Annotated in this window: 87 protein-coding genes (2 of these 87 only partly in view); 8 read left to right on the top strand and 79 right to left on the bottom strand. The window is 39.6% G+C overall.

The window, feature by feature from the left end:
• The 3 genes in view from T543_RS08635 to T543_RS08625 are tightly spaced (each overlapping or abutting the next) and all read left to right on the top strand, a layout consistent with a single transcriptional unit that may run on beyond the window.
• Positions 1–706, top strand: the 3' portion of a protein-coding gene (locus tag T543_RS08635; RefSeq protein WP_035767615.1) for a site-specific integrase. Its footprint begins 512 nt before the window's first position; the window shows 706 of its 1,218 coding nt (coding positions 513–1,218); its start codon lies beyond the left edge, outside the window; its stop codon occupies positions 704–706.
• Positions 703–1,701 (top strand): tyrosine-type recombinase/integrase, encoded by a 999-nt coding sequence (locus T543_RS08630; protein ID WP_051638647.1) that lies wholly within the window; start codon positions 703–705, stop codon positions 1,699–1,701. The genes T543_RS08635 and T543_RS08630 overlap by 4 nt, the downstream gene beginning before the upstream one ends.
• Positions 1,691–2,707, top strand: coding sequence for a tyrosine-type recombinase/integrase (locus T543_RS08625; RefSeq protein ID WP_035767614.1), 1,017 nt, complete (start codon positions 1,691–1,693; stop codon positions 2,705–2,707). Before T543_RS08630 ends, T543_RS08625 begins: the two co-directional genes overlap by 11 nt.
• Before the next feature lie 95 nt (positions 2,708–2,802).
• Here the strand turns inward: T543_RS08625 and T543_RS08620 are convergent, their stop codons facing one another.
• The 40 genes from T543_RS08620 to T543_RS08420 form a co-directional block, all read right to left on the bottom strand.
• On the bottom strand, positions 2,803–3,066 hold the full coding sequence (locus tag T543_RS08620) for a hypothetical protein (RefSeq protein ID WP_035767613.1): 264 nt from the start codon (positions 3,064–3,066) through the stop codon (positions 2,803–2,805).
• A gap of 340 nt (positions 3,067–3,406) precedes the next feature.
• Positions 3,407–4,483 carry a radical SAM/SPASM domain-containing protein gene (locus tag T543_RS08615; RefSeq protein WP_035767612.1) on the bottom strand — a complete coding sequence of 359 codons (1,077 nt, stop codon included), beginning with the start codon at positions 4,481–4,483 and terminating at the stop codon, positions 3,407–3,409.
• Between the two features lie 16 nt (positions 4,484–4,499).
• Entirely contained in the window at positions 4,500–5,420 is a 921-nt protein-coding gene (locus T543_RS08610) for an NAD-dependent epimerase/dehydratase family protein (RefSeq protein ID WP_035767611.1), read from the bottom strand.
• A gap of 12 nt (positions 5,421–5,432) precedes the next feature.
• Positions 5,433–6,458, bottom strand: a complete 1,026-nt coding sequence (locus T543_RS08605) for a radical SAM/SPASM domain-containing protein (RefSeq protein ID WP_035767610.1) — start codon at positions 6,456–6,458, stop codon at positions 5,433–5,435.
• A 28-nt stretch (positions 6,459–6,486) separates the two neighbouring features.
• Positions 6,487–7,494 (bottom strand): radical SAM/SPASM domain-containing protein, encoded by a 1,008-nt coding sequence (locus T543_RS08600; RefSeq protein WP_035767608.1) that lies wholly within the window; start codon positions 7,492–7,494, stop codon positions 6,487–6,489.
• A gap of 63 nt (positions 7,495–7,557) precedes the next feature.
• On the bottom strand, positions 7,558–9,078 hold the full coding sequence (locus T543_RS08595) for an N-acetylneuraminate synthase family protein (protein ID WP_197023949.1): 1,521 nt from the start codon (positions 9,076–9,078) through the stop codon (positions 7,558–7,560).
• 49 nt (positions 9,079–9,127) lie between these two features.
• A complete protein-coding gene (locus T543_RS08590; protein ID WP_035767607.1) occupies positions 9,128–10,876 on the bottom strand; it encodes a glycosyltransferase in 1,749 nt (582 codons plus the stop codon).
• Positions 10,877–10,976: 100 nt separating this feature from the next.
• Entirely contained in the window at positions 10,977–13,052 is a 2,076-nt protein-coding gene (locus T543_RS08585; protein WP_035767606.1) for a glycosyltransferase family protein, read from the bottom strand.
• A 3-nt stretch (positions 13,053–13,055) separates the two neighbouring features.
• Entirely contained in the window at positions 13,056–13,628 is a 573-nt protein-coding gene (locus tag T543_RS08580; protein ID WP_035767604.1) for a D-sedoheptulose-7-phosphate isomerase, read from the bottom strand.
• A 26-nt stretch (positions 13,629–13,654) separates the two neighbouring features.
• Positions 13,655–15,211, bottom strand: a complete 1,557-nt coding sequence (locus T543_RS08575) for a PfkB family carbohydrate kinase (protein WP_035767603.1) — start codon at positions 15,209–15,211, stop codon at positions 13,655–13,657.
• Between the two features lie 42 nt (positions 15,212–15,253).
• Positions 15,254–16,249, bottom strand: coding sequence for an SDR family oxidoreductase (locus T543_RS08570; RefSeq protein WP_035767601.1), 996 nt, complete (start codon positions 16,247–16,249; stop codon positions 15,254–15,256).
• 31 nt (positions 16,250–16,280) lie between these two features.
• A complete protein-coding gene (locus T543_RS08565; protein ID WP_035767600.1) occupies positions 16,281–16,826 on the bottom strand; it encodes a D-glycero-alpha-D-manno-heptose-1,7-bisphosphate 7-phosphatase in 546 nt (181 codons plus the stop codon).
• Entirely contained in the window at positions 16,826–17,743 is a 918-nt protein-coding gene (locus T543_RS08560) for a transketolase family protein (RefSeq protein ID WP_035767599.1), read from the bottom strand. The genes T543_RS08565 and T543_RS08560 overlap by 1 nt, the downstream gene beginning before the upstream one ends.
• A gap of 47 nt (positions 17,744–17,790) precedes the next feature.
• The gene (locus T543_RS08555) at positions 17,791–18,672 is read right to left on the bottom strand and encodes a transketolase (RefSeq protein WP_051638646.1); all 882 of its coding nucleotides are present in this window, start codon (positions 18,670–18,672) and stop codon (positions 17,791–17,793) included.
• Positions 18,673–18,730: 58 nt separating this feature from the next.
• Positions 18,731–19,846, bottom strand: coding sequence for a radical SAM/SPASM domain-containing protein (locus T543_RS08550; protein WP_035767597.1), 1,116 nt, complete (start codon positions 19,844–19,846; stop codon positions 18,731–18,733).
• Between the two features lie 62 nt (positions 19,847–19,908).
• A complete protein-coding gene (locus T543_RS08545; protein ID WP_035767595.1) occupies positions 19,909–20,970 on the bottom strand; it encodes a radical SAM protein in 1,062 nt (353 codons plus the stop codon).
• Between the two features lie 72 nt (positions 20,971–21,042).
• Positions 21,043–22,827, bottom strand: a complete 1,785-nt coding sequence (locus T543_RS08540; protein WP_035767594.1) for a motility associated factor glycosyltransferase family protein — start codon at positions 22,825–22,827, stop codon at positions 21,043–21,045.
• Positions 22,828–22,831: 4 nt separating this feature from the next.
• Complete coding sequence (locus tag T543_RS08535) at positions 22,832–24,685, bottom strand: motility associated factor glycosyltransferase family protein (protein WP_035767591.1); 1,854 nt, start codon at positions 24,683–24,685, stop codon at positions 22,832–22,834.
• Between the two features lie 67 nt (positions 24,686–24,752).
• Positions 24,753–26,570: a motility associated factor glycosyltransferase family protein gene (locus T543_RS08530; protein WP_035767590.1), complete on the bottom strand. Its 1,818-nt coding sequence runs from the start codon at positions 26,568–26,570 to the stop codon at positions 24,753–24,755.
• 18 nt (positions 26,571–26,588) lie between these two features.
• The gene (locus T543_RS08525; protein WP_035767589.1) at positions 26,589–26,894 is read right to left on the bottom strand and encodes a hypothetical protein; all 306 of its coding nucleotides are present in this window, start codon (positions 26,892–26,894) and stop codon (positions 26,589–26,591) included.
• Between the two features lie 147 nt (positions 26,895–27,041).
• Positions 27,042–28,439, bottom strand: a complete 1,398-nt coding sequence (locus T543_RS08520) for a flagellin N-terminal helical domain-containing protein (protein ID WP_035767588.1) — start codon at positions 28,437–28,439, stop codon at positions 27,042–27,044.
• A gap of 283 nt (positions 28,440–28,722) precedes the next feature.
• A complete protein-coding gene (locus T543_RS08515; protein WP_035767586.1) occupies positions 28,723–30,297 on the bottom strand; it encodes an AAA family ATPase in 1,575 nt (524 codons plus the stop codon).
• Positions 30,298–30,322: 25 nt separating this feature from the next.
• Positions 30,323–30,688, bottom strand: a complete 366-nt coding sequence (locus T543_RS15235; RefSeq protein WP_051638645.1) for a helix-turn-helix transcriptional regulator — start codon at positions 30,686–30,688, stop codon at positions 30,323–30,325.
• 205 nt (positions 30,689–30,893) lie between these two features.
• Positions 30,894–31,349: a flagellar assembly protein FliW gene (gene fliW / locus T543_RS08505; RefSeq protein WP_035767584.1), complete on the bottom strand. Its 456-nt coding sequence runs from the start codon at positions 31,347–31,349 to the stop codon at positions 30,894–30,896.
• 63 nt (positions 31,350–31,412) lie between these two features.
• Complete coding sequence (locus T543_RS08500) at positions 31,413–32,411, bottom strand: hypothetical protein (protein WP_035767582.1); 999 nt, start codon at positions 32,409–32,411, stop codon at positions 31,413–31,415.
• A gap of 69 nt (positions 32,412–32,480) precedes the next feature.
• Complete coding sequence (locus T543_RS08495; protein ID WP_035767581.1) at positions 32,481–32,960, bottom strand: hypothetical protein; 480 nt, start codon at positions 32,958–32,960, stop codon at positions 32,481–32,483.
• Positions 32,961–32,990: 30 nt separating this feature from the next.
• Complete coding sequence (gene fliS, locus T543_RS08490) at positions 32,991–33,422, bottom strand: flagellar export chaperone FliS (protein ID WP_242839494.1); 432 nt, start codon at positions 33,420–33,422, stop codon at positions 32,991–32,993.
• A 53-nt stretch (positions 33,423–33,475) separates the two neighbouring features.
• On the bottom strand, positions 33,476–35,122 hold the full coding sequence (gene fliD / locus T543_RS08485) for a flagellar filament capping protein FliD (RefSeq protein ID WP_035767579.1): 1,647 nt from the start codon (positions 35,120–35,122) through the stop codon (positions 33,476–33,478).
• 173 nt (positions 35,123–35,295) lie between these two features.
• Positions 35,296–35,763: a flagellar protein FlaG gene (locus T543_RS08480; RefSeq protein WP_051638644.1), complete on the bottom strand. Its 468-nt coding sequence runs from the start codon at positions 35,761–35,763 to the stop codon at positions 35,296–35,298.
• 178 nt (positions 35,764–35,941) lie between these two features.
• Positions 35,942–38,539 (bottom strand): flagellin N-terminal helical domain-containing protein, encoded by a 2,598-nt coding sequence (locus T543_RS16465; RefSeq protein WP_051638643.1) that lies wholly within the window; start codon positions 38,537–38,539, stop codon positions 35,942–35,944.
• Positions 38,540–38,700: 161 nt separating this feature from the next.
• Positions 38,701–38,919 carry a carbon storage regulator CsrA gene (gene csrA / locus T543_RS08465; RefSeq protein ID WP_026497347.1) on the bottom strand — a complete coding sequence of 73 codons (219 nt, stop codon included), beginning with the start codon at positions 38,917–38,919 and terminating at the stop codon, positions 38,701–38,703.
• Positions 38,920–38,940: 21 nt separating this feature from the next.
• The gene (fliW, locus tag T543_RS08460; protein ID WP_035767577.1) at positions 38,941–39,405 is read right to left on the bottom strand and encodes a flagellar assembly protein FliW; all 465 of its coding nucleotides are present in this window, start codon (positions 39,403–39,405) and stop codon (positions 38,941–38,943) included.
• Between the two features lie 109 nt (positions 39,406–39,514).
• Positions 39,515–41,620: a flagellin N-terminal helical domain-containing protein gene (locus T543_RS15225; protein WP_051638642.1), complete on the bottom strand. Its 2,106-nt coding sequence runs from the start codon at positions 41,618–41,620 to the stop codon at positions 39,515–39,517.
• Between the two features lie 104 nt (positions 41,621–41,724).
• Entirely contained in the window at positions 41,725–43,581 is a 1,857-nt protein-coding gene (gene flgK, locus T543_RS15220) for a flagellar hook-associated protein FlgK (protein WP_051638641.1), read from the bottom strand.
• A 112-nt stretch (positions 43,582–43,693) separates the two neighbouring features.
• The gene (flgK, locus tag T543_RS08445) at positions 43,694–45,394 is read right to left on the bottom strand and encodes a flagellar hook-associated protein FlgK (RefSeq protein ID WP_035767576.1); all 1,701 of its coding nucleotides are present in this window, start codon (positions 45,392–45,394) and stop codon (positions 43,694–43,696) included.
• A gap of 65 nt (positions 45,395–45,459) precedes the next feature.
• Entirely contained in the window at positions 45,460–45,981 is a 522-nt protein-coding gene (locus T543_RS08440; RefSeq protein ID WP_035767575.1) for a flagellar protein FlgN, read from the bottom strand.
• A gap of 128 nt (positions 45,982–46,109) precedes the next feature.
• On the bottom strand, positions 46,110–46,391 hold the full coding sequence (gene flgM / locus T543_RS08435; RefSeq protein WP_035767574.1) for a flagellar biosynthesis anti-sigma factor FlgM: 282 nt from the start codon (positions 46,389–46,391) through the stop codon (positions 46,110–46,112).
• A 355-nt stretch (positions 46,392–46,746) separates the two neighbouring features.
• The gene (locus T543_RS08430; RefSeq protein ID WP_035767572.1) at positions 46,747–47,295 is read right to left on the bottom strand and encodes an ANTAR domain-containing response regulator; all 549 of its coding nucleotides are present in this window, start codon (positions 47,293–47,295) and stop codon (positions 46,747–46,749) included.
• Positions 47,296–47,316: 21 nt separating this feature from the next.
• On the bottom strand, positions 47,317–48,669 hold the full coding sequence (gene glnA / locus T543_RS08425) for a type I glutamate--ammonia ligase (protein WP_035767571.1): 1,353 nt from the start codon (positions 48,667–48,669) through the stop codon (positions 47,317–47,319).
• A 198-nt stretch (positions 48,670–48,867) separates the two neighbouring features.
• Positions 48,868–51,663 carry a hypothetical protein gene (locus T543_RS08420; protein ID WP_035767570.1) on the bottom strand — a complete coding sequence of 932 codons (2,796 nt, stop codon included), beginning with the start codon at positions 51,661–51,663 and terminating at the stop codon, positions 48,868–48,870.
• A gap of 162 nt (positions 51,664–51,825) precedes the next feature.
• Between T543_RS08420 and T543_RS08415 the strand changes: the two genes are divergently transcribed.
• Positions 51,826–52,332, top strand: coding sequence for a QueT transporter family protein (locus T543_RS08415; RefSeq protein ID WP_035767569.1), 507 nt, complete (start codon positions 51,826–51,828; stop codon positions 52,330–52,332).
• A gap of 102 nt (positions 52,333–52,434) precedes the next feature.
• On the opposite strand, the gene T543_RS08410 is transcribed toward T543_RS08415, so the two are convergent.
• The 10 genes from T543_RS08410 to T543_RS15215 all read right to left on the bottom strand — a co-directional run bounded on the left by T543_RS08410 (position 52,435) and on the right by T543_RS15215 (position 65,553).
• Entirely contained in the window at positions 52,435–53,115 is a 681-nt protein-coding gene (locus tag T543_RS08410; RefSeq protein ID WP_035767568.1) for an acylneuraminate cytidylyltransferase family protein, read from the bottom strand.
• A gap of 13 nt (positions 53,116–53,128) precedes the next feature.
• The gene (gene neuC / locus T543_RS08405; RefSeq protein WP_330369981.1) at positions 53,129–54,319 is read right to left on the bottom strand and encodes a UDP-N-acetylglucosamine 2-epimerase; all 1,191 of its coding nucleotides are present in this window, start codon (positions 54,317–54,319) and stop codon (positions 53,129–53,131) included.
• Positions 54,319–55,326 (bottom strand): N-acetylneuraminate synthase, encoded by a 1,008-nt coding sequence (neuB, locus tag T543_RS08400; protein WP_035767566.1) that lies wholly within the window; start codon positions 55,324–55,326, stop codon positions 54,319–54,321. The genes neuC and neuB overlap by 1 nt, the downstream gene beginning before the upstream one ends.
• 26 nt (positions 55,327–55,352) lie before the next feature.
• Entirely contained in the window at positions 55,353–55,997 is a 645-nt protein-coding gene (locus T543_RS08395) for an acetyltransferase (protein ID WP_051638640.1), read from the bottom strand.
• Entirely contained in the window at positions 55,997–57,076 is a 1,080-nt protein-coding gene (locus T543_RS08390; RefSeq protein WP_051638639.1) for a nucleotidyltransferase family protein, read from the bottom strand. The genes T543_RS08395 and T543_RS08390 overlap by 1 nt, the downstream gene beginning before the upstream one ends.
• Positions 57,066–58,727, bottom strand: coding sequence for a PP2C family protein-serine/threonine phosphatase (locus T543_RS08385; RefSeq protein WP_051638638.1), 1,662 nt, complete (start codon positions 58,725–58,727; stop codon positions 57,066–57,068). The genes T543_RS08390 and T543_RS08385 overlap by 11 nt, the downstream gene beginning before the upstream one ends.
• Positions 58,728–58,729: 2 nt before the next feature.
• Positions 58,730–62,164, bottom strand: coding sequence for an MFS transporter (locus tag T543_RS08380; protein ID WP_035767564.1), 3,435 nt, complete (start codon positions 62,162–62,164; stop codon positions 58,730–58,732).
• Position 62,165: 1 nt separating this feature from the next.
• Positions 62,166–63,170 (bottom strand): D-alanine--D-alanine ligase family protein, encoded by a 1,005-nt coding sequence (locus tag T543_RS08375; protein ID WP_035767562.1) that lies wholly within the window; start codon positions 63,168–63,170, stop codon positions 62,166–62,168.
• Between the two features lie 11 nt (positions 63,171–63,181).
• Entirely contained in the window at positions 63,182–64,225 is a 1,044-nt protein-coding gene (locus T543_RS08370) for a KamA family radical SAM protein (protein WP_051638637.1), read from the bottom strand.
• A 236-nt stretch (positions 64,226–64,461) separates the two neighbouring features.
• The gene (locus T543_RS15215) at positions 64,462–65,553 is read right to left on the bottom strand and encodes a hypothetical protein (RefSeq protein WP_051638636.1); all 1,092 of its coding nucleotides are present in this window, start codon (positions 65,551–65,553) and stop codon (positions 64,462–64,464) included.
• A 284-nt stretch (positions 65,554–65,837) separates the two neighbouring features.
• On the opposite strand from T543_RS15215, the gene T543_RS08360 reads away from it, so the two are divergent.
• Complete coding sequence (locus T543_RS08360; protein ID WP_035767560.1) at positions 65,838–67,058, top strand: PilZ domain-containing protein; 1,221 nt, start codon at positions 65,838–65,840, stop codon at positions 67,056–67,058.
• 1 nt (position 67,059) lies between these two features.
• Here T543_RS08360 and T543_RS08355 read toward each other — a convergent pair whose 3' ends face one another.
• On the bottom strand, positions 67,060–70,566 hold the full coding sequence (locus tag T543_RS08355; RefSeq protein ID WP_051638635.1) for a glycosyl hydrolase 115 family protein: 3,507 nt from the start codon (positions 70,564–70,566) through the stop codon (positions 67,060–67,062).
• 208 nt (positions 70,567–70,774) lie between these two features.
• Between T543_RS08355 and T543_RS08350 the strand changes: the two genes are divergently transcribed.
• A complete protein-coding gene (locus T543_RS08350) occupies positions 70,775–72,463 on the top strand; it encodes a GGDEF domain-containing phosphodiesterase (RefSeq protein WP_035767559.1) in 1,689 nt (562 codons plus the stop codon).
• A 2-nt stretch (positions 72,464–72,465) separates the two neighbouring features.
• Here T543_RS08350 and T543_RS08345 read toward each other — a convergent pair whose 3' ends face one another.
• The gene (locus tag T543_RS08345; protein WP_051638634.1) at positions 72,466–73,413 is read right to left on the bottom strand and encodes an MraY family glycosyltransferase; all 948 of its coding nucleotides are present in this window, start codon (positions 73,411–73,413) and stop codon (positions 72,466–72,468) included.
• Positions 73,414–73,541: 128 nt separating this feature from the next.
• Between T543_RS08345 and T543_RS08340 the strand changes: the two genes are divergently transcribed.
• Both T543_RS08340 and T543_RS08335 read left to right on the top strand, forming a co-directional pair.
• On the top strand, positions 73,542–74,621 hold the full coding sequence (locus T543_RS08340; RefSeq protein WP_035767557.1) for a GGDEF domain-containing protein: 1,080 nt from the start codon (positions 73,542–73,544) through the stop codon (positions 74,619–74,621).
• 77 nt (positions 74,622–74,698) lie between these two features.
• Positions 74,699–75,862 carry a DUF3048 domain-containing protein gene (locus tag T543_RS08335; RefSeq protein ID WP_155843217.1) on the top strand — a complete coding sequence of 388 codons (1,164 nt, stop codon included), beginning with the start codon at positions 74,699–74,701 and terminating at the stop codon, positions 75,860–75,862.
• A gap of 32 nt (positions 75,863–75,894) precedes the next feature.
• Here T543_RS08335 and T543_RS08330 read toward each other — a convergent pair whose 3' ends face one another.
• From T543_RS08330 to T543_RS08200, 27 genes are all read right to left on the bottom strand, one after another.
• The gene (locus T543_RS08330; RefSeq protein ID WP_035767556.1) at positions 75,895–77,790 is read right to left on the bottom strand and encodes a putative bifunctional diguanylate cyclase/phosphodiesterase; all 1,896 of its coding nucleotides are present in this window, start codon (positions 77,788–77,790) and stop codon (positions 75,895–75,897) included.
• 130 nt (positions 77,791–77,920) lie between these two features.
• Positions 77,921–78,559: a zinc-ribbon domain-containing protein gene (locus T543_RS08325; RefSeq protein ID WP_035767554.1), complete on the bottom strand. Its 639-nt coding sequence runs from the start codon at positions 78,557–78,559 to the stop codon at positions 77,921–77,923.
• A gap of 29 nt (positions 78,560–78,588) precedes the next feature.
• Entirely contained in the window at positions 78,589–79,563 is a 975-nt protein-coding gene (locus T543_RS08320; protein WP_035767553.1) for an ABC transporter ATP-binding protein, read from the bottom strand.
• Complete coding sequence (locus T543_RS08315; protein ID WP_035767551.1) at positions 79,563–80,717, bottom strand: ABC transporter ATP-binding protein; 1,155 nt, start codon at positions 80,715–80,717, stop codon at positions 79,563–79,565. Before T543_RS08315 ends, T543_RS08320 begins: the two co-directional genes overlap by 1 nt.
• A 13-nt stretch (positions 80,718–80,730) precedes the next feature.
• The gene (locus T543_RS15625) at positions 80,731–82,416 is read right to left on the bottom strand and encodes an ABC transporter permease (protein WP_035767550.1); all 1,686 of its coding nucleotides are present in this window, start codon (positions 82,414–82,416) and stop codon (positions 80,731–80,733) included.
• A 17-nt stretch (positions 82,417–82,433) separates the two neighbouring features.
• Positions 82,434–83,420: an ABC transporter permease gene (locus T543_RS08305; protein WP_035767549.1), complete on the bottom strand. Its 987-nt coding sequence runs from the start codon at positions 83,418–83,420 to the stop codon at positions 82,434–82,436.
• A gap of 241 nt (positions 83,421–83,661) precedes the next feature.
• Positions 83,662–86,100: an ABC transporter substrate-binding protein gene (locus T543_RS08300; protein ID WP_035768255.1), complete on the bottom strand. Its 2,439-nt coding sequence runs from the start codon at positions 86,098–86,100 to the stop codon at positions 83,662–83,664.
• A gap of 180 nt (positions 86,101–86,280) precedes the next feature.
• Entirely contained in the window at positions 86,281–86,841 is a 561-nt protein-coding gene (locus T543_RS08295) for a hypothetical protein (RefSeq protein ID WP_035767548.1), read from the bottom strand.
• 233 nt (positions 86,842–87,074) lie between these two features.
• Positions 87,075–88,640 (bottom strand): WecB/TagA/CpsF family glycosyltransferase, encoded by a 1,566-nt coding sequence (locus T543_RS16240; protein ID WP_242839493.1) that lies wholly within the window; start codon positions 88,638–88,640, stop codon positions 87,075–87,077.
• 41 nt (positions 88,641–88,681) lie between these two features.
• Positions 88,682–90,550 (bottom strand): glutamine--fructose-6-phosphate transaminase (isomerizing), encoded by a 1,869-nt coding sequence (glmS, locus tag T543_RS08285; RefSeq protein ID WP_035767546.1) that lies wholly within the window; start codon positions 90,548–90,550, stop codon positions 88,682–88,684.
• 22 nt (positions 90,551–90,572) lie between these two features.
• Positions 90,573–91,895 carry a DegT/DnrJ/EryC1/StrS family aminotransferase gene (locus tag T543_RS08280; RefSeq protein ID WP_242839492.1) on the bottom strand — a complete coding sequence of 441 codons (1,323 nt, stop codon included), beginning with the start codon at positions 91,893–91,895 and terminating at the stop codon, positions 90,573–90,575.
• Between the two features lie 11 nt (positions 91,896–91,906).
• On the bottom strand, positions 91,907–93,853 hold the full coding sequence (locus T543_RS08275) for a polysaccharide biosynthesis protein (RefSeq protein WP_035767545.1): 1,947 nt from the start codon (positions 93,851–93,853) through the stop codon (positions 91,907–91,909).
• 23 nt (positions 93,854–93,876) lie between these two features.
• Positions 93,877–96,549 (bottom strand): O-antigen ligase family protein, encoded by a 2,673-nt coding sequence (locus T543_RS08270; protein ID WP_035767544.1) that lies wholly within the window; start codon positions 96,547–96,549, stop codon positions 93,877–93,879.
• On the bottom strand, positions 96,546–98,192 hold the full coding sequence (locus T543_RS08265) for a DUF6020 family protein (protein WP_035767543.1): 1,647 nt from the start codon (positions 98,190–98,192) through the stop codon (positions 96,546–96,548). The genes T543_RS08270 and T543_RS08265 overlap by 4 nt, the downstream gene beginning before the upstream one ends.
• Positions 98,167–99,123 (bottom strand): glycosyltransferase family 2 protein, encoded by a 957-nt coding sequence (locus T543_RS08260; protein WP_035767542.1) that lies wholly within the window; start codon positions 99,121–99,123, stop codon positions 98,167–98,169. Before T543_RS08260 ends, T543_RS08265 begins: the two co-directional genes overlap by 26 nt.
• A 16-nt stretch (positions 99,124–99,139) precedes the next feature.
• Positions 99,140–99,658 carry a GNAT family N-acetyltransferase gene (locus tag T543_RS08255; protein ID WP_035767541.1) on the bottom strand — a complete coding sequence of 173 codons (519 nt, stop codon included), beginning with the start codon at positions 99,656–99,658 and terminating at the stop codon, positions 99,140–99,142.
• Positions 99,645–101,453: a TgpA N-terminal domain-containing protein gene (locus tag T543_RS08250; protein WP_035767540.1), complete on the bottom strand. Its 1,809-nt coding sequence runs from the start codon at positions 101,451–101,453 to the stop codon at positions 99,645–99,647. Before T543_RS08250 ends, T543_RS08255 begins: the two co-directional genes overlap by 14 nt.
• Positions 101,454–101,460: 7 nt before the next feature.
• On the bottom strand, positions 101,461–102,597 hold the full coding sequence (rffA, locus tag T543_RS08245) for a dTDP-4-amino-4,6-dideoxygalactose transaminase (protein WP_035767539.1): 1,137 nt from the start codon (positions 102,595–102,597) through the stop codon (positions 101,461–101,463).
• Positions 102,598–102,648: 51 nt separating this feature from the next.
• Positions 102,649–103,116, bottom strand: a complete 468-nt coding sequence (locus T543_RS08240) for a GtrA family protein (protein ID WP_035767538.1) — start codon at positions 103,114–103,116, stop codon at positions 102,649–102,651.
• Between the two features lie 26 nt (positions 103,117–103,142).
• Positions 103,143–104,900: a hypothetical protein gene (locus T543_RS08235; protein WP_035767537.1), complete on the bottom strand. Its 1,758-nt coding sequence runs from the start codon at positions 104,898–104,900 to the stop codon at positions 103,143–103,145.
• A 40-nt stretch (positions 104,901–104,940) separates the two neighbouring features.
• Complete coding sequence (locus T543_RS08230) at positions 104,941–106,692, bottom strand: ABC transporter ATP-binding protein (protein ID WP_035767536.1); 1,752 nt, start codon at positions 106,690–106,692, stop codon at positions 104,941–104,943.
• 15 nt (positions 106,693–106,707) lie between these two features.
• A complete protein-coding gene (locus T543_RS08225; protein ID WP_035767535.1) occupies positions 106,708–107,832 on the bottom strand; it encodes a glycosyltransferase family 52 in 1,125 nt (374 codons plus the stop codon).
• A gap of 25 nt (positions 107,833–107,857) precedes the next feature.
• Positions 107,858–108,976, bottom strand: coding sequence for a glycosyltransferase family 2 protein (locus T543_RS08220; protein ID WP_035767534.1), 1,119 nt, complete (start codon positions 108,974–108,976; stop codon positions 107,858–107,860).
• Between the two features lie 21 nt (positions 108,977–108,997).
• Entirely contained in the window at positions 108,998–110,182 is a 1,185-nt protein-coding gene (locus T543_RS08215; RefSeq protein ID WP_035767533.1) for a PLP-dependent aminotransferase family protein, read from the bottom strand.
• Positions 110,183–110,357: 175 nt separating this feature from the next.
• Complete coding sequence (locus T543_RS08210) at positions 110,358–111,086, bottom strand: hypothetical protein (RefSeq protein WP_035767532.1); 729 nt, start codon at positions 111,084–111,086, stop codon at positions 110,358–110,360.
• A 19-nt stretch (positions 111,087–111,105) separates the two neighbouring features.
• Complete coding sequence (locus tag T543_RS08205) at positions 111,106–114,675, bottom strand: hypothetical protein (RefSeq protein WP_035767531.1); 3,570 nt, start codon at positions 114,673–114,675, stop codon at positions 111,106–111,108.
• Positions 114,672–115,343, bottom strand: the 3' end of a protein-coding gene (locus tag T543_RS08200) for an MMPL family transporter (RefSeq protein ID WP_035767530.1). The gene runs 1,794 nt beyond the window's last position; the window shows 672 of its 2,466 coding nt (coding positions 1,795–2,466); its start codon lies off the right edge, out of view; the stop codon is at positions 114,672–114,674. The genes T543_RS08205 and T543_RS08200 overlap by 4 nt, the downstream gene beginning before the upstream one ends.

Raw genomic sequence — 115,343 nt, 5'->3', positions numbered from 1 at the left:
TTCAAAGAAAAGTGCTGCCGCATCTATGTACGCATTAAAGGTATTTATAGATTTTCTAGCACAATCAGGCATAAACAACACTTTATCAAAAGAAGGCCTTCCAAAGGTGCACTTTGTTAACAGAAGATACCTTCCAAAGATATGGAGCGAGGATGAATGCCGCAGAGTTCTTGAATCGGTGAATCGAGATACTCCCGCTGGAAAGCGTGATTTTGCTATTCTTTTGCTCGTAATCAATAACGGAATGCGAACAAGTGATGTTTTAGGCTTATTACTTTCAGACATAGATTGGCATTCTAAAGAGATTCATTTCATACAAAAAAAGACCGGTAATGCCTGTACAGTAGCTTTTGATGAAGCGACAGGATGGGCAATCATAGACTATCTAAAAAATGGTCGTCCAAATATAAAGCAGTATCCAAATGTCTTTCTCCAGGCCAGGCCACCATTTATTCCTATGAACAGCTTTAATGTTTGTCTTCAGAAATATGTTGAACGCGCAGGAATCCATTATAAGAATAATCAATTGCATGGCATGCACTCGCTTAGACATTCTCTTGCAACCAGAATGCTTAATAATGGCACGTCTGCCGAAACAATCTCTGAAGTACTCGGTCACATAAACATCAACTCTACTGTTGATTATCTACAGGTCAACATGGCTCAACTTCGTCGTTGTTCATTAGAAACGGAGGTGACAGAATGATCATTTCTTTAGAATCATCCAAAGCATTTAAAAGTTGTTACGCTCAAGAACTTGATGAATATCTAAGTCTTAGGAAGCTTGAATTGTCTGAATCTGGCAGTATAAGAGAGGAACAATTTTTAAGGAGATTAGATACGTATATATATAATCACACCAAAGGGCGCATGGCTCTGACGAATGAATTCTGGCAAGAATGGATTTCTCGTAAATCGTATGAAAAGGCCAACACACAAGCTAAACGCGTGAATGCAACAAAGAAAGTAATCTCTTTTCTCCAAAAGCGCGGAGTTCAAGCTGAAAGTCTTCGCATTGAACTTTCTCATACACAGTCTGATTATGTCCCCTACATTTTTTCTGATCAGGAAATTTTAGCTATATTCAGGGCAGCTGATAATTATAAATCAACATCAGCGTCTCCATTCCTACACCTGTCCGTCCCCATTACATTCAGAATTCTTTATGGATGCGGTTTACGCGTTTCAGAACTACTACATCTAAAGCTTGAAGATGTGGATATGCAAAGCAGAACCTTATACATCGAGAATTCGAAGTTTAACAAATCTCGATATGTGCCTTTTTCAACCTCTCTTTCGACACATATAGAGCAATATATGAAAGCAAGACATAATAGCAGTAATTCTGATAGTATCTTTATTTCCAAAAGCGAAAATCGTCCTTATAACTCCGTGGCAGTTCACTACTGGCTCATGAATATCTTGTATGATGCTGGAATACATCATCATGGAAAAGGATACGGACCACGCGTCCATGATTTCAGGCATACTTTCGCAGTTCACAGTCTCCGCCGGTTTGTCATGCATGGAGAAGACATAACATCCGTGTTACCTGTATTATCAGCATATTTAGGGCATAAGGACTTAAGAGGAACTCAGTCATACTTAAGACTAACCACGGAATTATACCCTTATGTTACATCTGCACTTGTAAAAAAGTATGGAAATCTTATTGAAGGAGGTAAATATAATGCAGACTGATTTTGCGGTGCAACTATCGAAATTTCTGGCACATTACCTTCCAGATGTCAAAGGTGCCAGTATAAATACTATAACTTCATATCGGGATGCCTTTCGGCTTTTTCTTGAATTCTGCAGTACATGTGAGGGAATGTCTCCTGATAAAATACAGTTTTCTGATATTGATGAAGACTTGGTAAAAAAATTTCTATCTTGGCTCGAAAACATACGAGGGTGCGCAGCATCTACCAGAAATCAGCGCATGGCAGCGTTGAACTCTTTTCTTCGATATTCTCAGATATGCTCGCCAGAGTGTATTTGTGAAATTCAGAGAATTCTTGCAATACCTGCGAAAAAAGTTTCTCAACCAGCTCTTTGTTATATACAGTTTGATGATATGAAACGCATTTTAGAAATGCCAGATATATCAGTTCCAAAAGGACGCAGGGATAGGTTAATCATGTGCCTTCTTTATGATACTGGTGCAAGGGTTAGTGAGTTGCTGAATATAAGATTCAGAGATATTCGTATTGATGCCCCTGCAAGAGTTATACTAAACGGAAAAGGGTCAAAGCAAAGGGGAGTCCCGCTTATGGACGATACAGTCAGTTGCCTAAAGCAATACCTGCAAGAAACGGAAAAGACTCGTGACACTTCGGGAACAGGTTATTTGTTCTGCTCTAATCGGGATGAAAAATTTACACGGGCCGGGATATCATATATTCTCAAGAAATATGTTGATATGGCACGTCCTAAATGTAATGATCTTCCAGCAAAAGTAACACCACATACATTACGCCATAGCAAGGCAATGCATCTGTTGCAGGCCGGTGTAAGTATAGTTTATATAAAAGATATCCTTGGGCATAAAGACATAACGACAACTCAAATATATGCAAGAGCAGATCTGAATGCACAAAAAGAGGCATTAAGCAAGGCAAAGATTCACATAGAATCGCCGGCTATGAGTCTTGAATGGAGTTCTGATACAGATTTAATGAATTGGCTTGATAATCTCTGCAAGTAGAACGTAGATTATTATGTAAAAATGAAGTGTGGGAACCACTACAAAAAACAAGATAAATGTACTAAACTTTACATAAGTGGTTCCTACACATAACATCAGTTATGTAAAGCTTTACATAATTGGTGTTCAAAAACGCATAGAAATTCCTGAATTATGAAAGATACGTCATTCTTCATTCCCAGATACAGAGCATCTTCAAGTGTATTAAACTCAATCGTATTCACGTCAGTATAAGAAGAGTTATTTATTGCATTATAAAGGCTAAGTGTCCACTCCGGATGCTCCTTGCTTCCAAATAGCCTGTAAAACAACCTGTCCTTATACTTAGGGTTAATTGTTACATGTAATTCTTTTGACAATATTATGTCCTCCTTAATCATTCTGTTCAAAAAACGATTAAGGAAAAAGAAAAGCAGAAATAATCAAAATAGATTTATTATACATTACGTAAGCAATCCTAAGGTTTTTATTCTGTTCCAAAATAATAATTGAAAAAAGTGGGCGATACTCCCTGATTTTCCTTAATTCGAAATTTGAATATATAACATATTAACCACTAGATAATCCTATGTCAAATAAAAAATCTCAATTAATACCCACAGATAAAATCATAAAAAGTTCGATTATCACAAAACTCCCGATGCCATATACTCATAATAAATATATTGCATCGGGAAAAATAAGCAAGCCCAAATCATATTAGAGCAACGTCCAATAAGGATTTTTTGTCCAGTCATCTTCAGAAAACACTTCCTCAAAAGGAACTGGTACCGGCTTTCCATATATTTTTGCTGCAACATATTTTTTTACCCACTCAACATCCTGGGCAAGGAAACATTCATCATAATGCTCCCCAAAGTACTTAATCTTTAATCCATTTTGAATGATATCCTTCAATGGCGTGTCAAATACGTTTCCTATAGAGCAATGAAAATACGGGCAGGGCTGTACATCACCATACTGCGTGACTGATATAAAATCCTTAACACCGATGCACCCCATGTTAAGCCCATATCCCGGTGTCAAATGAGTACAAAGTTTATATTTCTTCTCCAGTTCACGTTCATATTGCAGATCTTTCTCATCAATCATACTGTCAAACTGACCTTCATATGCACCTACCGGCTTTGCAAATGTAATAAAAACTGTTATTCCCTTATTATTAAAAAACTCTACAAAATCAATAAATTCAGTAGAATGCAGTCTCTGTCTGGTTACTACCGTCTGTATGAATAAAGGCATTCCTATCTTAAGGCATTCTTCCATACCTTCCATAGCATGCTGCCATGCTCCTGGCTTCTTCCTAAAGCTATCGTGTTCTTCTGGATTCAAGCTGTCAATTGATAGTTGGATTCTGTCTATTCCAATGTCTTTCATATGTTGAACTTTTTCGGCAAGTAGATATCCGTTAGTATCAGAATTAATGTAGAATCTGTCAGGTCCTATTGCCTCAACTAATTCATCCAAATCCGGAAAAGTTGTAGGTTCTCCTCCACTAATAACAAATCTTGCAAGTCCCATTTCATCCGCTTGATCCGCAAGTTTTTTTACATCATTTGGAGTAAGGCTCTTCTTACCTTTTGCATTTTTCTGATATGCTTCGATTGAACAGTGTTCACACAGCATATTGCAGCCATACCTATACTGCAGTTGTATCAATGCTATACTCTCACCTTTTTTATATTTTTCCGTAAACCGAGACACTTTTTCAAATACTTTCGGCTTTCTTTCCTTCAAATAGTTCCTTGATGCTTGTTCCTTACCAGTTAATGCCATAACTTATACCTCCACCTCAAAAAGAATACTCTCCTTTATACCATCGATATAATCTTTTTATACCCTCTTCGAAATCTATTTGGGGATAGAATCCCACATCATGTTTTATTTTAGTGATGTCTGCCTCAAGATGCATACTTTGTCTTGTACCATAAGGTATATTTCCAAAAGGCAATTCGTAACCCGGTCTTACAATATCTCTTATGGCTTCAACATATTTTTTGACACTTCTCGGATTACTACCGCCTAAGCAATATACTCCATCAGCATTTTTATCTGTAGCAAGCAAAATCAAAGCATTCACAGCATCTTCAATATACAAATAATCCCACACTTGCATTCCTTGCGTTAAATTTGGAACATTCTCTTCCATTAAAGTTCTGATCAAATAAGAGATAAATGTATATTCATTCTCAAAAGGACCATAAGTTGAAAAAATCCTTACCCAACATGCCCTCATGCCATAATTATGCAAATGGTTTAATATTAACTGACCACTTGCAAGTTTTGCCATTCCGTATGCTTCCCAAGGATTTACTGGCGTTTCTTCCGATGCTATCCCATTCAATATTCCATACTCTGATTGAGACCCCGCACCAACAAAAACCTCGCAACCTATTTTCCTTGCAAATTCTGCAACAGACAAAGATAGTTCTATGTTTTTAACCTGTAAGAGAGAATTTTTCCTATCCTCTCCCTTCGTGTGTGTCCATGCTAAATGAATGATCGCATCATACTTATCCTTAGCTTCTTTTTCGAGACTGAATATATTTTCTATTCCACAATCCCGCACCTGTACTAATGAATTCTGTGGAATGTTCTTGACCCTCGGAGAATGCTTTCTTACAATTGCAAGCACTTCTATTTTTCTCTTTATACATTCATAAATGAGAGGAACACCTATAGGACCACTAGCACCAGTCACAATTATTCTCATGTCCAGCTCCGTTTATTTCAACTCTTCATATTTGCGTTTAAGTTCATCAGCATACTCATCAAGACTATCCTCTGGAAATATCCGAAAATCATTGATTTTGCACTCTTTGCAAAACTTGCAAACATTAGCTCTCCCGTCTAACATTTCCATACGAAATTTCATATATTCTTCGCCATTCCAGATATCTTCAAGACTTCTATTGTTACAATCCCCAAGTATTCTGGGATAATAAACGGCATAGCATCCTACTATTTTCCCATCAGGATTAATCTGCATAGTATAAAATGGCTGAGGACACACATTCATCTTCTTCATAGGAAGACCAAATTGTGTTTTTACTCTCGACTCTGTATTCAAAACATTATTGAACTCAACATCCGGAAAAATCGGAACTGCATTTTCTATTCCTATTGTGTCACAGATATCTCCAAATATCTTAAAAAATCTCTCTCTGTCATCATCACCATCAAGTGCAACATCAACAATCTTCAAATATATTTCCATATCCATTTTTTTATTGAAAAGATACCCTATATTGCTGACAAAAGTATCAAAATCAATATCTACACCACAAACCTTTTTATATTTCTCCGCACTTGTACCTTGCAGTGAAATAACAAGTCTATCAAGTCCAGCACTAATAAGTGCATCCGACATATCATGTGACAACAATGATCCGTTTGATATAAGTTCTACCCTATTGGATACTTTTTTATCTTTTGCATATTTTATCATTTTAATAATGTCTTTATGAAGCAAGGGTTCTCCCATTCCTACAAATCTCAAAGTTCTTACTTTTTCAGGAAAACCAGCCAATTCATCTATACATTTTTCATATAATGAGTACTCCATAACCGGCCATTCAGTAACAAACTCGCGGTTATTCTTTGGTATTGAATGATGACAATATTCACAAGTAAAATTGCATGCATATATCGGAAAAAACTGTACTACATATGGTGTAGAAAGCGGCAAACTTTGTACCAAATTGTCTCGCTTTCCCCCAGGTGCTTCCGCATTTAATAATCTTGCTTTCATTTAACCCCCTCATTTAAACATTTACTTTTTAAAAAGTCATTCGCTTTAGTATTTCTTCCCTATAGTCATCTACCGCGTCTATATCACAATAATCATTTCCATAGCACGTATTGCATGGTTCAAACGTGTCTTTTTGTAACATAAGATGTTTATATATAAGCTTACGAAGTTCGGATCCATTCCATATTTCCTTAATTGATTTTTCTCTCACATTTCCCAGGTAATTAAGCCTTTCCCAATCAAAACAACAAGGAACAACATCGCCGTTCGCATAAATCTGCAATGATTTAAATATTTGCGCACACACTTTTTTTCTTACAACACCCTCACCAACATGATATCTAAAGCTCCTATCTGTATCTACAAGTTTTGTTTCATATCCCGGCCACATATCTGTAAGGTTTTCTATCGAAAGCAAATCCGCTTTATCTTCAAACAGCAATTCAAATTTCTTCTTATCATGTTCACTTTTTATAGAATTACCTTGAATTTTGACCACTATTTCACAATTTCCTTTATTTGCATAAATATTGACTATGCCTTCTAAAAAAGCTTCATAATCTATAGCTGTCCCAGTTACACTTTGGTATTCTTCTGAATTAAGGCCCTCAACGCTTATTACTATTCTATCTACCGATTCACATAACATTTTCGCATTGATCTTATTAAATAGACTTCCATTAGTTATCAATTCAAGGCACTCAACATTAAGATTCCCTCTTCTGACAACATCTCTTAAATAACTCATCATATCTACTGCATTTGGGTTAATAAGCATTTCACCCATTCCACAATACCTGATTTTAGCAATATGGGCTTGATCTCGATCTAATTCCTCTACAATTTTTTTGAACAGTTTAAAATCCATATTGTTCTTTACCAGATTATCATTCTCTGTTCCATGCGGGCAAAATTTGCATTCAAAATTGCAGTAACCAGATAACTCAACAAGTAATAGTAACGGCCATTCCAAAGGAATAGCTTGTCCTAGATTAATTCTATTTAAATTTATATTATTACCAAATTTATTATCCATAGATAAATCCGATCAAATTCCAAAGTAAACATAGTCAACAAGTGATCACTTATAAAGCAAGTGCTATTCCCTATTTATCTGCTTCATCATTTCATTTGTAAAATGTACCTTAGTTTTTCTTGGTCTGACGAAGCTGTCTCTTTCATCATAGAAAGAATCATTTGCATAATGTGTCGAAGATATTTCTTCAAATACACATCCATTTTCCGATGCAAAACTATGCTTTACCTTTCTCTCAACAGTCATAAGATCTCCCTTATGGAGCACTTTCTTTTCGCCATCAAGTACGATTTCCAGATCACCATGCAGTACTACAAATGTTTCTTCTTTCTGTACATGATAATGTGTTGGATGTGACTGTCCGGGCAGTACAGCCAATATTTTTTTGCAATACTCCCTGTTAACGCAATCTATCATTGCAACACCTGTCTCATGAAACTTTTCAATTCCGTAGTGATGAGATATCTCACATTCGCTTCCAACCGGAACTACAACATTACTATCTGAAAGTAACTGTGTAAGTTCCTTCAATATGCCATATAATTCCTCTGTATTATTCTTTTCCAGGATATCCGTTTTCATAATTGGAGCATTGTGAACAATATTATTCTTAATTGATATACTATTGTATTTAGACAGATCACTTGCAACAAGTTGTCCTTCACAACACGGAAAAGCAAGAAAGTAATCTTTAGGTTCAAGAGGCTTTCCCGGAATTAAATTATTCCTTGCAAATACACCTCGTCTCAAAGCCGCTAGGTCCGCCTGTTCCTTTTCCGTTGATGGATATCTTTCGCCCTCTATACCGCAAATTTCATAAGCTTCTCTGGCTGCCAATAACCACTCTCTTATCTGTTGTGGATTCGCCGAATATCCATTAAGCGTGATAGTATCAGTCGGTACTCCAACATGCTTTTCAAATATTCGTGCTCCCTTTGCCACTGCAAGACGTATCGGCATTGTATTGTCCGGTGCTTCATGTGTTGAAAATCCAATCCTGATGCTAGGAAAAGATTTTTTATAATAATCTATCTGATTAAGTTGCAAATGCGCATTAGTCGTAGGATATTCAGCCACACAATGCATCAGTGAAAAATCAATATTTCGATTAGTAAAAAAATTAACCACCCTACATACGTCATCCATACTACTTCCTGCTCCGGAAGCTATTACAGGTTTGTTCTTAGACGCTATTTTTTCAAGTAGGGGCCAATCTGTAAATGAACAGCTGGCAATTTTAATGTAATCATATCCTTGCTCTGCAACCCTATCTACCGATATTTCATCAAAAGGTGTGCATATTGCCTTAAAACCACAGCTGCGGAGTTCATTTAACAATTCTGCAAACTGTTCCTGAGTGAGCTTTGTTTCCTGAAATCTTTTTATATTTTTTACATCAAATCTATCTTTATAATCCGGATGTATAAAGGTATCCAGATCTCTGTACTGAAATTTGAATCCATAATCAAACTCCGGAAAATCATTGCACACTTCTTTTATCTCTCTAATAATTCGTTTTCCGTGTTCAACACTTCCCTGATGGTTGTTTGCCATCTCAAAAACAAATAATGGTCTGTCAATCATATCCCCCTCCAAGTCCTGACTAATTACATTATTATAGCCATAATAATCACTAATTTTTTAATACATAAGATTTATCCGCTTTTTCTTTCAAATAGCGTTCTTCTATTTGTTCATCTATCTGTTTTCTATAATAATCTCTGCCAACATGTTGCATGACTTTTTCATTATTGATAATATCCAGCTGTTCTTTGTAAACATAATCACAAGTGTCATCCCAGCTATGTTTTTTGATCATTTCTTCAAAATAAAACTGATAACCAATTCTTAATAATCTATATACATCCAAAAAAGCATTTAATAAACATGAAGTAAAATCCCATGAATACAATTCCAAATCCATCAGTATAGCTATCTCATTTCGTATCCTTTTCATCCTGCTTTCAGGAAAGATATATTGTAATCTAAATTCACCATTATCAAAATATAAGCTTTCCGGTTCAGCTTCATCTGTAAATAAAAGCATTGCAGAAAAAGCATATGCACTATTTTTCACTAAATATGCTGCAAACACACAATGTGTATAATCGTTATACATTAGATTATCTTCATTGTGATATTTATTTATCAGCTTTTCGCATAAATCATTTTCACGTATTGCCTCCATATTGAAGCATAATCCAGTAAGGTAATTCGAGCCACAAGCGTGGTATATTTTTTCAAATGTATCAGCATAAATTGTACTTTTTTCACGATCATAATAGATTGTTTTACTTATCGTTGATTTTGTTTCAAAGGATATCAAACCTAGTTCACAATTATCGTAGATATACTGAAGTGCATTGTCTAACTTCTCAATAATCATATGATCCTGATCAGTAGACAAAAGAGCATGCTTACCAGTAGGAAGCCCAATAACGTTCTCAAAGCTGTCCCTATAACATCGTGATTGCATTTCCTTATAAATTATGCGCTTATCCTGTCCCGATAATTCGCGGATTTTTTCATAATATTCAACGCCTTTTGTTGAACTGTTATTACACAATATTATTTCTATCTCTTCATCATACATAAGTTGTTGAAGATTTTTGACCGTCTCCAACGCTTCTTTTCCACGATTGAAAGAAGGAATACAGATTGATAAAAAAACATTGTCTCCTTTTCTATTTTCTCTTATTCTCTCCGCATGTATTTCCGACATCATTTGAGTATACTCATCTAAGTCATCACTTTTTATTTGCCGTGGAATATATGCTCCGCTACTTATCAAATATTCTTTGAAAGTTTGCTTATCTTCAAATATGTCTACATTTAGTTCTAAGAGCTTTTCTGCCATTCCCGGAATAATAAAATACGAAAATAGCTGTCGAACTAATCGATCATTTCCTAGAACCAGATAGACTCTCATATTTCGCGACTGCTCTCCATTATGAATGATACCCCGTATATCAGAATAACCATCAATCAAGATTGGTGAAAACATCCTTGTTTTGACATCTTGAAGATTTTCTTCGACAATTACCGGCTGCTTACCTTCGAATCTTTTTTCTTCATCATTCCAGACATAAAATCTTGAATCGGAAACAGGGATCATTTTTAAAGATAATTCCTCATATTTGGGGATACTAACTAAATGTAATTTCTCATTTTCACGAAGCAATTTGCAGTTTTCTTCATAAGCCTTCCTAAACTCTCCCTCGTTTGGAGCAATGAAGTTTTCATTTACAACCTGAAAAATGTCATTTTTCATCTGCTTATCAGAACTTGCCTGATGAGCTGCCATAAATGCCAATATCGCCTCGTCATATTCGTTATTATCAAATTTATCAAATCCATATCTAAGAATATCTTCTACAGCCATAATCCCCTCTTTTACATGTTGACCATACGGTTTTGCAACTCATCAACCGTTTCAATAAATCTGTTTGTGTATCATAAAAATTCCTAATTATCTTTTTTTATTAAATATACTCAGGCAAACGGTTTAATGCTTTTTCAATAAGAGCATCAAATGTCATACGTTTTAGAGCTTCCCGCCTTCCGATTTCTGCCATATTTTTTCTTTCCTCTTCATGCTCAAGATAGTAATGTATTTTCTCTATCAGTTCCTGCTTATTTTTGAAAAATACAACTGTGCCTTCAGGCATGATCAAATTTATATCCACCAAATCGTCACCCTTAGGTATATAATTTGACAAATAAAATGCACCACTAAGCATGCTTTCCCAGGTTCTGGAAGCAGCAGTAGTCATAATGTTATTTCCTATGACTATTTTTGATGCCTGATATATTTTTGATAAAGTCTCTCCATTTTGGGCTTCCCCCATAGCATATCTTTTGTATTTAGGACTCTCTTTCCATCCTTTTCCCCATAGTTTAATATTCTCAAAGCCAGCATCTATGATCCAATCCGCCAAAACTTGTCTGAAGATACGTTGATTTAACCACATATACATGTTTTCTGCCAAAAATTCCAAGTCATGTTCACTTATAGTGTAGTTTTCCCTCTGTAATTCCTTTTCTATATATTCTGAAAAATCTTTCTTGTTATATAAAAATCTGCCTTCCTTTCCATCCTCATAGTATTGATTAAAGATTTGTCTGATTATAGATTTTGAATCAGCATCAGGTACTCCATCATTCAGAAATTCATCTATCCAGCTCTCCACATCGCTTGCATGGCACACAAAGCATATGTCAGCCCCATAAAGTTCCATTTCCTCATCCGTTAAATCATATATTTTATAAATATCCTGATTGGAAGGAACCGGCGCATCTATAAGCTTTCCATGATATAGCTGCTTTAACCAGTCCCAGGATATTAAATGGTTTATAACCATATCTTTTTTTCCAAGTTTTTTATATGTATCAGGGTTGATTATATGATCCATTGGATCTTGTATCCAAGTAATCCAGATTATCTCTTCCGGAACGCAATCACCATATTCATATCTGAAATGATCCAATGTAAATATCACATCCGGCTTGAATTCCATAAGAATTTCTAATAACTTTAATTTGCTTGTTCTTTTAATGTTATCTGATTCAATCAGAAGTTCACATTCACATCCATGTTTTTTTGCTGCCTCCATTGTATTCTTTGCATGGTACTGCAATACTGTTGTAAACCTACTTGTCATAAATAGGATTTTCGGATTATGTTCATTTACTCTAATGGTCAATTCCTCTATATTCTTCCTGTATATATCTCCTAACTCTTTGATCAAAAATCTCATTTTGTCACTTTGCTTTTTAACTATTTCATTAAAGCAATCACGCAATGACAGAGCTCGTCCATTTAAACAATATCCTTTTTCCGGTATATTAAATCCAGAGTCCTCAAAGCATTGATTAATGCCTTCCTTACCAACAAGGTATACATATTTCCTATCATTTATTTGCTTTCCAATATCTATAGCCTGTAAATATGCTTCAAATTCCCACTTAGAAAACGCCAAATAAATAGCATTTTCACATCCAATTTTAAATCGCTCACTTTTGCATTTTTGTGCTATCTCTTCTATCTGTGATTCAAAAATCGGACCTTCCAAAAAGATTGAACTATCACCTGTCTTCGCCACATCCATTTTTGTTTTAATAAATCCTGCAAACGATTTTTTCTCTCCATTTAAAGTAACTACCAAATCATCATCACTATAGATGATAATACAATCCGGCTCTTCCGGAATATTTCCGAAAAAGTAATCATACTTCTCAACTATGTCTTTATTCTTTTTATACATATTAGTCATTTCTGCTTTTTTAGGAATAAAGAAATTTTCTTCGATAATCTCGTACGCATTATTATCTTGGAACTGTTCGTAAAGCTCTATAAGAATAAGTAAAGCGTTTTTATTATCTACGCACTTGTCATAAATCAAGACCTTCTGCCAAAGTAATTCCTGTTTCCTATTTGGATAAGCTTTTTCGAGTGCTTCTACCATTTGAAATGCTTCTTTAATATATCCTTTATCAGTAAAGATTTGGACAGAGTCTATAGATTGTTCAAAAAGGTCCTTTTCCTGATTATCGCTCACAGCCTATTCTTCCTCCATACTAGCTATCTCATCTACAATTTGCTGCATAATTAGTTGATGTATTGATTCAACCTTTCCATATTTGCTACTAGGTATATAGACATTAATGTCTCCCAATTTCCTGACCCTGTTTGTTGGCTCAAATCCTGTAAAAGTGATTACAGTCCCTCTAAGTTTTTTCACAACATCTATAGCATTTACTATATTTTGAGAATTACCGGAGCTACTTATTGCCACAAGCAGATCCCCCCGTTCTGCCATCATCTCAAGTTGCCTTGAAAAAACATATTCATAGCCGTAATCATTTCCCAGGCACGTAAGAACCGGACTATCATATAAACTAACCGTACGCATCTGAGCATTTTTCAGATAATCAGCTGTCATATGTTCTGCAATAGCTGCACTTCCACCATTTCCCGCAAAAAACAACTGTCTATGCGCTTGACGTGTTGCCTTTAAAGAATTTATCAGCCTTTCTATTCCTTCATTATAAGAAAGCTTTATATCTCCTTCTGTAATAACAACACTATCCAATAAATCCTTTATGTCTGAAATATACTTGTAATAATCTCTCATTTTATTCCCTTTTATTTAATGAACAGCTAAACATTAAGAACTGTGCTTACAAATTTCATTAAGTCCACTTTATGAACATAATCCTTATTACCTAATACGTTAGTTTTAAGTGCTGCTGCAGCATTAGCAATCATTGTTGATACATCTACCGGTATCTTAGATTCTGCGCAAAGCGCTGCTAAAGAGAAAAAAGCATCTCCTGCACCTACTGTATCTTTTACCATTAGTGTAAGAGCAGGGCATAGCGCCTTTTGTTTTTGAGAAGGTCTAAGTCCGATTGCTCCTTTGGCACCTATTGTTACCCATGCACAATCAGAATGCATTTTTTTGAGAAGCTTTGAAAGAAGTTGGTCCTTATCAGCTAAATGCTGTCCAAATGCCATCTTAAGCTCCCTTTCATCCACAACAAATGAATCTGCCCTGTCATATTTGGTTATGAGGTTCATACCCATGTTGGCGGAATTTGTCTGAACATTAAGTGCAAGATATTTTGACTTTTCCTGTATTATATCTCGGGCATTTTGATCAATCAGTCCATGCCCAAAGTCCCCTATAATAACCAGATCATAACCGGGTATTATTCTTTTTAACTTTTTGTAAAAAGCACTATAATCAAATTCTCTGATATCACTTCTTCTCATAAGTCTGTTTACTGAGAATAGCTTGTCATACTCCTGTCTTTGTTTGTTTGCCTTAACATATCTATGCTTTACAGGTGTAACAAATTGTTCGTCCTCTATTATTTCAAGCTTAATTCCCTTCATGGATTCATTAACAAACTCCATATATCCGGGTTCTTTCCCCATAATTGAACATAATGTCACTTTCCCTGCAAATTCAGAAAGATGTCTTGCTATAGCCAGTGATCCGCCGGCATATCTTTCCTTATCTTCATAAAAAGTTGAAAGACTACCATCCTTCATAGTTACCCCTTGCACATTGACAAAGGTGTATTCATCAAAAATAATATCTCCAATAACAAGAACCTTTTTATCTTTAAAGCCCTCAATATAATCTCTGATGCAATTTACTATATCGTCACCATATTTTCTTTTTAACGATAACGAGAAATCTATCACGTCTTTTGGAAGCGCAGAGAAAAAATTGTTAAGAAGCTTTGTTGAACTAAACACTTTTCCTTCTGTATAGTACACACTTCCGCCATACTCCCTGACTATTTCCTCTTCACTACCTATATTACCGGTAATATCATTTTGAGCTATCGCATACTCTTTTCCTTTGGCATAAACATCAGGCTGAACGCACCTGACTATCTCATGCACAGTTACAGCCTCACTTAAAAGGACATAGTCTATTATTTCAAGGTTGGCCAAAAATTTAAGCCTCTCAGCATCTCCAAAATAAGGTCTTCCCGGTCCTTTATTGACATATCTTGCCGCTGTACACGAAACAACGAGGACATCTCCTTGTCTTTTTGCGTCTTCAAAATGTTCCAGATGTCCCTGATGGATCAGATCAAATACTCCATGACAAAGAACAACTTTTTTTCCTTCTTTTCTAAGCTTCTCCCTTATCTTTGAAAAATTTTCCCTAGAAACTATTTTATCTTCCGGCCGTTTCATTTCTTCCCCCTCATCAGCTACCATATATAAGTTTTTAGAAAATTATTTTCCCAAGTACTTAAACCAGTCTGCTGTCGCATCTTTAATAGTCTCTGGTGTCCATACAGGTGCCTTTTTCCAATAATCTATATTATCCAATATATTCTGCACGCCCTGTTCTAAAGTTACCTGCGGATGCCAGCCCAGCATTCTGGAAATCTTGGATGTATCAGCATATGTACAATCCGGTTCTCCGGGCCGTTTAGGGATATGTACAGTTGTCTCCTCTGTTCCACCAAGTAATTCCACAAGTCTGTTTACCGAATAAGTGTGCTCACTTCCCACATTAAACCGTTCTCCTACAACGTCAGATTTTGCAGCGGTGTAAAATGCATCCACAATATCCGTAACATAGGTAAAATCTCTTGTCTGCTCGCCTGTACCCACAACCGTAAATGGTTTACCGGCTAGTTTTTGTCCCAAAAAGACTCCGAATACAGCACCATAAGTCCCCGAAGTACGCGAACGAGGCCCATATACATTAAAAAGACAAAGAGAAACTACCGGCAGCCCATAAACTTTTGCATAATGAAGTGCCAGCTCCTCCCCGAGTCTCTTTGTCAGTGCATAGGGATACTCCGGTCTTATATCCGCATTTTCATCAGTCGGAAATTTATCAGGAATACCATAACATGACGATGAGGCCGTATACATAAAGCGCTTTATGCCTGCCGCCTTAGCTGCCTGCAGAACCGAAAATGTTCCATCCACATTAGAGTGAAAGTATTCATCCGGATGTTGAATCGATGGAACTATATCTGCAAGCGCTGCAAAATGAAATACCCAGTCTATCCCTTCAAACAAGGGCATTATCTTATCCGTATTACAGATATCCTCTATAACTACCTTTAATGCAGGATTTCCCTTTTGATGTTCCAGATTTTCCAGTCTTCCTGTGCTGCAATTATCAATCACTGTTACCTCATGACCTTCAGCAAGTAATCTGTCCACCATATGTGAGCCAATAAATCCGCATCCGCCTGTTACTATAGTCTTCATGAAATATCCCCCTCATACGAACTACAATTAGTTAACTACATTTTTCCAAATAACCTGTAAAATCCCTCAAATCTCCCATAATAATGTCTGGGTTACATTCTTCCTCTAAACCCTTTACGCCATATCCGGAATTTAGCAAAACTGTCTTTATTCCCGCATTTTGACCTAATAATATATCGCAGGCCCGATCGCCGACCATGAATGATCTGCTAAGATCAATATCGTACTCACTGCAAGCCTTATCTATCATTCCAGTCCCCGGTTTACGGCAGCTACATACCTTTGAATAACCGGGTACTATTCCCTGCGGATGATGAGGGCAGTAATATAAAGCATCAACTCCGGTTTGCTTTAATACAGCCTGATTCATCTTTTTTAGTTCTTCCTCTGTATAAAGCCCCTTAGCCACAGCACTTTGATTGGTAACTATTATAGTCAAGTATCCAAGTGCTTTTATTTTTTCAACGCATTCTTCTGCATAAGAATATATCTCAAGCTCATCTATTGAAGAAATCGCATATCCCCTTTCTACAGTTATTACTCCATCTCTATCCAGAAAAACTGCCGGCTTTTTCATTATCCCCTTACCACCATTTTGCACGCATCAACTATGGCATCTATGCCTAGTCCATTATCTTTTTTTAACTCATCATGTTTTCCATATCCATGCACAAAATCATACAATCCTATTCCGGTAAACTTCACATATATATTATTCCTGGCAACCACTTCTGCCACCGCGCTACCTAGACCTCCAATAACACTATGTTCTTCTACAACGCACACATTACCTGTCTCAACGCAGGATCTGATAACAATATCTTCATCAAAAGGCTTAATTGTATGTATATTTATGACACAAGCTGAAATACCCTGTTTTTCCAGCTCATCAGCTGCTTTAAGAACATCATAGGCAATACTTCCGGTAGTGATTAGTGCTATGTCTGTGCCTTGCCTTAATTTAATTCCTTTTCCAACTGCAAAATCATAATCAGTATCATATATCTCCGGTTCACGATTTGTTCCAATCCTTATATAAACAGGTCCGTTTATTTTATATGCTGCCTGAACGCTCTTCTTTACTTCCATCGGACTTGCCGGAGATAGAATTGTAAGATTTGGTAGTGGTCTCAACACTGCCAAGTCAAATATAGTATGGTGTGATGCCCCGAGAAGACTATATGAGCACCCTTCTCCTATTCCAACCATTTTCACATTTTTATTCATCATACAAACATCATTCAAAATAAATTCGTATGCTCTGTAAGCAAGAAATGCACCTATCGTATATGCAAACGGTATTTTCCCTCTTTCCGCCATGCCGGCAGCCATTGCAACCATATTTGCTTCTGATATACCGGCATTTATAAATTGATCCGGAAAGTCCTGTCTGTATTTGTCATATACGATCGCCCCATTGTCAGAAATGATCGCATACACATTTTTATCTTTACCCGCCAGTTCATACAAGGTTTCAAGATAGGCGCTTCTCATTTTTCTTTACCCTCATCCTGCCAATAATCCATAAAAGGAAACATACTTCAAATAACATTTCTGTAACTAAGTCTCTCATAATCACCTAAATCTTCCTTAGTCATCTTCAATTCCTGTAATGCTATCTTAAGCTCATCATCATTAGGTATCCTGTAATGCCATATCGGAACATTTTCCATAAATGAAATGCCCTTTCCCTTAACTGTATGTGCAATGATAGCCTTAGGTTTATCAATAGGTTCCGGCGATATAAATGTATCTCCTAAAAGTGCACTTCTTATTTCTGCATAATCGTGCCCATCTATGTCTACTGCGTCAAATCCAAAGCTTCTAAATCTATCGGAAAAGTTCTCGATCGACATAATGTTTTTGATAGAATCCATCGCCTGTAGCTTATTGTAATCAACAATTACCGTAAGATTATTCAGCTTATTATGAGCTGCAAACATTACCGCTTCCCAAATAGAACCCTCTTCGCATTCACCATCTCCAAGAAGTACATATACCTTGTTTGTCAGATTATCCTTTTTTAGAGCCAGAGCTATTCCGCACGCATAAGATAGTCCATGTCCAAGTGATCCTGTAGATGCTTCTATCCCGGGAACAGAATTCGCCCTTGCAAGACTCCCCAGATCAGAACCTATTTTTCCAAAACTATATAGCTGCTCTTTAGAAAAAAAACCTGCTATGCTAAGAGCAACATACAATGCAAGAACCCCGTGTCCTTTACTTAAAATGAAATAATCCCTTCCATCCCATTTGGGGTTTGCAGCATCGTACTTTAGAACATTGTCAAAGTATAGTTCCGTCACTATATCCGTCATGGAATACGAAGGCGCAATATGTCCTCCTCCGGCTCCCATTGCCATCTTCAATATTTCCTGCCTTATTTTTAGTGCAATACTCTCTATAGGCATTTCTTTTATCATTTGTTCACCTGTCTGATTTATATATTCCCAAACACATTTTGCTAAATACAATAAACCATCAAATAAAATTTATATGCTGCGGCAAATGAGTATTATCTACCTCAGGTATCTTGCCTGCATTTTCCTGCAATATATTCCATATTACTTCGTTAGTCTTATGTTGCAGGCACAATGTTCCGCAATCTCTATTCGTGTCAAATGGAGGCTCGGATATTTTCTTCATAACCTCCCAATATCTATCGCTCTCCCAAATCTCTCTGAACCGTTTTTCCTTTATATTACCGATATGATATTCTTTATATTTGTCATTAAAAAACATTCCACAAGGAGCTACTAAGCCGGAGCCTGACATCTGAATTATAAAAGGTGCTCCATAACATAACTTATAACATTTATGTCCATGACTCTGAATCTTAGACCACTTAACACTTACCTGATAGTTATCCGTACTGTACGTCTCTGCTTCTTTCATAGTCTCAAGCATCTTATCGTAGGCAGTATAATCAACACCCAAAGTATGATCTTCATCATCACTACAATGCTTTATTACCAAATAATCAACGCCGAGTTCCCTGCCAAGTTTTGAAAGTGGTATGATCTGATCTTCAAATTCCGGCATGAGAACCATTTGTAATCCTATTGTCACCGGAAGATTTTTTCTATGCTTAATTTCAACTGCCTTTTTGATGTTACCTATAGTTCTTTCATATACCTGCTCATTAACACCATGAATGTACATATATCTATCTTTTTCGCCTGCAGATATATTGAATCTAAGATATGTAAGACAAGGCAATATTTTCTCAAGCGACTCCTCGGTAAGTAAGAATCCATTTGTTCCCAATGCCATATCAAGTCCTTTTTCTTTTCCATGAACAATTGCATCTGCATAGCAGGGATTACAAGTTGATTCACCATCACTTACAAAGCTTATTGCCTTTACACCTATATCTGCAGCATCATCCAAAAAATCCATTACTGTCTGCTTCTCAATACTGGGAAATTGGTTTATAAGCTGCATCTTTCCATAGCAATACACGCATCTGTATGTGCATTTTGTAGTAAGCGCACAGTCTATTGTAATAGGCGCAATCCTCTCTCCCCTTAAATATGCTTCAATCCTGTCCCTATGATATAAAACTTTACTTCCATCCAGAATTAGTTTTTCACTCATATTATTACCAGCCTCTTACCAATCAATCAGATGATTACCTTCCTGCAAATCATTTCAAGCATTTAAATGAAGTTCACATGTTCTCCCGGGTATCTAAGTTCATCCAAGTACTTATTCATTTCATCTAACCTGCAATTTTTCCGGCAGTTTTGTTTGATGAAATCACCGCAAAAGATACTTCTTATATTCCTTGCTCTATCTGATTCCCATATCTTGTCAAAATCCATTTTATTAATGTTTCCGTAAATATATTTATCCTGTCCCATGAACACAATGCATGGAAATACTTCACCTGCTGAATCCATATAAACCATGAAATTTAGTCCGCAGCAGTCACGATATGGCTTTTCCATCCCCAAATTTTCTATGGACTGAGATCTAAAATAAATCTTGAAATTCTCCGTTTGAAGAGTTCTAAGTTCACTACCTATCTCCTCAGCTTCTGAATAATCCACTTGAAGCTTAGCCTTACTTGAAGGATGCTGTGAAAACGGCTTAACCGTAAAATAGTCAAAACCAATCTCCTTCATCATCTTCCCAAGTGTAACAACTTCATCCTTATTCTCAGGAAGTAATAGAAGCTGCGCACCCAGTGTAGTAGAAAGATTTTGGTCTTTCTTTACCCTGACTGTATCTTCCATATTCTTCAATACTATCTGTAAATCACCTTTCTTACACTGATGAATATATTCATAAGTCTTATCTGTAGCTCCCGCTATGCTATATCTGACCCATGTAAGTGATTTTAAACAATCAGCTGCCTTATCCCCTGTAAATAATGCTCCATTTGTAGACATCGCAGCATCAATTCCATTTTTTTTCGTTGCATTTATTATTTCCGGAGCCTTAGGATGAGCCATAGGTTCTCCCTCGCCGGCATATATGATACTTTTGAGGCCTTTCTTTCCAAGTATTTCAAGATTTCTTATAAGCAGATCCTTATCAAGCATCCTTGGCTGATATTCCATGTAATCCAAGGCACAAAAAATGCAACGGTGATTACAAGCTCCACTAATTCCTATTTCCATTTCAATAGGATAAATGAGCTCTCCCCGCTGCCATGCCGCCACCCTCTCAGGGTGGTATATTAGTTTATGCGAATCCATTCTTATCTTGTCAGCCATTATTCTTCCCCTCATAAACTTCTTTCTGACATAATGAAAAAATATGCTAAATAATATATCGGCACATTTCCTTTATTTCTGCATTGTTTCTTTTAGACTCAACGCATCATTTATCAGATTGCCGTAGTATTCCTCTGCTTCTTCCAGAACTGTCTTTGCTTCGGAAGCATTTTGCATATACATTACTTTTGGCGGAATAGAATACATATCTTCTACCCAGAACTCCTCAAGCATATTATTCATTTCAAGTGAATATAAGCTTTTTCTTAAAGCATCCATTCTATCAAGTTCTTCGACCATTTCCTCAGAATTTGGATTCACTTTATATAGTCGAAGCAATGTCTTACAGCTTTTCTCCAATTTCCCGGACAAGTCAGAGATTTCTTCCAGATCGCTTATCCATCCACTAATTATATTTTTCGCTTTTTCTGCTAATTCATCGTTGATCCCAAAGTTTAACTGCTTATATACATCTTCAATTCGGAATTGTTTTTCCTTAAAAAGATTCGTAACCTCTGATAAAGCCATCACTTTACTTCCCTCTATGAATGCTCCACCTTCGGTAGCATCGATACATTCAATTTCAGGATTTTGTTTTATTTGCCTTACAAAAAAGTCCCTGTATTTGAGCCACATTTTTGTAGTTAGAACCTTTTTCCCATCTACACCTTCCACTTCTATGCTATCTTCTATTCCGTCCATGCCATCTTCAATACCATCAGCATGGTGTTTCCCGTCTTTATATGCCAGATCTTGTCCTGCAAAAATAATCTTTTTTACTCCAAGGAGCTTTAATACTACATAGGCTCCGCCTGCAACATTACCTCCCATATCTATCCCGGAACCAAGAGATGCTCTGTCCCCAAAAAGTTTCTTCTCGTAGCTGATGGCATCAAAATATATCAGATTACCCTTTGCTTTTCGTTGCGAATCGATATTTAGCTGATAAGAGCAAATAACAGGTATTTTATTGTCAAATGCATATTTCAAATAGTCAGCACTTTTTTCAGCGTCAACAGATATAACCGCATCCGGTAAGATTTCATGTTCTTTTAACGTACTTAAAGCTCTGTCTGTAGAAAGTAAAAAAGCATGACCTTTTAATTTCTTTAGTTCATCCACATTTCCGTTAAGCGATGGTCCTGCAGATATGATCACAGCTGGAATATCGTCAGGGAATACTTTTGCAAGATCAGATAAAAATAAACTCCCCTCTATGTGGTTCCAAGCATAAAGTCTGCATCTTAGTGCATTTCTTCCCCTTGTTTTTTTGAAGTTCCTAAGAGCTACACTTAATCTGCCTATCTGCTCGCAGGCATTGGAAAAGAACTCATCGTTTGAATAAAAAGGAGTGATGATACCAACCACTTCCGGTCTGTTGCAAATCACATCATTATGCACTATATCTATCATTCTGTTTTTTTGATCATCATAAATAAAAAGATAAATTCGCTTATTTAATATCAGATCAGAAATATCTATAGAGGAGCATATATATTCAAACAGTTTTTCATCCGGCTCAAATACATAAAAAGATGTATCTGCTCTAAATGTATTAAATAAGGCACGCAAATATACACCGGTAGAAAGCCCGCACAATATCACAGAAGTTCTCCGCTGCTGTTTCTCCCTGCCCTTTGCCCATTCCAAAGCTTCATACGAAGGGTTATATATACTATTTAGGCGGATTCTATGTGACGCATCTACATTTACATATAAAACAGGTTCTCCGTTTTTTGCTTCCTCAATGCTATACTTGCTGCGTCCTACGTCAATTTGAGGAACCAATATGCCATACCGTGCTTGAAATGCATCTCTATTCTTTTCATATATTTCATCTGAATAATTTATCTGCATCCTGTTATTCTATTGGTTCACCCTTCTTTTCTTTTTCCCAGTCAATCTTTCCCTGCTTCATGGCCTGTTGCAATTCTTCCTTTAAGCTCATGCAATCCTCAGGGAAATGTTCAAAGAACTTCATAGCACTTTCAAAGACCGGGATAGCTTCTTCATTGTTCCTGACCATAAATGTATAATCCGGTATGGAATATAGATCCTGTATCCAAAATTCTTCCATTAAAGAATTGATCCTGGTCATGTATATTTCCTGCCTAAGCTTGTCCATTTTAACCAGTTTCTTTTCTGCAGCTGGATCTCCTATATTCTGATATTTACTGATCCTGAGAAGCTGTTTACATAAAATGGCAAGTTCATCAGAATTATGCGCTATCATATCCAGGTCCTTTATCCACTGCTCTTCTACCTTAAGTGTTGCCTCGTATTCTTCGTCACTTTCTGCAAATGGCATATCGTCGAATATTGCCTTGAGATCATAATTATTTATGCATACCTTGTCGGCTACTTCTTGAAGTGTCATTATTTCGGTTCCTTCAATTCGAGCACCACCTTCTGTGGCATCAATGACTCTCATCTCAGGGTGGATCAGTATCTGCCTCTCAAAAAAGTTCTTAAAACCGATCCACATATCATTACTTTGAACCATATTTCCATCAATTCCAGGTATCTCTTTTACATCCAGCTGCGGAGCACCATCATTTCTTCCATCAGCATGGTGTCTTCCGTTAAGAAAGGCAAGATCTTGTCCGATCAGGATAACAGTTTTTATACCAAGAAAATCACATACTGTAAAAGCACCCCCTGCAACATTACCGCCCTGATCAAGTCCGTTTTGAGCTACAATCTTCTCTCCTATCAGATCATATTCGTATGACAATGCGTGGTAAAAAATCCTGCGATCATAATACAGTTTCTGTGTTTCAGCATTTAGCTGGTATGAACATATTACAGGTATGTTTTCCGCCACTTTGGCTCTCATAAAGTCAGGGCTTTTTTCAGCATCCAGAGATATTACTGCATCAGGAACAATCCCATGCTCATCGAGAACCAGAAGCGCTCTGTCAGTACATAAAATAAATGCATGCCCTTTGATTTTATTTAATACTTCAACATTTTTATGTAGTGATGGCCCTGCAGCGACAATTATGCAAGGAATATCATCCGGGATCCTCTCCCTTAAATCTGCCAGAAGATATGCGTTTCTTAAATGATTCCATGAAAACATCCTGCATCTTAGGGCATTTCTTCCCCTACTACGCTGATAGTTACTTGTAGAATCCATCATTATTGACATTTCATCACACATTTTATAAAAATAATCATTTCCCGAATAAAAAGGTGTAATTATTCCCTTTGCTTCAGGCCTGAACGTAGCCATATCATGGACTATATTATCCGACATCTGATTATATTGTTCTTCCGTGACATACAGTCGCACCCTCGGATGAGTAATTATAGGCTCCATATCTGCAAATGCGCATACATACGAAAACAAGCTCTCTTCCGGTTCATACACAAAAAATACTGTGTCAGGACGCAGCTTAGCCATGAGCGCACGCAAGTATACACTTGTAGAGATGCCCATCAAAAGGATTGTTGTTCGTCTGTTTAGCATCTCCTGTTTTTCAGCCCATCTCTTAGCCTCGTAAGAAGGATCATATATACTGTTAAGTCGCAGATCTCCGGAAGGTGATGCATTTTTTATATAGACTACGATTTCTCCATCCGAAGCTTCTTCCATTCTGTATTTGTCATCTTCATCAGGATCAATAGTCAGTTCTACTCCATACCTTTCCTTGAATAATTCAAAATTCTTTTTTCTTACATCCTCATCCTTTGTAAGTACCTTGCCATTCATAGCTTTTCCCACCATCTCTAAAAAATCACATCTATAATTCGTAATAAAAAAGTTCTTCTTTAAAAGCCTAAGACAATGACTTTATCATTTCATTCTTTAAGCTTTCACAATCATCAGGCAGATTTTTATAAAATTTTTCAGCTGATTCCAAAACAGGGATTGCCTCCTCATTTGTTCTAAGGAACAAAACCATATCGGGTATACTGTACAAATCCCTTATCCAAAAATCTTCCAAAAGTGAATACACCATTTTTTTATGTATCTGAAGTTTTAATTCTCCGAGCTTTCTCCTTTTCTTTGAGTATTTATCATCATTTATATCGTGATATTTAGCGGCTTTAAGTAGCTGCGAGCATATTATTTCCAATTCTTTTGAATTGCCGGATATGAAATCCAGGTCATCTGCCCACTCCTTTATCTTTTCTTTGGTTATCTTTTGCCCTTCCTGTGACTGTGCTTTTTTCATATCATTAAATACATTTGAAAAATCATATTCGCTGTCGCTGATTTCTTTTACCACATCGGAAAGCGCCATTATCCTTGTACCCTGTATTTTTGCGCCACCCTCTGTAGCATCTATTACATCTATTTCCGGGTGAAGGTTTATCTCTCTTTCATAAAAATCCCTGAAGGATATCCACATCTCGTTAGTTTCTACAGGATTACCATCAACACCTTCAACTATCATTCTGGTTATATCAGGATTTCCCTCTTCTTTATCATCTGCGTGGTGTTTCCCTCCTGTAAATGCAAGATCCTGGCCGATCAGGATAACTTTCTTTATTCCCAAGGTCTCGCATATGATAAAAGCTGCGCCTGCAACATTTCCACCATGATCCGGTATCTGTCTGCCAACATGTTCGCCTATAAGCTCTATTTCATACCTAAGGGCATGAAAATATATACACCTTCCTTCAAATAATTTTTGAGTTTCAATATTTGTCTGATAGGAACATAAAAGATATGCGTTCTTTGCCACCTTTACGTCAAGATAATCCGGGCTTTTCTCAGCATCCATAGATATCACCACATCAGGCACAATATCGTGTTTATCGAGTACACTTAATGCTCTGTCAGTACAGAAAATAAATGCATGCCCCTTAATCTTTTTTAGCTCCTCTACATTTTTGTTAAGAGATGGCCCCGCAGCTACGATAACAGCAGGCATCTTTTCATCCACATTTTTCTTAAGTTCAGTCAGCGTATACGCATTATTCATGTGATTCCAGGCATACATCCTGCATAATAGAGCTATTCTTCCACGCCCTTTTTGGAAATCATTCCCCGAAGCCATTGCCGACTCAAGTTCATGACAAATATGGGAAAACTCATTGCTATCTGAATAAAATGGTGTAAGAATTCCTCTTGTTTCCGGTCTGTATGTGGCTAGATCAGCCAGCATAGCAGACGACATCGTCTTTCTCTGATATTCAGTTACAAATAATCTGATTCTGATATGCGAAATAATATCTGTGATATCTGCAAATGCGCAGACATAAGAAAACAAAGCCTCATCCGGCTCAAAAATAAAGAAAACTGTATCCGGACGGAACCTGTCCATAAGTGCTCTAAGATAGACACCTGTCGAAAATCCCATAAGTGCAATAGAAGTCCGTCTTGTAGGAACCGACTGTTTTTCTGCCCATTTCATAGCTTCATAGATTGGAGAATATAAACTGTTAAGTCTAAGGTCTCCCGTAGGCAAGGCTCCATTAACATAAAGCACCGGCTCTCCGTCTTTAGCGGCAGCAATCCGGTACTTCTTATCTTCATATCTGTCAATCTCCGGTCTGATACCATATCTTTCTTCAAAGGCATCAAAATTCTTCTTACGGAGATTTTCATCCTTATACAATTCGTTTATTTCTCTCCCCTCAAAAGTCATAAACTACTTACCCTTAATTCACTTTTTAATCCATTCTTCAATTTCTCGATTTAGATCATGATGAAGAATATCAGCCACCAGAATATAATCCCCTTGCTGATTTGCCTCAGCAAGCCTGGAAAAATCTCTCTGCCACTCCTGCATCTGGCTTGCATGCTCAGCATCTGCTTTTCCGTATTGTACCAAAAGCTCCGTAAATGTAACCAATAACTTCATAACAGGTGCAACCATCTCCGGGCCGCCCGGTTTTCTTTGGTAGATGGTATCTGCTGCCTTTTCATTATTGGCAATGACTTGCCTGCCCATATCCTGTAACTGACCCATAAATCCCCCTGAAAGAACATGTCATAATTCAAATAATATTTTGATAATTATATCATGAAATACCGCTATTTGAAAAGAGCTCCCCCTTGCGGGAGAGCCCTTTCTATGGTTGTACTTAATGTACTATGTAGTATTTCGCTAACGTGATTAGCCGAGGAGTGAAAGAACACCCTGATTAGACTGGTTAGCCTGAGCAAGCATTGACTGACCTGCCTGAGCAAGAATATTATTCTTGCTGTAGGTAACCATCTCTTCAGCCATGTCTGTATCACGGATACGGGACTCAGCTGCTGTGGTATTCTCTACTACGTTATCAACGTTCTTGATTGTGTGCTCTAATCTGTTCTGAACAGCACCAAGTGCAGATCTCTGCTCGGATACAGTCTTGATAGCATCTTCAATGGCATCAATTGCATAAGTTGCAGCTGTACCAGATCCGTCAACTACGTTAAGACCCTGAATACCAAGGTTAGCAGCGCTCATTACCTGCACACCAACTGTGATCTTGTTTGTCATGTCAGCATCTGCACCAACGTGGAGCTGAAGTCCAAGATCCTTAGCAACATGTGCTGTCTGCTTAGTAATTGAGAATGTGAACATCTTTCCTGCACTAGTTGTATCTCTACCATTGTCAACCTGAACAGATACCTTGCTCTGCTTGTCAGCATCAACACCGATTCTGTTAGCCTGTGTAAGGGCATCCTTCATCTTATCTCTTGCTGTTGTAACTGTGATGTTCTTATCAAGCTTAGCATCTGTAGCTGTACGTGTTGTATTTCCGTTTACACGAACCTTAGCACCGTCAACTACCATTGCCTTGATCTGGTCTACAGAATACTCATCTTCACCATACTTAAATACTTTGGTTGATCCATCCTTTGTACTTGTTCCCTTAATATAGGTTGTACCATTGATGGTTACTGAATTTGCTCCATCGTTTCCGATAGAAGCCTGCAGTTTACCAATAGTATCTCTATCTTTATCGTAGATGTGATACTCTCTACCAGCGATAGTCTTGTCTGTATCAGAGTTGATATAAGCTGTGAATGTACCCTTCTGTCCAAGATCTGCAAGTGTTCCGTCAAGACCTGCGTCATGAGCAGCCATGTACTTGTCATGGTAGCCCTGACCACCCTTAAGAAGGTAAGTCTCGTTGAACTTTGTTGTCTCAGCAACACGGTCGATTTCTGTTGTCAGCTGATCGATCTCGTTCTGGATAGAAGTACGGTCTGTCTCACTGTTTGTTCCGTTAGCAGCCTGAACTGCAAGCTCATTCATTCTCTGCAGCATATCGTGTACTTCAGTAAGTGCACCTTCTGCTGTCTGAACTGCGCTTACACCATCGTCTGCGTTGGTGGATGCACGATCAAGACCTCTGATCTGTTTTCTCATTTTTTCGGAAATTGAAAGACCTGCTGCATCATCTGCTGCACGGTTAATCTGATAACCGGATGAGAGTTTCTCGGCTGACTTAGACTGTGAACCTGTTGTTACTCCGAGCATTCTGTTAGCGTTCATCGCTGTTAAATTGTGTTGTACTACCATAATATACCTCCTTGTTTGTGTACGCGGCAAATCCTTTTGCCGTAGTTATGGTTTTTAAATTGTTTCAGTTCGGATAACCGATGAGTGGAGTTCCCAGGCTGCTCTCTCCCTGCTATCCTACTATATCCTCATGTGCTCTTCTCTGCGTTCCGTGCCACAGAACAATAGCACTGTGAGTTCTCTACACTCATTATATCGGATGTGTAATCACAAAGTTAACCCCTTTTAGCAAAATAATTCTAAATTATTTATAAACATTATTTGCCTAAATATTCCTGCCCATCTACTTAACAAATGATTCTATAGTGCAGGTATGTGTTTTACTGTTTTCATCATAATTTATTCCTACAAAGAGCAAGTTCCCACTGTATTTACTAAGGCTGTCAAAATATTTCTTTTCCTTTATCTGATTGATAGCACTCTCAGCAGTTTTATTTTTTTTAAGTTCTATTATCATCGCAGGCATATTTGGTACATAAGGAATATAAACCACATCTGCAAAGCCTTTTCCGGTAGTCATTTCTTTTACTACTGTATATTTATTTAGTGCATACAAATATGCAAGATAAATCGCGCTCTGAAGGGCATCTTCGTTGTTGTAGCTCCTGTTTGACGTGACATGAATATGGCTTACATCAAGTGCTTTTTCAACAGCTTCACCATTTCCTTTTATAGTTTCATCAAGAAGTTGTCTGGAAGCCTTTATTATTTCATCAGTGGTTTTATAATCTTCATCAATTTCAATCGCGTTCATCCATTCCTGCCTTACTTCACCGTTAGGAATACGGCAGGTTTTTTCATCATAATCATAGGTAAGATATCCTAAATGAATAAGATATGTCATGATGTCACTTTTTGTTTCAAATGAATTCATTGTATTCATGAAACTCGTAACATTAACGTCTACGCTTTCTCCCGCAAGCATTCTGATAACATCATCTTTAATTCCGTAAGTATTGTGTCTTATTCTGTCTGAAATAACTTTGTAGGAAGATGTTTTTCCCCAGTAGCCTTCAAATCTCCCTCTTTTCGAAAGTTTTACTACCGATTCAGGATTAAATAATTCAAATCCATTTTGGTGATATCCATCATACCAACTGCAACATTCTTTATAATCTATGTTGTTTGTCTTGCATATTTCTTTTACTTCCTCTGCAGTAAAACCTATGTACTCAGAAAAATCCTCTGCATCTACAAATGTATATTCATGAAAATTGTTCAGCTTTGACTGAATCTTATCTCTTACAATTGGAAGAATTCCTGTAAGATACGCAAAAGCAATTGCAGGACGGAGAGTGTTGCTTTTAAATAGTCCATTCAGAAAACTCAAGTATGCATCTAACTGTTCCTGCGGCACATTTTCCCTAACATAGACATCATATTCATCTATCAGTAACACAAACTGCTCTTGGTATTTTGTAAATACTTCCTGCATGGATTCAGCAAGAGAATAGCCACTCTGAATATCAGCATCGGGAAATTCATCGATTATTTCTTCCTTGATCTTATCAGACATGATTTTTATCAGATTATCTTTATCTCCTATATTCTGATACTCACTATTTAGATCAATCTGAATAACATTATATTTATTGAGATTATCCCTATACTTTGGAGTACTTGCTATCTTTAAGCTGCTAAAAAGAGCATCGGAATCGCATCCCTTAGAATAGTATGCTGCAAGCATATTCCCTGCTATTGTCTTGCCAAAACGCCTTGGTCTTGACATGCATATATATTTATTATTCGTATTAATATAATCGCTAACTACATCAATCATCATGGTCTTATCCACATAGTTACCAGTATTGATTGCTTCTGTAAAATTGGAATTGCTAGGATTTAGATATATTCCCATTTCGTTCTCCCCTAAATTATAGTTTTTATAACAGTCTATTCTTATCCATCACCTGATCAATCAATGTATATTCCACGCTGTCTTCCAGACCGTGATTCCCATTCTTCTTTTTTCTAACCCTCTTCTTTTCAGCATGTCTCTCTCGCTCCAATAGCACTGACGACCCTTTTTCCATGTCAGGTATCGCATCATTGACATTATCGATAAGCCCCACTGCATAGATTATTTTTATAAAATTGGCAAAAGAGATTTCTTCTCCATTCTCAAATCTTTGTATTGACCTAAGCGACACCCCGGATTTATCTGCCAGTTCCTTTTGTGTCATCTCCAATTTAATTCTGCACTGTTTTATTTTTCTCTTTATTTCAGCAATATAGGAAGGTATATTCATCTAAGCCCCCTGCATTTATATTGTTTTTTGAATAAATTCTAATACCTATAAGAACAGTATAGATAATCCAAAAATAAAACGCAATATATTACGTTTTATTGAGTGGCCTTCCGCTAAACACGTCACATATTGCGTTTTATCTTAATTTACTTGGTGCATGTATATCTTTTTGATACAATATCAGTCCGTTCAGGTAATTTATCGTTCAATCCTGATTCTTTTTCAAATAATCATAGATGGGATACTTGGATGTGTATTCTTCCTTGCCCCAGACAATCTCTATCTGTGCAGCCTTTCCGGTATCAGTATTTATAAGTATTGGCGCATTCAGATTAACCCTCATCTGTGTGATGTCCTCCGGCACAGTAACCGTAACAAGAATGAGAAGGTTTTTATTTGTCAGTGGTTCCAAAAGTTCCACATCATCTTCACTTATCTGAGGATTATAATCATCTTTTATTGTAAGCGGATCGATAACCGGAAAAGCGATATCCGGCTCATCCATTGACTGAAGATACCAGATAGCCGCAACAGGTTTATCCTTGTCATGGAGTAGTGCAAACTTCTGTAGATCCGGAAGCCCCACCATTCCAAAGGGCATTGTGATTATCTTCTCGTCCTCAATATCAATTTCGCCAAAAATTCTGGTATTTGCTTTCATCTTATATTCTCCCTCGTAAATATATGATCATGGCGCCAGGCGCCTGTTACACAAATATCAAAATCATATCTGCTTTGTCTCACTGACCTTGAATCTGATCTGCCAGAATCTCTTTTCTTCAATCATCCTTCTGAAATTAAGAAGATTCTCTCTAACAACCTGCGGATCATCTGCCGTCGATATCTCATTGCCTGGAATAACAGGGACCATCTTGGCTGCAAGCGATGCCGTTATAGAATGGTCTCCGCAGCTTATTATATATTCCGGTCTGAGTTCTGAAATGGTTCCAAGGATCACGTTTAGCTCATCTTCAGATGGCATCTTGTCATCGCACTGAAAATACGGAACCGACAAACCTCTTACAAATACATTGTTGGCATTTGCAAGGTACTGCATATAGTTGTGACCTTCTATGCCAAACAGCGGAACTACATTGGCTACCGGCAATAGGTCGTTCGTGTTTATGATTATTGTATTCTGACACATGCTAACCAGTATTTCCTGAGCTATCAGGTTGATCATATGTGTCTCTTTATGAGTATCCGTAAGATACTGCTGAGTCAGGATAACAGTCTGATCACACTGCCTTCCGGCAAGCTTGATAAACTGCCTGTCATACTGAACCCTGCCTTCAAAATAGGCTTTAATCCTCATATATATCCTGTGAAAGATTCTTGCGGAATCATAAGTAACAATATGAGGTCTTGTATAAGTGATATATTTTGTCTGCATTAATAGGAAGAGTCTGTATTTTTCCTCTATCCTCATCCCTTCTATATAGGAAAGTAGTTCTATGAAAAAATCCTTATCTTCCGTAAGTCTGACCATCAGATGAAGATATGCAACATGTCTTAAACTATCCGGAAGGTTTTCATGAGGAAAAAAATAAACATTTCTCTTTATTCTGGAAGCAAGCTCTATTTTTCCTTCCGGAGACAGCGCGCCGCTTATTATTCTGGCGCCTATCTGTAGCATCTCATCAAAACATTCAGTTATATCTTCTGAAGTCAGAATCTCCAATATTCTGTTTTCATATTCCTTTACAATTGGAAGTTCATTCACATCCGCGCCCTCACGCAGCTATCGCCGCGACAGGAAACAGATTTATGAAAGTATCACCAAACCCGTTTCCTAATTTTTTGAGTCATAGAACTGAGGCGGTGTAACGTTTGATTTATTCATTGTAAGGTAGTAATTAAGTGCAGCACTTGAAGACCTTCTACTTTGGTTTATCCTGTCCCTGGAGCTTTTAAAATGCACATCTGCAAGCAATCTGTTTCTGTTTTCTCCTGTCTCTATAGAATTTGACAGGTCAGTTATCTGCCTTATCAAATCCTGCAAAGTAGAAATTTCCTTCCTGTATTTTTCTTTATTATCGCCAAGTTCGTCCCTTACCCTGTCAAACAAACTTTCAAAGCCATCATTTAGCTTTTCAACCTGACCAATCAGTTCACTTTTTCTTGTCAGTGTCTTATCAAAGCTTTCTTCATCGAACCCCTCTTCATTTTCAAGTAACTTTCTCTGCTCAAGGTTTTCCTTTTCTATTTTCTGTAAAACCTCGATTTTCTGTCTCAAACTTTCTTCCATCATACTAAGATATGATCTCGTCATCTCTTTTATCCCCCGATTGTCGATAACGTGTTATGCAGGTGCTCCCTGCGCAGAAGGAGCAGGCATCTGTCCTTTTGCAATTTTCATAGCATCTACCCAGGTATCTCTCATGGTATGAAGGTGCTTATTTACTTCATTCATTATTTCGAGAGAATCTTCCCTGTGAAGATCTGCTTCTACCAGTCTCTTCATAAGATAATTGTATACATTTTCAAAATCTTTTGCGACCGGATAATTCATATTAAGTGTGTTATTAAGGTAGTCTACTATGTTCTCAACCTTAAGAAGGTATGTGAGGAACTTGGACTCATCCTTGTTTTCAAGGGCCATTATCGCAATATTGCAGAATTTAATGGCTCCATCATAAAGCATTAATGTAAGTTCCTCAGGCTTTGCCATCTGAATCTTAGTATTCTGATACTGATTCATTTGTTTTGCATAAGGATTTCTGGCTACGGGCATATTCTACCTCCGTGTTGTTAATCTATCTGTTTCTTGCAAAAGCTTTCCTGTTATCAGGTTCCAAGCATTCCTGCAAGGGAATTTGTCTGCTCATTTAATTTGGTCATGGCTTTTTCCATCTGAGCAAACCGGTCATAATACTTATCTTCCATCTTGGTAAGCTTTTCCTGTTCGTCCTTAAGCTGAGTCTTGAAATTGCTTACCTGCTTCTTCATCTGCTTATCTTCATAAATTGTATAAGCACTCGAAAAGTCCGTTGACTTCATCAGGTCGCCAAGCTTTGAATACATCTCACTTGATATACTCTTAAAGAATTTTGTTACGATTTCAGGGTCCTTTTCTATCTTTAGCTTTAGCTTATCTTCCTTACTGCTTGTAAGTTCATCATCCTCATCACCATAGATATGCCACTTCATTCTGTCTTCTTCTTCACCCTCGAAGTAACCCGGAGTAGCTATATGGAATGACCAGAAAGATGTCTTTACCTGAACCAGTTCACCTGTTTCTTTGTTAGTGTCCCACTCACCAAAATCATAAGATTTCATCATGATATTCTTCATTTCGGTCATAACGCGGAAAATCGTGGGATCCTTGGACAAAAGGCCTTCGTCAATCTTCTTGTTCCAGTCTTCTATCTCTTCTTCTGTCATTTCGTCTTTCTGCTCTTTGGTAAGGATTGCATAATCTTTGGCATCATCGGCATTATACAGAGTAAACATCTCACCGATAAGGTCGTTGTACTCCTTGAGGAATCCCTTGACCATATCATAGATACCGCTTGTGTCATCACTTGTCTGTATGGAAATATCTTCAGCTACCTGCTTGGCTGTTATAGTCAGACCGTTTATATCAAATGTATTGTCATTTGATTTATATGTAGCACCATTAAGTGTGATTTCGGAATCTGAACCATAAACATGAGTTGCATCTGTATTTTCATTGTAATCAAGTCCGAGCGCCTTAACGATCCTCATATCCGAGTGTTCAAAATCGATTGCAAAGCTCTCATCTTCTCCTGATTTACTAGATGACATGTAGATTCTTCCCTGCGTTGCATCATAGCTTGCATTAAGGCCGTATCCGCTTGATGACTTTGCATCCTTAAATGCTGCTATTGCTTCTGCAACTGTTTTGCCGGGTTCAATGTTAATATCAACATATTCTCTGGTATCAGCGGTGCCCTCTGCAGGCTCTTTTCCAAATCTGATCCTTATCGTATTTTTGAAGTCGCTGTCAGTTACAGCAGGAGTTACTTCATTTCCTTCCTCATCGAGAACTGCTTCCTTGTGGACATTTGCAGTTGCAGAATATCCGCTCAGATTCTCTAGAGAAGTTGTAGGTCTTACCGTTCCTGAACCGATTTTTCCGCCGGTCAGATATCCATTGCTTGCAAGCTTATTAACGCTAAGCGTCTGAGCTCCGTTCATAGCCGTGCCGGATGTAATGATAGTAGCTGCACTTTCATTTGAAATGCTGGTTGTTTTCTTTACATATGAAGAATCATATCGAAGATTACTAAGTGTTTTGTTGTAGAAGTTAACTACCTTTTTGTTAAGCTCCTTCCACTTATCCAGCTTCATATCAAATTTTTTCTGGTCGCTTTTAACCTTTTCTACTTTTTGCGACTGTACTTTCGTAAGCTCGGTAATAATACTCTCTGTATCGAGCCCGGAAGCAAGTCCGGTAATTCTCATAGTCATATGGTGCTCCTATTCCGCGAAAAAGATCGCTCGTGTTACCTAAATCACCTATAACTTATATCGGATATTTTGCATCTTACCTTTAATATGTTATTGCAATTTCCATATATTCGGGCTAAAAAAGCGCAGAATATCCCTTGCACATTAAAACTGCTTTTTGAAAAAAGTAGTTTTTACCCTCTCTCATCAACCATGAGACCTGCAAGTTCCCAAGCTTTGGCAATCATATCAAGTGTCTTTTCAGGTGGCAGCTCCTTGATCGTTTCTTTGGTTGTCTTATCCACAATTTTGATAGTAATGCGATTGGTATCTTCGTGAATTCCAAAGACTGCCTCTGAATTGTTGAACATTTTCTTGTTCATTTCGCTGATTGCCTGCTTAACTCTCTTGTTCTCAGCTTCGATCTGTTCTTCGGTCCTCTCCTGGCGGGTAGGTGTGTTGCTGTTTCCACTGCTGTCGCCGTTTTGAGTCTCGACTTTTACAGGCTGCTGATTCTGAGTCGTTGCAGAACTAATAGAGAGGTCAGATCCCTCCCTACTCTTATCCTGGCTTTCTGAAGGTTTAGCTGCTTTCTCAGTTTTTTGTACTTCCTGAATCTGTTGAGCTCCTATAGAGCCAATGCTGCTAACATCCATTGCCATCTCGTTCACCTCCTTGTGTCGATTTACACGGATATCCATTTCCGTCTGTTTCCAAGGACTGCCCTAACACCCGGTCATGGGCATACCTATAGTTTCTTACATCCATTATATCGGATATGATCGCCAAACATTTAGCATGTTATTATTATTTAATAAAATATTTATTCCTAATACATAATTAGGAGAGAAGACTTGTCACCGATTCGCTTGTCTTGTTTGCCTGGACCAGCATCGCCTGTCCTGCCTGTGCAAGTATATTATCTCTGCTGTAGGTTACCATCTCATCAGCCATATCCGTGTCACGGAGCCTGCTCTCTGAACTAGTGGTATTCTCTACAACATTATCAAGATTCCTTATCGTATGTTCCATCCTGTTCTGCACAGCGCCGAGCAGGGATCTCTGCCTGGACACCTCTGAAATAGCATCTGATATGGCATCTATCGCATAAGTTGCACAGATTCCGATATCATCTACCATATTAAGGTTCTTAAGTCCGAGCCTCTCAGCGCTCATAGCCCGGATTTCGACACCTATCTTGTTATTCATGTCTGCATCTGTTCCCGCATGTATATTTACTTCAAGCTCCTTCGGAACGTGCATACTTCCCCTGTCTATTTCAAATCTTACAAGAGAATCATCACTTGTAGGCGTAACAAGAAAATCTGCAGCCATCGTTACATTATCTATGATTTCGTTATTGTTTTTGTCATATACCACAGCTTCTGTGTCAGTAGCGCCAATGCTGCTTGCTCTTTGCAGCTCCTTGGCAATTATTTTATAAGCTCTTCCTTCCGTAACTATGAAGTTGTCCGTGTCATCATAGCCATCCATATTGGTATCAGACATAAGATAATAGCTTTTTCCCTTATAAGTAACCTTATATCCATCCTGAAAAAGGTCGTCTCTGTCCGCACCAGGTGTAGTCACAACGGTCTGCTGGTCCTCGCCGTATGCTATGCAGATAGCCTGCCTGAAAAGATTAGTCTCAGCTGTATAGGAGGTTCCATCTACAGTAATCACGCCTCCCACAGTAGTATCATCATTATATTCGGATATTCCATAGCCTCCGACCCTGCTTTTTACAGAATTAAGGTCATAATTTCTAAGTGCATATTTGGCTCCGTCTACAGTAACGCTTGTGGTAGCGCTATCTCCGCCTCCAACACTTGCAGATGTAATATAATTTTTTACTGTATTTACATCATAGGGTCTTACAGTGTATTTTGACGTTCCGGATGATCCGTTTATTGTCACATTAGTCCCATAAGCTGTCTGGGAGGTATCTGTAATGATCGACCTTACCTGACTTAAGCTGTAAACAGATGACTCCGCCATATATTTACCGCTTCCATCTATTGTTACCTCGGTATCATCGGCAACAGATGAAAGAGTCGCCGAAACATAAGCAGCATTATAGTTTTGAAGCATATAGCTGTTTCCTGCAAAATTTACTATTGAGTTATCAGATAGCGAGTTGATCTGCGATGTAATAGTACTTAAGTTTATTTCCTGAGGAATTGCTGCAGGGTCAACCGTTTCCGAATCATCGATCACTCTGTAGCTCGTACTTTGAGAGGTATCGGAATCATAGATCGATATTGTTGTCGGCAGTGATAGCGAAGAAAGCTCGCTTGTTACATTGTTCCTCATTTCTGCAACCGAACTGCCCTGTCGCAAAACGAAGGTATTACCGTTACAGGTAACTGTAGATGCGGTAAGTGCCATATTGGCAAGGTCGCTTTTTAGCGTTGCAACATAACCGTTTGCATTTTTAAATTTATAAGTTGTTCCGCCAACAGTTACATTTAAGGTATTGGAATTAACTGCATTTGCGACATTCGCGGAAAGTGCCGCCCTGTATCCGCCGCTTAAAAGTGTATAGGTTCCGTCATGTCCGTTATTATCACCTGCAATTACAACTGTCTGCGTGGAATTATTTACGCTTCCTGCAACTGTAGATTTAAACTGCGCTACGCCATAGGAATCATTTAAAGAATAAGTTTCACTCGTTCCTATATTTACTTTTCTTGTTGAAGAATTGATCTGTTCACTTATAGCTGTCGCCTGCTTTGCGGGAAGCTCATTTCCTCCTGCGTCCTTAGCAAGATCTATGATGTGGTACGTAACAGCATCATTTACCGTAACTGTGTCACCGCCAACTCCGGTAGTATTTATAATATTCTGGACATCAGCTTTTCCTGTTCCTATGGTATATACGCGACCTGCTATCATCACCTGATCGGAAGAATTGAGTCTGTTCATGGTAAATGTGCCATGCCCCGGTCCATCAGTAGAGTTGCCGATTATTCCCTTAAGACCTGCGTCATGGATATTCAGATATCTTGTCTCTTCTCCGTTTCCTCCCTTAAGAAGGTATGTCTCATTAAATTTAGTAGTCTCTGAAACCCTGTCAATTTCCGTAATGATCTGATCTACCTCAGCCTGGATGTCTCTCCTGTCATTTCTTGAAAGCGTCTCAGTAGCTGCCTGAACAGCAAGCTCTTCAAGCCTGTGAAGCATATCGTGGACTTCGGAAAGAGCTCCTTCAGCGGTCTGAGCCATAGATATTCCGTCATCATTATTGATTGACGCTCTGGTAAGACCCCTTATCTGTCTTCTCATTTTCTCACTAATAGAAAGACCTGCCGCATCATCGGAAGATCTGTTTATTCTGTATCCGGAAGAAAGCTTTTCAGCGGATTTTTTCTGTCTTGTAGTTGTGGTCTGAAGCATTCTCTGAGCATTCATCGAAGCTATATTATGCTGAATGATCATAATGACCCCCTACTATAAAAAATTATATCTCAATTTGTTTTTCGACATAATATATCCTGATAATTAGTGGTGTATCAGATAAAAATCAGATAAGAAAGCTGTATAACAACAAACCCCGTGGCTTATAAAAAACCACGGGGCAATACACTAAATTAAAATAATTACTTGAGCAAATCCGCAAGTGCTGAGATACCATCCACATTTGTAGCAGCTTCGTTCTCTGCCTGGATCTGGAGATAGACCTCTTTTCGATAAATCGGAACCTCTTTTGGTGCAGCTATTCCGATCTTAACCTGATCCCCACGGATATCTAATATCGTAATCTCTATATTATTATTAACGATGATAGACTCATTCTTTTTTCTTGATAATGCTAACATTGGCGCGTTCCTCTCTCCCTATTATTTCTTCTGTGCAATCTCCTTCTGCTTCTGGAGATAGTCATAGATTGGATACTTTACAGGATAATCGTCATCGTCAATTATAACCTGAGCAGCAATGCAGCTGTCAGAATTGATGATAATAGGTCCCTTTAAGTTGACTGTCATTTTGGTAAGATCCTGCGGAACGGTAACTGTTACAAGAACCAGCATATCCTCGTCAGCAAGTGGCAGCAGATCCTTGATTGTCTCCTCTTCAACAACAGGGTTGAAATCAGGCTTAACATAAAGCGGATCCATTACCGGCATAGCAAATGTAGGCTCATCAAGTGACTGTAGCCATCTGATGGCATTTGAATCCTTGTCCTTATCATGCATCAGCGCGAACTGCGTCATGTCCGGGAAACCTATAATTCCCTTTGGGAAATGGATGATCTTGCTGTCTTCAATCTCTATTTCCCCGAAAATCCTGGTAGTTAATCTCATTGTGATACCCCTCCATAAAGTAAGTAATGTCTTCTGATTACTTATATAAATATTTTATGCAAATTGACGCAATATAGCAAGGAAATTTATTGTTACATTGATAGCTATATTAGATGTAATTCATAAGTGAGTCTTTGCTTATCTTACCTGTTGACATAAGTGCTGCCTGATATGTAAGCTGCGCTGTTGCAAGGTTTGTTGCTGTCTCTGCAAGATCTGCATCCTCGTTGTCGGACTGCAATGTCTTAAATGTTGTTGTCTGATCCTGAAGTCTTGATGTGATGAGCTCCAATCTCTTGCTTCTTGTACCATTATCTGTAACAGCTACATTAGCTTTATCAAGTGCCTTCTGCATGCTTGTTATCTTGTGTTCGAACTCTTCCTGAATGTTTTGCCTTAGGTAATCATAAGCTTTTTGTGCTGCATTTATTTCTTTCTGAACCTGTGCCTTCTCGGTTTCATCCGTAAGCTCTGCCAGCTTGGATTTAAGTGTAGAAAGAGTTGTGGATATGACATTTATCTTGGAAGAAAGCTGTGTCAGATCGAAAATATCTCTTTTAATAACTGTGGAAAAAACAGTATTTGCTATAGTATTGACCGTTATCTTCTGTGAATATCCGACATCATACGAAATATCGGGAGCTGCGCTTCCGCCGTTGTAAATAATGCCATCTTTGTCTACACAGGAGAATAGATTCTGGGGTCTGATATCTCCCGACTGCCATTCCTTTTTATCGTATATGACATCTATTGTGTTTGCATTACTTACATAAGAGAGTGCTGCAAGCTTATCCTTTAGTGCTGAATTTAAAAGTACCTCACCGGTTTTTGCATTAAGATAAACAAGATTACCTGTTGTATCTGCTTCAAGAGCCTTGTAAGCTGCGTCGATCTCATCTTCTGAAGACGTTGAATAAATGATATGTTCAGCATCAATCTTGATAGTTGTCTCTTTATAGGATGAATGCATACTTCCGTTAGCTGTAACCTGAAGAACAGTCTGTGTCGCATTTCCCAGCTCATCATCCTCAGTATCTTTTCTAAGAGTATATGTTCCATCAGCATTTACAGTACATGAAAAACCACCTGTAACCTCTATGTTGTACTGCTGCCCTACAGCGGGAATAAGCGGCAGGGATGTTTCGGTATTGGTTCCATCTGCAAATTCAAGAGTTGAAACACTTGCCGTACTCATGGTTACTATGCCCTGCTGTACGCCCTTTGGCACATCAAGGTGTCCGTCATGATCTGCATCCGTAAGAACACCGTCAGGTGATACTTCAAACTGGAAAGCCTCTAAGGTTGTAGTATTTACAGCTTCAATAATATATCCCAGAGAAGGATCGTTTACATTGGCATAATCAGCGGTATATGAATAATCACCTATCGTTACTTTATAGTCAGAAGTAAAAGGCACATACGCCTTATGTTCAATTCCATCGTCTGTAACAAAAGTAAGATCAAAGAAAGGAAGATCTGTCTGAGTTATCGATGATGTTGCAGGCTGTGCCAGATTTTCTCTGAATTTAAGTTCGACGCTCTTATCTATTCCCTGTGTATAATCAAGGTTATCGTATGAAAGTCTTATCTTTCCTACCTCAACCTGTTTGATATCATTCTCGGTCGTAACTTGAGTATACAAGCCTTCCGGATCTGTATTTAAAACCGTTCCGGCATCAAGATACTGCATATTTACAGTTCTTATAGACTTCCCGATATTTGCAGCATTGAACTCGTCATTTATGTCTGTGAAATTCTCTGTTGTTGGCTTGTCATAGGATAATGTGGTATCTGTCCTGTATCCGGTAAAGATATATCTTCCGGCATAATCCACATTTCCTGTTGAATAATATTCATCGGAAAGAGCCTTAAGCTGAGTGATGATCGTATTTAGATCATCAAGCGTAAGGTCTTTGTTAGAACCCTTATTAACCTGCTGTATGGCATCTGTCAGAACATCCGTAACTGTGGAAAGTGCATCCTCTGTTACATCCATCCAGCTCTTTGCATCAGCAGCATTCTTGTTATAATACTGGTCGAGCTGTGTAACTGTCGAACGAAGTCTCAGTGCTCTTATAGCTATTACAGGATCATCGGAAGGTCTTGCTATCTTTTTACCTGTAGCCATCTGTGTGTTTACTTCATCCTCAGCAACCTTGTTGTTATTGATGTTGTAAAGGGAATTGTTGTTCATGATCTTGTTGGTGATTCTCATGTTGTAATCCTCTGCATCCTGATAGAAATTCTCCAATTCCCTTTAGAGTCTTTCTAAAAAACCAAGCGACGATCCATGTCTGCAATCTGTATTTCCTAAAATTTTTATACGCCGGTCTCAAGAATAAGTCTGTCATAGATCTTAGTCAGCGTATTTATCATCTTTGAATTAAGTGTGTATGTATGCTCATACTGTACAAGAGCCGATGCTTCTTCGTCTGAGTCAACGCCCATTACCGAAAGTCTCTGGTTACCTATGGTCTTTTCAAGTGCTGTATAGGTTTCCTCAAGTGTCTTGGAATTACTAGAGTTAAGAGCTATATCTCCAAGAACCTTGTCAAGGAATTCTCCGCTTGTAGCACCTCTAAAGAGGTCTTCCTTTGTCAAAAACTCATACAGAGCTTTGACGTTCATATACTCAGATTCGCCTTCAGTGATATCCAGTTTAGTTGCCAGAAGGTCTGCATTTGCAGCAAGTTCTCTTGTTACGATAAAGTTGCTTGCAGTCACCTCGTAATATCCCTTGTTGTTAGAAAGTGTGGTGAGCTGCTGATATGAATACTGGGCACTTGAGTCCATATCACTTGTTCCTGTCAGGATGTAGGATCCCTCGAGGGAGTCGGCGGTATATCCATTCGACATTATGTCATTTACTCTTGAAGAGAATTTCCTTATCCACTCATTCATCTGCTCCATGTAGTAAGGAATGCCCTGGTATTCAAAGCCACTGCCGACTTCTGCTGTTCTTCCGGTCGGAGGAGTTGTGGACTTGGTACTCTTTGCCGTAAGTGTGAATGTATAGGTATCTCCGCCATCATATTGCCAGTCGTTAAACTCATAGATTTTACTTGCAACCTCCATCTTTCCGGTTGTCGGAAGTGTACATTTTGTCATATCCATGAGGTTTGGATCGCTGACTTTGATCGTTACCTGCGTTTCTCCTGTAGCCTGGTTCTTAACGCTTGAAATAACTTCGCCGTTAAAATATGAGTTGTTGTTGCCATCTCTCATATCGATAAGGCCTTCAAGTTCTCCGCCCATCAGCTTATTATTTAACTTGAAAATATCAAGCTTGCTTGTGTCATCTCCTTCTTTGAAGTTTGACGGAGCCCACTTGATATCGTAGAGTCCTACAAGGTCACTTTGATTTACATTCTCAGCCTTTTCTCTTGCAAGGCAGATGAGTTTTCTGTATGAATATGTATCAAGGAGCTGCTGCCCACCGGCGATATTTACTATAAGTCTTGTTGCTCCTGTCTCTCTGTCAGGCTGGTTGTCATCTACTACCTTTGTCTCTATAACTTCTATATCGACTATCTTTGATAATTTATCAAGCAGCTCATCTCTCTGGTCTCTAAGTGTATTTGCCTTTGATCCCTGCATCTCGATAGTATTTATCTGTTCATCGAGCGAGCATATCTGCTGAGCATAGGAATTGATGGTATCGCAGTCCATCTTTATTTCCTGATTGATATCGTTCTGAAGCTGCTTAAATGAGCTGTCCAAATGATTAAAATAATCGGTTATCTGAGAAAGAGATGATACAAAAGTTGCCTTGGCTTCTGTCGTTCCTGATGCCTTTAATACGTCCTGAAGTGCAGATTCCATTTTGGAAAACAGGCTCGAGAATCCTGTTACTCCATCATCTTTTAAGTACTCCTGAGTTAGCATATTAAAATAATTTCTCTGAGTAACCTGGCCAAGAAGTGTCTCATTTTGCCTGTATTTATTGTCGTAAAACTCATCCCTTACTCTTTCAATAGAAAGGGTATCAACCCCTGCCCCTGCCGTACCGTATGTTGTAAAAACCCTCAGCGCATCAGATGCACGCTGCTCAACCTTCTGCCTTGAATAGGTGTCTGTATTTGCGTTGGCTATATTATTTGCAGTAGTATTGAGCGCAGCATTTGCTGCTCTTAGTCCGGATGCCGCTATATTTAATCCAAAAAAAGTTGAAGGCATATGATTTCTCCTCGTTAAAATCCCTCGTTAAGTGAAAAATGAAGTTCTGCTCTCACTCCGTTCGACAGAACATCTCTAAAACACTAAACTCGATAATACCTCGTTAAGTGTTTTAGGATCCAAGAGAAGTAACGATATGTTCGATCATTTCACTGACTACATTCACATATCTGCTTGATGCATTAAACGCATTCTGGAATTTGATCATGAATTCAAGTTCCTCGTCGCTTGATACACCAACAATCTGTTCTCTTGCGTTCGATACTGCATCTACGGTAAGTTCCTGATTGGTCTGAATACCTTTATAAACATCACCGGAGTTTGCAACCTGTGAAACCAGCATATTGTAATAACCTAAAAAATCAGTCTTGGTTGCCACATTGGGATTTATAAGATATTCGGCTGAAGTAAACGCTCCCTTTAGTTTTTCAATGGTTTCATTATCTTCACTTCCGTCTGCAAGTAAAAATCCCATGGTAGTTGGCTGCTGGAGATATATCGGATTTACCGCTATATTTGAGATAATGTAACCTTTTCTGACTGTTCCCGCAGGATGGTCTGCATCTATGTCATAGTTGAGGCAGTCTTCTTCGTTTAATACCTTAAACAGATCGTAATCGGAAACCTCTTCCTCTATGGGCTTACCCCTCTCTTTTGCAAGATTGACAGGGTTACTTCCCGCTTCCTCATAGATCTTGTTTATTGCCTGACAGATATTTTTTACCATCTGGTCAAATTCCGCTTCCACATTCATGATGACTGACTGAGCTATATTCTTATTGTAATAATTGCCTGTGGGATCATCTGTAATGTCATGGTAAGTAGCGTTGTGGTCACCTCTTGCAAGAAGTGTTGATCTGAGTTTCCCTATATCTGTTTTCATGGAAGATGAGATGGTCTGCGTCATATCGTAAACCTTTGCACCTCTTATATCAGTCACCACCCATTCTTCTCTGGCTTCGCTGTATTCCTTCTTGGCTGCAAATTCCCAATACGGAGTATTGTAGTTTGAAGGGCTTCCCCCTTTATCTGCGGGAAGTGTATTGTCGCATGCCATGTGATTTACATGATCTGTTGTTACAAACTGTGTTCCTTCAAAAGATACAAGTATGTTTCCAAATACGTCTTCGTAAAAGCTTATCTTTCCATACTCACCAAGCTGATCCAGAAGAAGATTTCTCTCATCTCTTAGATCATTGGCATGCTCCTGATGTCCGGATTCTATTTCAACTATCTGAAGGTTTAGCTTCTGGATCCTGTCACCTATCTTATTGATCTCATCAACTATCTTTGCCACGGACTTATCCATGTTTTCCTGATAATTAACAAGTCCGTCATATACACTCTGAGCTCTTGTCACAAACTCATTTGCTCTGGTAACAAGAGTATTCTGATTAACTGCGGAAGTAGGATTTTTACTCATTTCCTGAACTGCTGTCCACAAATTATTTAAAGAATCTGCAAATTCATTACCGTTTAGTTCCTGAAGCTGGTCTTCTATTTCTTCAAGTGTAGTAACAGAGACATCATAAAAAGATGATCTGCCTGTTTCCTCTCTGAAACTCTGATCAAGGAAAAGGCTCCTCACCTGCTTACAATTGTTATAAACAACACCGAGGCCTGTCTGCTTCCAGGAGATTGTCCTGAAGTCCTTTTCCGTTGTGATATAAGGACGTGTTCCCTGCTGAACCTGCTGCCTTGTATAACCCTCGGTGTCAATATTTGCCATGTTGTGTGATGTTGTATTCAAGGCATTCTGCGATACCTGCAAACCTGAAACGCCTATGAATAAACTTCCCATTAAAGATGCCATAAAAATACCTCCGCTAATATAATTATCGGAGGTAACTTGCTTTTGTATTAGTGTTAAGTTAATATTTATTGTTTTGCATCGAATCTTCCGCTTGTTGCAACGGCCAGAAGATCCCCTTTTGTCCATGCATTTTTGGTATAATTTGCTGTTTCCGGAGCACGGCGGGCAGACTGCATGATATTCATCTCATACTGGATCATCTCAAGACTACTCTCAAGAAGTGTCTGATTCTGTCCGTTAACTCTCTGCACATTTGCCGATATGCCTACCAGCCTGTCTCTCTGCACTGCAAGGTCATGCTGCTCTTTTGGTCTTTTATCAAGCATTCTGACAAGATCGGTAAGCTTCATATCTGTTGCCTTTTCTCCCAGGATGTCAGCGATCTCTTTCATGATACTCTCACGCTCTCTATCAACAGCTGATATGCTATTTACTACCATCTGTTCCTTTTCTGTAATACCGGCAAGAGCTTCAAGATCTCTTTGCATGATCACTGGAGTTTTTTTGCCTGAAAGTTCAAGCAGCTTCTCATAGCACTTGCACTCTTTGTCCAAAACTTCCACAAGTCTTTCAAGTAAACTAGCCATAAAACCTCCAATCCTGCATCCTGAAAATGGGCATAATTATAGAGCCAGAATTAGTGTGCACTTTTCGTAAGCCTGTTTGCTTCGTCACAATAAGCTGGCTCTAAATAATCTCTGTATATAATCTACGATCAAGCAAGGGATTCGCTGAGTCTTGCAAGTAGCTTATCTGCGAAATCCTCTCCACTTACGTCATACGTTCCGTTCTGAATTGCACTCTTTATAGGTGCTACCACGTCCTCCCTGACATCCGGAGCATCTTTCACAGCCTGCTTCGCAACCTGAATATCCTTACCGATTGAAGATATCTGAAGATTATCAGAAACTGATGTAGTCTTCTGAGTCTTCGCAGTCTTATTCACTTTGCTTGTGCCGTAAATCTGTTGTACCTGGCTGTAAGCTTCTATACGCATATTCTTTTCCTCCTTCCTTGGAGAATTTTTTCTGTTCTACTACATTTATCGGCGGATTTATCTATTACTTTAGAGTAAATAGAAAAAAAATTCAATTATTTCTAATTACTCCCCCTCATAAGTTCCTGTGATACGTAATATGGTATCAAGGAGATAAATTCCGCCATATCTTGTAGAAGATTGGCTAAATTCCCAAGGTATTGTGTCATTTATTCCCCACCGATAATAGTATCGACACACCTTTCCGAAAACTTAACCCCTATTTCAAAAAAAAATTAATATTTTTTTTATATTTCCAAAACTACCCACATACCGTCAGTCCATGCCCTAAATAGTACCGGAAATCTAACAATATCTATTCGTTAAGGGAGATTACCATTTCAGCCATTTCAAGCAGGGATGTTCCTGAATCCATGGCACACTTTTGGAGATATTTGTGAGCCTCCGGTTCAGTCATGTTGTGGCGCTCCATAAGAATATACTTGGCGCTTGTTATTATTTTATCGTCCTCTTTGCTTCTAAAGCGCTGCTTCTGCTTTTTGGCTCTTCTTATATTCTTAACCCCTTCAAGCATCATGGTTATACTTGAATAAAAATCCGTCTTCTTAAGAGGAGTTGGAAGGTATACAACATTTTGAGGAAGGTACACCTCATCCACTTTTGCAGGGCTCGCAATAAGAAGAATATTGAAATACTCGCTCATATTCTCAGCAAGTTCAAGGCACTGCATATCACCGAGTCTAAAGCCGCAGACAATAACCCCACTACCCAGGTTTTCCATAGCTGAATAGACCTGAGCACCGGTCGTGCACACATACGCAGGTTCAAATCCCCCGCGAAGCAATATGCTTTTGAAATTCTGAGCATCTGTCTGTTTTGCAAATGCGACAATTATGTTCTGCAACTTTTCCGATCCGCCTAAATCTTACTGTTTTCCGAGATAATGTCTTATTTCCCACTGAGTTACGCAGGTTCTGAAATCTTTCCATTCCTTGTGCTTGGCATCAAGAATCTGTCCAAATATCTGCTCACCGAGAACACCCTTTACAAACTCATCATTTTTGTAGGCTTCGATAGCTTCTCCAAGTGTCTTGGGAAGGGTATCAAGCTTGGAATCCCTGATCTCGTCTTCGGTTTTTCCCTTAAGATCCTCTACAAGTTCCTCAGGTGTAGCCATTTTTTTCTTGATCCCGTCAAGTCCTGCTGCCAGAATAAGTGCCAGTGCAAGGTAAGGATTGCAGGCAGCATCGGGGTTTCTAAGTTCAATCCTCGCACCCTTTACGTTGCTGCTCTCAGAAGCAGAACCCATCGAAGGAATTCTGATGAGCGCACTGTGGTTTGTAGATGAAGATGACCAGGATACATTTACAGGTGCATCATATCCGGGAACCAGTCTCTTATAGGAATTGACCAGAGGATTGGTGACAAGTGTCATCCCCTTTATATGGTTCAAAATACCGGCAATGAACTGCTTTGCTGTTTCTGACAGATCATCCCCGTCCCTGAAGATGTCATTTCCGTCTTTGTCTTCGCATAGGATATTGATATGCATTCCTGAGCCGTTTACACCTTCCTTGGGCTTAGGCATAAATGTGGCATACAGACCATGGCGTTTTGCAATAGTCTTAACTGCCATCTTAAAGGTTATGATCATATCAGCCATTTTGGCAGCATCATCCTCAGTAAAATCTATACCATGCTGCGCAGGTGATATCTCATGATGAGAAGAAACAATATTAAATCCCATATCCTCGAGGTTCATGATGATATCTCTTCTTACGTTCTCGCCCTGATCGGCAGGTGCGAGATCAAAATATCCGGCGTTTTCATGGGTATTTGTTGTAGGCTGTCCCTCGTCGTCAAGGTCGAAAAGGAAAAATTCAAGTTCCGGATCTGCCTTGAATATATATCCCATCTCTTTGCCCTCCGATAAAACCTTCTTTAAGATATATCTGGAATCGGAAGCATAGGGCTTTTTGTCGGAGGTGTAGATGTCGCAGTACATCCTTGCAACCTTGCCACTCTGCGGTCTCCAGGGGTATATGTCAAAGCTGTCGATGTCCGGATATAAATACATATCGCTCTGTGCATATTTTCCGAATCCGTCTATCGCAGAGCCGTCAAATCTGCATTCATTATCAAGGGCACTCTGAAGCTGAGACCTTGTAATAGCGATATTTTTGGGAGTTCCGAATATATCACAGAATTGGAGTCTGATGAATGCTACATCTTCCTCCTCTACAATTCTGAAGATATCCTTTTTTGTTAACCTGCTCATGGTTTCCTCCTTATTTCTTCCATATCTTAATATTTTAGAATAACTAACTGCATAAAAAGAATGTCGCTCGCTACATTCTCGCGGAGCGCTCTCCTGTATATGACAAAAGGCAAAGGCACATTTTCACTAAGAAATCGGCGCCTTTGCCTTACATGACTACAATACCAAAACTATATTTAGAGTGTCAACATATTTAACTTATTTTCCTGCCTTCAAAAAGTGCTTATGCACTTCAGATCTGATCGACTTAAGGGAAGCAGGATCATTTCCCTTATCATACGTGTGTCCGATTTCATATTGTGTTTTCGGAAGTATGACATTATCTTCCATATACGGATGAATAACGCCTGCATCATCTCCGCAGATAACCGATCCTCTGCTAAAAGCACACATCTCAAGAAGAGCAGGTCCTGTTGCCGAAGCGCCCTGGAACCCCGAAAGGCATACACAGAACTTCTCATGGACTCCGCTATAGCTGTCTGCAAGGTTAAGCTCCGGATCATCAACCACTTCTTCCTTATATTTTTGAATGATGCCATCGCTCTTTGAAGGATAATGTCTTTTACAGATCCCGTAAGTTCCGTAGGGATTAAGGCTCACATGCTGTCCATCCTCATCTACGCTAAGTCTTCCCGGGCATGTTGCAAGGCCTCCCAAAAAGAAGTTTGCCTGCCCTATAAGTATTCCGGATAACTGTCCCTTTACTCCGATTACGCCGGCTGTAAAGTGATTATTAAACGATCCTATTTCCTTGTTTTCATGATTTGTTTTTGTAAAACAGGACACAGGATATTCGCTTATCTTGCCATTGTAGGATATCTTTGTTACAGCTACTCCCGCTCTGTATAGAGGGCTTAGCTGAAGCGGCGCAACCTCTTTGAGTATTCCTTCCTGAACCTGAGGATAGTGTATATCCGTATAGATCATTACCGCATCTATTCCCTTTAGCGCAGGGCATGATATGATCTGCATTACATAACTTCCGGGGCTGCTTTCTCCCTTTGCATGAACAGCTCCTGTTATCTTTATCCCTTCTCCCTGTCCCTTAAACTGAGCATTTTCAATATTATCGCAGGTAAAGTCGTTTATCTTACCATCTGCCTTTATATAGGAAGATAAAAACTGTTCATCGCCAATTTTTTCCTTCTCAAAGAACACTTCTCTTATCTTGCCCTTGGATGAACCTGTACCGGTAACTACTATTTTAAGCTTTCTGCTAGGACTTTCTATGATATATGTATCCTTCTCCCCAGGTTCCTGCAAAACAGCGCTTCTTACAGCCACGGTCTGCTTGCTCATCGCAGCTATTCTTTCGTTGACTGCAGAATTTCCTTCCTCTTCCTCCTCTTCTTTGGGGAGTTTTCCCTGAGCTTCAAGAAGTCTCTTCATCGCTCCTTCAGCATGAAAAACCGGAATGTCCTCAGGCTTTACTTCTATGAGCGGCTTATGCTCTTCTTTGGGAAGGTCTTTTCTGTCGAAGTGATAATAAATTTTATAGGTATCCTGCGCATCGGCAAATCTCATAACAACAAATGCAGATGTGACAAAGCCATCCTGTTCCCATACAGGGATTGCGGTATAGCTTTCAACCTTGCATTCATCACATTCAAGTACCAGTGTACCGATCTGCGGACATGATCCTTTTTCAATCGATAGCTGATAAGAGACGAGCTTTTGCCCCTCTGTGTTCATTATAATGAAGGAGTTTCTTTCCTCCTCATCTTTTCTTCTTGAATACAGATGCTTACCAATAGCGCTGTTGTTAAGGCGCTGTCTTCCGCTTGTGCGCATAGACATCTCTTTTTCATTTATGGCATTTCGCTCTGCTGCCTCTGCCTCTTTTGAAAGTTTATCAAGTACAGCAAATCTTTCCTTTGAAGGTGCTATGCTGCAGGGACCAAGTGCTGAAGCTGATATCAGTTTTACTCTGCCTTGTAGGGATACGGATTCTTTTTCCCTTGAATATACAAGGCTTCCTTCTCTTGCCCTCTCAAGTCTTGTCCATATAAGTCTCTCGCTTGGCTTTTCAGACCAGGGGGATAATCCTCCTGCCATTCCTCCTGCCAGATCTCCTGCAAAAGAAAGCTCACTTACACATTCATGATCGGCAAGATATCCTGAAGGAGTGTTGTATGCAACATAGTCAAGTTTTCTCAGTTCTTTGAAAAATCCTACAAGTCCTTCGGTACCCACGGTTGATTTAAAGAAGCTCTTTATATTCATGCTCTCCCACCACGGGCTTCTTACATCTGCGCCAAACATTATGAACAGATCGGAATCTATTTCTCCCTGAACCTGCTTTTCATGAAGTCTCTCAAGAAATCCTGTAAGAGTTCCTTCGTCCATAAAATCTGCCGGTGTGTAGACAGGAATTACAATTATGGAATCATTTTCGTTTCTGTATTTTATTGGATTAAATCTTGAATATGGATCAGATAAAGTCTTGCCGCTTACTTCAGAGAGCGCATCAGGACCAATAGCGCTGTTTCCAAGAAGCACCGCCTTGATGCCGCATTTTTTCAGGTCACCAATGATTTCAGGTGAAAAGATATAACCTTCCGGTCTTAAAACATTCGAGGTCATTCCCAGAGGATGTTTTGCGATTTTTCCATTAACTGCTTCGTCATCCTCAGCATTTACAAGATTTTTAATGGCATATTTGAGTTCATTTTGGGTCATGGCAGCAAACATATCCCCGTGACGGCCTGAAATAACAAGCTCATCTCCTCTTTCACGAAGCCTTGCCTTGACATCATCTATTACATCCGGGCCAAGAGACGGAAGTATCCTGACTAATGTGTAATCAGTCTCAAAGTCCCAGGTCGCCTTGACCGGCTGCCCATCGTTATTTACTTTTAAAAGCGACTCCAATATGAAGCGTACCATCTTAAGGTCTCTTTCAAAACCGGCACCATCATTGGTATCACCCTTATCTGCATGAAAAAAGTTGACGTGAAAATTAAATCCGATATGGATCTTGTGATTTGTCCCCATAAGTATGCCCCCCAACGTTAGTCTGCTTGGATATATTGTAGCACATCTTGATTTTAAAATGTAGCGGTGCTATAGTTAAATCCGTTTCATTAATACGAGTGTTTATGTTCTGCTGTGCAGAACCAATCCTTCCCACTCGCAAAAACCTAAAGGAGATCAAAAATGCGAAACAAAAAACTTTTATTCCTTATCCAGGCAGCGATGATTGCTGCTCTTTACTGCGTACTTACTGCAATTGCCGCAGGATTCAATCTTGCAAGCGGAGCAATCCAGGTACGTTTCTCAGAAGCACTTTGTGTACTTCCCTTTTTCACACCCGCAGCAGTTCCCGGCGTTATAGTTGGATGCTTTTTAAGTAACATACTTACAGGCTGTGCACTTCCGGATATTATCTTCGGTACACTCGCAACAGCGATCGGAGCCGTTCTTTCTTATCTGCTCAGAAAAAACAGGATCCTTGTAACTATACCTCCGGTTATCTCAAACATGATAATCATTCCGTTTGTACTCAGATTTGCTTACGGCGTACCGGACGGGGTTCCTTTCCTTGCTCTTACAGTAGGAGCAGGTGAAGTTATCTCCTGTGTGGTATTCGGTTCAATCCTTATCACAGCTCTTATGCCTGTAAGAAATCAGGTATTTGGAGAGGCAGGGCAGCAAACTGCTTGAAAGCATAATACTAAATAGAACATAATTATTTTTTGGAAGGAAAGACGGGACTGTGACTACAGCCCCGTTTTTATATATTAGGAAATTTCTCCGAATTCCCTCTTACTTACTCATAAGAAATTCTGCATATTCAAAATCAAGTTCAGTGTCTATATCAACGCTCCTTAAGGTGTTCATGATATAGGCAAAGCATCCGTCTCTGTACAAGAAGGAGTCTTCTGTAAAGGATTTAGTATCTGCTATATATATAGCGCCGTTTAATCTGTAGGTCTTTACACTTTTTTGCCTTTGTCCTATCTGTTGTCTTTTGATAAAGCCGTCAAGTGAGAGTGTATCCGGTATTTCTCCGCACCATGATATTGGGTGTTCGGTTTCACAAACAGAAACAACAAAATTTGCTCCTTTTTCCTGAAAAAGTTTATATGCTCCTTTTATGTCTTCACTATTTCTAAGAGGTGATGTAGGCTGCAGGAGGCAAAAGGTGTCAAAATGATCTCCTCTGTCCTCATAGGTCTTTAGCACTTCTCTTACAACGTCCCATGAGCTTGATGCGTCTTTAGCATTATCTGTGCTCCTTAGAAAGGGTACCGATGCCCCAAGACTTTTGGCAATTTCTGCATATTTTTCGGAATCCGTTGATACGAAAACCTCGCTAAAGCATCCACTGTTTAATGCAGCTTCTATTGTATATCCCATAAGGGGCTTTCCCAGCATATCCTTTATATTTTTATCAGGCAGTCCTTTTGATCCGCTCCTTGCAGGAATGATCGCAATATTACCCATTTTCTGCATCTCCCTAAAATTCAATATCGTAGAAACTTTTCTTTATATCAATGCCGCGATTTAGCTCTTCTTTTATAATACCTGCGATTTTTCCGGAAGTATTGCCATCTCCATAGAGGTTCTTTTCTTCTTTTATTGATCCAAGAAAATCCTGTGACAAGGCTTTCTTTATCGCCATATCTATGTCCCTTTTATCAGGAATGCATGATATCACACTCTTTCCGCAGACCCTTCCCTTTTGCCTGTCGCCTATGTTTATCGTAGGAACATGAAAAGATGGAACTTCTATTATGCCGCTTGATGAATTGCCTATGACAAATGCTGCCTCTTTGACCGCGCTCAAATAGCCCCTCATCCCAAGAGATGGTACAAAATAGAAATTGTCGTGATCCTTCTCATATTCTTCAAGTATTTCGTTCACAGCTTTTCCACCGGCATCAGCACCTGCTGCCGTAAAAATATATGTGATATCCTTATTAAGCTCTATAGCGCCAAGAAGTTCCTTTACCTGAGCTTCTTCTGTGTTATTTTCAAGCGTTACAGGGTGAAAAGTTCCAATGGCATATTTTCCCGTAAGCCTTATTTCCTGTTTCGAAGTACCTCCCATGGATAAAAGGTTATTTATCCACGCCTCAAGTTCTGCAATATCCATCGCATCTACGTTAAGGGCATTCTCAACTCCCAAAGCTCCTACGTTAAATACTCTATCCGGTGCCTCTCCGAGCTGTATCACTCTTTTTCTATAGATTTCGGTACTTGTAAAATGAAGATAACTCATCTTGGTGATCGCATGCCTGTATGCTTCATCCACCGCGCCTTCCGTAGTCTCTCCGCCGTGTATATGGAAAATCGGGATCCTCTCATTATAAGCAGTAATAGAGACAGCAAGTATTTCATACCTGTCCCCCAGAACTATTACGGCATCAGGTCTTTTACTATGAAAATATGAGGAAAACAGTCTTAGCGCATTGGCCATGACATTAGACATTGACTGCTCTTCATCTGCGTAGATATCAATTTTTTTATCTATACTTACCCTGTCTTTTTCTATTTCTGACACAGTAAGGCCATTCTTTGCCAAAAGGTGACTTCCTGTAACCACTACTTTCAGGTCAATATCAGCATCACTGATAAGCCTTGCTATAAGCGGTTTAAACAGCCCATATTCAGCTCTCGTAGAAGTAATTAACGCTACTTTCTTCACTATTTATCTCCCAGCTCTATAAGCTCATCTTCCGAAAAATCTCTGACCGCTCTCTGCCCCAGTATACTGTTCCAGAGCATCGGCGATATTCCGTTTCCGGGTCTTTTTGTAGTCAGGTTATCTTCTGTAAAAACTTCGCCCTTCTTTATATCCTTTGCAGCAATTATGCTCTTTCTGGCTACATTTCTGTTTTTCATCTCTTCTTCAGAAGGCTTTTTTTCATAGCTTCCAAGCGCCTTCTCTATATTTCTTACCGCAGTCACCATCTCTCTAAGCTCATCCGGCTCAAGACTCGCCTTGTGATCGGGGCCTTCCATTTCCCTGCTTAGAGTAAAATGCTTTTCTATCACAGTTGCTCCAAGTGCTGCTGCCGCTATCGGAACTTCAATCCCCCTTGTATGATCGGAGTAGCCTACATCACAACCTAATGTATCCCGCAAAGTGAGCATCGCGCGGAGGTTTACATCCTCCATAGGTGTAGGGTAATTCGTGGTGCAGTGAAGTACTGTTATCCTGCCTGCTCCGTTATCCCTAAGGACAGCTAACCCATCCTCCACTTCGTTCATGGTACACATTCCTGTTGAGAGAATGACATCTTTGCCTGTTTTTGCAATTTCGACAAGATATGGATAATTGGTTATTTCTCCCGAGGGAACTTTCCAGATATCCTGAATGGGATCAAGAAATTTAATACTTTCAATATCAAAAGGTGTGGATAAAAATTTAATACCCACTTCTTTGCAATAATCAGATAACAAAACAAAGTCTTCAAAAGGAAGAAGAAGCTTTGATAGCATATCCTTCTGAGACTCTTCTTTTCCGGTATTTTTTTTCTGATAATCAGCCATGGGAGCCTTTTTTGATACAAGGCTTTTTAGATTTGCAGTCTGAAATTTGACGATATCTGCTCCGCAGTTTTTTGCAGCAACTACCAGTTTTTTGGCAATATCAAGAGAGCCGTTATGGTTCACTCCGGCCTCTGCAATTATCAAAACTTTTTTATCCATACCCCGTTACCTCTAAGCATTTAACATCAGTTCCATTTTCTGAGTATCTTAGCCGGTGCTCCTACCGCCGTACAAAATGTTCCAATATTTTTGGTGGCTACAGATCCTGCGCCAAGTATACTATCACTCCCTATTTCCACGCACTGAAGGATAGTTGCTCCTGCGCCGATCAGTGAATTATCGCCTACCCTGCTCTCGCCGCATACTCTTGCCCCAACAGCTATATGAGCAAACTCGCCTACCATGCAGTCATGCTCAACTATCGCTCCTGTGTTTATTATTGCATTATCTCCAACTGTTGCATCTGCGTTAATGACAGCATTTTTACCTACGAATATGCCTGTCCCAAGTTTGGCATATGCAGATACGACAGCGGAAGGATCGATAATATTTGGAAATGTGAATCCGATGTCATTTGCCATATAAAAAAGCTTACGCCTTATCCCACTTGGTTTTATAAATCCAACCGTAATAAATGCCTTAGTAACACCCTCCGAAAAAAGCCTGTAGAGTGCTTCATCATTTCCAACAACTTCGCATCCAAGTACATTATCACCTGCATTTAAAGTTGTATCTGTCACATAGATCTTCTCATATCTTTTTGTGCGCAGCGCAGCGTCTATCACAGATTTACAGTGGCCCCCGCCCCCAATCATAACTATTTTTTCCATCACAGCACCTCGTTTATACGATCCTCCATACGTTTCATTTCCTGGAATTCTCCCATATCAAGGAAACTCATTTCGCTTATGGGATACATTCCCACTCTTCCGCCTTTTTTCATAAAATCTTCTGCAAGATTCGTCATATGATACATCTGATCATCAGGTATCATTTTAAAAACTTCGGGATTTACGACATACATTCCTGTATTTATAAAATACGAAAGGCTTGGTTTTTCCTTAAGTTTAGTAACCACTCCTTCTTTTTCAGCATCCAGAACTCCGTATGGAATTGCGAAATTCTTTAGCGATGAAACGATGGTTATACCATTTTCTGCAGCTATATGATGTTTTATTATGCTGTCATAATCCGCATCAATGAGGATATCACAGTTGGTAACAAGAACCGGTCTATCAAGCTTATCCTTTATAAGCTTGATACTTCCTGCTGTTCCAAGCGGTTTATCCTCTTCCACATATACTATTTCATAGGGGACATTCTGCTCTATGAAATATGACTTTATCATTTCTTTTTTATAATTGACCGTCAGGTAGAATTTTTTTGCCCCATACTCGTGGAACCTGTTCATTATTCTCTCAAGAATAGGAACATCTCCAATAGGGATCAGTGGCTTGGGCAGTATCTTGGTATAGGGATAGAGCCTTGTGCCTTTTCCTCCGGCCATAATTACTATCGGGGTATCTGACAAGGCAAGATCACGGGCTTCCATATAGGAAGCCACGTCCTTGTCTCTGAATAAGATATCTATAACCTTGTTGTTATCATCAAGAATCGGAATCGATTTGATAAAAGCTGTATCCATAAGAACTACAGCTTTATTCCTCTCTTTTTCCGTGAGCGCCTTGGGGCTTTTATTTGCAACATCTGCTGCCCTGCCCTCAAGGCCGCCTGTTCTAAGTATCCATCTTCTGATGTCGCCATCAGTAAGAGAGCCATAGAGCCTCCCGTCATCCTCAAGTATATACAGGATGCCTTTAGTATTCTTGTCGATCCTCTCCATAGCCTCAATGATCGACATATTTTTGGAGCCTGTAAATATACCTAATTCATCGCTCTTACTTGGCATTTTTCCCTCCATTGTAGTGGAATCCGAGCATCGTCAGATCATCAAACTGAGGAGCGTCTCCAACGAACTCATCAACCGATTTCTTTACATTGTTAAGTATAACTTTGGGATCAGTTACATCTTCCTTATTAAGTGCTTCGAGCATTCTGTCTGTTCCATACAAAACATCATCAGCATTAGTAGCTTCCGGCACACCGTCTGTATATACGAAAAGTGAATCACCCGGATGAAGCTCAAATTCATGCTCTTTGAATATCATGCCTTCCATTGTGGCAACCGCAGGTGAATGCTTGTAAATCGCAAGCTCATACTTACCATCTGCTCTCTTTATTACAGGGTGTTCGTGACCTGCATTGGCAGCTACGCCCTTACCTGTTGATATCTCGATGATTGCCATCCATACGGTTACAAAGAACTCTGCCTCATTTCCTTCGCAAAGCTGATCATTTGCATAGCTCAATATCTCTGCAGGTGATCCGCCCATCATTGCCCTGTTCTTGATATGTGTTTTGGCAATGACCATGAAAAGTGCCGCAGGAACACCTTTTCCTGATACATCGGCTATAACAAGAGCCACGTGATCATCATCTATCAGGAAGAAATCGTAAAAGTCTCCGCCAACTTCCTTGGCAGGTGTCATCGAAGCATACAGATCAAACTCTGTCCTCTCAGGGAAAGGAGGGAATATTCTGGGCAGCATATCCGCCTGGATCTGGGTAGCTACGTTAAGCTCTGCACCAATCCTCTCCTTCTCAGCCGTAACACTCTGCAGATTTCCCATGTAATCTTTTACACTGTCTGCCAGAGACGATATTCCCTTTGAAAGAGTTTTTATCTCGTCCTGGGACTTAACCCTGATCTTATCGAATACAAGCTGCTCCGGCGGAACATTATTATCCATCAGCTTTACATATTCGGATGTACTTTTCGCCATTTTCTCAATAGGATCAGTAATGTTCTTGTTTATAAAGAAGATATAAATTGCGATTATCATTACTACAACAAGAATAGCGTTGAATGAAGCAACCAAAACGTAATCATGAAGGTCATTATCTATCTTGGTAAGATCAATATCTGTAGCTACGATAGCCACAGCATCGCCCTTACTGTCAAATATAGTCTTATAGCAGGTAACTATTCTTCCATAGTGTGTGGTATAACTCTCAAGGTATCCAACGGTATCGTCCTTGGTTTCGAGCTTCTTTTTGAAGCCTTCCATCATTTCCTGGGAAAATGCATTATCTTCGCATTTTTCTCCAAGATAACTGTATACTTCACTGTAGTCCGTGTAAGGAGCAAGCTCAGCCGCACTTTTTGCATTTATTACATAACATAATGAGCCAAAGTCATTTATATCTTCAAAATAAACACCATAGAGATATTTGATATCTGCATGCTCCTTAATCCTGTTCAGCTCAAGTCTGGCTTCTTCGTATCTATCACCTATGGTACGATTGGCAACCATGTCTCCAATGCCATAGTCATCAAATACTTCTCCTGCTGTTTCAGTAGCAAGTGTCGCATACTTAAGATAACTTTCAAATACGTTATCATTGTACTGGACATATCCGATTGCGCCTATGACAATAGCCAGAATTGACATTCCAAATATTGTAAATAATGCTACTTTGAATTTGATGTTAAACTTCATTTTCAATCCCCTTCATACTTTCCGTATATTTTGCTTGCTGAAATAAGAGTGTCAAGCGGCATCTTTATTCCTGTTTTCCTCATGGTGTCTATATTAAGCACAAGAAATGGTGATGTTACATATTCCTGGCTCAGGTTACCGAGTGATTCCCCATGGAAGTATTTATCTAAAGTATCAACTGCAAATCTGCCTATGTTTTTGTAGTCAAACATTTCAACTGCAGCAAGTGCTCCGCATCTGACATCCTCGGTACTGTTTAATGAAAATACCGGAATTCCCTTATCTACAAAGGGTTTTAATACCTCTTCAAAATCATCAAGTTCAAGATAGGATGTAGTCAGAATATAAAGGTCAATCCCGGCATCAGCCAGCTTTTGATGCGCATTGAGCATCTGCTGCTTATATTCTTGATATTCCTCATCTGTTTCACCAAATTCATCTACCACGAATTCGGTAACAACCTCCCTGCCACCTGCTTTTGCAAACTCATCAAGGCTCGCTGCTCCGCTGTATACGTATGCTTCAGGGTCCTCATTGTTATATACGATACCTATTTTCTTAGGTGAAAAGATATCATCCATGACTGCAAGAGCCTTTTGTTCAACACCGGTACTGACATGAGCCCAAGCTCTGTCACTTCCTGAAAGTAAGGGTGTCTGTGTAATTCCGGAGCTGACCGGATCACTTGCGATGAAATTCATATACGGAACTTCGCAGGAATCCTTTACCATAAGTCCTGCTGTTGTTCCCATGGTGATCATCATTTCAACATTCTTATCTTCTATCTCTTTTGCAAGTTTTTTAAGTGCCTGATCCTCATCAAGGCTTGAATAAGCATAGGTTGAAACATCGAAATATGCTTCATTTACAAATTCATAACATCTGCTTTCGCCGTTGCAAAGAGCATCCCAAACCTTTTTTGCACTGTCTCCAAGGGATAAGCTATAGAGCTCATCGCCTCTTATTTCACCATTCTCAAGAAGAGCCATGGCTATTTCATATATCTGATAGTCAAATTCGTAATAGTCTCCGGCCTGAGAATAGCCTATCCTTATTTTATCTGTGCTATCTCCTTCGGCTTTTGCCTTAATAGCATTATTCCCAAAAAGAGAGCCCAGTATAAGAGCTAGCGCGAGAATAGAAGCGGTGATCTTTTTCCCTGTTATCTTAAGGCTTCCGTTAAGTATCATAAACAAAATAGCGCATGCAATGATGACAATTGCAACAACTGTCAGTCCTCCGGTACCATACATCATAACAACACCGAATATCACAGGAGCTATTGCGCCGATCAGGTTACTAAAAAAGCCTTCAATTCCAAGCACTTTTGAAAAGCCCATTCTCTTTGATATAGGAAGGTCATAAACATACATAAACTGAACACTAGGCATAACACCATCTGAAATTCCAATAAGCATTACAATAAGTGCAGCCGCTATTACAAAGCCTGCCAGTGAAAAGGCCAGAAGGCTTACAGCAAGAACAAGAAGAATTGCAGGCATTAGGAACGGCGCCTTAAATCTCTTAGTAAGTTTAGGACAAAGCGGCGTTCCCACATAAGCGGTAAGTATTCCGTAGATAAGTATCACATAACCTATTACGTCTGTAGTAACTCCCGCATCGTTTGCATATACCGGGAAGAAATAGTCTACAAACATCATGATGAAGAAGTACGGAATGATGATAAACATTATGTAAGAAGGGAACTGGATCTCCAATCCGGTTTTTTCCGGAACTTCTACTGTTGGCTGGGCTTCGTCCTCTTCATCTGCGTTCATAGGTGCAACATTCATTCCAAAGCGAGCTATCATCACAAATACAACAACTCCGATACCTGTCATCACCATGTAAGCTCCGGAATATCCAAATATATTGGCAATGAGAGCTCCGATAGCTGCTGATGATGAATATCCGACTATGATTCCTGCATTAGCATTAGATGTGAATTTGGACATATCTTTTTCTGATGCAACAAGAACCGAATAGATATCAATTCCCATCTTGGCAAATCCAAGCCCTGTTCCTATAAGCATCTGAGCAAGGATAAACGGAATAGGAGCCTTGGCAAAAGATGAAACAAGTGTACCCATCATCATTATTATCATTCCGCCAAGTGTTGTTTTCTTCCATCCGATCTTGGCGATCAGATTACCTGAAAGATAGGAAGTTATCATTGATATGAAAACCTGTCCCGATAACGGAAAACTCATCAGGATCTCATACGGGATCTCTATTCCGAAAATATATGTCGGTTCGTATATTTCAGCAAGGACAATTGCCATGAATGCAACAGCCATGTATCTAAAAGCTGAAAAAGAAAAGGACAATCCTCTTACAAGAGCAAAATCTTCTATAGTTTCCCTCTTTGTATTATCAATCTGCTTTCTTCTGTCTCTTTCCTTTCCTACAAGAAGTCCTGTAAGGAAAAGAAGTATCTCTATTGCCATCATAAGAGCGGTTATTGTAGTTACAACTATATTTATCATAGAGCCTGTAACTTTACGCGCTATAAAACCAACGTCGAGACTGGCTGTAAGGTATCTCTCTTCTCCATTTGCATCCTTAGAAAGCTTCCTTGAAACGTAGCCTTCTTCAGAAGCATCTGTAAGCTGAAGCGTACTTATCTGATCACTCGATGCAGCAATATTGTCAAAGTAGACCTCGACATCTTTTATATCAGAATACATAACTCCGTTAGCAATAAGCTCATCAATGTCGTCTGTACTCTGCATGATAAGATTATTTGCAACATCTGTAGAAAGAGCTGTATATCCCTCTTTTAACAGGAAGTAGTTAGGAATCAGTGAAATTACACTTACAAGCATGATTGTTCTAAGTACAAGACTTCTCAGGCTTTTTTCCTTATATCTATGCCTGGAGGTATGAAACATGAACTCAAAAAGCACTATTCCGACAAGCGCTACAAAAAAAGCATATAGATACATTTTCTTCATGTAGATGCTTGAAAAGTCTTTCATGCTTTCTGTGCTTGCAGTAATACCGATGTATCCGGCTCTTTCGCCTCTTCCTTCTATTGCAATTACGATATTCTGAAATCCGTTCTCGGTCCAAAGGAATTTATCGCCAAGATCCTCTGCGCCAGGATCTATCTCGGCCGTAAGTCCTTCCGGAATATTATTGCCATATAGGAGATTTAAGTCTTTATCTAATATGAATGAGTCTTCTGCATCACAGTACTTATCAATCTTTTTAAAAATCTCTTCTATATCGTAGTAATTTTCAAGCTGTCTGCCATACTTAAGTCCATACTCAAGTCCTGACTTGAGGTTACTCAGGATTGCAGCTTTATTTTCACCCATGGCATCAATACTACTATTTTCAAATGTATAGGCATTCAAAATAGCAGCCAGAAAAACCACTCCACTTATAAAAAGACATATTACGATCTGAAAAATCGCACTTTTCTTTTTGCTCATATCATCCCTTGATTCCGTATCTCAAAGCCGCAGTGTCAATTATTTCCTTTAAAATATCATCATAAGTTTTGCCGAGTGCCTTCGCACATATTTCATAGGGGCCTTCCTCTGAAAGACCGGGTCTTGGTGTGATCTCTATAAGAACAGGATCACCGTTTTCATCAAGTCTGAAGTCCACTCTTCCAAAATCTCTGCATCCCAGATGCCTGTACAGCTTCAGCGCATTCTCTTCCATTTTTTTGCAGTTTTCTGCAGGAAGGTTTGCCTTGGAATAGAGTGTATAATCAAATCTTTTAGCCTCTACGCTGTAAAACTCTATGTCAGTTCCGTCGAAATTGGTTATCTGTCCGACAGGAAGGGTGTATGCACCATCACCTGTTCCTATCATTGCTACGAAGGTCTCTTTACCTCCGATAAATTCTTCTACAAGAACTGGTTCGTGATAGTATCCAAAATCACTTCTTATGGCTTCGAACAGTTTCTCCTTATCCTTTACAAGATAAACTCCCATACTGTAACCCTCTTCATTGGGCTTTACAAGAAGAGGGAAAGAAAGTCCTTCATCTGAAAGCTTCTTCATAATCTTGTCTTCATTTATCTCTCCGCCATTTTTGTATTCAACATATATTCCCTTAGGGCAACGAATACCAAGTGCCTCGGCAATAAGTTTGGTGTGGTATTTGTTCTGGGAAAGTGCCATAGCATAGGCATCACTTCCAACGTATGGTATATCATTGAGTTCAAGTAGAGCAGGTACTATCGCCTCCCTGTTTCTTGAAGATATTCCCTCGTCGCAGACAAGGATGATATCGCAGTCAAGAGTTCCTTCCTTTATTCTGTCACGAAGCTTATACATATTTCCTATCATGTCTGCTTCGTATCCGTTTCTTTCAATGGCACGCTGCATATATCCTATTTCATCAGGCTGGCAAAAATCCGAAAAAATGAGGCTGTCCTCAGCGATTCCGTAATCTGCCCTCAGATCAAATGTAACTCCAACTTTCATTTATTTTCCTCTCATAAGTAATATTTTGTAGTAGAGCCTTCCTTATTGCCGGGAAGAACTATGTAGTTTTCTTTCTCATCAAGCATATGATTTTTCTCTATGGTCACTTTTCCGCCGCCCTCACCATCAGCATCTATGATCAGCTTGGGAACGGCATATCCGGGTAGTCTGTACCTGAGCTTTTCGACCACATCAACACCCTTGTGGTAATCGGAATAAAAATGTGCTGTACCTGCCACTCTGTCGCAAATATAGAGATAATAAGGTCTTACCCTGATACCTATAAGCTTGGTATAAAGCTCTTCAAGTATGCCGGCATCATCATTTATTCCCTTAAGGAATACGCTCTGATTACCAAGAGGGATGCCTCTTCTAAGGAGTCTGTCACAGGCCATGGCAGCCTCTTTTGTGACTTCCCTTGGATGATTGAACTGGGTAAAGACCCATATCGGATGGTACTTTTCAAGCATATCGCAAAGTTCGTCCGTGATAGTCATCGGATCTACTACGATTGCTCTCGTACCGATTCTTATTGTGTTTACTGAAGGAATACTTCTGAAACCTGCTATATAATACTCAAGCAGGTCAAACGAAAGAGCAAATGGATCTCCGCCCGTGATCAGTATGTCATTTAACTGAGGATGATCTTTCACATACTCAAGAGCAGCAGGAAGTGCATCCCTGTCTGCTATCGGACTGGACATAACTGTATTCTTGCGAGTACAGTGGCGGCAGTGCATATAGCAAAAATTAGAGCACATGAAAGCAGCCCTTGAGTAATACTTGTGTACCAGAAAAGGTACCTTTTCGTACTGTCCTTCATTTAAAGGATCAGGGCTGTAGCCTACGTGTTCTTCCAGTTCCTGAATGTCAGGAATGCATTGTTTGTAGATCGGACAATTTTCATCTTCCCAATCGATCAGGTCAAAATAATAGTCCGAAATACGAAGTCGATATTTTTCATCAACAGAAATAATATCTTTTTTTCTTTGTTCAGAAAGCCTGATCCCTTTTTCTTCAAGCTTTCCAAATAATTGCTGTGTATTTTCTATCATGTTTAATTTCGTTTAGCCAACACTAAACACCCCTTCATAAGATGTCTGTTTTTGCGGACATATCTATATTAAATTATATAACACACCTAATCGAGGTAGCAATTAAACATTTCCGATATATTGTTTTTTAATAAGTGTCATACTTTTTTTATAATTTACCAATACTTCCCACATCTAAAGAGGCCATGCACCCGCTCCAAGGCTCCTTTAAATGTGGGAAGTTTTTTTAATTAAGCTTAAGCCATTTTAGCCAGGTCGATCTGATGGATCACTCCGGCCTGGCCTGTTGATTCCCGCAAATATACACCTGTCTGTCTGTACATTCCATTTACTTTAAGGTCCTGGCCCTGAGAGGTAAATTGTGTATCAGCTCTTCCAAGGTAAATAGCGCCAACGTCTCCCTCCTTTAATGTCATAAGAGTGTCGTTGCCATCTTCATCCCTGCACCAGATCCTTAGTTTTTCATAGATTGAGTCGTTCTCGTCAATAAAGCCGTTGTGGTCATCATCAAATTCTTCAAGTTCAGAAAAGCCATCACCTGAGATCGCTCCAAATAATTCAGAGCCATCGTTGATTACACCATCTCCGTTTTTGTCATAGGAAAGAAAACCTGAGCCTTTTCCAATATTCCTTATGACTTCTGTTTGCCCGTCAGCGTCCAGGTCAAATACAAATGTCTGATCCGATATGCCGGTAACTTCCTTGCCCACATTTATAACAAGCGGATCTATAAGAGTAGCGGGCGACATGTTTAGCGTTGTCATGCTCTGGGTGAAGCTCCTTGACATCTTGACCGTAACATTAAATGACAGTTCTCTGCCATCTTCTGTATAGGCCTTGCCCTCAGCAGAAAAAGCGGTGTGTTCCTCTTCTGTCTTTGTAAAGGTTGCTGTCCTTACCGACATAAAGCTGTATGACCCTGATTGGATCTGGCTGCTTAAGTCATTCATCAGATTCCTGACCTTACTGTTTCCTCCACGCCGCCCAAATAAAGCCTGCATAAGATCCAGGATTCTTTCCATGAGCCTTTTTCTGATATTTTCAATTTCGTTTAGCTTATCGGTAATAGAAGAATTGTCCCCTATTGCATAATCGCCTTCGGCATTATAATTGGTAAACAGCTTATCACCTGTGTCTATCCCTCCATTCTTATCTTCTGTTTCCGCTACGGTGTTCTTGTCCTGAATGTTTTGAACAAGGCCGGCAAACTGTGATATTCCCTCTGCACCTCCTTTAACCGCCATGGTTTTATTCTCCATGAAAAAACCGGCCCGGCATTCATATTTTCTTGTTGAAGTAAGGTTAATAGTTGCATCTTGAATCCTCATAAGCAAGTCCTCCAAAAAGTACGCAACCTGCCATCCTTTTCAGCATTACGTAAGGTAAATATAAAAAAAGCCGCACATACCCATAACGGGTCTGCCCGACTTCAAAAAGCTTTTATGACAATCCTTATCTAAAAGCTCACTATATATATCGGTCAAAAGCATGATTTCTTAACATACAATAATTCTTTGGCTTTGTTACTTAAACTTCCCGAAATTTCAATTTATTTTTTATAGCTACTTTAAACGGTATTTGGTAAAATAATTACATGAAACTAAGTGACGTAATGAAAGATTCAAAAATTAAAATTCGTGCCAGTATAAATGGTCATGGAATCCTTCTTATCACCAAGGCTGTCGTCGGTGTTCGCGATGGTCTTCTTGTTGAGTCTTTGACCTATTTTGGAGATGATATGGAGTTTCGCGAGCCCTCAAGGATAATTGCCTATAACAAGAGGGATGGCAGGACTTATGAATTTGAAGCATCTTCTATTGGTCCTGTGACAACCAAGTACGGTCACTTCCACCTTATAAGATGTACACAGGAGTGTAAGCCTTCTAACAGAAGAAAATCAGAACGCTATGAGATTGACAGGCTGGGTGTTATCAGGATAAATAAGAGACCTGATATAAGGAATGCTCTTGTCTATGATATCTCCATGAGAGGTATTGCTTTCATTCTTGATAGCGAAGCAAAGTGCAGACTTGGAGATAAGATCACAGCTTCATTTCGATATGATCCCAATTATTTTCATTTCTATGCTTGCGAGGCAACAGTTGTAAGAGCTTTTACCATAGATTCTCAAGTTGCCATAGGCTGCACTATAGACTCCATGGGAGCAGATCTCGTCACGCTTATCAGTAATAGAAGAAAAGCTAAAATGGGAATTGATGATAAAGAAATACTTCCTATTTCCAAGTCGTCCGATGAGGATATTGCTTCCGGAAAGAAGATCGCAGTTAATTATGTTCCGCCAATTCCTCAGGAAGAGCTGCACAAATTGCAGGAGCCCGAGCTCTTATCTCCGGAGGATGCGGCTGACCTTATTCCTGAAAAAAATGAGAGAGAGTATATAGAAAACAGAGCCTCCAGGGTTGCAGATATCGATGTTGTTTCAGTATTTGCAAACAGTGCTCCTTCAAAAGAGTTTCTTGATGAACTCGATTCCATTGAAGATAGATCTCCTGAATATTTAAAGGAACTTAACTCTATTGAAGACAGGACTCCGAAGAAAGCTGCGTCAAAACCTGCGCCTAAGGAAGATAAAGCTCCGGCACCAAAAAAAGAGCCGGCAAAGCCAGCTCCTCAGAAAGAAAAAGCCCCGGCGGTAAAGCCAAGGCAAAAAACAATTGCTGATAATTTAAGTCTTGATAATTTCGACGGCTTCTTCAATCAGAAAGGAAATTCCGTTGATGAGGGTCTGTTTGCAGCCAGCAGGAATGATGGTTTCCTGACTCCTGAACAGATCGCAGATATAATTGAATTGGAACACATCCATAACGGATGACTCACGCCATAGCAGGCGGGAGCTCATCCGTTGCTGTTATATAGAATTGTTCAAGTCTGACTCCTGCAGAAAGCGCAAAATACCTCAGTGTATGCTTTCCGCCTCTTAATTTCACATCCGCAAGCGGAACCCATCTCCAGATATTCTCAGCTGAAAATCTCCAGATATCCTGACCGCCATACAGATCCTGTTCTGAATAAATCTTATCATCCAGTCCTATGGTGAAATGCGACTCACTCTTTCCCCAAATAAGTATCTTTGCCCAGATGCGATAGGTACCTCCTCTTGCATCAAATACATAGTGAAGAGAGGGTGCTTTTTTCACTGCACTGCTTCCGCCCCAGCTTGTATTTCTATAGCTGTCAAGAGCTTCCTCCTTTCTTATGTACATTGCAAGACCGCTCTCACCATGTGAAGGAGCATTGCAATAATCCCAGCCTTCTCCTTCTGTAAAAGCATTCTTTGATTCAGACAAAGCGGATGCAGCTTCTATAAATATTCTTCCATCCTTTTCAGCTGCAACGTATTGTCCTTTTTCCACGATTTCAGATGCAGGGATAGGTGTTCCATAATGATCAAGAAACTCCATATGTTCGCCTATACCATCATCCTTCTGCTTTCTGAAAGCATAGTATATAGGTCTTGGCGGAAGCTCATAAGCCTCTTTTCCATAGAAGTCCCAGCAGAATCCGGATGCATCAAAGTTAAGAGGAAGTCTCATGTCGCCGCCTCTTATTCCAAGCGTATTCTCCTGTCTTTCTTTTGTATAAATAACAAATCTTGAGAATGAAAAATATTTATCAACCGCGTGGAAAATGATCCTGTGAGCGCCGGGGCTCATATTTGGAAGGCGAAGATAGAGCTTATCCACATTATTTCTTACATTTTGTTTCCAATCTCCCTTATTTTCATCGTTGGATTCGGACTCAATTATTTCAGGCGGATTTTCATCAACAGATACTCCAATCCTTATCCTTCCTGCGGAATTAAGCGAAGGGAATCTGTGAAGCTCCAAAAGGAATGCTCCTCCGCTTGTTACTGTAACCTCGTAGGTCAGGGTTGCCCCTTCTGTTCTTGCTTCAACAAGAGAGCCTCTGTTTCTTCCAAGGTTCGGGATCCTTATCCATGCACCGGATAAATCCCTTACCATATCCGCCTCTATTCTGAGCATTCCATCGTCTTCCATGTGCGGCGGGAACACTATATTTCCGGCTCCGAGCAGAGTTATCCCCCTAAAGAGTTTTATTTCAACAGGGATTTCCATGCTTTCACCTGTCATAAGCGCCATGACGTGGATGTTGTCCTTTATGACTACGATCTTATCCTCGTCCTTCACTTCGCCGCGCTCTGACATTTGTCTTAGCATGTCGGAAACCTGTTCCCATTCCACTTCAATAAGGATTCTCTCTTCTCCGCTTACCCTTATATCTCCATGCCCGTCAAAACCTATAAGACTGTCTTCTGCAGCCTTTAGCCATACGGGAAGTTCAACCGTTACAACCATTTCGTTATCGCCTGAATTGGCTATTTCAAACCATTTTTCAACCGGCTTAACGAAAGTTATCTTGTCATCGTTATTCTGGCACGTAACTATGAGGTGGTCGCGGACTTTCGCTATAGGCGGCTTGCATGCAGGATACATAGCGGTCCTTGGAGGCGGGAAATCCTCCGGTGTTACCATGCCATCCCACTTTCCATCCGACATTACATGATTGTAATAATAGATCATGCTTCTTCTTGCATGGTCAAAAGAAAGTGACTTTGCAGTGTAATCAGCCGCAGAATGTATCTTACCCTGGTCTATGCACAGATGGCTTCTGTCAGCATAGTAATACATTGCATAGGTGTAATATGCGGCATGTATTTTCATAAGTATCAGCTGGAAAAATGCATTCTTTTCATTATCCGGAAGCGAATGATATATCCTGTTTCCGGTCTTGAACATATACTCATAGCGATGAATACGGCTAACCGCCTCATCGGTATAAGCAGTCTGTGAGAATGCATCTATATCCATCTGTTCAATTTTTCTTACGTTTGTAAGCTGATCGAACTCAACAAGAAGCGGTGCGAGCTTTTTACCATGTTTTCCGGTAAATGTCTCATCGATAAGATCTGAAAGGAACTGAACTTCGTCGCCGCAAACAGTATTCTCTTTTCCTATGTCCCATGCAAGAAGCGCATAATAAGTCATCTGCTCTTCAAGTGGTTTGATCGCACCGAAATTGGTCACCCACAGTTTTCTTATTCCCTCTTCATATGCTTTTTTCAGCTCATTTCTGGTCTGAGAAAGAGGAACCGAGCAGATAAAAAGATAAGACTGTCCGGGAGGAGCCCAATATGAATTATGATAGTACAGGCCGTTTCCACCGGTTCTCTTTTTCTCTTCCTCATTGGGATATCTGCGAACATGTCCGTAATTATCATTTACCCAGATAAGAGTGTAGTCATCGGGAACATTAAGCCCATTGTCGTACAGTTCAAGCACTTCCTTGTAAGGAACAAATATTTTCATGGGCTTGTATTCAAGAGTCTCATCCAGAATCTGCTCCTGTATATGCATAACATCTTCAAGGAGCTCGATTTTTGCCCTCTGAAGTTCTTCGCCCTTAAGTCCTGTAAGGGCAACGGTCTCGAAACCGGAGTCATGGATTCCTCTCATGCCGAGCGTATAAGTAACTTCGTAGTTCTTATTCATCTCTACGCTCTCTCTCCAGTACTCTATGATGGCATCTCTACTTTCCTCCGATGCCGTGAAATCGTATTTGATATCTTCATAGCCCTTCTTTTCAAGCCATGGTTTCCATTCCTTGTTATTGCTTCTCATGAGCATATCGCAGTGGGAGGTTCCTACAACAAGTCCCATTTTATCTGCCAACACTCCGTTTTCATGGTCTGCATTAAAAGAGTTTACATGCATTGCAGGCCATATATAGTTAAGCTTAAGTCTAAGCATAAGCTCGAAAATCTTCTCATAAGTTTTAGGGCCTATCGTCACTTCGCCCATGTATCTTTGAGCCCAGTGATCAAGCTCTTCTTCATCATTTATGAATATTCCGCGATATTCGATGCTGGGATGATCTGACACATGATAATCATCCGGAAGTGTGATAACGGTTTTTGGCCTTATCGGAACATCAGCCATAAAGTACCAGGGAGATACTCCCAGAATACTTCTGCAAAACTCATATATTCCGAAGATTGTTCCGCGTCTGTCTGATCCTGCAATTACGATCATGCCTCTTCGTTCTCTTATCACGTAGGCTTCTTTCCTGCGCCTTCCATGAGAACTGAAAAGTCCGACGAGGTCAGCTTCCTCCAGATCCTCGCACACTCCAAGCGTACCCACGAGAACTCTCTGTGAGTCAGGATCGGAAACATCAGTATTAATTTGTAATACTCGTTTGAAATCTCGTATCAGATTAGATACAGCCATTTTGACGGCTTCAGATTCGCGCTCGCTGATAGTTACTACTACAGACGAGTACTGCCTGATAGTTATCCCCATTTTTCTCCCCCAAGAAAATGTAATCAATGTCAATACCTATTGTAACAATTTTTCACAAAAATGTGTATAGTTTAGTATAAATTTTTATATCTTTTGCAGATATTTACTGATGCTTGTTTTATTTTTCATTTTGTAGGAAAATGATGTTACACAATTTTTTCAAAACAGACTTATTAATTTTGTTTATCTTTTCAGAGTAGGCATGGCTATGGATGAATATAAGAGTATTGATAGGTTTATACAGTTTTTATCAGAAACAGACAGCTCCATGGAGGTTGCGCAGGAGGCTTTCGAGCTTATCGCCCCGCCCTATGATATATCAAGAATCACAGTCGATCTGAACATTCCCGAAACCAGGCAGACTCCCACAGGAGAAGTCAATCATCTGCTTGTCTATACAGGCGATATAAAAGAGGATATTGAAACCGAGATAATCTGGATTGAGGAAAGCCACAGAACTTTTGAAAACGGTTTTATCACTGCCAAAGTCTATGCGTCCATAGATGCCAACTGGAGTACCTCTGAAAGGCAGGCACTTCTTAGCGCTTTGCGGATTTTCCTTATCCACATGGATCATTTCCGCCTGACTCAGCTTGTTCAGAGAAGCGCTATGACGCAGTATCTTACAGGTCTCCCCAATTCCGGTGGATATATGTCATTTGTCACTCAGAAAATGCTCTCAGGAGAGATCAAAAAATACAACTCTTATTATTTTAATCTAAGAGGCTTCGGTCTTGTAAACAGAAGATTCGGAACAGAAGAGACTGATAATATCATCCTAAGATACGCAAGGGTGCTTGTTGAGTTTGCAAATGAGGATGAAATAATAGGTCATCTCGGAGGAGACAATTTCGTTGCTCTTATCAGGAAGGAAAAAACTGAGGATTTTCTTAATCTCCTAAAAAAGACTACAGTATACGGCATAAAAGACGGTCTTAAGCATGATGTTACTCTTTGTGCCGTCGCAGGTGTTTTTGATATTGATGACTCAATAAAAAGTCCCGGTCAGGTTATAAGCAGAAGTTCTATTGCATGCAGCGTTGCAAGGTCCATGTCAAACGAGCCTTTCCTTTTTGTCACTAAGGAAATGAGCACCAGAGTCTACAGGGAAAAGCAGATCGAGGATCATTTTGAAGATGGTCTAAACAACAATGAATTCGTTATCTATTATCAGCCAAAGGTCGATACCAAAACAGGTAAGATCGTAGGAGCTGAGGCTCTTTCCAGATGGTACTGCAAGGGCGAATACGTATATCCTACCGAATTTGTGCCCATACTTGAGAGAAACAGCTACTCGATAGGTCTGGATATTTATGTCATGGAAGAAGTCTGCAAAGCCATAAAGAGCTGGATCAATCAGGGAATAGAAGTAGTCCCTGTATCCGTCAACTTTTCAAGAAGTGACCTTACCGACGATAAGCTTGCTGACCAGATCCTTGATATCATAACCAAATATGATCTGGACCTTGATTATATTCAGATTGAAGTTACAGAAACAGCCACTTCCAGGGAAAAAGGCATGATAACCAATTTCCTGAACAAATTAAAAGGAATGAATATCGCAAGTTCCATCGATGATTTCGGAACCGGTTATTCATCCCTTGGTATTTTGCGCGATCTTCCGGTTAATACGATCAAGATCGACAAATCATTTATTGATAACGATATTTTGTCTCACCGCGACGAAGTTGTCCTCAGAAACATTATCCACATGGCAAACGAGCTTGGCATAGAGGTCATCGCTGAAGGTGTAGAGCGCCGCGATCAGATCGAGTTTCTTCAAAGCGTTGGCTGCAACATCGTTCAGGGCTTTTTCTACGATAAGCCCCTTACCATTTCTGACTTTGAAGAGCGCCTCAAAGTCGGAAAATATGCAGCGATAGATCAGTCTGAATAGTTTTACATGATGGCATACAGGACGGATAACACTATCTGAGCTATCACGAATCTGATAACAACCTGTGTATCAGACCATCCCATGTTTTTTCTTACCTGATCATGAACAGGGAATCGTATGTCCTTGAAAATGTATATCTTGCAGAATCTGATAAGTGAAACCTTAAGAAGTCCAAGTCCTCCATCAAGGATAAGCACAAGTGACAGGATAAGGTATGCAAACGGATGTCCCGACTTCATTGCAATGATGGCGATAAAAAATCCCATTGATCTTGATCCCGCATCTCCCATAAGCATTGAGCTGGGGGAAGCATTAAAGCACAGATAAGCAAGAAGTGTTGCCACAAATAATCTACAGGATAGTCCCATGATCCCAAGTGTTTCAGGAAACAGATATGCAAATGACATTATAGTGACTATCACAAGGCTGGCACTAAGTCCGTCTACTCCGTCAGAACAGTTGGTAACATTTATCGCAACCCATATCAGTGCAACACCCAGAATAAAATAAAGTGGCACCGGAACGGTAAGCTCCATTCCAAAAAGCATTATTCCCGAACCGTTGTGATAGAGGAAATTCACCATTGTTACAATTGATATTGCAAGGTCTATAAGTCCTTTTTTGTATTCATTCCACGGTTTTTCAGAAGCATCATCCAAATATCCGCTCATCATTATAAGGAATATCAAGAGAAGGTAGATGACCATTTCAAGCGAAAGCGGAACAAACAAAAGCGCACAGGCTATGAAGTCTATCACAAAAACTATCCCGACACCGCGAAGCTTTCCCTTGGAAAGTGCACCGTTTACAGCAAACTCCCTGCCCTTATCATGAGGCAGAAAAGCAAATCTCATATTTAAAGTAATGAAAGTCAAAACAAAGCTGCAGATCATGCCTATTGCAGCCACCTGATTGTGTGACAGGCTCTTTAAAATAACATCGTATAACATTGAAAAAATCCCCTTTTACCATAAGATACATGTAATTGTTCTGTTGTGGTATAATCATTTTATTGTGTGTCAAAAATTGATTCACATTCATTGACTACAACAAATTATCATAACCAAGGAAATAAAAAATGGCAACTTTTTCTGAAATAAAAAACAGAGTAAAAGATACTCTCAATCCTTTTATCAATCCCTCAATCCTCGAAGGCATATACCACTTGAATATTTTATCACTGAACAAGCTTTCAAAAGCATTCGTATTTACTGAATTTTTTGTTGTGCTTAATTTTCTCTTTTTTAACAGGGATGTTTTATCTAAAAAAGGCCCTATGTCAGTTACTATATATGGTATTATAGTCAGTCTGATCGCTCTTTTATTATCAAGGCATGCGCTCAAAAGCACTACTCGCCCATATAGTGCCTACAGGTCTCTCCCCATTATCTATTATGGACTTATGCTTCTCTTCGGGATGTTTATATCCTATTATCATTACGTTAGAGGCAGTCAAATGCTCATCTTTTTTGCGATTGTTTTTTGTCTTGTCAATTTTATCGTAATGCCGCCTCTTGCAGGTATCATAACAACTTTGTCATCATTCCTGCTTTTTTATATTTTCCTGTATGGTTATGATAAAGCAGCTCACATCAACCTGATCAACTACTGCGTTCTGGCTATTATTACAGCTATTGGCTCTGTTCACAAATTCCGCAGACAGGCTGCTGAGCTTGAAAGAATACATCGAATCGAAACAATGAATGAAATGCTCCAGAATGTCCCTGTTCACGATAATCTCACAGACCTGAAAAACCGCTATGCCCTTCGTGACGATTTTAATTCCTATCAAAACCACCATATCATCGTTCTTATGCTTGATATTGATGAATTTACCAAAATAAACGAGACTCATGGCGCAAACATAGGCGATGCAATTCTTAAAGAAATCGGAAATCTTATCAAAAAGCATCTTACATATAGCCATTCATACCGCTATGGTTCAGATTCTTTCCTTATTATCCTCCAGGATATTGAGCTTGGAGATGCACTTCAGAAGCTTTCGATCTGGGAAAGAAGTATGGCTACATTAACCATTCCCGGTCTCAATGAAAAAATCCACTACACAAGCGGTTATTCCCACGGCACACCTCGAGACGAGGATGAAATGAGACTTCTTATTGAGGCAGCCGACAGAAAACGAAGAGAATATTTTTAATTAGCACTTTTTACATCAGTGCTTTTCTGTTAAAATATTATAAATGTGTGTAAAAATCACATTCAAGGAGGTTATTTATGAAAATGAATAAGAAGGTAATGAGCATAGCCCTTGTTGGTATGATGCTCTCATCCGCTATAGGATGCGGTAAATCATCTGAATCAGGTGATGAAGCCACAGAAGGTCTTTCATGGGAAAGTATCGAAGATAATTCTACTGAAGAAGCCAGCGAAGAGACAACTGAGGATGAGTCTGCTACAGAAATCGTTACTGCAGAGATTCCTGAAGGTATGTATCTTAGCGAACTTACAGGTGAGCCTATAGATGAGGCACTTAAAGACCAGCGTCCTATCGCTGCTATGGTTGATAATGAATCAATCGCTCTTCCCCACTATGGAATTGCTGAGTCCGATGTTGTTTACGAAATGATGAACAGTACAGCAAACAACAGGATCACACGTCTTATGTGCATCGTTAAGGATTGGGAAGCTATCACACAGATGGGTTCAATCAGAAGTACCCGTCCTACAAATATTATTTTATCAGCTGAATGGAATGCAGTTCTGTGTCATGATGGCGGTCCTGCAGTACATATCAATCCTTACCTTTCAAAGGAATGGGGAGACAATCACTTCTCCGGAACATTCTCTCGTGTAGATAACGGTAAGAGTCGTGAGTACACAGAGTACATCCTTTCAGGTGACCTTGACAGCAACTTTGCAAACAGCGGTTTCTCAACCACATATAATGAATACACACCCGAAGGTGCTAAGGATAAGCACTTCAACTTCACTACATGGGGTAATGAGATAAACCTTGAAGATAAGGGTTATGCTAAGTGCATCGATGCAAACACAATCGATATTCAGTCATTTGCACACAACAGCTCAAAGCTTGTTTACAACTCTGAGACCAAAGAATATGAATATTATGAATATGGCGATAAGCACACCGATGCAGAGGATAGCGAGGCAGCTTCATTTAAGAATGTAATTCTTCAGAAGTGCACTTTCAACCAGCTTGATGACAACGGATACCTTATCTACAACTGTATCGATATCAATCAGCCCGGTTACTACTGCACTAACGGTAAAGCAACCGATATCGTATGGACAAAGACAGGTGAGCTTAACATGACTCAGTTCTTTGATTCACAGGCTAACGAACTTGAAATCAACACAGGTAAGACCTATATAGCTCTTATTCCTGCTGATACATGGGATACACTTGTAATCGAATAATTTCAAAAGGATGTCGCAACCGACATCCTTTTTCATTGTCTTTTTTTAAGCATTTCTTTAAATTCTGTTGATGGAACCGGTCTTGATAGCAGGTAACCCTGAGCCATCTCGCATCCTTTTTCTTTTAAGAATTCAAGCTGTCCGGGAGTCTCAACGCCTTCTACCACTATTGGAATATCAAGCTTTTTAGCCATATCTACTATTGAATCAATAACAATCTTGCCTTTTTCCGAGCTTTCTATTCCATCCATAAATCCCATGTCCGCTTTTAATATATCAACATGGGCATCTTTGAAGGTATTAAGGCTGGAATAGCCGCTTCCGAAATCATCCATTAGGATTCTGAATCCAACCTCTTTTAATAGATTCACAGTCTCGAAATAGCCACTGTTTTCAGATACGAATGCGCTCTCTGTTATCTCGAGCTTCAGATCCTGCGGAGACAGGTTATATTTCTTTACCAGATCAAGTATTATCTCATACAGATTTTCCATCTGGAGATCTTTTCTTGATATATTTACAGAAATCGGCGGCACCAGTATTCCTTCATTTCTCCAGTCATGGATCTGCCTGCACACTGATTCCCAAACATATATATCCAGCTTATTTATAAATCCGTTATTTTCAAAAAGAGGGACAAAATCTCCGGGACTAATCAAACCATATTGCTTGTCTTTCCATCTGACAAGTGCTTCTGCGCTACATATCGTCCTGCTCTTTATGTCATATATAGGCTGAAAATAGGTAACAAAATCTCTCTCGTGTATAGCTCTGTCACAGTTGTGGAGCATATAAGCCTGCATTTCAAATTTTCTATCCTGCTCCTCATCATATATACACTCATGCTTATCATAGTCATGTCTGATGGAATCCATTGCGAATCTTGCCCTGTCGCACATTAGGATGGGATTCATTTTTCTGTCAGTTACGTTATATATGCCGGCATACAGAGAAAGTGTATAGTCCATGTTTTCTCCGGGATACATATCATCCAGTGACAGACTGCTCTGAAGCATCCAATAATCACCATCCGGGAAGAGACCTACAAAGTTATCTTCACCCATATATCCCAGCTCAACATCCCACGAGAAGCTCTTTCGCATAGCCTGAGCTACACGCATTAAAATATCATCGCCTCTCTCAAATCCGAATCTTTCATTTACATCCTGAAAATCTCTGATATCAAGAATACAGAGTTTAAAACTCGTATTTGGATTAAGCGCAAGCTCTTCCTCAACTGCTCTAAAGAAAGCTGACTTCTTGTATATTCCGGTCTTGTAATCCATCGGATTATCAACAAGATATAACATGATAAGGTTAAATGTAACGCAAGCCGCAAACACAGCCCCCATAAAATCAAAGTCCTTAACCATGTGGTGGCAGATCATAAAAATAAAGTCCAAGGTCACTATAAGCACTATACAACCCACAGCAGTTGTTCCTATCCTGCGTCTGTGTCTTACAGCCAGATAAACTGTCATTACATAATAAGTAAAATGGATTATCGCAGAAAGGGATATGAATATCAGTTTTTCTATTGATACTACCCCTTTAACCGAATCAAAATATGCCACATGATTAATTGGATTTATTACAAGCAGAAAAATCGCCTGTACAATAAATGGAAATACGATAAAAGAAGATACTTTTTCCCTTACTCTTGAAAGGCCAATTGTTATTTTGACTGCGCACAGCATATATGTAGCCAGCGCAAGTATGAAAAGTGTTACCTTAGTAACATATAAATACTCACTGCTTATCTCAAAGTATCTGTCATAGATCCGAAGTCCCCACATGATTAATATATATGCGATCGACACATATATTTCGAGGTCAATCCATATTTTACCTATGCTGCGGCTGATCTTTCTTGCACGCACTGCAATTATTCCTATGAACATTATTCCAAGACTTAGCAGCGTAATCATAAGCAAATTCTCTTCAACATCTCATAAAGAACAAGTTACAAATCAATTATACACGAAAAATAACAAAAAAAATCAGAGAACTAAGCGCTCTCTGATTTTTCAGATTTTTTTTATTCTTGTTTAACAAATATTAAACTAAAAATTTAAATGAATGCATAAGAGGTATCTCTTTTGCCTTGCCACTGCAAGTATTTACAAATCCCACAACACGTACTACAAGCAGTACAAGTGAAAATACACCGCCTGCTGCAGGTACTATAAGTGTGAAGAAAAGAACCAATGTAATAATTCCAACAATTACCTGAAGGATCAAAAGTCTGGTCATTTCAGCAATATGGAATCTTACAAACTTGGAGTCTTTTGCAATAAGAGCTGCAATTACGATTCCAACCCATCCAAGAACATATACTGTAATAGCATAAATCTTGTTTTCTGCAATATCATTTGCATCCATTTCCTTAGTGTGATCTGTAGGATCAACTCCCATATAAACAGGCTGGCCCATCTGAGGATTCTGATATCCTCCCTGAGGCATACCCTGATTCTGATACTGCTGATATCCCTGCTGATTAGGAGCCGCATTATAAACAGGCGCCTGCGGTGCAGGATTCTGAGCTGCATTATCATTTACAGGTTTATTCTCACCTTCCTGACCATTATTTACAGGGTTAGCTGCGTTTTCCCCATTAGCAGCTACAGCTGTTCCGCAATTAGGACAGATCTGAACATTATCCTCTATAGACTGACCACATTTTGCACAAAATTTCATACCAATTCCCTCCTAAATAAATTAAGCTATTATTTCTCATCATAAAGATGACATCTAACTACATGTCCATTTCCCATATCCTTAGCTACAGGCTCTACTTCTTTGCAGCACTCCATGCAGTGAGGACATCTGGTGTGGAACTTACAGCCCTTAGGCGGATTAGCAGGTGAAGGAATATCACCTTCAAGAAGTACTCTTTCCTTCTTGATATCCGGATCAGGCATCGGAATAGCACTAAAGAGTGCCTTTGTATAAGGGTGAAGAGGTTCTGCAAAGATATCCTCTGTCTTACCTGTCTCAACAAGGTTTCCAAGGTACATAACTCCGACTGCATCAGAAATATGTTCAACGACTGAAAGATCATGTGAGATGAACAAATATGTAAGGTTGTTCTTCTCCTGAAGATCCTTTAAAAGGTTGATGATCTGTGCCTGGATAGAAACGTCAAGCGCTGATACAGGCTCGTCACATACTACAAACTCAGGCTTAACTGCAAGTGCTCTTGCGATACAGATACGCTGTCTCTGTCCACCTGAAAATTCATGAGGATAACGATCCTTGTGATAAGGCTGAAGACCGCACTCCTTCATTACATGCGTAATATAATCATCAAATTCGTCCTTCGGTACAAGACCATGTTCACGAACAGCCTCTCCTATTATCTCTGCGATAGGGAGTCTGGGTGAAAGAGAAGAATAAGGATCCTGGAAGATTATCTGCATCTTTGTGCGAAGTTCACGAAGCTTCTTTTTATCAAATGTGCTTATGTCTTCACCATTAAAGATAATCTCGCCCTCAGTCTTCTCAAGAAGTCTTAATATGGTTCTACCTGTTGTTGACTTACCACATCCTGACTCACCAACAAGACCCATGGTTGTTCCTCTCGGAATAGAGAATGATACATCATCAACAGCCTTTACATTACCTGTAACACCGCCGAAAAATCCGCCTTTTATCGGGAAATACTTCTTAAGGTGCTTAACTTCAATAATATTGTCGCTCATTAGTTTGCACCTCCTTCTTCTTTATTAGCAAATTCTTCACAACGGTAGCAGCTTACTTCATGAGTAGGAGATACCTTATATACTCCGGGATATTTACCGTTACATTTTTCTACGCACATCTCACAACGATCCTTGAAGTAGCAATAATCAGGCATGTTGATGGGGTTAGGTACGTTTCCGGGAATATTATAAAGCTTGTCCACATGCTTACCTACAACGGGCTTTGATTTCATAAGACCGATTGTGTAAGGATGTCTGGGATCTTTGAAGATTTCCCTTGCAGTACCTTTTTCTATTACACGGCCTGCATACATAACTACAACATAATCTGCCATCTCAGCAACAACGCCAAGGTCGTGAGTGATAAGCATGATTGAAGAATTGATCTTGTCCTTTAAGTTTCTAAGAAGGTCAAGTATCTGAGCCTGTATAGTAACATCAAGTGCTGTTGTAGGCTCATCTGCGATAATAAGCTTAGGATCGCAGGCAAGCGCCATAGCGATCATTATACGCTGTCTCATACCACCTGAGAGTTCATGAGGATACATCTGATAAACGCCTTCTTTGTTAGCGATACCAACCATCTGAAGCATCTCTATTGTTCTTGCCTTAACCTGTTCAGGAGTCATATCAGGATTATGAAGTGCTATAACTTCATCAACCTGATTTCCGATACGGAAAACGGGATTAAGAGATGTCATGGGCTCCTGGAAGATCATGGACATCTTATTGCCGCGAAGCTTCTGCATTGCTGATGCAGGAGCATTTACTACATTTATTGTTCTCTCACCATCATTAAATCTGATCTCACCTTCAACTGTCTGACCTGAAGGGCGCTGTACAAGCTGCATAAGTGAAAGACTGGTAACTGATTTACCGCAGCCTGACTCACCAACGATACCAACTGTCTTACCCTGAGGCACCTCGAATGATACACCGTCAACAGCCTTAACTGTACCTATATCTGTAAAGAAATATGTATGTACATTGTCAAATTCAACACAGTTATCGGGATTTTTCATCTGTGTAACATATTCGCTCTCAGGAATATGTTTTCTATTTCTCTTTTTCTCTATCTCTGAAGTGATCTTACGATTCTCTCTGGAGATTCGTCTTGATTCTTTAGCAGAGATATAATTTGAATTCTTAGCCATTTTGCTCTCCTAATTATCTCTTCATCTTTGGATCGAATGCGTCTCTTAAACCATCACCGATAAAGTTAAATGCAAGAACTGTAAGAAGGATGAATGTTCCTGCAGGTAACCATACGAAAAGGTAATTGGTCATAACGTATGAATCATTAACCGCATTGATAATACTTCCCCATGAAGCTGCAGGGTATTTAATACCAAGTCCGAGGAATGAAAGTGAAGCCTCTGAAAGAATAACTTCACCAAGACCCATACTTGCAAATACGATAAGCTGAGGAATTACATTAGGTATAAGGTGCTTAAAAATTCTACGATATGTGCTGATACCAAGTGCTTCAGCAGCAACCATGAATTCCTGTTCACGAAGTGAGAGGATCTGACCTCTTACGATACGGGCAATACCAACCCATCCAATAACAGCCATAACTACGCAGAGAAGATAAATTCTTGCTCTGGGGCTTGCCTGATAGTAGTCCATGATAGAACCAAGGATAAGGTAAAGAGGCATTGCAGGGATACAATATACAACGTCTACAAGTCTCATAAGAAGGTTATCTACCCATCCACCAAAGAATCCGGCAACACCACCGATGATCATACCGATGAATACCTCAATGAATATTACAACGAAGCCAATCATAAGTGAAATTCTGCCACCGTACATAAGTCTTGCAAGAAGATCCATACCATTTGCATCAGTTCCTACAAGATGAGCCTTGGAAGGAGCTGCATATGTATCGATAAGTCTGGTCTCCTGGAATTTCTTAATTGTGTACTGACCTGTTTTTTTCTCAAATCTATACTCAATCATATTGCCATCTGCATCTGGATACTCAAATGAGCCTTCACCACCCTGAGCTTCAAAAGCTTCAAGCGCAGCTGCCTTGTATGCAGGATCAAGGAATGTACCGGGATCGATAGCATTGAAGTTCATGTTTGATACAACGGCATATCCTTCGCCGCCTGCCTCGATCATTCCTTCGCTGTCAGCACTGTATGTCGTGCCATCAGCTTCAAAAGTGCTCTCACCGGTAGCAACAGCTACAAGAGCATTTCTGTAAAACTCATATGAAAATTGTGTATCTTTGCTATAACCGGTAAATGATCTCTTACTTGCTACAGCAAGTTCTGTTGCAGTGTAAACATCTGCCTTGAAATCGGTACCGTTAAACATATAAACGGTTCCGTCCTTAACAAAATCATTTCTTCCTGCTTCTACAGCAGCATCAAATTCTTTATTACCCTTAAGGAAAAGCTGTGCAGGCTCAAGTGCATATACAAGATAAACATCACTGTCATCTGCTACAGGAGCCATACCTATCATCTGTCCGTCACGTGTTTCAAATACATATTCCTTCTTTGATACAGCTATAAGAGCCTTGGAACTGATATCTGAAGGAAGAGTTACTCCATCAGCAACCTGGAACTGGAACTGATCTATTTCAGTTGCACCTGCGAAATCCTTCAATACTTCTTCAGTCTTATAGAACACCTTACTCTCTGAATAGGGATAAAGTGCTCCACCTGCAAATGCAAAAAGGAACATGCATACAATGATTACCATTCCTACGATAGCAAGCCTGTTTCTAAGGAATCTCTTAAGAACCATCATTCCCGGAGAGAGGACTTTTACTCTGGCTGCATCATCAAGGTGCATTTCTTCCTGACTGTTATCATTTACGTTCTTATTTTCTTCTGCCATTTCTTTATCCTCCTTCCTTAGTTTACTCTGACTCTGGGATCAACCACAGCATAAAGAATATCAGCAATAAGGTTACCAAGTAGTATAAGTACTGCCATAAATACCATATAGAACATAACAAAAGGTATATCTCCCTGTACTACGCACTGATATGATGTATAACCTATACCGGGAATCTGGAACAATGTCTCAGTGATCATAGCTCCGGAGAAAAGTCCGGGAAGTGATCCGCCAAGAAGAGTTACGATCGGTATAAGTGTATTTCTGAAGGCATGGTAATTAACTACTCTGTCTTCTGAAAGTCCCTTAGCTCTTGCAGTACGGATATAATCCGCATTAAGCACTTCGAGCATATTGGTTCTTGTATAACGCATAAGAGAACCAACGCTAACAACAGTAAGTGTTATAACAGGCATGATCATATGTCTTGCCATATCAAGGATCTTACCAAATGATGAATAAGACTCGTGGTATCTTCCTACTATTCCGTAAAGGTCAAGCCAGCCAAGCTTAACTGAGAATATATATTTCAAAATCGTCGCAAAGAAGAAACTCGGAAGTGAAATTCCGATAAGTGCGATTACCGTAACAGTGTAATCTGTTGCAGAATACTGTTTTCTTGCAGCAGCAACACCTGCAGGTATTGCGATTATAATTTCCAAAATAAATGTCACAAGTCCGAGTGCAAATGAATACCATATAACACCACTGAACTTCTGAAGTACCGGCTGATTCCAAAACCATGAATCACCGAAATCAAGTTTAATAGCCTTTGATGCCCACTTAAAGTAGCCCTGGATTACCCCCGTGTCCAGACCATACTGAGCGTTTAACTGTTCAACCCACTCAGAGTAGCTTTTTGCACCCGGCTTTGTAGACAAAGCCATAGCCTGCTGCTCAACATATGATGTAGGCATACATCTCATGATCGTATAAATAATCATAGATACAAAAAACAGCAAAACTACTGATATGAGTAGACGCTTTAATATGAATTTCTTCATTGTTGTCTATACTCCTTCTAAATAAAATGTCTTCCACCTGAATAAAATTAAGAAATTTCCCGGGGAGTTTGTGTAATCTATATATAATTTCGCAAAGCGAAAATTATTTTCTAAAATAAAAGTTCCAAATAATAATTCTCTGTCGTTTTAAAGCTATAAAGTATTTTTTTACATAATATGTCCGCGGGAGCTAAATTAGCCCCCACGGACAAAGTTATACGTATTATTTTATAAATACGAATTACTTAGTCTGAAGTGTGTTGATCTGATCAAATCCACTTGTTGTGCTGTAGAAGTTGTAGAAAGTTGTCTGATCCTGAAGCATTACAGACTCATCTACATTTACACGCTCAGGAGCGTAAACTGAGCATTCCTGTCTCTGATAGATCGGAATCTCTACTGCATAATCAACAATGTAGTCAAGGCACTCTTTATAGATAGCCTTACGTACTGCCTGATCTGTTGTTGAACGAGCTTCGATAATGAGGTCATCAAGTTCAGGCTGGTTGATTCTGTACATATAAGCAGAACCTCCTTCTGAATGATATACCTGGAACATATCAGGGTCAATTGATGCACCCCATGCTGCACACCAGATCTCAGCTGTACCACCTTCAGTTGCTGTCCAAAGAACAGAAGAATCTGAAAGGTCATTGATGATAAGATCAAAGCCGATCTTTGCAAGGTCTTCCTTAGCTGCTGTAAGGATACCAAATGAAGGATGATCACCTGAACCATCTGCAGGAATCATTGCTTCGTATGAAAGCTTAGCACCTTCAGGAGCTGCTGTAAGCTTACCATCTTCTACTGTGTAACCAGCCTTCTCGAAGAAGCCAAGTGCTGCCTGAAGAGCTGCATCATACTTCTCATCTTCTGACATGCCGTCTGTATAAATATCATTACCCTCAGCATCTACTGAGAAAGCAACCTTGTAATCAGGATCTGAAGCCTGAGGTGCTGCCCATGATGTATTTGAGATAGGATAGTTGATTACGTTAGCTGCTTCGCCATAGTAAGAATCAATTACAACGTCACGGTGTACAGCAAGTACTGTTGCAATAGCCTTACGAAGTGCCTTTGACTCTTCGCTTGAAGGATCATCGCCAACCTTAACGTTTTCAGAATTCATTCCGATGTAACCATATCCGTTAAAGTCTGTAAGAGCTGTATAAACTGTCTCACCCTGTAATTCGCCGTTTGAGTTGTCACCCTTGATCTGCTCAAGTGTTGACTTGTTTGCAGAAGGCTGAGCAATATCGAGTGTTCCCTGTACGATAGCGGGCTCAGCATCAGCCTGCTGTGTAACCTTCATCTGGATTTCCTTAACTATAGGAGCACCAAGGTAATAGTTCTCATTTGCCTTGAAGTAAACAATCTTGTTCTCAAACTTATCAAAGATGTAAGGACCAGCACCAAGAGGCTGTGTTGTCTTTGCACGAACTGTTGAAAGATCACCCTTGTCGAAACCAAAGTGTCCAGCCTCGTAATCATACTTGGAAGGATCGCCATAGTAGTGAAGAGGACATACAGGTAATGCTAAGCTATAAATAGCTGTTGCATCAAGCTTATCCATATGAACTGTGAATGAATAATCACCAGTCTTCTCGATACCTTCGATTGTTGTAACAGAGTCACCGGTTTCTACTGCATTCTTGTACTCGTCGCCAAGCATATCAAGGATGCTGTCTCCAGCTTTCTCTGCATCTGTAGCTGCAACAACGTCTCCGTCGTAAGCTGCAACGATTTCATTCCAGAAATCATCAACTGTAGGAGCTGTGCCACCCTTAACATCGAATGTAGCACCTGAAGGAGCAGTAAGTACGCCATCTGCTACCTGACCATAGCCCCAGTTTGCCATAGCATTTGCAATAGGATCAGCTGCAACTGCTTCATCATCTGATACAGCACCGTTTGCTGTGCAGTAATCTGCGATATCGTTGATGAACTGTTCCTTAGCTGCAGGGAAATCTGTTTCCCAGAACTTCTTCTGTTCATCTTCTGTAAAGTATGTGAAGTCTGTGTTATCTTCTCCGGCCTTAATAAGGAGGTTGAAGAGTGTCTCAGAACCGCTTCTGTATGCTTCCATACCAGTGATGGGAAGTGCATTGAATGATGAACTTCCATCATAAGAAGGATCAGCAAATACATACATAGAGAAAATAGCATCATCTGCTGTAAGAGGCTCTCCATCTGAGAACTTAACATCGTCACGAAGCTGGAATGCATAATCAACTGTTCCATCCTCGTTCTCTGTTACAGTGATGTCGGAAAGTCCCTTATAATCATAGGAATTACCTTCATATTCCTTAGTCTCACCCTCGATGCCGTTCATGATAACTTCGCCGAGACGGTCTGTCATAATAAGACCTACTGTTGTGAGGTTCTGTACATTAGAATCATAAGTAGTTGTTGAGAAGAAAGGACTGAATTTCTCAGAGAATTCAGACTCTCCAATTACGAGAGGTGCTCCGCTTCCTGTACTCTCAGTAGCTTCCGATGCATCTGCTGAATCAGCTTCTGTTGTATCTTCAGCTGTCTCTTCTGATGCAGTTTCTTCTGCAGAAGATGTTGTCTCATCCGCAGACTCAGTTGTTGTGTTGCCTGTGTTTCCACATCCTACGGCACTAACAACCATTGTTCCGGCAAGTCCCATTGCCAGAAGTTTGCCTAACTTTTTCATATTGCCCTCCATTCCGGGGTCTCCCCCTTAATTTTATGTGAATCCACTTTGTGGTAATCACCGTGCACAATTCTGTAAGGCTGTTACTTTACTCAAAGCCACATCAGAAAGTTTACACTCTTACTACTTTTCTTCATATTATCCATTCTTTATAACTGATAATAATAAAAACTTATCAGGTCACTTCCCGGATTCTACTGTTATTTGCGAAAAATGTTTATTATAATACCTTCCAAACTTAATGCCGACCAAAATCACCGGTATGTGTAACAGAAAATAAATAATCTCAAGCTTGATATCGTATTGACCGCGTCTTATTACCAGATAAACAACTTCACATAAAGCGCTTATAGCTGCAATAACCATGACAGCAGCACCACAAAAGTGCATTCTTCCAATACCCTTGTCATATTGCGGCTTAGTCATTCTGGGAGTTGCAGTCACATATTCAACAACTCCTACCAGATAAAATAATATAGGTAGAAATTGAATAAAATACGGAAGAACTATCCACAATGTGCGCGAAGATGTCTGGTTCACAAGTCCCTGCACAAGAACAGCTGCAAGCATCAATACTCCATACGTTATACAAGGTAAGTATGTTTTCTTTTTTTCATTTTCATCAAACGGAAGCACGTAGATATCCCCAATATAGAAGAACCTGTCCCGAAACCTCCCTTTTTTATCCACCTCAGGGACATGATCGTAATCACCCTTGTATGGATTGTGTAAAATACTCATCTATAAAAATCCTAAATTATAAAGAAAAAGCGCTCCTAAACTTACACTCGCAAGTAGGAACGCCGTTGTTCTAAATGTAAGTATACAATAATACAATTATATTTTCTACACTGAGATTAAATTATATCAAAATGATAAAAAAAGTCAAGCAGTGGCGCACTTTTGTCCTTGCTTCACGGACACTTCGCCGGTTTAAAGCATTAGTGCGGAAACTGTTAAAATATAGTATTGCGCTATTTGCGCAATACTATTGCTTTCCAGATAAACTTTATGTTTGATTCAAAGTATCTCTTGAAAAGACGTTTTGGATCCTGAAAGAGTCTGTAGAGCCATTCCATTCCAATTTTTCTGACCCACACAGGTGCTCTCTTAATATTTCCCGCAAAAAAGTTAAATCCGGCTCCCACTCCAAGCATCACACCTGAGAGTCTGTTTTCATGAGCAGCCATCCACTTCTCCTGCTTGGGAGCTCCAAGGCCAATCCATATAAGATCGGCACCTGATGCATTGAGCATTCTTATTATTTCTTCATCTTCTTCTGCCGTAAGTTCCCTGAACGGAGGAGAATAGTAGCCTCTTATATCCATGCCGGGATATTTCTTTTCAAGATTCTCCTTAAGAAGACTTATGGTCTCCTCAGTGGATCCGTAGAAGAAATGAGATAGACTTCCGTCCATAGTAGCGCCAAACATTGCTTCCATGAAGTCCGGACCTGCTATTCTCTCAGCATTTATATAGCCCGCTTTCTGGATCCTGCCAACTATTGGCTGACCATCAGGAAACGTAAGTGCAGAATTATTCTGAATCTGCCTGTAATCCTCATGCTCACTTGCTTCCACAGTTGTATGAACATTGCAGTAACATATATATTTTCCTGCAAAATCCTTGATATGCTTCTTAACATATATTACCGCGTTATCGACGTTTGATACTGCAAATTCAACGCCAAGTACAGTGCATCTTTTCACCATTGCGGTAAAGTATGACGTCTGAAAATATCCGACTTTTCTGATGAGCTTGTTTGTGATCCATGAACCATCAAGTGCAAGGGCGTAATAAGTGTTGATTCCCTTTTTTTCAAGGCGTCTGATTATGTTATCTCTCACATAATCCCTGCATTCATTCTGAGGGTTGTCGGATATGCACAGCAACGCATCCGTACATTCACCATGGCTTATTGTCTCTATCAGCCTGTTCCTTATGGCATCAAGGTTATCTTTATCCGTCCTTACAATATCCATTGGATATGCTTCGTCGATCGCATAATAGTCAGAAACCTCGAACTCATCTTCAAGGTTCTGCTCAATATGTCCCCTGATTGCAGGAAGTTCTCTGCTATAACCAAGTACAGCAAGCTTTCTTCTGTGGACATCAGGATTGCCTTTTTTCTGAAGAACAGCTCTGTAGATCATCCTGAAAATGAAAACCGAGGAAATATTAAACAAAACCAGAATGACCATTGCTACTCTGGACATCTTCTTGGTGTTCTGAGTAAACATAAGCGCAATAAGAACGAGGCCAAATAGCACTGCCTGCTGCCTTACTGTGGATGAGAGGATTTCAAGAGGATCGTATTTTTCAAGGCTCTTGTAATCCTTTCGTCTGCCATTATATACATCAATAAGCATGGAAATAAGAAGTTCCAAAACAAATACCATTGAATAAAGCGGAATCATCCATGGCTTATTGAAATACCATTTGAATCTGACTGTAATCATAAGCATATAGGCAGCAAAAAGTGCTGCTATATCCACAATAACAAGTATTCTTCTTCGCTTATGTGAGCGGCTCAAGCTCATAAATTACAACCCCTTTTCATAAAGTCACTTTTTTGTAGCGATCATTCAACAGTTACGCTCTTTGCAAGGTTTCTTGGCTTATCTACATCAAGACCTCTTGAAACAGATACATAATATCCAAGAAGCTGAAGAGGTATAACCGCAAGTGATCCGATGAAGTGGTTATCCATCTTGGGTATATATGTTACAAAGTCTGCTGTATCTTCTATCTCATAATTGCCGTAGGATGTAAGTCCCATAAGGTATGCTCCTCTTGACTTACACTCAACCATATTTGATATGGTCTTCTCATAAAGGTTATCCTGTCCGAGAATACCGACAACAAGTGTGCCATCCTCTATAAGGCTGATAGTACCGTGCTTAAGTTCTCCTGCTGCATAAGCCTCTGAATGAATATATGATATTTCCTTCATCTTAAGGCTTCCCTCAAGTCCAATCGCATAGTCGATTCCTCTTCCGATAAAGAAGATATCCTTTGCATTGGAAATCTTGGATGCAAACCACTGAAGCCTTTCCTTGTCATCAAGGACCTTCTGGATGCAATCCGGGATCCTTGCTATCTCGGCAAGGTATTTATCATAATCCTCTTTGGAGATTTTGCCTCTTACAAGCGCAAACTCTACTGCAAGGATATATGCTGAAACAAGCTGACAGCTGTATGCCTTGGTAGTAGCTACTGAAATCTCAGGACCTGCAAGAGTGTAGAGAACATGGTCTGCCTCTCTTGCTATTGATGAACCTACTACGTTAACTATTGCAAGGGTCTTTACTCCGTTTTCTTTTGCTTCTCTTAATGCAGCAAGAGTATCTGCCGTCTCTCCTGACTGGGATATTACTATTACAAGAGTATTATCATGTAAAATAGGTCTTCTGTATCTGAATTCCGAAGCAAGCTCAACCCTTACAGGTATTCTGGCAAGATCTTCTATTACATACTGAGCGGCCATTCCCACATGCCATGCAGAACCGCAAGCAACGATCGTAATTTCTGAATAGTTTTTGATCTCTTCCTCATCAATGCCAACATCTGAGAGGTTAACTTTTCCATTCTTTACAAGAGATCCGATGGTATCCTGGATAGCTCTGGGCTGCTCGTGGATCTCCTTCATCATGAAGTGCTCAAATCCGCCTCTTTCAGCAGCTTCTGCAGAGAACTTGATCTCAACAAGTTCTTTCTCTATCTGATCGCCGTTAAGGTCATAGAACTCTGCCTTACCGGGAAGTAGTCTTGCCATCTCGTTGTTGCCGATATAGTAAACATTTTTTGTGTGATTAAGGATAGCAGGTACATCTGAAGCCACAAAGGTCTCACCATCTGTAATTCCGATGATCATAGGGCTGTCTTTTCTTGCAACATAGATTTCATCGGGATAGTCAAGGAACATAACTTCAAGAGCATAAGATCCTCGTACTCTGACCATTGTTTTTGCAAGAGCATCGATGGGGCCTACCTTGTACTTCTTGTAGTAATAATCTACAAGCTTGATAGCAACCTCTGTATCTGTATCACTGTAAAACTCATAACCGTTCTTAATGAGTTTTTCTTTAAGTTCCTGGTAGTTCTCGATAATGCCGTTATGTACACCTACTACTTCAGACTCTACAGGGCCTGATGCAGAACCTGTACAATTACCTGAAACATGAGGATGTGCATTGATCTGAGAAGGGCCGCCATGAGTTGCCCATCTTGTATGACCTATACCGCAGCAACCAATTACAGAATTACCGTTATTGGTCTTTTCTTCAAGATTTTTAAGTCTTCCTACTGCTTTAACTACTTCAGCCTTTTCCTCGCCATTTCTTACCGCGATTCCTGCTGAATCATATCCTCTGTACTCAAGCTTTGAAAGTCCCTCAAGAAGAATGGGGGCTGCCTGATGTTTACCTACAAATCCAACTATTCCGCACATAATGTTTCCTTTCTGTAACTCCTTATCTGAAGCATCTGTGAATAATATCTATAACTATATCCTGCTGCTCTTTTGTCATTCTGACATCCGATGGCAGACAAAGTCCTCTGTCAAATATATCCTCGCCGATACATACAATCTCACCTTCATCTATGTATGCATTGCTCAAGCCTCTGTGTATACCTCTCTTTGTGATAAAGAGATTGTTTCTGTAAATAGGCTGCATATGCATTGGCTTCCAGATAGGTCTGCCCTCTGCATTAAAAGCACTGATTGCCTGTAATATCTCTGTGGGGCAGGACTTTCCTTCTTCCGAAATGTAAAGTGCCTCTTTCTCAGATCTTATCTGAGGACACATTGCATCCTTATCTATCGTCATACAGCTAAGCCAATAATTGGGCTCTGTATCTTCAGGTACAGGATTCATTGAGACAGAAAGATCCTTTAAGCCTTCCTTATATCTCTCATAAATCTTTTTCTTCATCAAGATATGCTCTTCCAGATAAGGAAGCTGGCCTCTTATTACTCCTGCAATTATATTGGACATTCTGTAATTATATCCCAGTTCCTCATGCTGGTACCACGCAGCATCTTCTCTTGCCTGTGTGCTCCATTTTCTTATCTTGTGAGCATCTTCTATGCTGTCTACCAGGAGCATTCCGCCGGCGCTTCCGGTTATTATCTTGTTGCCGTTAAAAGATATTATACTGTAATCGCCAAACTTACCTGTCTGAACGCCTTTATAAGTAGCGCCAAAAGACTCTGCTGCATCTTCTATAATGAGCGCTCCATGAGCATCTGCTATCTTTCTTATTTCATCTATCTTGCCGGGAGTTCCGTAAAGATATGCAACTACTATAAGCTTTACATCAGGATAAAGTTCAAACGCCTTCTCAAGCGCTTCAGGGCACATGTTCCAGCTGTCTTTCTCAGTTTCTACAAAAACAGCCTCTCCGCCTTCGTATGCAACAGGATTAACAGTTGCATCAAAAGTCATATCGGAGCAGAATACTTTCTTTCCTTCAAGCGTTCCGACATTAGCGGGCTTTGGTCCGTAGAGCCTTTCTCCTGCAAGTCTCATTGCCAGATGAAGTGCTGCTGTTCCGGCACTTAGTCCTATGGCATATTTTCTGCCAATCTTTTCAGCAACAATTCTCTCTACTTCATTTATATTTTCGCCGACCGTGGAAACCCAGTTTTTCTCGATAGCATCATTTATCCACTTCTGTTCTTCTCCGTGCAGACATGGAGATGCAAGCCAGACTTTGGAATCAAAAACCTTTATCCCATCGAATCTTTTGTCGTTTTGGAATTTTTCTCTTATCAAATTCATATTGTCAGCCATCTTATTACCTCTTAATAATCCGCCTCATTTATAAGCTCTGCTGCTCTCTCAAGTGCAAGCTGATGCTCTTTTGTATGGTCATCGGCATTGTCCTCGGGATGATAAGTAGTAACTATTTTCTGCACAATATCTCTGATCTCATCAGTATGTTCAGCCTTTGAAGCACTATTAAGCTCTTCAAGCTGTCCAAAGAACTTCATATCATCCATATCGATAGGCTTACCTATATGGATCATTCTGTTAGCTGTATCCTGAAGTCCCTCTTCATCCATGAGCATCTCTTCGTAAAGCTTTTCTCCGGGACGAAGACCGGTAAATTCAATCTTTATATCCTCGCCAACTTTATATCCGGAAAGCTTGATAAGGTTCTCAGCAAGGTCAAGTATCCTTACAGGCTCGCCCATATCAAGTACGAATATCTCACCGCCCTTTGCATAGGCTCCTGCCTGCATAACAAGGCTTACAGCCTCGGGGATAGTCATAAAGTATCTGATGATATTAGGGTCTGTAACTGTAACAGGTCCGCCCTGTGCAATCTGCTTTTTAAACAGCGGAATAACCGAACCGTTTGAACCAAGAACGTTACCAAATCTGACAGCTACAAATTCAGTATCATAATGCTTGTTGAAGGTCTGAACAATCATCTCACAGATACGCTTGCTGGCACCCATGATGTTTGTAGGATTGACAGCCTTATCTGTAGATATCATAACAAACTTCTTACATCCGTTCATAGCTGCTGCCATGGCAGTTTTAAATGTTCCGAATACGTTGTTCTTGATAGCCTCATTCGGGCTGTCTTCCATAAGAGGAACATGCTTATGAGCGGCTGCATGATATACAATATCGGGTTTGTATGTTTCAAATATCCTGTTTATCCTGTTTGTGTTTCTGACAGATGCTATAAGTACTTCAAGGTTAAGCTCGGGATGAGTCTTTTTAAGCTCCTGCTGTATATCATAGGCATTGTTTTCGTAAATATCTACGATTATCAGCATGCCCGGCTTATGATTAGCTATCTGTCTGCAAAGCTCAGATCCGATAGATCCGCCGCCACCGGTAACAAGAACAGTTTTCCCGCTCACATATCCGGCAATCTGGTTCAGATCTACAGCTATGGGATCTCTTCCAAGAAGGTCCTCTACCTCTACGTCACGCAGTTTGCTGACACTTACGTCCTCGTTAACAAGCTGATATACACCGGGAAGAGAGAGAAGTTTACAATTCGTCTCCTTACAAAGCGCAAGGAGTTCTCTCATTCCGCTTCTTGAAAGTGAAGGAATTGCAACGATTATCTCATCAATATCGTACAGGTCGGCGCACTCTATTATCTTATCTCTTCCGCCAACGACGCGAATTCCCTGAATATAGTGTCCCCATTTACTGCGGTCATCATCGATGATACATCTGATAACCATTGTGGAAAAATTGGAATTAACAATTTCCTTAATGATAACATTTCCGGCTTCACCTGCACCTATTACCATTACAGATGTGGAGTTCTTCCTGTTCTCAGACTTATGCTTAACGCTGCGAAAAAATCTGTAGCTGAATCTGCTGACAAATATCAGGCTTATCAGGAGGAATGTATACAAAAAGTAATAGCTCTGGGGAACCGGTTGTCTTCCGACTCTGAAAAACTGAAGTCCCACAGCATTAACTATTCCTGAAGCAACGCATGACATAACCAGATTCTGAAGCTCTGTCTCACCGGCATAAGCCCACAGACTGTGATACAGTCTCAGCACATAAAATATCATTATCGTTATGATGATGTTGATCGGCAAAAATCCGGTGACAGGATCCAGGAATTCTTCCGGAATAAGGTCTATGTTAAATTCGTATCTAAGCAGCAGTGCAAAAAAGCTTGCGACAATAATACTTAGTACGTCATAGACTATAAGTCCTGCTCTTCTATAAAATTTAGCAAAATTAAAAGGTCTTTTATCTGATTTCATATCTTTCTATGATACCACATTTTTTATCTTTTTCTATCTATAAAAGCAATTGGGATTACTGCAAGCACAAAAGCTATCGCCATAGGGTTACTTAACTGAAATACCCATTCGGAAACAGCAGCTACCCCAAAGCCTACCGTAACGGTATATGGTATAAGTGCTCCCTGCTCTATGTCTCTCTTTTTAATATAGTAGACGATGCTGCTTATAAAAGCCGTCGCCATAAGTAAAAAGAATAATACTCCGGCTATTATACCATTATCGTACATAACTTGCAGATAAGCGTTGTGAGCATGCACCGCAACCTCTCCGTCAGCGAGCACAGCGCCCATTTCATCGTGTCCCTCAAAGGTCATCTGTTCAAGGTAAGACTTAAAAATTGATATTCTTCCATTTGTGAAGTCATCCCCATCTTCAGAAGATGCTTCTTCGCTATCAATACCGCCTGCATCTAAAGATGCCTCATCAGGTTGAGGATTATCAAGTCCCAGTTCATACCCTGCCGTATCCATCAGGTACTGCCTTGTTTCTTCCGATGTCTGAGGATCTGCAAGCAGCTGCCTTATTCCTATGATCCAGTTTGCTGCCTGATCCTTTGTGAGCACAACTCCGTTTTCTCCGTAGATAGGATGTCCCTTTTCATCATAATTGTGGCTGTCCTGAGGATAATTGTAATCTATAAGGTCTTTATTTAGTATCTTTTCGCAGAACAGATCAGCAAATCTTTCAACACCCATGTAGAGCCTGCTGCCCGGCTGGGCTCCGCCGTACATCGCAACATTTTCAGGCTCAACTATAAACCACACAGGTCTCATAACGAGAGCAGGTATTGTCCTCTGAAGAGTAAATGCCACCGGGAAAAGCACGATCACAGAAAGCACCATGACTGCGATCTGTCTTCCAAGGTATTTAAGTCTGCCATTCCTGTTATCGGTTGCTGTAAGAATAAATACCATAAGAGCCATAACCACGCAGGCAAGGTATGCCGTTCTTGACATGGTAAATATCATGTAGGCGCTTATAAGGCCAAACATTATGAACTCTTTCCAGAGATATCTGAATCTGTTCATGAAACCTGATGTATCTCTTGTCACGTATATCTTATATAAAAGAAGTGACATGGAAGCTGCCATCATAACAGTCATGTATTCTGCGGTGATCGTTACCGTGTGGAAAACAAAAGGAAATCTACCCGTATTAAATGCCGCAAAATCTCTGTATAAAAGGCTGTATATCATCTCAAGTACAAAGTTAAGAAGCATACCGCCGCAAACAAGTTCAAGATAGCCGTTGCCTCTTTTAGCATCGTTTGATGTGTCCTTGCCTGTGCCGTATTCAAAACGCCGAAATCCGATTCCGTAATAGCTTGCCATGAGACAGATAACGAATATAGCCAAAACTATTCCCCAGAATCTGGTGTTTCTGAATACTACGATCGCTGCAAGAAACAGAATGAACATCCATCCAAAAATGCTTACTTTGTATTCTCTTTCCTTTTTCTTTAACATCTCCGGAACAATATTTATTATGAAAAATCCAAGAAGCACAACAATTATTATTCCGTATAAAGTAGCCGCGTTATTAAGGTCATACTCTTTTTCCGTATCGGGAATAAGGTGTCTGTTCCTGTAAAAAGCGCCGCATATTACAGCTGCTACTGCATAGATCAGATTGTATAACTTAAACACCCTCTGCCTTGGAAGTGCAAGACACAAAAATACGAGAAGACAGATGACCTCTTTTCTCTCAGCCAGTGTCTGGAAAATTGTATAGAGTGCATTCATGTACTCGCAGCAAAACCATAATGCACCTGCAATGGCTCCCATCTTAAGAAGATTAAGAGTATTGTGCCAAAGCTTGATATCAAGTGTTGCATCGTTTTCATGATTTATGGCATAGAGCATCAACAGTCCGGTTATAGCAGCCCCGATCTCATAAAAAATGATATCAAGTACTCTGTCATCAAACACCTTCATAGGGTAAATAGCAAACATGAGACAGATTGTAAGTAATATCGCTATCGGGTTCCCGACATACCTTATTACCAGGTGAACAGTTATAAGACTGTCCTCTTTCTTTTTATATACCATGTCTACGCACAGGATGGTGATCGCTGCCAGTACACAGATAACAGCAATAAACATAAGCGAAGTTCCCTTTGTAAGAGGCTGCTCATAATGAAGCCCCATAAGAAGATGCTTTCCCTGCACTCCTGTATCATGGTATGCGAAATCACTAAAAAATCCGCTCGTTCTGTCATTATCATTTACTATTCCAAGGCTGACATTTGATAAGCAGCCTCTTATAAGAAGTGTGTACTTTTTGCCCACTTCAATGCCAAGCTTTAAAGGTACGTTCACATATCCCGGCTCGGTAACTTCTCCTACATGAATGTATCTTTCATAACATTCCTGCATGTTTTCATCATAAATAACAAGTGACAGGTATTCCCCGCCCTCTACACTGTTTACGTATATATCGATTGAAGAGAGCCTGTCGTAATATGCGTCAAACTTCTGAACCACGTCATGATAATCATTAACGCTGACCGTTTCCTCAGCTTCTGTATATTCTGCGCCAAACGGGATATCTCTTTGCCATATCCTAAGAGGAAACAAAGACATGATCATCAAAAGCGCAAACACTATAACTACTGCCTTAATTGCAGTACTTTTATAAATGACTTTTCTTCTCATAACTCCTCCGCTTTACCCGGATAATCCTTTCCAAAGGCAAACATTATAAATACCGGGATCATATACCACAGGTATACCACATATCTAACAAGATAGGTCGGTCCCAAAAGAACAGTGAGCCAAACCATAAATACCAGTAAAAACGGCGCTATATAAGCCCCTCTTCCTCTCTTAACCGAAAGTATCCCCATATATATCAGGGCAAAAAAGTATGCTGCCGGTGCAAAGAAAAGTGAGATTACCGGTATATTTTGCTGGAATTTCTCTATGGACAGTTTCCTGTAAAAATCATCTATCACAGGAATAAGACTCTGCCTTGAGCCCGGCTCTTCAACTTCATATCCAAAGTACGAGCTCTCATCATATGTAAAAGTAAAAACGGTATTACCCTTATACACGTTTATGACTGCTCCGGGATACCAGTATCCGTAGGAAGTCAAAAACCATGAATTCAAATAGCTTACAGGATGTGAAAGGCCTTTGTCTTTCCAGAGCTTCCAAAATGACTCCTTATCCTCCTCGTAAGCCTCATTATTAAAATAGAGCTTTAGTATATCTGACAATCTGCCTGTGTAGTGTGAAAGTCCCTCATCACTGATATATCTGAAAAGAACTTCTTTTTCTTCTTCAGAAAAGCTCTCTTTATCATATACATAGAGTCTTCCGAGCTGCTGTATCGGAACCGTGAGTATTTCCTGATGTTCTCCCGACTCTGCAGAAAGTGAAAATTCCATAAGCTTACTTACAATAATGAAAATAAAAACAGGGATCACCAATATCTTAAGGAGATTCTTTTTCCTTTTAAACTTCTTTTTAGCTAAGGTATATCCCACATAAAAGATAGCGGCAAAAACTATGTATGCATACAAACCGTTATGCCTAAAGAGCATCATTAAAGCGGCTGCTATACAAAAGAGTTTACCGTATTTTTGTATGGTCTTTGGCTTTCCCGACTCAAGGTATCTTATGAAAAAAAGTACCGTCAGAAGTAAGAATGCTGAAAAAAGTCCGTCCTTACTTGAGCACAGTGTGTACATGACAATTGTGGGAAAGACTGCAAAATATGCTATCGTTGCATATCTTAGTTTTTCCCCTGCACCGTGCATCTTCATAAATGAAAGTATATATGTAAAGATAGCCGTCATAACAAGCATCTGCACTAATGTATATGCAAATATCCCTGCATTGTAGCTGCCTGTAAACTTATGAAAAAATGCAAGGCTTCCTCCAAGAAGCAGCACATGAAGAAGAGGGTGATGCGCATTAAAGCTTCTGGTTATTACCTCCATCACCTCTGTCTGTGCATCATATACGAAAAAGCCGGGATAAACACCAAGAAGGACGATAAAGTGGCATAAAGCAATTATCATCCATACTTTTATAAACTCGTTTCGGTTGTATCCTCTACCTAAGCCTATCTTATCTGTTATTCCTGCCTTTTCGCAAAAATAATCCAGACTTTTGAAGCTGATAAAGGCGATCACTGCTGCCAGAACAGGAATCAATATATATATTCGTTTATCTGCAAAAATAAGGTGATCGTATTTTTCAAGCTGATACCCAAAGACAAGTGACATAGAAAGCACTAGCCCAAAAAGGGCAGCTATTACCATGTCCTTACTCTGCTTCTTCTTTTGCGGCATGTTCCACCTCATCACGTATTACATACTGCGGATTGTTATTCTGCGAAATATATATTCTGCCGATGTATTCTCCTGCAAGTCCCACCATGATCATGAGCATTCCGCCCATAAACACAACGGCTGTCATAAGAGCGCTGAATCCGGTTATGGGAAGGTCAGGATACATGAGCTTTTTGATTATGGTATATATTCCGTATAAAAATCCAAGTGCTGCAAATATTCCGCCTACGAGAGTACCTATTCTAAGAGGCTTTATGCTAAAAGCCGTAAATCCGTTTACCCAAAGTCCCATGAGTTTGGCAAAGGTATATCCGCTTGTACCTACGTTTCTAGCTCTGTGGTTTACATCCACATTCACTATTTTCCTGGTTGTTCTAAGAACAAGTCCTATTACGTAGGGATAGGAGCTCTTGTACTTTACCATCTCATCAACAACATATCTTCTTGCAGCAAAATAGCTTGATACCATAAGATCCTTGGGCTTTCCAAGCATCACATGTGCCATCCATTCATTCATAGCAGAACCGAAGTTCCTGAACAGATTGTGTTTCTTGTGCTGATATCTTGCATATACTACATCTGCGCCCATCTCAATCTGGTAAAGAAGCTTTCCGACTTCATCCGCAGGCGTCTGACCATCATCATCAAGGCATACGATTATATCGCCCTTTGCCTTATTAAAGCCGGCCATCAGAGCTGCATGCTGACCAAAGTTTCTGGACAGGCTATAGCCCCTTACTTCTTCATGTCTTTTTACTATTTCACATATTTTGTCCCAGGTATTGTCCGGTGAGCAGTCATTTATGAGGATGATCTCATAGCTGTATAAAACCAGCATATCCATTGCACCCTCGATCTCACAGATCACATCTTCAATTGTTTTCTCCGAGCGATAGCACGGAATGATAAAACTGACCAGTTTGTTTTTCATATTTTTCATCCACTATTTATCTAAGTTTATTTTCCATCAGGAGCATATCTTTAATTTCTCCGTCGGAGCATTCCACATTATCAAGATCCTGTAAAAAACGAAAGCCTGCATGCTCATAGCTTTTTCTTGCCGCCTCATTGTCTTTAAAGACCCTGAGGATAAGTCTGTTTATCAGGACTTCATCACGGGCATAAGCACACATAAGGCTTGCTGCTTCGTTTCCGTAGCCTTTTCCTATTGCATCATCTTCGCCGATAAAAATGCCGTATTCAGCTTCCTTCTTAGCCCTGTCAATATCTCTTAGATAGACACTGCCAACAGGTCTTGCCCCTTCATTTTCGCATATTATGAGCTGGATTACATCACCTGTTTCAACCTTTGACTTCATCCACTGCTCATGTCCGCTCTTTGTAAAAACCTCGCGGTATATAAAATTATTCCTTACCCTTGGGTTATTTCTCCACTCAACTATCTTCTGCGTGTCATCATAAGTAATGGGTCTAAGGAACACCTTTTTCCCTTTAAGAATGTCCATTAGCTGATCTAACCTCCCAAATTGTGAACTCTCCCGCAACTTCATTTACAGGATTTAGCGAAACCTCTGTATCGCTGTCAGCGTAGTAATTGATGATCCACCAAGGTGCCTCATCTTTGTCTGCTACTACAAATGAGTTATCAAGAAGGATTCCGCTCTCCATATCATCGCCCTGATCAAAAAGCTCTAGCTTTTCCTGTTCTGCGGGGCTCTTTGATGCCCAACCTCCCATGATAACCCAGTTAGCTGCGCTGTTGTCCACATCATCAAACATCTTCTGTGAATATGTATATCCTGATGCATCATAGGCAACAGAGGTATAGACATCTACATAATAAAAATTATCCGGATGCTCTCTGAAAAAAGCTTCCAATTCTTTATAAGCTCTGTTGTACTGCTCTCTTCCCTTAACCTCTGATTCCGTAACCTTATGCTGCGCGGGAATAAAGACAATACATAAAGCGCAGGATACTGCCAGATAAATAGCCGCAGTTTTCCGTACTGCATTTTTTGTGTTCTTTTTTACATCCTCATTTTCAAAATAAGACACAATGCATATTTTGATAAGGCAAAGAAGAACCACTATCTCAATAAGATAAAGTGAATGCGTTATCCTGATAGGGTCTCTCTCCCTCACAAGAATATACATCCAGATAAGACTTCTTCCGCCAAACAGTATCAAAAGCCTGCCTGCAGCGGCCAGGAAATTCCCCCAAAAAGTTCTGCTGTACTTTTTGGTGATGATGATAAGCGCAAAACAAATAACATATAACAATCCTGCAGCTATATTCCACGGAGCATCAGTCATCGGATATTCAAAAGATTTCGGAAATGCCACATATCTTAGTCTGTATAAATATAAAGGAAGGACGCGTTTTACTCTGCTTCCCAGAGGTTCAGAAACCTTTATCTGTTTTGAGTACTCTGCTATCTTTTCCATGATCTCGGAATCGATATATTCATCTATTCCAAAATTGTAATTTACAAGAAGATCGTATTCGCTCTCCGATAGTCCTATCTCATCATAAAATGCCCTGTTTTCCTCATATCCGGGAATCTGATAGAAATCATACACATCAGTTCTTGCATCAAAAAAATCATAGAACTTCTGCCAGTCAGGGTCTGAGTAGCCTGCGTTATGCAAAAGTACCTGAACTGCTATACATGCAGCCATTATGATGATTACTTTCGCGTTTCTTTTAAACTCGCCTTTTTCTTTCCTGTTCTCTATATATCTGTAAAAGATAACAAGCAAAACAAAAGGAAGCATCAAGAGCGTCATCTCAGATCTTGTGAGGAAGGAAATGACTACCATTATCACTGCGAGAGCATCTCTTCTTTGCGCAAACAAAACTGCTGCCGCAGAACACATAAGGCCGACAGCATACGTATACTGAACTATCGCAAGATGTCCTGTCATAAGTGCCATAACAGATAATACCGCGATAATTCCAAGCACGGCAGCTGTTTTCTTTTTTGCACAAAAGCCTGTGACAAATTCCGTTATCACAAATATACTCACAAACTGGCATGCCACAAGGTAGATTCCATACCAGTCTATGCCTCTGTACACCTTATAAAAAAGGCTGATAGCAAAACTGATCGGATATTGCATCTGAATGTTGTGCCCCTCCGGTGTTCCTGTATAGATGCCCGAAAGAATATCCTTCATTAAAACATCATCATTCAGATCGAAGAAATAATCGTACAAAAGTCCCACGATCACAAATAAACAAGTGACCATGAGACCTGTAATTATAAAGTTGTAGTTAAAAATACTTCTCTTTTTTTTCATATCAAAACTACAATGCCTTATAAAATTCCTTAACTCTCATAACGACTTCATCCAGATCCTCGTCCGTAAGACTATAGTACATAGGAAGTCTTAAAAGTCTTAAGCTCTCCTTAGTGGTGTATCTGTCCTCACCGTGGAATCTACTGTACTTAAGTCCGGCTGCAGACGAATGAAGTGGTACATAATGTGACGCAGGAAGGATGTCGTTGGACTTAAGGTGACCTATAAGTCCTGCTCTCTCCTCCTGATCTTTACATTTTATGTAGAACATGTGCGCGTTATGAACACATTCCTTTGGAACATGCGGAAGCTCAATAAGTCCGGCATCCGCCATATCTCTAAATGCCTCATAATATCTGTTATAATGATCCATTCTTCTGTCATTGATCTCATCTGCCATCTGAAGCTGAGCATAGAGATAAGCCGCATTCATATCACTTGGAAGATATGAAGAACCGGGCTGAAGCCATGTATATTTATCAACCTTGCCAAGCTGATAGAGGGTTCTGTTAGTACCCTTCTCTCTGATGATTATCGCATCATTTACATAGGTCTCATCTCTTAGTAAAAGAGCACCGCCTTCTCCCATACTGTAATTCTTTGTCTCATGGAAGCTGTAATTACCAAAATCGCCGATCGCTCCCAGCGGTTTGCCCTTATATGTTGCCATAACACCCTGAGCCGCATCCTCTATTACAAAAAGGTTATGCCTCTTTGCAATATCCATGATTGTATCCATCTCACAGCCAACGCCTGCATAATGAACAGGAACGATCGCTCTTGTCTTTTCTGTGATAGCATCCTCAATAAGGTTCTCATCGATATTCATTGTATCAGGTCTGATATCGACAAATACAACCTTGGCGCCTCTTAGTACAAAAGCATTGGCAGTCGATACAAAGGTATAAGAAGGCATGATGACTTCATCACCCTCTTTTATCCCTGCAAGGATTGCCGACATCTCGGTCGCATGTGTACATGAAGTTGTAAGAAGGCACTTGGCTACTCCGGTTTTTTTCTCAAAAAACTCATTATCCTTCCTGGTAAATTCACCGTCGCCGCAAATCTTCTGATTTTCAACGCATATTTTGATATAATCCATTTCCTTTCCCGTATAGGGCGGAACATTAAAATTGATTCTCATATCGCATCACCTGCCATATTCTTATGATAAAAAAGGATTTTGCTTGCAAAGTCAGTTCTTTTCTTCCTTTTGCTCAAGGAAAATCTTTCTTGTAACGAAGTTATATACCATAACAATGCCTGTTGCCCCGAATTTGAAGAACAGATTCTTGGCAAATCCTTCACTCATTATACTCTGAAGGAAGCCCCAATTCATATATATAAGGTCGATTCCAACGTAAAGGCACAGTTCATTGAGCCCAAGACCTATGATGCTAAGCACAAGGAAAATGAAAAATTCCTTTTTTCTGCTCATGTCATCACGTCTTACAAATACGAACTTGAAGCTGAGAATATAGTTTACGACTACCGAAACCGTAAATCCGATAAATGCGGAAATAAGATAATATCCGGTAAAAATAGCGGCAATTCCCGATTTCTCAAATATCAGATTTGCAAAAAGATACAAAAAGTAGTCTACAAAAAAGCAAAATACTCCTACAAGTCCAAACTTCATTATCTGTTGTAATAAATTATTCATAACTCCTCTTTTCAATAAAACAAATATCACATAGCATCCGGAACCATAATTCCGAACCTGCCATTCTCAAAGACTTCATTATACCCAAACCTGTCCATAAAGTCTAATAAAATCTCATATTTCTCCCCAGCGTGGACTTCGCCTTCAAAGTCGAAATTGATGATGATAACAGGCAGGTCACTTTCTTCTACATTTTCAAGTGCTTCACTAAACTTCTCAGTAGAATTAGAATCAAGATCCGGCCATGTGGTAAATATTGCAGGTTCCATATCAAAGAGATATGAAAATCCCGGAGCTTTTCCAAACTGAAGAAGCTTCTTGTCTGTGAGGTCGTTATCATCAAGATAGTCGTACACACTGCATACAGAATCAGCATTAGCGGGAGTTGTGTGCATTCCTCCTGCTCTTGGTATCTCGCTTGATCCTATAAGTACATCCCTCTTTGTACCGTCAACTCCATCAACGAAGCTGTAATTTAAGTGGAACATTCCTCCCTGAAAACACAGGACGGTAAGTATCATCATAAACATAGCTTTCCAGGTAAAATGAAGCTCATTATTGCCTGCTGCCTGCCTAACTCTCCTGAACATCCACAAAATAACCGGAGCAACAATGAAAAGATTGTTTATTACAGGGTATGTATAATTATTGCTTCCAAGAGGTGTGATGATAATTATCAAAAGAGCTGCAAGGCAAAGCGATCTCTCAGATGCCTGCCCATGAATATAAGGAGTAAGTCCTATAAGCAAAAATACCATTCCGAATATAAGAAACATCTGTGATATTTCAAACATGGAATTATAGTAGGAATATGTCCTTGTGATGACGCCTCTGTTGTAGTAATAATACATCAGCACAAATAGTCCGCCGATATATACGATCCTTTTTATCCAGTAAAACCTTCCTCTGTACATAAGTAGAAGGATCGCTGAAGCAAACATACAGGGAATCATGATTATCATATTTGAAAAGCTTCTGATCCATGCAAAAAGCACAGACATTATCATCCCGCCCGATGAATAATCGGAAGCATTCCTGCTCACTTCAAAAAGGGATGAGATCATTCCCATATATGATGAAAATCGATAAAGCACGCAGATAAAGAGAAGCGGAATAGCAGCTCCTAAAATATAGCCCAAAACGCAGTCAAAAAACTTTCTTGAAATCTCCTGTAAATCTCTCTTATGAATTATCTCATAATAAAGAAGTGATAATATAAGAGCACATTCAAGCACGTTGGGAAATCTCACCATGACATTAAGTCCAAGGCAGGCTCCCGCCAAAACAAACTTCCATCTTTTTATCTCATAGTCCGTCATCGCATGGAGCATGAGAAGAACTCCGAGTGTAAAAAACAAATATGTCAGATAGTTGTACAGAATAACCCTCGGGCACCAGCAAAGGCTCTCTGCAATCATCTCTCCAAGAAATGTCATCCAGCCCGGGATCCATCTTTGCAGCATATAATATGCCACAAGTGCGGTGATGCTGATAATAAAAGTGCAGTAGAAATTCATTGCAAGCATACTGCCTTTTCCGGGAAGGAATGTAAGGAATTTACCAAGTACATTCGGAATAAAAGTTGCAAGAAACCACATAGGATCAAGAGCATCACTATATATATAATTGCCAAGGCTATAGGTGGTATCTGAAATATCTATTCCCTGAGATACTCCAAAAAGGGGATATAAGAGCAATATGATCGGAAAAAGCCATACTTCCATAGGCTTTTGATATTTCTTTAACTGAAATAATCTGTTTCTGACTGTCTTTAGTTTCAGCATCTACTTATCCCCACAAATATTTTTCTTTATTTTATCTTGTTTATCTTTGTTTTGTAACCTTCTGACCGTTTACGCGGTAAACCATATCACACTTCTCAATAGTCTGAAGTCTGTGTGCGATTATGATGAGAGTCTTTTTTCCGTGAAGTCTGTTGATTGAGTCCATGATCGCAGCTTCTGTTTCATTATCAAGAGCACTGGTTGCCTCATCAAGTACCAGCACTTCAGGATCTTCAAAAAGAGCCCTTGCAATACCTATTCTCTGTCTCTGTCCTCCTGAAAGTCTGATACCTCTCTCACCTATTGAAGTATCAAGTCCCTCGGGAAGAGATCTGATAAACTCATCAAGCTGAGCCTCTTTAAGTGCTGCCCAGACCTTATCGTCATCTATTTCCTCATCAGGTATGCCAAATGCAACATTTTTCCTGATCGTAGAATCAAGCATGAAAATTGTCTGTGGAATATATCCGATATTTTTAAGCCATTCAGGATAATGATCTCTTACTTCCACTCCGTCAGCAAGGATCTCACCTGTTTCTACTTTTAACAGACCGAGCATTATATCAACAATTGTAGTTTTGCCGGCACCTGAAGTTCCCACAATACCGACAGATTTGCCAACAGGGATTGTCATATCCGCATTCTTAAGAACATAGGCTTCTGAATTTGGATAGTGGTAAGTTATATTTTTAAGCTCGATAGTCTTATGAACAGGGAGCTTTGTAACATCGTTAAACTTCTCATAGTCCTCTGCTCTGTATGAAATGGAGCCGTCGTTTATTTCTTCCTGAAGATTATCACTAACATTCATGAAGAATGGCTCAAAATATGAAATTGACGTAAGGTAATTGTTTATTCTGTTTGCACTTGGAAGGAGTCTGGCTGCTGCCGCTGCAAGTACGGACATCTGCGGGATCATCTTCTGAAGACTTCCGCCGCCAAGCATAACCATCAGCATATATCCGACCATACCGCCAATACATATTGTTTCGATAAGGAGCCTGGGAGTTGAGTTGTACAGATTATATTTCTGAACCGCATTAACATAGCCTGCTCCGCAGTTAGCGTATCCGTTTATAAAATAGTTTTCTTTATTTGATATTTTTATCTCTTTTATTCCGGTAACAGACTCCTCTATCCACTTAAAGAGTCCGCTGTAATAGTCCTGATTGTCCTGACCTGCCTTTATCATTACAGGTTTGATCACAAACTTGATGACAAGAAGCACTACAACAAGAAGTGATGCTATGAACATTGTCATTTTTGCATCCTGAGTAAGAAGCATGACCACAAGACATGTAAATACAATGATCTCAGATATAAGCTGAAGACAGCTAAGGATAAGGCCGTACATGTTATTTACATCTGATGTTATGTTTCTTTGTATAACAGAAGTATCTGCATTTAAATAATATTCATAAGGTCTCTGCATGAAGTTGATCATCATGCGGCGTGATGTGGCAAACTGATTGGTGTAAACAAACCTTAGCTGTACCACATTAAGGAAATACAAAAATATGTTTTTGATCACAAAAACAAGGATCAGCGCGGTCATTATTATCGCTGCAAGCTGCGTAGTGGTTGAACAGCCAAATGCATTGTAGATTCCGGAAAGAATAACGTTCTCAGACACCACCTCCGGGTCTATGACTATCTGCATTACAGGCACGATCATCGTAATTCCAAGTGATTCCAATATACCGCCTATTAGCATCATGGCAATTATCAAAACCATCTGTTTCTTTTGGCGCTCATCAAGTAGCACCATCATCTTCTTATATATCTTTCTCATAAAACTCCCATTTAATCAGTTATCAATAATCTGTTCATTCAGCCTGTGGATCTCAGGTGCCTCATATTTGTCCATGAAGTCATCCCCGAGAAATATCTTCTCGTCAACAAATCTTATGGAATCCACAACCGTATATACAGATACTAGTTTATCAAATTTAAGCCCGTCAATAAAGTTAAGCATCTCCATAGGGAATGTTCCCGCAAGGAGGATCACATCAGGGAAATATTTGGCATAGTCAAGATAATCCCTTGGATGTTGCTTTATCATAACTACTGCGCCTTCTCCATATTCTGTTACCAGATCTCTGAAAAGTCTCTGCCTGGTATCAAGGTCGCAGAGAGGCTCCGATAATATAAGAACTCTCTTTTTATCTTTTCCTTCGGCAAGTTTTTCCTTAAGCTCATCCATGTTTTCCACAAAGAGCTTAAGCATAAGCTCCTTGTCTGACCTTGTAAGTTCATCTACTAGTGGCTCACGCCTTACTTCAATATACTTAGGGCATGGATAGTCAAGAATCGATATGTCATTTACCTCCATATCAATGCAATATCTTCCCCAACCATTCTGAATGAAAATAAGGCCCGTCTTTGCCATAAAAGCCTTGAACCTGAAATGCCCGTTATTGTCATATCTTGCCTGATCGCCGTATTTTATACAGTTAAGGCCATCTTCAAGGGCATGGTATCTTATCTTTTTATAATTCAGATAATAGCCTATCGGGTCTGAGTCGCAGAAAACATATATATCCTTGTAAGCCTTAAAATCCACAGGCACATATTTTTCCTGAAGCTGTCCGAATCTCCTGCAGAACTTTATTCTGTTTATCATGTTCTTAAACAGAGATCCTGTGTTGGTTTTAAGAGGCGCAAGTTCCGGGAAAAAAGTATCGATCTTTTCATCATATTCGATAACTTCTTCAAAAAGTCCGCACTCCCGAGCTCTGTCTACCATGCTTCCGAATTTGTTGCTCATTTTGGAAAGAACAAGAGTCGCTCTCCCGCAGCCATCGCTTCCGCCTGCTGCCTTTTTATCCGAAAAGCCTTCTGTTTTCTTATATTCATGTAAAATATGAAATTCCTTAAGGCATGCCACATACACATGATAAAAAGTGTGACATACATAAATTCTATCGTGCAATTTTATCTCCCAGTGTTTGTCCTATTTAATGTTTTTTCTTAAGTCCCCTGTAAAACCATAAGAGCCTGTAATACAGATAAAAAGCCGCGTGCGACTTCATCTGCATCCTTATCAGTTTCTTTTCTTCCGGATGAATCCTCTCAATATAGTAGGGGTTATTTTGAAAATCGGGGAATTCCTTTTTCATCTCAATTCCCATCTCTTTTGTAAATCTGTAAGAGCCACTTATATGCTGCTTTTTTGGCATCGCTGAAAAGAGCGTGTTTACATAAAAAAGAACCGTGTACATAAATTCTATTTCAGGACGAAATTCATCGAGATAGCCGTTATCCTTTGCTTCCCTTAAGATCTGCCTTCCGGCGACCATCCTGTCCTCAAGGTTCTTTTTCGATATCGTATGTACTGTTGAGCTTTGATGCTGATAATAAAAATACAAAGGCTCCTTGATATACTCAAAGTGTTTTACTCTGAGCATCCAGGTATTGCTAACGGCGTTGTCCTCGTAAAAAATATCCTCAGGAAAAACGTCAAGCCTGTTTTCATACGCCTTATCATCAATACTTTCAGAGGGCATATCCGCCCAAAGGGCATCTTTCCCATTTTTAAGCGGGTCCTTATCTCCTAAGACCACGTATCTTTTATAGATCTTCACGACAAGACTTCCTGTATCAAGAAGGAGCCTTCTGTACTTTTCGTGGTCCATTATTCCTGTCTGCTCTTCCGAGTTGTTATGAACAATCTGCCCCGGAGTAAAGGTATAAGAATCAACCAGGCTGTAATCGCAGCCTACCATATCCGCTCCTGTCTTTTCTGCTCTGTCAAGGAGCCTTTCGTAATAATCGGGAACAACCCAGTCATCCGCATCAATAAAGCCTATCCACTGACCTTTTGCAAGGAAAAGACCTATGTTTTTGGCTCCGCCCTGATGATGATTCTTCATACTGTGAACAGCAATAAATCTTCCCGGGTAATTTTTTTCATACTCCTTCATGATTTTAAAGGAGTTATCCGTAGAGCAGTCATCTACTGCTATTATTTCAATTTCTCCGTCTGCAAGGCTCTGGGCTACAAGTGAATCGAGACAATGCTTTAATTTATCTTCGCCTGCCATATTGTAAACAGGCACAATCACACTAAGCTTCATAAAAATCTGCTCTCCGTTTCCTTAAAGCACTGACAATTCATGCATAAGGACTTTGCTTATCTGCTCCATGTCGAATCTGTCATATCTTTGATCGATCCAGAATGTGAGCATATTCTCAGAAAAGTCCTTTGATACCTTGCAAATATCTGCAGCTTCCTGTGATATCGGCCAAAGGACAGGCGCATAGATGCCATTCTTTGCAAGTCTCTTTTCGAATTCATCTCTTGTTATATTTTTACCTTCATCGGTAATAGCGCTTCGTCTCATAAAATCGATATCAAGGATTATAGGAAGCATAAATGCTGTATAATTCTCATCCTTTTTAGAAGGAAGAAGATGAAATGCCTTGCCGCTAAGAGGAAGGTCCTTTAAAAAGGCGCAGAGATTATCATAATTATTATCTCTTTTTTCACATATGGAAAGAATATCAATGCAGCTCAAATAATCTGCACTTATATCTGACATAATATACGGATCAAGCCCATCATTTAAGCTATCTTCTGCATCTGATAAGAGACTCCTGAAATGAGCCTTCAGATCCTCACCACCATTTTTCAGGTAATCACTCTTTTCATTTAGTGCCTGCATTCTAAGCGAAACAAAATCCGTGTCACCTGTAAGAGCGCCCATAAGGAATTCATTCTTACCTGCTGCAATTGCTCCGTCAGGTATTCCCATCCATTTTCTAAGGCTGCCCACAACATAATCAGCGCTATCGTTTTCACTTCCAAGATAGCGCTCTATCTCCATGATAATATGAGTCACATCCTCAATAATTGTAAGCTTTGGGAACTTTGCCTTAAGTTCTGCTGCCGTTTTTGAAATATCCGCAGCACCAAAGAAATTCATCAAAAGAACTGTTATATTTTCTTCCTTGCATCTGCCATCAGACAATGCTTTCTCAATCTCTCCGATGAGATAAGCATCATCTGTTACAAGGCCTTCGCAAAGTTTATAGAATATGGTTTCAAAGCCTCTAACTTCAAAAGGCTTAACCATAGAATCGCAGGATAAGGCAGGGATAAAAGCCACGCCCTTATCATTTTTGGCAATAATATCATCACAGACGAAACCTATGGCATCTCTTCCGCAGCGCAAAAACTCAATGCTTTTTTTGTTTTTCTCACTTATGCGGGAAAATACCTCTAACAGGTTTTCTCTTTCATTTATTCTCTCAAAACTAAATTCACTGCCGATTTCGTACATTTTTACGTCCTCCGCCACCGGGCATAATCATTTTATAAGTACTGTCTTTTCGGTTAACACCAAAACTTAATTACACTATCCTGCACATTATATCCCGAAATAAGCCTTACGTAAAATCTTATTGCTTTATTATGGTGGCGAAGCATCTGATCAGAACAAAAACTGTTTTTCCATATCAGTATTTGCCGTAATAATTTGTCTGCTTTACCTTTCCGTTTTTGTATTTCCAGACATAATTAACTCCGCTTGTGTAGGTTCTTCCCTGATATTTTCTTATTGCCTGCACATATACATAGTACTTTTTATTGGTTTTAAAGCTCTTATGTTTAAACCTTGTTATCACAGCATCATTCTTTTTTCTGTTTTTTATAGTTTTTACGAGTTTATATCCGCTGTCTCTTTTGTTTGAGATATAGATCCTGTACCCGGAGGCAGTCTTTGTTCTTTTCCACTTAAGGTACATTTTCCCGTTTTTAACAGATACCTTATAGGAGTCTCCGTAATTAACAGAAATCATCATGGGCTGGGCAAAAAGGCATGCCGTATCAGAATAATCCGCACTTGCCATCTTGCCGTTCACGACGCCTATAGCTCGAACCTTTATAAAGTAATAGTTAGCGTTATTTACATTGTGCTCATAATAGTTCTTCGCAGTGAATCCTTTGGATAGCTCTTTTCCATTTTGATCCATGAAAACATATTCATATCCGGATACGTTCTGCTTATCCCAGACTGCAAGAACTCTCCCTGTGTTGGTAAACCATCTTGCCTGCTTTACCCCGGTAACCTTAACCGGTTCTGCCTTTGTTTCTGCATTTGCACTCATGGAATTTCCAAATAGTAATACAAGAGAAAAAAGCGCCATCAGATATACTGTTTTTCTAAATATATTTCTACTTTTCATAAAGCTCTCCGATCATTTCTCATTCTTTTTTGTCTGTTTCTTCTGTGCTTTCTTTATTATCCTTGTTGTCTTTGTTGTCTTCTTTGTTATCTTCTTTCTTTTCTTCGGTTTTTCTGCTCTTTTTATTTTTTACCTTTTTTCCGCCTTCTTTTTTAACCGAATTTTTTCTTCTTGCTATTATCTTTCTCAAAATGATCACAAGCACGATTAGAAGAACCAGTACGACTGCGGCTAAAGCTGCTTTGATGATCGTATATATCCTTGAGATATTATCTTCGATAGCATAGGTTGCTTCATTATCTGTAATGCCGATTTCTATATAGCTTCCCACATTCTTTGAATCTATCCCTATCCATTTTCCGTCTTCTAATTTCATAACTTTGGCTCTCTTTGAATACGGGTTATAGATTCTTATTCTCTTATCCTCAGACTGTGAAGTTGTTCCTTCATCTATCTTGATCTCATATATAATCTTATCGTTTGGAACAAGCCTGTCTGACTGGTCTTTTTCCTCATCTTCTACTATCCTTGCATCAACCTTGGCATCTGTTCCAAAGCTTCCTCCGAGAAGCACCAATGGCTTTTCAGTATCGGTATATCTGTTCGTACTTTCAATTGCCTTTTTAGTAGCGATGTACTCTCCGGATATAACATAGTTTCCTTCCATTATTTCATCAGACTTGTCAGGCCATTTTATGTAGAATCCGTCTCTGTACTCACCATCGGGATACTTAAGCCTTGAGAGACTCTCTCCATATGAAAGCTCCTGTTCACCGATCTTTTCATCATCCACCATATATGTGACTTTCAAATGTGAGTACTCACTTGGAATACCATAGGTATTTATCAGCTTATTGTAGGTAATTTCCTCGGCTATGTTCTCGTAGCTTATATCATCAATGCCCTGAATCTGGCCCTCAACGAATACGTTATTTTTGATGTTCTCCATCTTCATCTCATGAGTGTCAGTATCTGTATTAACTATTCCTGCTATTGCGCCATATCTTTCTGCAGGTACTTTTTCCCAGGTCGGAAGTGCGGTGCAGCCGCTGATGGTTGTTCCATAACCTGTTATTCCGCCGACATATTTGTTTCCGTCAAGAAGACATATAGAATAGCTGTCTCTTATTATCGAAAGGGATTCTCCTGCAATTCCTCCGGTGTAGCTTCCTTCTGAGCTCTTTGCAAGACCGTATCCCTCACAGCCGGATACCACGCCCTGCGCCATATATCCAACTATAAGTCCCGATCCGTCTTTTTTTGACTGAACGAAAGCATCATTTTTGCACTCGTATATTATGTTTTTAAGTGTATATTTGCTTCCGGATCCTATATTGACATTACCTGCTGCATTTTCTTCCGGGTCCTCCTCATCAATAGCCATGGATCCTGCAATTCCGCCTATATCAATGTCGCCTTTTATCGTTCCTGTATTTTTGGAGCTGTCAACTCGCCCTGTCTTTGCTGCTTCAAGCTCTTCGTCAGATACGTCAACAAACATCTCTGCATCATCATTCTGCAAAATATCAAATTTATCCGACACTATATGGTAGATCACATTGACCTGATCATTAACTGCAGCAATGTCATCATTTAATGTATGTGATGAGTTTTTGCCATCAGTGTTAATGCTTTCAAGAGAACCTGTGATACCCTTGAGATTGGAATGAAGCGAATCGAGGCTGTTATCCCATGTGCTTGTAAGACCGTGGAATCTTAATTCCGACTGAGAATTAAGATAATCGATTATGCTGCGTGCTCCCTGACTTGCTTTTCTTAAATCTCCCTGCGCATCCTGAAGTGCTGCAACTGCATTATCGATTTCACCTATAGCTTCATCCGTTCCTGTTTCAACGTATGGCTTATAGGTCTCTACAATATTGGAAAAATCACCCATCATTCCGGATATGTCAGATCCGCTCTGTCCGGAAATCTGCTGAAGTTCTGCAAGGTAACCGTTTAGTTCCTGCTCCTCTTCTTCTGTAAGGTTGCGGAACTTCTTATTTCCTTCGGCGTCTGTCTCATACATGAGATCATTTATTCTCTCTGTAAGCTCTGTTACGCGCCTTGCAGTCTCTTCGGTATCACTGTATGTCTTGTAAATATTATCTTTTGACCTACTAATACTTTCCCTGTCTGAATCTGTCACATTGGAATTATAATTGACATCTTCAACGATCCTTGCAAGGGATTTGCCAAAATATCCCAGGCTGTCAGCTGCTGTCGAAACGTTATCAACTATCCCCGGAAGGTTGTCCATAACATATTCAAAGCGCTCTATAACTGCATTTATGACTTCTGCATTCTGATTGACAGAATCAGTTAGTTCTCCCGTAAGAACTCTTCCATCATCAACTACGCCGTCAGCATATCCCGTGAGACTTGTAATATCTGATGAAATCGTATCAACACTTCCATCCATATCATTTATTGTCTTTTCGATAAGGTCATGGAGTTTATCTGCCGCCTCAGGAAGAGTCTGCATATCATCTTTTTCAAGGTAAGGCTCCATCTGCCCTACAATGCCGCCTATATCTTTTCTGCCATATATATTTCCCTTGTTAGTGCTGTAAGAGATAATGCCCATCTGTCTTCCGGCAATTCCGCCCACGTTGTAGCCCACATGGTCGTAACCGATATTACCGTTGTTGGTGCACCTTATGATGCTTCCTGTTGAATAGCCTGTTATTCCGCCTGTATCTATTCCGCTTATTACAATTTCCTTGATATCTTCTTTATTCTGAGCAGCACTTATTGATTCAATAATGCTGTCGCCCTTTTCATCATCCTTTATAACCCACTCTTCGTTATCGTTGATATCGCCGTTATTGGTGCAGCCGGATATTACGCCATAGTTTTTTCCCGTGATACCTCCTGTGAAGTTGTATCCCGAAACGTGGGCACTGTTCACACATTTAGTGATAAGTCCTGTGTTTTCATTTATGGCGGCAATACAGCCAACCGTATTGTTTCCGCTCATCAGTCCCTTAAAGGAACATCCTGAAATCACGCCGCAGTTAACACCGCACAGACCGCCTGTTACTCTCTGCTCATCAGCCATGTCGATGTCGCCCTGTACATTCAGGTTTTCGATCATTCCACAAGGGCCTACATATCTGAAGACGCCGGTTATGTAGCCGCCCTCCTGCAGTTCATATCCCTTTATTGTATGGGAGTTGCCGTCAAATATTCCGTTAAAATACGGAACTGTTTCAAAATCCGTATCGCGAAGATTTATGTCCTCTTCCAGCTTTACATTTTTATTAAGTGACCAGGCATCTATCTTGCAGGCCTCTGCAAACTTCAAAAAATCGTCGACATTTTTTATTGTCACATCTTCATATACGATGGGTTCCTGTGCCTGCTCATCCAAAGGCTCACCAGCTTCTCCTTCTTCCTTTGCAGTTTCACCAGTCTCTTTGTTTTGCCCTGCATTTGAACTTTCATCTGCATTCGTACTTTCATCTGTATTTATGCTCTCATCTGCCTCTTTAGCGTAAACAGCTGTATTCATGCCACCTGCCGTAATTGCTGCTATAGTAAGAACGCATAGTGTATTTTGAAAAAATAATCCTGTTTTCTTTCTCATACTGTCTCTTCCTCCTCTTCAAGCTTCTGAATATTTCCGCTTTGTACGAGGGCTTTGACATCGCCTCTTACTACCGCATGTACTTCACCTATAACAGTTCCGTTTATCTGGCCCTGGATCATTCCGTCTATACGCATAAGACCGGCTTCTCTTTCAACAGCAAGCGGGACAGTCACTTCAAATGATGTCTTATCTATTATCTTTGCTCCGATAAGCAGTATCTGAGGAAGTACGAACATAACAAGAAGTATGGAGATAATTGTTCCTCTGCCCAGGCACTGTCCGATACCACAGATAGCGCCGTCAGATGTGAGTTGACCTATGGCGATTCCCGCAAGGGCGAGCATTGATCCCGATGTAATGATAGTCGGGAATGCAAAATTCATAGTCTCTACGATGGCATCCTTATGTGACATCTTATCCTTTAATTCCATGAATCTGCCGGATATTACGATCGCATAGTCGATATTTGCACCCATCTGAATTGATGAAACTATCAGATAGGTCATGAAGAATATGTTGTTATCCACAATTGTCGGATATGCGAAGTTGATCCAGATTGCACCCTCAATAACTGCTATAAGAAGCACCGGCATTCCTGCTGACTTGAAGGTAAACAATAGCACAACAAGTACTGCCAGTATGGAAATAATTGTTACAACGGTATT

Source organism: Butyrivibrio sp. NC2002, assembly GCF_000702265.1.
Lineage (GTDB): Bacteria > Bacillota > Clostridia > Lachnospirales > Lachnospiraceae > Butyrivibrio.
The sequence above is the reverse complement of the archived record's forward strand: the minus strand, read 5'-3'. Positions and strand labels throughout refer to the sequence as shown.

Excerpts from the sequence above, each read along its gene's own strand:
- T543_RS08630 (WP_051638647.1), top strand. The coding sequence starts at position 703 with ATGATCATTTCTTTAGAATCATCCAAAGCATTTAAAAGTTGTTACGCT.
- T543_RS08625 (WP_035767614.1), top strand. The coding sequence starts at position 1,691 with ATGCAGACTGATTTTGCGGTGCAACTATCGAAATTTCTGGCACATTAC.
- T543_RS08615 (WP_035767612.1), bottom strand. The coding sequence starts at position 4,483 with ATGGCATTAACTGGTAAGGAACAAGCATCAAGGAACTATTTGAAGGAA.
- T543_RS08610 (WP_035767611.1), bottom strand. The coding sequence starts at position 5,420 with ATGAGAATAATTGTGACTGGTGCTAGTGGTCCTATAGGTGTTCCTCTC.
- T543_RS08605 (WP_035767610.1), bottom strand. The coding sequence starts at position 6,458 with ATGAAAGCAAGATTATTAAATGCGGAAGCACCTGGGGGAAAGCGAGAC.
- T543_RS08600 (WP_035767608.1), bottom strand. The coding sequence starts at position 7,494 with ATGGATAATAAATTTGGTAATAATATAAATTTAAATAGAATTAATCTA.
- T543_RS08595 (WP_197023949.1), bottom strand. The coding sequence starts at position 9,078 with ATGATTGACAGACCATTATTTGTTTTTGAGATGGCAAACAACCATCAG.
- T543_RS08590 (WP_035767607.1), bottom strand. The coding sequence starts at position 10,876 with ATGGCTGTAGAAGATATTCTTAGATATGGATTTGATAAATTTGATAAT.
- T543_RS08580 (WP_035767604.1), bottom strand. The coding sequence starts at position 13,628 with ATGAGAGATTATTACAAGTATATTTCAGACATAAAGGATTTATTGGAT.
- T543_RS08575 (WP_035767603.1), bottom strand. The coding sequence starts at position 15,211 with ATGAAACGGCCGGAAGATAAAATAGTTTCTAGGGAAAATTTTTCAAAG.
- T543_RS08570 (WP_035767601.1), bottom strand. The coding sequence starts at position 16,249 with ATGAAGACTATAGTAACAGGCGGATGCGGATTTATTGGCTCACATATG.
- T543_RS08565 (WP_035767600.1), bottom strand. The coding sequence starts at position 16,826 with ATGAAAAAGCCGGCAGTTTTTCTGGATAGAGATGGAGTAATAACTGTA.
- T543_RS08560 (WP_035767599.1), bottom strand. The coding sequence starts at position 17,743 with ATGAGAAGCGCCTATCTTGAAACCTTGTATGAACTGGCGGGTAAAGAT.
- T543_RS08555 (WP_051638646.1), bottom strand. The coding sequence starts at position 18,672 with ATGATAAAAGAAATGCCTATAGAGAGTATTGCACTAAAAATAAGGCAG.
- T543_RS08550 (WP_035767597.1), bottom strand. The coding sequence starts at position 19,846 with ATGAGTGAAAAACTAATTCTGGATGGAAGTAAAGTTTTATATCATAGG.
- T543_RS08545 (WP_035767595.1), bottom strand. The coding sequence starts at position 20,970 with ATGGCTGACAAGATAAGAATGGATTCGCATAAACTAATATACCACCCT.
- T543_RS08540 (WP_035767594.1), bottom strand. The coding sequence starts at position 22,827 with ATGCAGATAAATTATTCAGATGAAATATATGAAAAGAATAGAGATGCA.
- T543_RS08535 (WP_035767591.1), bottom strand. The coding sequence starts at position 24,685 with ATGAATGGCAAGGTACTTACAAAGGATGAGGATGTAAGAAAAAAGAAT.
- T543_RS08530 (WP_035767590.1), bottom strand. The coding sequence starts at position 26,570 with ATGACTTTTGAGGGGAGAGAAATAAACGAATTGTATAAGGATGAAAAT.
- T543_RS08525 (WP_035767589.1), bottom strand. The coding sequence starts at position 26,894 with ATGGGTCAGTTACAGGATATGGGCAGGCAAGTCATTGCCAATAATGAA.
- T543_RS08520 (WP_035767588.1), bottom strand. The coding sequence starts at position 28,439 with ATGGTAGTACAACACAATTTAACAGCGATGAACGCTAACAGAATGCTC.
- T543_RS08515 (WP_035767586.1), bottom strand. The coding sequence starts at position 30,297 with ATGGGAATATATCTAAATCCTAGCAATTCCAATTTTACAGAAGCAATC.
- T543_RS15235 (WP_051638645.1), bottom strand. The coding sequence starts at position 30,688 with ATGAATATACCTTCCTATATTGCTGAAATAAAGAGAAAAATAAAACAG.
- fliW (WP_035767584.1), bottom strand. The coding sequence starts at position 31,349 with ATGAAAGCAAATACCAGAATTTTTGGCGAAATTGATATTGAGGACGAG.
- T543_RS08495 (WP_035767581.1), bottom strand. The coding sequence starts at position 32,960 with ATGACGAGATCATATCTTAGTATGATGGAAGAAAGTTTGAGACAGAAA.
- fliS (WP_242839494.1), bottom strand. The coding sequence starts at position 33,422 with ATGCCCGTAGCCAGAAATCCTTATGCAAAACAAATGAATCAGTATCAG.
- fliD (WP_035767579.1), bottom strand. The coding sequence starts at position 35,122 with ATGACTATGAGAATTACCGGACTTGCTTCCGGGCTCGATACAGAGAGT.
- T543_RS08480 (WP_051638644.1), bottom strand. The coding sequence starts at position 35,763 with ATGGCAATGGATGTTAGCAGCATTGGCTCTATAGGAGCTCAACAGATT.
- T543_RS16465 (WP_051638643.1), bottom strand. The coding sequence starts at position 38,539 with ATGATCATTCAGCATAATATAGCTTCGATGAATGCTCAGAGAATGCTT.
- csrA (WP_026497347.1), bottom strand. The coding sequence starts at position 38,919 with ATGTTAGCATTATCAAGAAAAAAGAATGAGTCTATCATCGTTAATAAT.
- fliW (WP_035767577.1), bottom strand. The coding sequence starts at position 39,405 with ATGAGATTAACTACCAGGATTTTCGGGGAAATAGAGATTGAAGACAGC.
- T543_RS15225 (WP_051638642.1), bottom strand. The coding sequence starts at position 41,620 with ATGAGAATCACCAACAAGATCATGAACAACAATTCCCTTTACAACATC.
- flgK (WP_051638641.1), bottom strand. The coding sequence starts at position 43,581 with ATGCCTTCAACTTTTTTTGGATTAAATATAGCGGCATCCGGACTAAGA.
- flgK (WP_035767576.1), bottom strand. The coding sequence starts at position 45,394 with ATGGCATCTTTAATGGGAAGTTTATTCATAGGCGTTTCAGGTTTGCAG.
- T543_RS08440 (WP_035767575.1), bottom strand. The coding sequence starts at position 45,981 with ATGGCTAGTTTACTTGAAAGACTTGTGGAAGTTTTGGACAAAGAGTGC.
- flgM (WP_035767574.1), bottom strand. The coding sequence starts at position 46,391 with ATGCGTATAGAAGCTTACAGCCAGGTACAACAGATTTACGGCACAAGC.
- glnA (WP_035767571.1), bottom strand. The coding sequence starts at position 48,669 with ATGAGCAGGTTAACAAAAAAGGATATCTTCAGAATTGTAGAGGAGGAA.
- T543_RS08420 (WP_035767570.1), bottom strand. The coding sequence starts at position 51,663 with ATGGGGACAAATCACAAGATCCATATCGGATTTAATTTTCACGTCAAC.
- T543_RS08415 (WP_035767569.1), top strand. The coding sequence starts at position 51,826 with ATGCGAAACAAAAAACTTTTATTCCTTATCCAGGCAGCGATGATTGCT.
- T543_RS08410 (WP_035767568.1), bottom strand. The coding sequence starts at position 53,115 with ATGGGTAATATTGCGATCATTCCTGCAAGGAGCGGATCAAAAGGACTG.
- neuB (WP_035767566.1), bottom strand. The coding sequence starts at position 55,326 with ATGGATAAAAAAGTTTTGATAATTGCAGAGGCCGGAGTGAACCATAAC.
- T543_RS08395 (WP_051638640.1), bottom strand. The coding sequence starts at position 55,997 with ATGGAAAAAATAGTTATGATTGGGGGCGGGGGCCACTGTAAATCTGTG.
- T543_RS08390 (WP_051638639.1), bottom strand. The coding sequence starts at position 57,076 with ATGCCAAGTAAGAGCGATGAATTAGGTATATTTACAGGCTCCAAAAAT.
- T543_RS08385 (WP_051638638.1), bottom strand. The coding sequence starts at position 58,727 with ATGAAGTTTAACATCAAATTCAAAGTAGCATTATTTACAATATTTGGA.
- T543_RS08380 (WP_035767564.1), bottom strand. The coding sequence starts at position 62,164 with ATGAGCAAAAAGAAAAGTGCGATTTTTCAGATCGTAATATGTCTTTTT.
- T543_RS08375 (WP_035767562.1), bottom strand. The coding sequence starts at position 63,170 with ATGAAAGTTGGAGTTACATTTGATCTGAGGGCAGATTACGGAATCGCT.
- T543_RS08370 (WP_051638637.1), bottom strand. The coding sequence starts at position 64,225 with ATGATAGAAAATACACAGCAATTATTTGGAAAGCTTGAAGAAAAAGGG.
- T543_RS15215 (WP_051638636.1), bottom strand. The coding sequence starts at position 65,553 with ATGAGGATTCAAGATGCAACTATTAACCTTACTTCAACAAGAAAATAT.
- T543_RS08360 (WP_035767560.1), top strand. The coding sequence starts at position 65,838 with ATGAAAGATTCAAAAATTAAAATTCGTGCCAGTATAAATGGTCATGGA.
- T543_RS08355 (WP_051638635.1), bottom strand. The coding sequence starts at position 70,566 with ATGGGGATAACTATCAGGCAGTACTCGTCTGTAGTAGTAACTATCAGC.
- T543_RS08350 (WP_035767559.1), top strand. The coding sequence starts at position 70,775 with ATGGATGAATATAAGAGTATTGATAGGTTTATACAGTTTTTATCAGAA.
- T543_RS08345 (WP_051638634.1), bottom strand. The coding sequence starts at position 73,413 with ATGTTATACGATGTTATTTTAAAGAGCCTGTCACACAATCAGGTGGCT.
- T543_RS08340 (WP_035767557.1), top strand. The coding sequence starts at position 73,542 with ATGGCAACTTTTTCTGAAATAAAAAACAGAGTAAAAGATACTCTCAAT.
- T543_RS08335 (WP_155843217.1), top strand. The coding sequence starts at position 74,699 with ATGAAAATGAATAAGAAGGTAATGAGCATAGCCCTTGTTGGTATGATG.
- T543_RS08330 (WP_035767556.1), bottom strand. The coding sequence starts at position 77,790 with ATGATTACGCTGCTAAGTCTTGGAATAATGTTCATAGGAATAATTGCA.
- T543_RS08325 (WP_035767554.1), bottom strand. The coding sequence starts at position 78,559 with ATGAAATTTTGTGCAAAATGTGGTCAGTCTATAGAGGATAATGTTCAG.
- T543_RS08320 (WP_035767553.1), bottom strand. The coding sequence starts at position 79,563 with ATGAGCGACAATATTATTGAAGTTAAGCACCTTAAGAAGTATTTCCCG.
- T543_RS08315 (WP_035767551.1), bottom strand. The coding sequence starts at position 80,717 with ATGGCTAAGAATTCAAATTATATCTCTGCTAAAGAATCAAGACGAATC.
- T543_RS15625 (WP_035767550.1), bottom strand. The coding sequence starts at position 82,416 with ATGGCAGAAGAAAATAAGAACGTAAATGATAACAGTCAGGAAGAAATG.
- T543_RS08305 (WP_035767549.1), bottom strand. The coding sequence starts at position 83,420 with ATGAAGAAATTCATATTAAAGCGTCTACTCATATCAGTAGTTTTGCTG.
- T543_RS08300 (WP_035768255.1), bottom strand. The coding sequence starts at position 86,100 with ATGAAAAAGTTAGGCAAACTTCTGGCAATGGGACTTGCCGGAACAATG.
- T543_RS08295 (WP_035767548.1), bottom strand. The coding sequence starts at position 86,841 with ATGAGTATTTTACACAATCCATACAAGGGTGATTACGATCATGTCCCT.
- T543_RS16240 (WP_242839493.1), bottom strand. The coding sequence starts at position 88,640 with ATGAGCTTGAGCCGCTCACATAAGCGAAGAAGAATACTTGTTATTGTG.
- glmS (WP_035767546.1), bottom strand. The coding sequence starts at position 90,550 with ATGTGCGGAATAGTTGGATTTGTAGGTAAACATCAGGCAGCCCCCATT.
- T543_RS08280 (WP_242839492.1), bottom strand. The coding sequence starts at position 91,895 with ATGGCTGACAATATGAATTTGATAAGAGAAAAATTCCAAAACGACAAA.
- T543_RS08275 (WP_035767545.1), bottom strand. The coding sequence starts at position 93,853 with ATGAAATCAGATAAAAGACCTTTTAATTTTGCTAAATTTTATAGAAGA.
- T543_RS08270 (WP_035767544.1), bottom strand. The coding sequence starts at position 96,549 with ATGAGAAGAAAAGTCATTTATAAAAGTACTGCAATTAAGGCAGTAGTT.
- T543_RS08265 (WP_035767543.1), bottom strand. The coding sequence starts at position 98,192 with ATGCCGCAAAAGAAGAAGCAGAGTAAGGACATGGTAATAGCTGCCCTT.
- T543_RS08260 (WP_035767542.1), bottom strand. The coding sequence starts at position 99,123 with ATGAAAAACAAACTGGTCAGTTTTATCATTCCGTGCTATCGCTCGGAG.
- T543_RS08255 (WP_035767541.1), bottom strand. The coding sequence starts at position 99,658 with ATGGACATTCTTAAAGGGAAAAAGGTGTTCCTTAGACCCATTACTTAT.
- T543_RS08250 (WP_035767540.1), bottom strand. The coding sequence starts at position 101,453 with ATGAAAAAAAAGAGAAGTATTTTTAACTACAACTTTATAATTACAGGT.
- rffA (WP_035767539.1), bottom strand. The coding sequence starts at position 102,597 with ATGAGAATCAATTTTAATGTTCCGCCCTATACGGGAAAGGAAATGGAT.
- T543_RS08240 (WP_035767538.1), bottom strand. The coding sequence starts at position 103,116 with ATGAATAATTTATTACAACAGATAATGAAGTTTGGACTTGTAGGAGTA.
- T543_RS08235 (WP_035767537.1), bottom strand. The coding sequence starts at position 104,900 with ATGCTGAAACTAAAGACAGTCAGAAACAGATTATTTCAGTTAAAGAAA.
- T543_RS08230 (WP_035767536.1), bottom strand. The coding sequence starts at position 106,692 with ATGAGAAAGATATATAAGAAGATGATGGTGCTACTTGATGAGCGCCAA.
- T543_RS08220 (WP_035767534.1), bottom strand. The coding sequence starts at position 108,976 with ATGAAGCTTAGTGTGATTGTGCCTGTTTACAATATGGCAGGCGAAGAT.
- T543_RS08215 (WP_035767533.1), bottom strand. The coding sequence starts at position 110,182 with ATGTACGAAATCGGCAGTGAATTTAGTTTTGAGAGAATAAATGAAAGA.
- T543_RS08210 (WP_035767532.1), bottom strand. The coding sequence starts at position 111,086 with ATGAAAAGTAGAAATATATTTAGAAAAACAGTATATCTGATGGCGCTT.
- T543_RS08205 (WP_035767531.1), bottom strand. The coding sequence starts at position 114,675 with ATGAGAAAGAAAACAGGATTATTTTTTCAAAATACACTATGCGTTCTT.